We start from the raw sequence: 113,508 nt of genomic DNA, 5'->3' as shown, positions 1-113,508 counted from the left end.
TGGTCAGCGACTTCGACTACGAGCTGCAGATGGCGCAGCTCAACTACCGCCTGTCAGGGGTCGAGACGCTTTTCATGCCCACCAATCCCGAATACTCGTTCCTGTCCTCCAGCAGGGTGAAGGAGATCGCCAGATATGGTGGGGACGTGTCGGGCCTCGTACCCGATCTTGTGCACAAGCTGCTCATCGAGCGGCTCAGGGGCTGAGCGCGACCTGCTATCCTTTCATTTCGGCCTTGTACGACGGCGATCGTCTCGCCATGCCTAGCGAGAGCAGGATGACTCAGCACCTCGACCCCCGCTCCCCGTGGGTGATCTCTACTCATGACCTGGGAAAGCGGCCGGGCACGATGCGGCAGATGACTCTGACCCTCCCGGCACCGGCGGATCTCGGCGTCGACATGATCGGTGTCCCCAAGGACGCCGAAGTCGAGCTGGACCTCCGGCTCGAAGCAGTGATGGAAGGCGTGCTCGTGTCAGGCACGGCGCAGGCCCCGCTCGCCGGGGAGTGCGCGCGCTGCCTCGACCCGGTCTCCTCGGAGATCGAGGTGGACCTACAGGAGCTGTTCTTCTACTCCGACGAGGACGCCTCGGAGGAGGACTCACTGCTCGACGGTGAGCTGCTCGACCTCGAGCCGACGTTCCGTGACGCGGTGGTGCTGGCACTGCCGCTGAGCCCTGTGTGCCGTGAGGAGTGCGAGGGGCTCTGCACGGAGTGCGGGATCAAGCTGGCCGAGGCCGGCGAGGATCACCGGCACGAGAAGATCGATGCCCGTTGGGCGTCGTTGCAAGGTCTGGTTACCGACAAAGATAACGATCAGGAGAAGTGACGTGGCCGTCCCGAAGCGAAAGATGTCGCGGAGTAACACCCGCCACCGTCGCTCCCAGTGGAAGACGACTGCTGTCGCCCTGGTGAGCTGCCCGCAGTGCCGTTCGCCCAAGCAGCCGCACATCGCGTGCCCCACCTGCGGCACCTACAACCGCCGTCAGGTCATCGAGCCGTCCGCCTGATCAGCGCCTGACAAGAAACCTGTGGTGCTCGGTCGAAGCCGTGGCGGCAGTCCACATCGCAGGTTTCCCATCAGCTCTTGACGTGATGCCGACCGGGTGCCATTGTGCCTCGGTCGGCGTTACCGTCTCAGATGCGTACGGCGGCGGTTCGCCCGCGGCCGTGGTGGACGCCGGGGCTACGCGTTACCCCGACGCCCACCACGTTTTCGGGCATCTTCCGCAGCCGGCGCGCGCCATGCGAAAGATGTCCGAGGAGGAAAGACGTGGGCGCAGGTCCTAAGCCGGTGGCCGTGGAGGTCGCCAGAGACGAGCTTGAGCGGGTCCTGTCGGTCGGGCTCGACCCCGACATCCTGGAGCGGGCGCTGACCCACCGCTCCTACGCGTACGAGAACGGCGGCCTGCCCACCAACGAGCGCCTGGAGTTCCTGGGCGACTCGGTGCTGGGCCTGGTGGTCACCGACACCCTCTACCGCAACCACCCTGACCTGCCCGAGGGCCAGCTGGCGAAGCTGCGTGCCGCGGTGGTCAACATGCGGGCGCTGGCCGACGTGGCCAGAAACCTGGGCCTGGGCCGGTTCCTGCGGCTCGGCAGGGGCGAGGAGGGCACCGGCGGCCGCGACAAGTCGTCCATCCTGGCCGACACCCTCGAGGCGCTGATCGGCGCGATCTACGTCGACAAGGGGCTCGACGAGGCGTTCCGGGTGGTGCACGTGCTGTTCGACCCGCTGATCGTCCGCTCGGCCTCGCTCGGGGCCGGGCTCGACTGGAAGACCTCGCTGCAGGAGCTGACCGCCTCCGAGGCGCTCGGCGTGCCCGAATACCACGTCGAGGAGAGCGGCCCCGACCACGCCAAGTCGTTCACGGCCATGGTGCGGGTCGGCGGCGAGTCGTACGGGTCGGGCACCGGGCGCAGCAAGAAGGAGGCCGAGCAGCAGGCGGCCGAGGCGGCCTGGACCCGCATCAGGGCCAGGCGCGAGCAGCGCGAGAGCCAGCCCGCCGGCTGAACGGGCCCTCCGGATGTGTCCGGAGGGCGAGAATGAGGTTGCCGCCCGAAGCGCCCGGGGCACTGCCCGGGGCGCCCGAAGGTGCCCGAGTCACAGGGGTCTGAGGTGCCTGAGCTGCCAGAGGTCGAGGTCGTCAGGCGCGGCCTCGCGCAATGGGTCACCGGACGCGAGATCGCCTCGGCGGAGGTGCTGCACCCCCGCGCGATCAGGCGGCACGTGCCCGGGGCCGACGAGTTCACGGCCCGGCTGAAGGGCCGGGAGGTGCTGTCCGCCGAGCGCCGTGGCAAATACCTGTGGCTCCGGCTGTCGGGCGCCGAGGAAGCCCTCATGGCCCATCTGGGGATGAGCGGTCAGCTGCTGGTGGTCGACCAGGACTCTCCGCTGGAGAAGCATCTCCGGGTCCGCGTCCGCTTCGAGGACGGCGGCCCCGACCTGCGCTTCGTCGACCAGCGGACGTTCGGCCACGTCATGGTCACGCCCCTGGTCGGCGGCGTGCCGGAGCCGATCTCCCACATCGCTCCCGACCCGTTCGAGGCGGTGTTCGACGAGGCCGAGTTCGCCCGCAGGCTCCGGGCCAGGCACACCGAGATCAAGCGGGCGCTGCTCGACCAGTCGCTGATCAGCGGCGTCGGCAACATCTACGCGGACGAGGCCCTGTGGATGGCCCGGCTCCACTGGGCCAGGCCCACGCACACGCTCACGCGCCCCAAGATCGACGAGCTGCTGGGCGCCGTGCGCACGGTCATGGCGTCCGCGCTGCGGGCCGGCGGCACCTCGTTCGACAGCCTGTACGTGAACGTCAACGGCGAGAGCGGCTACTTCGAGCGCTCCCTGGAGGTGTACGGCCGGCGCGACCTGCCCTGCTCGCGCTGCGGCACCCCGATCAGGCGCGAGCCGTTCATGAACCGGTCGTCCTACTCCTGCCCCAGATGCCAGCGACGGCCGCGGTGAGCACCGCCAGCCCGGCGCCCAGCCACATCGTGGCCGAGATCGAGAACCCGTCCACGACCCTGCCGCCGGCGAACGCGCCGAGCGCGATGGAGACGTTGAAGGCGCTGACGAAGAGCGCCGTGCCGAGCTCGTCGCCGCCCGCACGCATGATCCACAGCTGCAGCGTCACCCCGACGCCCCCGTAGCCCGCGCCCCACACCACCAGCAGGGCCAGGGGAAGGCCGATCGCGGGCAGCGCCGCCGTGGCCAGCGCCATGAGCGTGGCCAGGATGATCAGCACCGGCTTGGGGTTCCTGGCCGCCCACGCGCCCGCGGCGAAGTTGCCGGCCACGCCCGCGGCGCCGTACACGAGGAGGACGGTGCTGACGAGCGCCGGATCGGCGTGCGAGACCTGCTCCAGGAACGGCCGGACGTAGGTGTAGGCCGCGAAGTGGCCGGACACGATCAGGACGGTCATGACGAGGACGGTCCTGAGCGGCCCCGAGAGCCATCCTTGCCGGGTGCCCGAGGTCCGGGCGGAGGTCTCGCCGGGCAGGGGCGGCAGCGTCGCGTACAGGACCGCGATCAGTGCCAGCGCCACCACCCCCATCGCGGCGAACGCGCTGCGCCAGCCCGCGAACGACGAGATGAACGTCGCCGCGGGCACCCCCAGCACCGACGCCACGGAAACCCCGGCCAGGATGATCGACGTGGCCCTGCCGACCGACCGCTCCGGCACCAGCCGCGTCGCCAGACCGGCCGCGAAGGCCCAGAACCCGCCGATGCTCACCCCGGTCAGCACCCGGCCGGCCAGGATGACGGGATAGCTCGGTGCGGACGCGCACACCAGGTTCGCCGCCGTCAGCAGCGCCATCAGCCCGATCAAGACGGCCCGCCGGTCCAGCCGGCGGGTGGTCACCGCCAGCACGGGGGCCGAGACGGCGGCGATCAGCCCAGGGGCGGACATCATCAGCCCGGCCGTCCCGTCGGACACCCCAAGGGTGGCGGCGATCGAGGTCAGCAGCCCGACGGGCAGCATCTCGCTGGTCACGATGGTGAAGGTGCCCACCGCGACCGCCGACACGGCCAGCCAGCGAGCCCTGGTAGCAGGGGAAACTCCGGTCATGGTCATGCCACCCAGCCTTTGCCCGGCCGCCTGCGGGAACAATGGCGAAGTCCGAAGGCTTGGTTTAGGTGGGCTAAGCGATCCGGAGGTTCTGGGGATGGAGTTCAGGGAGCTGGAGTGCTTCGTGGTGCTCAGCGAGGAGCTGCACTTCGCGCGTACGGCCGAACGCCTCTACCTGTCGCCGGGAAGGGTGAGCCAGCTCATAGGCGCGCTGGAGACCAGGATCGGCGGCAGGCTCTTCCAGCGGACCAGCCGCAGGGTGCGCCTCACACCGCTCGGCGAGCGCTTCCTGGCCGATCTGCGCCCCGCCTACGACGGCCTGGCGGACGCGGTGAGCCGGGCCAAGGCGGCGGCCCGCGAGGTGACCGGCGTGCTGCGGGTCGGGTTCCTGTCCACGCCGACGGAGGTTGTCACGGGCAGTGTGCGGGCCTTCGAGCGCCGTTATCCAGGATGCGAGGTGGAGCTGGTGGAGATCCCGCTCTCGGACCCTTTCGGCAGGTTGCGCGCCGGGCAGGTGGACATCGCGTTCACGCTGCTGCCGGTGGACGAACCCGACCTGGCCACCGGGGAGGGGCTGAACGAGGTCTCGTACCAGCTGGGCGTCTCCACGCGGCATCCGCTCGCCGCTCGCGCGGGCATCGCCGCCGAGGAGCTGTCGGACGTGCCCCTGATCAGCCTGGACGGCCCCGCGCCGCGTGCCTGGCTCGAGCGCATGACACCGTCCGCAACCCCATCCGGACGTCCGATTCCCCGGGCCAGTGCGGTGGCCACCAGTCAGGAGGGTCTGATCCAGGTGGCGCTGAACCGGGGTGGCATGCTGTTCTGCACACCGACGGCGGCCCACCACAGGCGTCCGGACGTGGCCTTCGTGCCCGTCACGGGGCTGCGCCCGTCCGTCATGGGCCTGGCCTGGGTGAAGGCCGCCGAGACCGCCGCGATCAGGGCGTTCGACGAGGCGGCGGTCGGGCACGCACTCGGGGTGGAGTCCCTTGTGGCCTGACAGGAGCCAGACAGGAGCGGACATGCAGGAAAACGGGGAGAACGCCCGGTTGACCGCCTGGGTTCGGGGCAGGGTCCAAGGTGTGGGGTTCCGCTGGTGGACCCGTGCCCGGGCACTGGAGCTGGGGCTGCAGGGCTGGGCGCGCAACACGGCCGACGGCCGGGTCGAAGTGGTCGCGGAGGGCCCCCGCGAGGCGTGCGTCAAGCTGCTCGAGCTGCTCAGAGGTTGCGACACGCCGGGGAGAGTGGATGGAGTAGTAGAACGTTGGAGCGAACCTCGAGGTAGTTTGGGTGGTTTTGTGGAACGGTAGGGCCTTCCGTTAAACCGCCCAAATAGGGTATAGTTGTATGTCGGGAGTGCCCATCAGTAGGGCTCAGCGGTTTGTTCGACTTGACCGCCCACACTGCCGGTGCGACTCTTGTTAGGTACCACGCGCACCCCTCCCGCGGAATAGAAGTGCGCGAACCAGTCTGGTCACTCAGCGTGGAGGACCCTTTACCATGGCGAAGGCTCTACTCGGCCACGTCGGCGGTCCTGACCCTCGAATGGTCTCGGAGATGCGCCGCCTGCAGCAGCGTATCCGGGATCTGGAGGCAGAACTCATCCGACTTCAGGCCACCAATGACGCTCTTGCGGCGCAAACCCGCGACGAGGCGATAAGCCGCATGCAAGAGCGCGAGCCGGCACTCACCTGAGAGTGATCGGAGCGCAAGACCCAGGGACGTCTCGGAGAGGCGTCCCTTGTTATTTGTGCGCTTAAGAAAAGCTTCCTTTGCCCAGGTCAATGCGGTCCAGAAGGTACGGGCCCACGTGGCACGGTGCGGACCAGTAGGCTTTCCCGAGTCCGCATCACGGTGAAGGGGGTCGCGCTTGTATTTGAAGACCCTCACCCTGCGCGGCTTCAAGTCCTTCGCCTCCGCGACCGCCCTCCGTTTCGAACCGGGCATCACCTGCGTCGTCGGGCCCAACGGCTCGGGCAAGTCCAACGTCGTCGACGCCCTGGCCTGGGTCATGGGCGAGCACAGCGCCAAGTCGCTGCGCGGCGGCAAGATGGAGGACGTCATCTTCGCCGGCACCTCCTCCAGGCCGCCGCTCGGGCGCGCCGAGGTGACGCTGACCATCGACAACTCCGACGGCGCGCTGCCGATCGACTACACCGAGGTCACGATCAGCCGGCTGATGTTCAGGTCGGGGCAGAGCGAATACGCGATCAACGGCGACACCTGCCGCCTGCTCGACATCCAGGAGCTGCTGTCCGACTCGGGCATCGGCCGGGAGATGCACGTGATCGTCGGTCAGGGCCAGCTCGACACCGTGCTGCACGCGGGGCCGGAGGACCGGCGGGCGTTCATCGAAGAGGCCGCAGGCGTGCTCAAGCACCGCAAGCGCAAGGAAAAGGCGCTGCGCAAGCTCGACGCCATGCAGGCCAACCTGACCCGGGTGCAGGACCTCGCCACCGAGCTGCGCCGCCAGCTCAAGCCGCTGGGCCGCCAGGCCGAGATCGCCCGCAAGGCCGCCGTCATCCAGGCCGACCTGCGTGACGCCCGGCTGCGGCTGCTGGCCGACGACGTGGGCATCCTGCGTACGACGCTGGAGCGCGAGGCGGCCGACGAGGCGGCCGTCATGGCCCGGCGCCACCAGGTGGAGACCGAGCTGGCCGAGGGCCAGCAGCGCGAGGCGGCGCTGGAGGCCGCCGAGGCCGAGACGCAGCCGCGGCTGGCCGCCGCGCAGGAGACGTACTTCCGGCTCTCGTCGCTGCGCGAGCGCATCACCGGCCTGGCGCAGCTCGCCGCCGAACGCCACCGCCACGCGCTCGACGCCGCCGCCATCGAGCGCCGCGGCCGCGACCCCGAGGACCTCGAACGCGAGGCGGCCGAGGTCCGCGAGAGCGAGCTGATCCTCAGGGCCGAGCTGGAGCAGGCGCAGGAGCTGCTGGACGAGGCCGTCCAGCGGCGCGCCGAGGCCGAGGCCGGGCTGAGCGTCGAGGAGCAGCGGCTCGCCCTGGCCGCCAGGGCCGCCGCCGACCGCCGCGAGGGGCTGGCCAAGCTGCGCGGGCAGGTCGATTCCGTACGGAGCCGGGCGCGGGCCGCCGAGGAGGAGATCGGCCGGCTCCGGCAGGCCGTGACCGACGCGGCCGACCGCGAGCGGCGGGCCAGGGAGGACCTGGAGGCGCAGCGGCTGGAGGAGCCCGCGGTCGATCCCGCGCTCGCCGAGGAGCTCGCCACCGCGCAGGCCCTGGTGGAGGAGGCCAGAGCGGTCGCCGACGAGGCGCGTGCGGCGGCGGAGGAGACCAAGTCGGGTCTCGACGCGCCGCGCGCCGCCCTGCAGGTCGCCAAGTCGGGGGTGGCCACAGCGCGCGCCGCCGACCAGGAGGCGCAGCGGTCCGTGGCCGCTCTGGTCGCCCGGCGCGACGCCCTGGAGCTGGGGCTCGCCAAGGGCGACGGCGGCGCGGCCCTGCTCGACGCGGACCTGGCCGGGGTGCTGGGGCCGCTGGCGGCCTCGATGCAGGTCGCGCCCGGTGCCGAGCTGGCGGTGGCGGCCGTGCTGGGCCCCGTGGCCGAGGCGATCGCGGTGAAGACCCTCGACACGGCCGTCGAGGCGCTCGGTCTGCTGCGCGCCCAGGGCTCGGGCCAGGCGACCCTCCTGGTGGCCCTCCCCGGAGGCGCCGACGGCGAGGCGGGCCACACCGGCGGCGGCGACCGGAGCACGCGCACGGCCGCTCCTGAGGGCGGTCAGTGGGCCGCCGACCTCGTCACGGTCCCCGACCACCTGCGGCCCGCCCTCGACCACATCCTCGCGGACGTCGTGGTCGTGGACGACCTCGAGGCCGCCCGCGCGGTGGTCCGGCGGCACTCCGGTCTCAGGGCCGTCACCAGGACAGGTGACCTGGTGGGCGCGCACCTGGCCAGCGGCGGCGCCGAGGGCGGCACTTCGGTGCTCCAGGTGCGGGCCGCGCTCGACGAGGCCGTCAGGGATCTGGAGGAGGCCGAGCGCAGGGCGGAGGAGACGGCCGAGGCCCAGGACGAGGCGATCGAGCGGGAGCAGGCGGCCCAGGGGGCGCTGGAGACCGCCCAGGCCAAGGTCAACGAGGCCCAGACCGCCGTCACCACCGCACAGGCGGGCGTCAGCGCCGCGCAGGGCGCCCTCGACCAGGTCAGGAGCCGCCAGCGGGAGGCCGACCAGCGCAACGCCGCCGCCGCCAAGCGCCTGGCCCAGCTGGAGGCCGCCGCCAACGCCGCCCACGACGAGGCGGAGCGCCTCGCCACGAGCGTGACCAGGGCGGAGGAGTCCCGTACCGAGGGCCTGGAGGAGCTGGCCGAGCTGGAGATCCGCCTGGCCGAGGCCGAGTACGCCCAGGAGCTGGAGTCCGAGCCCACCACCGAGGTCCGCGACGACCTGGCGAGCGCCTGCGAGGCCGCGAGGCAGCGCGAGATGGAGACCCGCCTGCAGGTCCGCACCGCCGAGGAGCGCGTCAAGGGCATCGAGGGCCGCGCCGACGGCCTCGTCAGGGCCGCCCAGCGTGAGCGCCAGGAGCGCGCCCAGGCGGCCGCTCAGCGCGCCAGGCGCCGCCGGCAGGCTGCCGTGGCCGAGTCCGTCGGCAAGGGCGCCAAGCAGGTGCTCCAAGCGCTCGAGTCGTCCATCCAGCTCGCCTCCAGGGAGCGCGACGAGGCCGATCTGGCCAGGGTCGCCGTCGACGCCGAGCTCAAGCAGGTCCGCCTCCGCGTACGCGAGCTCGGCCAGGAGCTCGACAAGCTGGTCAACCGCGCGCACGGCAGCGAGGTCGCCCGCACCGAGCAGCGGTTGCGGCTGGAGCAGATGGAGCAGCGGGCGCTGGAGGAGTTCGGGGTCGAGGTGGAGACGCTGATCTCCGAGTACGGCCCCGAGGCCCCGGTCCCCGGCGACCCGCCCGTGCCGTACGTGCGCGAGGAGCAGGAGAAGCGGGCCAGGGCCGCCGAGCGGCAGATGAACCAGCTCGGCAAGGTCAACCCGCTCGCGCTGGAGGAGTTCGCGGCGCTTGAGGAGCGGCACGCGTTCCTCAACTCCCAGCTCGAAGACCTCAAGAAGACCAGGCGCGACCTGCTGACCGTGGTCAAGGAGGTCGACGACCGGGTGGAGCAGATGTTCGCCTCGGCGTTCGAGGACGTGGCCAGGGAGTTCGAGCAGATCTTCGGCAGGGTGTTCCCCGGCGGCGACGGCCGGCTCGTGCTGACCGAGCCCAACGACATGCTGACCACCGGCATCGAGGTCGAGGCCAGGCCGCCGGGCAAGAAGGTCAAGCGGCTGTCGCTGCTGTCGGGCGGCGAGCGGTCGCTGACCGCCGTGGCGTTCCTGGTCTCGATCTTCAAGGCGCGGCCCTCGCCGTTCTACGTGATGGACGAGGTCGAGGCCGCGCTCGACGACACGAACACGCAGCGGCTGCTGATGCTGTTCGAGGAGCTGCGGCAGAGCTCGCAGCTGATCGTCATCACGCACAACAAGCGCACGATGGAGATCGCCGACGCGCTCTACGGCGTCTCGATGCGCGGTGACGGCGTGACGCAGGTGGTCAGCCAGCGGCTGCGGGAGCGCGAGTCGGCCTGACACTCCGCTCAGACGGGCCCTGGGCATGACCATGCCGGTCGATCTGGAAAACTGACATCTTGTGGATGGTTACCTCGGCGTCATAGTGATCGTGGCCGTCGTCGCGCTGCTCGTGGCCGGCGGCTTCCTGCTCTACTTCAGGCCGGGTCGCAAGGCGGCCCCGCCCGTCAAGCCGCCAGAGCCGCCCGTGCTTCCCGAGGAGAAGGAGAAGCGGCCCGCCGGAGCCGGCGAGGAGGGCGAAGGCGCGACCACCACGCTCCCGCCGCCGGTCAAGCCCGCCGAGCCGGCCGTCGTCGTGCCGGAGATCGAGGTCCCGCCGCCGTCCGCGGGCCGGATGGTGCGGCTGCGCTCCCGGCTGGCGCGCTCGCAGAGCGCGCTCGGGCGCGGGCTGCTCGATCTGCTCTCCCGCGACCGGCTCGACGACGAGGTGTGGGACGAGGTCGAGGAGAAGCTGATCGGCGCCGACATGGGCGTCGCGCCGACCCGTGCCGTCGTCGAGGACCTGCGCACCAAGGTCAAGGTGCTGGGCAGCCGCACCCCCGAGGAGCTGCGGGGGCTGCTGAAGGAGGAGCTGCTCGCCCAGGTCAACCCCGACCTCGACCGTACGCTCAACGTCCAGAAGCACGGCGAGCGGCCCGCGGTGGTGCTCGTCGTGGGCGTCAACGGCACCGGCAAGACCACCACCACCGGCAAGCTCGCCCGTTCGCTCGTCGGCGACGGGAAGAAGGTCGTCCTCGGCGCGGCCGACACGTTCCGGGCGGCGGCCGCCGACCAGCTCCAGACCTGGGGCGAGCGGGTGGGCGCCGACGTCGTACGCGGTCCCGAGGGCGGCGACCCGGCCTCCGTGGCGTTCGACGCCGTAGCCAGGGGCATCGACGAGAAGGTCGACACCGTCATCGTCGACACCGCGGGCCGCCTCCACACCAAGACCGGGCTCATGGACGAGCTCGGCAAGGTCAAGCGGGTCATCGAGAAGAAGGCCACGGTCGACGAGGTGCTGCTCGTCCTCGACGCCACCACCGGCCAGAACGGCATGCGCCAGGCTCAGGTGTTCGCCGAGGTGGTCAACATCACGGGGATCGCGCTGACCAAGCTCGACGGCACCGCCAAGGGCGGCATCGTGATCTCGGTGCAGCGGGAGCTGGGGGTGCCGGTCAAGCTCGCGGGGCTGGGCGAGGGGCCCGACGACCTGGCGCCGTTCGATCCCGAGGTGTTCGTGGACGCGATCCTGGGAGACTGAAGCGGGACATTTCCGGTCATTCGCTAATTAACGTAGAAATAGCCATTACCAGATAAACGTTGTTTTGCGCCATTTTTCTGTGCTGACATGTAGCGGTTACCGCTCGATCCGCGCAAAGGGGCGTTCATGAAGAAGATCGTTGTTCACCGGCCTGGCACTGTGAAGCCGACGGGGGCTGCCTCGCCGAGGCACGGCCAGTAAGCCGCCCGGCCGGCGTCTCGTGCGGGGACGCCGGCCACCACGGACGAAAGGCCCCTGTGGACACGATCATTCTTGACGCCGACCGCCGGATCGGCGGCCCTTACACGTTCGCGGCCGGATTACTCGGCCACCTCGTCCCCCAGGCGCTGGAGCTCCGGCCCGACCTGGTCGCCGCGTACGACATCGAGATCCGCGCCGCCGCGCCCGGATTGCGCGAGGCCGTGCCCGAGCGCAGGCGCACGCTGGCCGGCAGCCTGCCCAGGGGGCAGCGCATTCTCGTGCCGGGCGCCCGGCGCAGCCTCAGGATCGCGAACGGGCTGGCCGAGTTCGTCCGCGATCACCTGCGATCCGCGGGCCCGCTCGCCCTTACCGTGACGAACCTGGGTGAGGCCGACCACACCGACACCGAACTGGTGGCGGTGCTGCGGCGCAGGGTCGATCCGGAGCTGCTCCGGATCGACGAGGGCCCGTCGGCCCCGAGCGCGGGGCCGCTGTGCAGGGATTTCGACCGCTACCGCGACGAGGGCTTCCACCACGCCCTGGCGGAGTCGGGCCTGGAGGCGCTGGGCGGGACGGCGTGCGACGGCGACCCGGAGGGCCGGCGGCTCCTTCTGCGGCGCGTCGCCGCCTCCCTGGAGGCCATCGGGCGCGAGGACGAGGCCCGCGAGCTCTACGACAGGTCCCGGTGCGAGAGCACCGAGCCCAAGCACCGCGCCACCATCGCGTACGCCACCGCCATGATCCTGGTACGCCACCACGACCCGGCCCGCCGCGACCCCGAGGAGGCGCTGGCCTGGGTCAACGAGGCGATCACGATCACGTCGCTGCTGCCGGACCGCCGTGAGCGCGCCTTCCACCTCGGGTTCGACCTCAACGGCAAGGCCCTGGTGGAGGTCCGCAGGGGCCGCCCCGAGGCCGCGATGGAGCTCGTCCGGCAGGCCATCGAGCTGGCCGAGACCGACCTGCCCGACGAGCACCCGATCCACCGGCTGGTGCTGTACGCCAACAGGGCCCAGCTCCTGGCCATGGCAGGCCGGCCGGAGGAGGCGCTGGCCGACTACACGCGGGCCGTCGAGGCCGACCCCGGCTACCCCGACTACTACCTCGAGCGCGGCAACCTGCTGCACCGGCTCGGCCGGGCGGACGAGGCCGTGGCCGACTACGAGGCGGTCATGCGGCTCAGCCCGCCCTTCCCCGAGGCTTATTACAACCGGGCCGAGGTCAGGTTCGCCTCGGGCGATCTCGACGGGGCCCGCGCCGACCTGGACCACACGCTGGAGCTGGACCCCGGCTTCGCGCCCGCGTACGTGAACCGGAGCGGGATCCACGCGGGGCTGGGAGAGTACGCGAGGGCCAGGGAGGACGTGCTGCGCGGGCTGGAGCTGGCGCCGCGCGACCCGCACCTGCTGTGCGTGCTCGGCCAGGTGGAGCTGGCCGAGGGCCGGCGCCCGGAGGCGCTGGCCGCGTTCGACAGGGCGCTGGAGAGCGATCCCGGGCTGGTGGCGGCCTGGGCGAGCCGGGCCGAGCTGGCCTTCGAGCGCGGCGACCACGACACGGCGCTGGCCGACCTGACGCGCGCGCTGGAGCTGGGGGAGACGGCCGAGCTGCTGTTCAACAGGTCCGTGGTCTACCGGGCCGCGGGGCTGGCGGGCCAGGCCAGGCAGGACCTGCTCAGAGCCGCCGAGCTGGCTCCTGACGACCAGGACGTCGGGCGGGCGCTCGCCGAGGTGTGACTCGACTCATGGGCAGGCACTACTGGCTGCTGCTGGGCGCGTTCCTGGCCTCGTCGCTCGGCACCTGGATCTACCGGCTGGCGCTCCCGCTGCTGGTCTACGACCTGACCGGGTCCGCGCTCGGCACCGGGCTGGTCTACGTCATGGAGTACCTGCCGTACCTGGTGCTGGGGATGTTCGGCGGGGTGCTGGCGGACCGGCTGGACCGCAGGCGCGTGCTGGTGATCGGCGACCTCGTCTCCGGGGCGATCACGGCCGTGCTCGCGGTGATGGTCAGCGCGGGGGTGTCGCAGCTCTGGCCGCTCTACGTGGTGGCCTTCCTGCTGGCCTGCGTCGATCCGCTGTACCAGCCCGCGTTCAGGTCGATCGTCCCGTCGCTGGTCCCCGTCGACCGGTTGCCGCAGGCCAACGCGCGCATCCACATGGGCGAGCACGCGGTGAACATGATCGGCCCGGCGGTCGGCGGCGCGCTCGTCGTGAGCTTCGGCTACGAGGTCGCGGTCTACGCCGACGCCGGGACCTTCCTGGCGTCGGCGCTGCTGATCTGGCTCATCAGGAGGACCGCGGCCGTGGCCACGGCCCGGGGGCGCTCGGTGCTCGCGGACATGCGCGAGGGGCTGCGCTTCCTCCTGAGCGGCGACAAGGTCGTGCTCACCACCGCGCTCACCGCCCTGGCCTGCAACTTCGGCGTCTGGCTGCTGCTGGCGAGCCTGGTCTACTACCTGAGCTCCTACCACGGGTTCACGCCTGGCGAGATCGGCGTGGTCTACGCCTTCCAGGGGGCGGGCGCGGTGCTGGGCGCCGTGCTCGGCAGCCGGCTGATCCGCCGCTACCCACCGGGCCGGGTGATCTGCTGGGCGGTGGTCGCGGGCGGCGTGGCGATGCTGCTGATGATCCCGGCGCGCGGTCCCGTGCTGATCGGGCTCGCGTGGCTGGGGCAGTTCGCCGCGGCGGGGACGTCGATCGTGGCCACCGCGACCGTCCGCCAGCTCCTCGTGCCGGACGAGCTGCTCGGGCGCGTGCTCGGCACGGCCAGGATGATCGCCTTCCTGTCCATTCCGCTCGCCTCGCTCGCGACCGGGGTGTTCGAGTCCTTCGTCCGCGACGCGTACGTGCTGATGGCCTTCGCCGGGGCGAGCTGGCTCGCCATCGCGGCGGCCGTGGCGCGGTCGCCGCTGCGGCGGGTCAGGCTCGCGGCCCTCCAGGATGCGAACGCGGCCCGATCGGAACCACCAGGGGAGTCCCCGCCACCGGATCCTCGATGACCTTGGCGTCCAGGTCGAACACCTCGCGCAGCAGCCCCTCGGTCAGCACCTCGTGCGGGGTGCCCGCGGCGATCACCCTGCCGGCGCGCATGGCCACCAGCCGGTCGGCGTAGCGGGCGGCCAGGTTGAGGTCGTGCAGGACCATGACGACCGTGCGGCCCGCCTCCTGGTGCAGGTGCCGTACGAGCTCCAGCACCTCCACCTGGTGCGCCAGGTCCAGGAACGTGGTCGGCTCGTCGAGCAGCAGCAGGTCGGTGCCCTGGGCCAGGGCCATGGAGATCCACGCCCGCTGCCGCTGCCCGCCCGACAGCTCCTCCAGCGGCCGCTCGGCCAGGTCGGCCAGGCCCGTCATGTCCAGGGCGGAGGCGACGGCGCTCTCGTCGTCCGACGACCACTGCCGGTACCACGTCTGGTGCGGGTGCCTGCCCCTGGCCACCAGGTCGGCCACGGTCAGCCCCTCCGGGGCGGTGGGCGCCTGGGGGAGCACGCCGAGGACCTTGGCGACCTCGCGGGTGGGGACCTTGTCGATGCGCTTGCCGTCCAGCAGCACCTCGCCGCCCTGGGGCTTGAGCAGGCGGCCGAGCGCGCGCAGCAGCGTGGACTTGCCGCAGCCGTTCGGGCCGATGATCGTGGTCACGGTGCCCGCCTCGATGCCGAGGTCGAGGCCGTCGACCACCAGGCGGTCGCCGTACCCGAGCCTGACGCCGGCGGCCTGCAGTCTCATTTGCGTGACCTCCAGATCAGATGGATCAGGTACGGGGCGCCCAGCACGGCGGTGACGATGCCGACGGGCAGTTCCAGCGGGGAGAACGCGGTCCTGGCGATCAGGTCGGCGGCGGCCGTGAGCACGGCGCCGACGACCGCCGAGCACAGCAGCGGCGGCTGGGCGGAGCGGGTGAGCCTGAGCGCGATCTGCGGCGAGGCGAGGGCCACGAACGCGATCGGCCCCGCCGAGGCGGTGGCCACGGCGGCCAGCAGCACGGCGGCCAGGATCATCAGGGCGCGGGCCAGGTTCGTGCGGACGCCGAGCGCGGTGATCGTGTCGTCGCCGAACCTCAGGGCGTCCAGCGAGCGGGTGCCGAGCAGGGTCAGCGGCACGAGCACGACCAGGGCCAGCGCCGTCGGCGTCACGTGCTCCCAGCCGCGGCCGTTGAGCGAGCCGCTGATCCAGACCATGGCGCGACCGGTGTCGTTCACGTCGCCGACGGTCAGGAGCCAGAACTTGACGTTCGTGAACACCGCGGCCACGCCGATGCCGACCAGCACCAGGCGGTAGCCGTCCAGGCCGCGCCGCCAGGCCAGCCCGTAGACGACGGCCGCGCCGATCAGGCCGCCGGCCAGGGCCAGCGCGGGGATGCCGAGGGTGGCCAGCAGGCCGCTGGTGCCGCCGTACGCGCTGCCGCTGGCCACGACGCCGGCCACGACCGTCACGGAGGCGCCGGTGGTGACGCCGAGGATCTCGGGGCTGGCCAGCGGGTTGCGCGCGATGGACTGGATGATCGCGCCGGACAGCGCGAGCGCGGCCCCCACCAGGGCGCCGGTCAGGGCGCGCGGCAGGCGCAGCTCCATGATGACGAAGTGGGTGGCGCTGTCGACGTCGAACGTGCCGGCGACCACGTCCGACAGGCTCATCCGGAGCTCGCCGATGCGCATGTTCAGGGCCATGAGCAGGACGAGGAGGACGAGGCCCGTCAGTGTGACGGCGACGCCGCGCAGCCGTACCCGCCAGGACAGGCCGGCGACGCGCAGGGGGAGAGCGGTCATCACAGTCGCACTGGCTTCCTGCGCCGTACGAGCGCGACGAAGAACGGCGCGCCGAGCAGGGCGAGCACCACGCCTACCTCCAGCTCTCCCGGCGGGGCCACCACCCGGCCGATCACGTCGGCGAGCAGCAGCAGCGCCGCCCCGACCAGCCCCGAGTACGGCAGCAGCCACCGGTGGTCGGTGCCCGACAGCGGGCGGACCAGATGGGGCACGATCAGGCCCACGAACGCCAGCGAGCCGCAGGCGGCGACGGACGCGCCGGACAGCAGGGTCACCGCGGCGATGCCGACGGTGCGGGTCCTGGCGATGTTCTGGCCGAGGCTCCTGGCCACGTCCTCGCCCAGGGAGAGCGCGTTCAGGCCGGGCGCGTTGACCATCGCGAGCACCAGGCCCACGACGATGAACGGCAGCACCTGCCAGACCACGTCGGAGCCCCTGGACGCGATCGAGCCGGCCTGCCAGAAGCGGAACACGTCCATCGCCTGCTCGTCCAGCAGCACGATGGCCGAGGTCAGGGCGTACAGGAGGGCGCTCACCGCGGTGCCCGCCAGCGCCAGCGTGACCGGGGTCGGGCCGCCCCTGCCGCCCACCATGCCGAGCGCGAACACCGCGACGCTGGCGACCAGCGCGCCCGCCAGGCCGAACCAGATGTAGGCGAGCAGGCTGGAGGCGCCGAGCAGGATGATCGAGGACACCATCGCGAACGCCGCCCCCTGCGTGACGCCGAGCAGCCCCGGGTCGGCGAGCGGGTTGCGGGTGTGGCCCTGCATGAGCGCGCCCGCCACGCCCAGCGCGATCCCGGCGAGGATCCCCAGGGCGGTCCTGGGGATGCGGAGCGAGCGGATGACGATGTCGTTCTCCGTCCCGGTGGGGGCGGTGAGCGCGTGCCAGGCGTCGGGGAGCGGCACGGACTTGGAGCCGATGGTGATGCTCAGCACGATCGCGACGAACACGGCGGCGAGCAGCGCGAGGAGTACGGTCAGCCGCCTTTGCCGGAGGACCTGGAGGCGCGGTGCCACGGCGGTCGCACTCACCCGCGTCCTCCTCACCATTTGATCGATCCTGCAGAAGTATGCCAGCTTAGGCAGGGCTAACCTAATTTAGGGTTGCCTTACTTTTTGATTCGGGAAGGGATCTGATGAGATCGTTGCGTGTGCTGGTCGGCGCCGTCCTGGTGGCGGGGCTCGCGGCCTGTGGCTCCTCCACGGGCGAACCCGAGGCCGCTCCCTCCGCGTTCAAGACCGTCAAACACGCCATGGGCGAGACCGTGATCCCTGCCCAGCCGAAGCGGGTGGTGGCGCTCGACCAGAGCTTCGTCGACGCGGTGCTGACGCTGGAGACGCCGGTGGTGGGCTACACGACGTACCGGTCGCTGGACGACAAGCTGCCCGCCTACCTCGGGGCCGTGGCCGAGCAGTACGGCAAGGAGGCCACCCCGGTCGGCACGCTGGAGCAGCCCAGCCTGGAGAAGATCATGGCGCTCAAGCCGGACCTGATCGTCTCGGCGAAGGTCCGGCACGAGGCTCTGTACGACAAGCTCTCCAAGATCGCGCCCACCGTGTTCAGCGAGACCACCGGGGCCATCTGGAAGGAGAACCTCCGGCTCATGGGGCAGGCCCTGGGCAAGGAGCAGCTCGCCGACACCAGGATCAAGGAGTACGAGAGCCGGGCGGCCAAGATCGGCGCGGCCGTCAAGGCGAAGGACGGCGAGATGCCGACGATCTCGGTCGTGCGGTTCGCCGGCGAGCCGACGGTCCGGCTCTATGTGGAGAAGTCCTACTCCGGGCTGGTGATGAAGGACGTCGGGTTTCCGCGGCCCGAGGGGCAGCCGACCAAGCAGGACGCCATCGCGGTGGACGTCAGCCAGGAGCGGATCTCGGACCTGGACGCCGATCACATCTTCGTCGCGACATATCCGGACCCGTCGGCCGAGGGGCCCAAGGAGAAGTTCGTGAACAACCCGCTCTGGAGCAAGCTCAAGGGCGAGAAGCACGAGGTCCAGGACCTGACCTGGATGACCGCGGTGGGGATCCAGGGCGCGCACGCGATCCTGGACGACGTGGCCAAGCTCTTCTCGGTGGACCCCGCGAGGGCCTGAGCTCACGAGTTCAGGAACGCGCGGAGCTCCTCCAGATGGGGGTCGACGTCGAGGCCCTGGTCGGCGAGCCACTGCGGGTTGCCGTACGTGCCGCGGTAACGGTCGCCGCTGTCGCAGACCAGCGTGACGATGCTGCCCTGCTCGCCCGCCGCGCGCATCTCGCCGATCAGGTCCACGCAGGCCGCCATGTTCGTCCCCGTCGAGCCGCCCACGTCCAGCCCCGTGACCTCGCGCGTCCAGTGCATGGCGGCGATCGAGCGGGCGTCGGGCACGGCGATCATGCGGTCGATGACGGACGGCTGGAACGAGGGCTCTACGCGGGGGCGGCCGATGCCCTCGATGCGGGAGCCCGGCGCGGTGACCGAGGTGTCGCCGGAGACCCAGCTCGGGTAGAAGGCCGAGCCCTCGGGGTCGACGACGGCCAGGCGGGTGGCGTGGCGGCGGTAGCGGATGTAGCGGCCTATGGTGGAGGACGTGCCGCCGGTGCCGGCGCCCACCACGATCCAGGCGGGCTCCGGATGGGGCTCCAAGGACATCTGGGAATAGAGGGACTCGGCGATGTTGTTGTTGCCGCGCCAGTCGGTGGCCCGCTCCGCGTAGGTGAACTGGTCCATGAAATGGCCGCCGGTCTCGGCGGCCAGGCGGTGAGATTCGTCATAGATCGCGCGAGGGTCCGCCACGAGGTGAGATTTCCCACCGTAGAACTCGATGAGGTGACACTTCTCGGGCGACGTGGACGCCGGCATGACCGCGATGAACGGCAGGCCGAGCAGGCGGGCGAAGTACGCCTCGCTCACGGCCGTGGATCCGCTCGACGCCTCCACGATCGTCGTGGTGGGCCCGATCCAGCCGTTGGCCAGGCCGTACAGGAAGAGGGAACGAGCAAGTCGATGTTTGAGTGAACCAGTGGGGTGCACTGACTCGTCTTTCAAGTAGAGGTTTACACCCCAGTGCGAGGGCAGCGGGAAGACGTGAAGGTGTGTGTCGCAGCTACGGTTGGCGTCGGCCTCGACCTTACGTATGGCCTCCGCCACCCAGCGGCGCGTCCCCAGGTCGTGACGGTCCACGAAACTCATGCCCATACGCTATCCCATGTGACTCTCGCCACTATTTCCGAAAAATTGGGCGGGTAGTGTTATGATACTGAGACTTGTCCGGCCGTGGACGTGACAGCACACGCCGCGAGCAGATGGACGAAAACCCCCTCTGACCAAGGCGGATCTCTAACGCGTCCCTTAACCGGGACTTGCCATGATGGAATCCGCCCTCAGGCGGCTTGTGCCGGAACGGGGGATAGCGCAAGGGGGAATGAATTGATCACTATGACCGATGAGCAGCGTCAGGACTGGTTCGAGCGCGATGTCGTGCCCGTGACCTCGCAGCTTTTCGCCTCCGCCATGCGCCTGACCCGTAACGCCGCTGACGCGGAGGACCTGGTACAGGAGACGGTGGCGAAGGCGTACACGTCGTATCACCAGTTCCGGGAAGGCACCAACCTCAAGGCGTGGCTGCACCGGATCCTCACGAACAACTTCATCAACGACTACCGGAAGAAGCAGCGCTCGCCCAAGCTCTCGGCCGCCGAGGACATCGAGGACTGGCAGTTGCACGCCGCCGAGTCGCACAGCTCGACCGGTCTGCGCTCCGCCGAGACCGAGGCGCTGGACCGGCTGCCCGACAGCGTCGTGATGAACGCCCTGCGTTCGCTCCCTGAGGACTTCCGCGTGGCCGTCTACCTGGCCGACGTCGAGGGGTTCGCGTACAAGGAGATCGCCGAGCGCATGGGCACGCCCATCGGCACCGTCATGTCCCGCCTCCACCGGGGCCGCCGCCAGCTGCGCGGCATGCTGGAGGAGTACGCCCGCGAAGAGGGCGCCGTCCGGCTCCCCGCCCAGCGCGCCGCGGCTTAAGACCCCATAGTGAGATGAAGGCGGACGCGTAACACGCCGCCTTCATGGCGCAGCTCCACGAGATCGCAGAGCTGCCGGCTGATCCAGAGCCCGTATCCCCGAGGGGATCCGGGCTCGGGTGGTATGGGTCGTCCAGGAAGCCGCCGGGATCGGCGATCTCGCAGATCAGCTCGCCGTCGCTGACCCACATCGTGATCGTGCCGTACCCGGCGCCGTGCTCGACGCTGTTCGCGGCGATCTCGGACACGCTGATCACCAGCGACGTGACCAGGTCGCCTGCCCTCGGCGAGGGCTGAGCGCACGCGCGGCACGGTCAGGCGGAGAAACGCCTCATCCGAGTCGTACGGCACGGCGACATGCCGCAGCGACTCGCCATCGGAAGGTGCCCTGCCAGGGCGCACGGGCGAAACGTAGCAAGCGCTAGTGGGGCTGCGCAACGGCTATCAATGCCACCGCCCCGAGCGCGCAGGCCACACCGGCCACCTGGATCGCCCGCAGCCGCTCGCCCAGCACCTGCCTGGCCAGCAGCAGGGTGCTCGCGGGATAGAGCGAGACCAGCACGGCGACCAGGCTGAGCAGGCCGTTCTGCTGGGCCAGCAGGTAGAGCACGTTGGCCGCCATGTCGAGCACGCCCGCCGCCACGATGATGTGCACCGAGCCGGGGCCGGGCTTCAATGTCCGCCGCGTGGCCAGCGCCAGCAGCGCGACGGCCGTCACCGACGACAGCCTGGCGCCCACCAGCGGCCACAGGCCCGCCTCGTGCGGCGCCATGGCGAGGAGGATGAAGAAGCCGCCGAACCCGGCACCCGCCGCCAGCGCGGTCAGCACCGAGGCGAACGAGCCACGCCGGTCGGCGGACCTGTCCTGGCTGACCAGCAGCACCGCACCCAGCGCCAGGACCACGCCCACCAGCGCCCAGAACGCCGGCCGCTCGCCCGTCGCCAGCCCGAACACCACGGGCAGCGCGGCGGAGGTGACGGCGGTCGTCGGGGCCACCACCGACATGACGCCCGTGGCCAGCGCCCGGTAGAACAGCACCAGGCCGGCCGCGCCCGACAGGCCCGCCGCCAGGCCCCACGCCAGGGCCGGGGCGCTGGGTGCGCCGGGCAGCAGCGGGAGCAGGCCGAGGATCAGCGCCAGGCCCGCGAGCTGCGACAACACGACGACGGACAGCACTTGGGAGCGTCGCGTCGCCAGGCCGCCGAAGAAGTCGGCCGTGCCGTACACCACCGCGCACGCGGTCGCCAGGATCACCGTCACCGGTACCCCTCCAGTCCAACAGATTGAACTCTTAGTACAACACATAGAGTACATTCCACTGCAAATGGAATTCACTAGACTGCACTGCGTGGAAGATCCGGAGCTGATCAACCAGGCCATCGCCAACAACGTGCGCGCCCAGCGCGCGCACCGCGGGCTGACGCTGGACGCGCTGGCCGCCAGGTCGGGGGTGAGCCGCGGCATGCTGGTCCAGGTGGAGCAGGGCAGGACGAACCCCAGCGTCTCCACGCTCACCAGGATCGCCTCGGCCCTGGGCGTCACCGTGGCCCGGCTCGTCGAGGTCGCCGACGTGCCCACGGTGCGGATCGTGAGCAAGTCCGACGTGGTCACGTTCGACCAGGGAGACGTGCAGGCGCGGCTGCTGGTCGGCGCAGACGTGCCGATGATCCTGGAGCTGTGGGACTGGCGGCTGGCGCCCGGCGAGCACCACGACGGCGACGCCCATCCGCCGGGCACCCGCGAGATGCTGACCGTGCTGGACGGCGAGCTGACGCTCACCGTGTACGGCAGGAGCCACGTGATCGGGAAGGACGACGCGGTGCTCTTCACCGCCGATCGGCCCCATCGCTACGAGAACAGGGGCGAGGAGGAGCTCAGGCTGATCATGGTGGTCGCCGAGCCGCGCGAGGCGCACGACCATTAGCGAATTGGCAACACTGTGGAAAAACTCGGTCACGGTCTGTAACGTATGCGCTCGTGATCTCTCCGGCACCTGCCGATTCCCGCATGTCTTGGACGGCTGATGTCCGTTGCTGGGTACATCCCTGGTGTACGGCGGAACGTCGGCAGGGGGTGGCGTGTGAGTGAGGCCCGAGCGGCGACGGAGAAGCTCCAAGCGGAGCTCCATGGTCTGGGCGTCACCAGCGCGTACGAGGTAGGCGACGGCGAGACCATCTCCGTGTGGATAGGCCTGGTCGTACGGTATAGAGATGGTTTTTACCGTTGGCAGGAAGGGTCGGTGAAACGTCGGCATCTGGGTACGGATCCGGTTGGATGTGCCATAAGGGTGGCGCGCCGCTTCACGGAACTGCAGGCCGATATCCCACTCTGGTGGGACGACCTGACCAGGGAGCTGCGGGGGAGACCGGTCCAGGATTATCCATGAGCCCCCGCGCGCGGCGTTTCGGGGGGAACCATGCGCGTGTGGGCTTTGCCGTTGGCCCTGCTCGCTCTGGCGCTCTGCGTCACCTACTCGGTGGCGACCCGCCCGCAGCCCTGGACGCCGGCGGCGCCTCTCAGGCCGGCGGTCGTCACCCCCGAGGTGCTGGCCAAGCGGCTGGTCTCGATGCAGGCCGGCTGGCCGCGCAGCCGTAAGTTCGACTGCTCGAAGCTGAAGTGCGTGGCCCTGACCTTCGACGACGGGCCGGGCGAGTACACCGCGCGGCTGCTCGACCTGCTGCGCGCGCATGACGTCCGGGCCACGTTCTTCGTCGTCGGGCAGATGGTGGAGGCCGACAAGGGCGGCCGCCTCACGCGCCGCATCGTGGAGGAGGGGCACGAGATCGGCAACCACTCGTGGAGCCATCCGGCGCTCGCCGGGCTGCCCCGCGAGCAGATCGAACGGCAGCTCAAACGCACCGACGACCTCGTGGAGAAGCTGACCGGGGTGCGGATGCGGGTGATGCGGCCGCCGTACGGGTCGACGAACGAGCGCGTCGTGGCCGAGCTGCGCCGCGAGGGGCTGGCGGAGATCCTCTGGAGCGTGGACACGCTCGACTGGCTGAACCGCGTGCCTGCCGTCGTGGCCAAGCGGGCCGGCGCCGCCAAACCCGGCTCGATCGTCCTCCTGCACGACATCCACCGGAGCACCGTGGAGGCCGTGCCCGCCATACTCGCCACCCTCGCGAAGAAGGGCTACACGTTCGTCACGGTCTCCGAGCTGTACGGCAGGACGCCGGCGGCCGGGCGGAGCTACAGCGAGCGCTGAGGTCCGTCGTGCCTGCGAGGCGTGGCACCCTGGTGACATGGGTTTCAGCGGCTTCCCGGACGAGGCGTTCCTGTTCTACGAGGGGCTCGAGGCGGACAACTCGAAGACCTACTTCACACGGCACAAGCACCTCTATGAGGAGGCGGTGCGGGAGCCGATGCTGGCGCTCACGGAGGAGCTGGCCCCGGAGTTCGGGTCCGCGCAGCTCTTCCGGCCCTATCGGGATGTGCGCTTCTCCAAGGACAAGTCGCCGTACAAGACCCACCAGGGTGCCTTCGTGGACCTTCAGCCGGGGATCGGATACTACGTCGAGGTGAGCGCGGCGGGGCTGTTCACGGCGGGCGGCTTCTACACGCAGGCGGCCGACCAGGTGGCCCGCTACCGGGCGGCCGTGGACGAGGACCTGTCGGGCAAGCCGCTGGAGTCCCTCACGTCGGCGCTCGTGGCCCAGGGGTACGCGCTGTACGGGGAGCGGCTCAAGACCAAGCCGCGGGGCTTCTCGGAGGACCATCCGCGCATCGAGCTGCTGCGGCACAAGTCGCTCTATGCGGGGATGAGCTTCGAGCCGGAGCCGTGGGTGTCCACGGCGGAGGTGCTCACGCGCGTGAAGGACACGTGGCGCGCGTACGGCCCGCTGGTCGACTGGCTCTGCACCCACGTACGCGGCAGCGAACTCCCACGCCGCTGACGGCAAACCCCGAAGGCTCATCGCGGGGCGGTGGTGGTGACCTGGTCGCCCTTGAGGATACGGTCCACGGTCTGCCCGGCCACCGAGGTCGCCGCCGTCGTGCCCGCCGCCAGGACGATGGCCAGCGTGGGCGCCGCCAGGCTGCGGATGCTGCGCAGATTGCGTACCCGCGCCCAGGGCTCCCCGGCCAGGTGCATGATGCGCCACTCCCAGAACAGCCCCAACCCGATGCAGACCACCGTCACCTGCCCCACCACGATCCCCACGACCTGCACCTTGTCGAAGACCCCGATGTCCGGCTCCACCAGCGTCGAGAGATAGCCCGACAGCTCGGTCAGCAGCGCCGCCGCCGTGAGGTGCAGGGCCTTGGTCATCGGCTGGGTGCCACGGACGCGCGGGTAGAAGTAGCCGAACAGGAAACCGAACGCGGGCAGGGTGATCAGGTAGCGCCCGTCGAAGACGAAGCTGGTCAGGTCGGCCCCCTCCGGCCACCCGTACACGACGGCGAAGGGCAGGCTCAGCAGCAGGCTCACCGTGAAGGCGTGTACGCCGTTGAACCAGGGCGTGCACCCGGCGGCGGTGGCGAAGGCGGTCTCCGGGTGTCGGCCGTGCCGGCGCAGCGCCTCCTCCAGGGCGTCCCGCCGCTGGTCGAAGTCGGCCATCGACATCTCGCCCGAGCCGATCCTGCCCCGCCCGACGCGGTACAGCTCCTGCTCGGCGACGAGCAGCAGCCGCTTGTGCAGGGCCGTCCTGACGAGCTGCCGGTGCTCCTCCTGCGAGGAGGGCTCGGTGAGGGCCAGGCGCGGCCCCGCGAGCAGCCAGCGTGCGGTCGCCCAGGCCACGATCGAGGTGATCGCGAGCAGCGGCAGCGGCACGTCGATGTCGGCCAGCGTCGTGCTGCCGCCCGGCGTGATGTACAGCACCATCAGTACGGCGATCATGGTCGATTCGGTGACCGGGTTGTCGATCGCGGACAGCTGCCTGCCGAGCCGCCAGAGCCGCAGCACCAGCATCAGGAACCCCAGCAGCAGCAGCCCCAGCACCCCGCGCACCAGAGGGGTGAGGTGGAGGCTGCCGATCATGGGCTCGGACCGGGGCACCGCCAGGCTCCACGACCCGGAGTCCAGCCATTCGGTGGGCCAGCCCTGCACGAGCAGGCTCACGATCACGGCGCCGACCACCGCGCCGCGCGTCCACTGCCTGGTCGCCACGGCGATGGCGGCGATCGGGATCATGGCCCAGCCAAGTGCCAGGACCAGCCGTACGCTGTCGGGCGGGTACACCCCGGTCGGCAGCGCGCGCAGCCACAGCGCCAGCGCGAGGGCCCCGATCGCGGCCTCGGCAGCCCACACGGCCAGCCGTACGATCACCGACCTGACCCCCAGGTCCACGCTGAACGCCACCGCCGACCCCGCCGCCGCCAGCGCCGTCACCGCCCCTCCGGCCAGCAGGACCTGGCCGGACAGCTGACCGTGCAGCCACGACCAGACCAGCATGCCGAGCCCGACCACCACGCCCAGCCCGGTCGTGACCAGCAGGTCGCGCGTGTTCCACGGGGGGCTGGTGGGCAGCACCCGTCCGGCGTGCCGCAGCGCGAGCGCGGGCACCGCGACGAAGAGCACCACGTACGTGACCGCCGACCAGTCCTCGGCGACCAGGGGGATCAGCAGGGTGGGGGCCGCCAGTGCGAGGCCGACGACCAGCTCCCTGTTGGGCGGGCGCTCCCACCACCCGCGCCCGAGCGAGCGTGCCAGGAAGATGACCAGCGCGAGCGCGGTGAGCACGCCGAGCGCGGTGGCCCACGAGAAGTCGTCCTCCAGGGCCACGTCGGCGAACCCGAACGAGTCGGGCGCCAGCGTCATGCTCACCGGGTACGTCCCGACGCCGAACTCCACCCGCTCCTCGTGCTCACGGTCCGGCGTGATCCCGGCCAGCCGCAGCACCGTCCACTCGCCGGGCAGCACCGCGATCGAGCGCGAGGTGACGATCACGGGAGTCGCGTTGGGGGCGTTGAAGTCGAGCGTCAGCAGGTCGCTCCGCTTGACCTGCCGCAGCAGCGTCACGGTGAACCGGGCCGTGGTGCCCGAGGGGTCCGTGTCGAGGATCGGCGCCAGGCGCGTCGTGGGCGCCAGCCCGGGTCCTTCCACCTTGATCGCGCCGAATGCGGCGTCGGTGACCTGCTGGAGCGTGCCGGGGAACCCGGTGCCCTGGCGGAGCGCGCCGATGAGGGGATCCTTGGGCGCCATCGTGAGCCGGTGGACGACGGTCACCTTGACCTGCCGCTGGCGGGGGTCGATGCGTCCCTCGGGCACCGGATCCAGGTCGGCCTCGGTCGCCCTGGAGACCGTCACCTCGGTGGCGGCCTTACGCGCCCAGCCCACCCGGGGGTCGGCGCGGGCGGCGGCCGCCACCCACGGGTTGGGCGCCGCGGTGCTCTTGGGCACCTCGGGACCCGCCACCGGTCTGGCTGCGACGGTGCACCAAACGATCGCCCCCAACGACACCAGAGCCAGCCCGAACGCCATCGCCATCCGGAGCCTTCCCACAATTTGGATGATTCTCCGGAATACGAGAATGTTCTATGTTGTGGGGTCACGGTGTTATTACATCTGCGCCCCCGGGCCTTTTTACTTTACCCGGGAGCGCCTGCATCGTCCGTGGCGAAGCCGGATGCTGACCGGCTTTACTTACAGCCGAATGAACGGCCGGAAAAGCTCAGCCGCGCTTGGCGCGGGCCGCGGCGCGACCGCGCGTGGCGGCGTCGAGCACGACCTTGCGGATGCGCACGTGCTCCGGAGTGATCTCCACGCATTCGTCCTCGCGGATGAACTCCAGCGCCTGCTCCAGCGAAAGGACGCGCGGCGGGATCACCTTCTCGGTCTCCTCGCTGGTGGAGGAGCGCATGTTGGTGAGCTTCTTCTCCTTGGTGATGTTCACATCCATGTCGTCGGACCGGGAGTTCTCGCCGATGATCATGCCTTCGTAGACCTCGGTCGTCGGCGAGACGAACAGGGTGCCGCGCTCCTGCAGGTTGAGCATCGCGAACGCGGTCACCGGGCCGGACCTGTCGGCCACCAGGGAGCCGTTGTTGCGGGTGCGCAGCTCGCCGAACCACGGCTCGTAGGAGTCGAACACGTGGTGCACCAGGCCGGTGCCGCGGGTCTCGGTGAGGAACTCCGTACGGAAGCCGATCAGGCCGCGCGCCGGCACCACGAACTCCATCCGGATCCAGCCGGTGCCGTGGTTGGTCATGTGCTCCATGCGGCCCTTGCGCACGGCCAGGAGCTGGGTGACCGCGCCGAGGTACTCCTCCGGGCAGTCGACCGTGAGGCGCTCGACCGGCTCGTGCACCTTGCCGTCGATGGTCTTGGTGACGACCTGCGGCTTGCCGACGGTCAGCTCGTAGCCCTCGCGGCGCATCTGCTCGACCAGGATGGCCAGCGCCAGCTCGCCGCGGCCCTGCACCTCCCAGGAGTCGGGCCGGTCGGTGGGCAGCACGCGCAGCGACACGTTGCCGACCAGCTCCTTGTCGAGGCGGTCCTTCACCATGCGAGCGGTGACCTTCGAGCCCTTGACCTTGCCGACCAGGGGCGAGGTGTTGGTGCCGATGGTCATCGAGATGGCCGGCTCGTCCACCGTGATCAGCGGCAGCGGGCGCGGGTCGTCGGGGTCGGCGAGCGTCTCACCGATCATGATGTCGGGGATGCCGGCGATGGCGATGATGTCGCCGGGGCCCGCCTCCTCGGCCGGCTTGCGCTCCAGGGCCTCGGTCATGAGCAGCTCGGTCACCTTGACGCGCTGGATCGTGCCGTCGGTGCGGCACCAGGCCACCTGCTGGCCCTTGCGCATCACGCCCTGGTGGATCCGGCACAGGGCGATGCGGCCCAGGTAGGAGGAGGCGTCGAGGTTGGTGACGTGGGCCTGGAGCGGGGCGCTCGGGTCGTACGTCGGCGCGGGGATGGTCGACTTGATGATGTCGAACAGCGGCTCGAGGTCCGGGGAGTCGGGCATGCCGCCGTCCTCGGGGCGCTCCATGGAGGCCCGGCCCGCCTTGGCGGAGGCGTACACGATCGGGAAGTCGATCTGCTCCTCCGTGGCGTCGAGGTCCATGAACAGCTCGTAGACCTCGTCCACGACGTCCTTGATGCGGGCGTCCGGGCGGTCGACCTTGTTGATGCAGAGGATGACCGGCATCTTGGCGGCCAGGGCCTTGCGCAGCACGAAGCGGGTCTGCGGCAGCGGCCCCTCGGAGGCGTCGACCAGCAGCACGACGCCGTCGACCATCGACAGGCCGCGCTCGACCTCGCCGCCGAAGTCGGCGTGGCCGGGCGTGTCGATGATGTTGATGGTCATGCCGCCGTGCCTGACCGCGGTGTTCTTCGCGAGAATGGTGATGCCCTTCTCGCGCTCGAGGTCGTTGGAGTCCATGACGCGGTCGTCGACGTCCTGGTTCGCGCGGAAGGCCCCGGACTGCCAGAGCATGGCGTCGACCAGCGTGGTCTTGCCATGGTCGACGTGCGCGATGATCGCGATGTTCCGCAGGTCGTCGCGGCTGTTCAAAGGCATGATGACGTCTCGCTCTATGTGAGGTGGGGTCGGCCGCGCGAAGTCGCGACCACATAAGTCTAGTTGATCCCCCCTGATGCCAGCGCGACGCGGGGAAACTCCAGCAGGGAGGGACGGCGCGGCGTGCCGGCGGGGCTACATACTCGGGATCGACCGTACGCGTGGCAAACCTCACGTACATAGCGGGTTGCACAATTGTGCGCATGGCAAGCGCCGCCCGCGTCCTTAGATTGACGGCATGACGTGGACAGAGCTGGTTATGGCCGCGGCGCCGACGCGGGGGGATCAGCCGGCGGTGAGCGATGTCAGGACCGGTGAGGTGCTGTCCTACTCCGCGTTCGTCAGACGCGTCACCCGTGCCGCGGCGGGCCTGAGCCGCCAGGGCCTGCGTTTCGGCGACCACGTCCTCGTCAACGTCCCGCTCGGCGCGTCGCTGCCCGTCGCGGTCCACGCCGTGGCCTGGGCGGGCGGGGTCGCGGTGCTCGCGGCCTCGGGGGCGGCCCGCTTCATGATCACACAGAGTCATTACGACTCCACCGTGGCGAAGGTCGAACAGGTCTACTCGTTCCAGCCGGTGCCGGGGGCGAAGCCGTTCGGCGAGCTGATCGGCGACCGCACCCTCGAGTTCGGCCCGCTGGCGGGCCCCGCGATCATCGTCGACGGCGTGCGGACGTTCCGCCACGACGCGCTGGCGAGCGACCTGCGCAAGCTCGCCTCCCGGCTGGTGATCGACAAGGACGACGTGGTGCTCAGCGCGGTGAGCGAGCCGTTCAGGGGCCTCAGGCTGGTCGATCTGGCGATGACGGCGGGCGCCCACGTCATCGTCGCCCACGAGCCGAGCGTGGTCGGCTGCCGCGTGCTGGCCGCGGAGCGCCGGGCCACCATGGTCGTCGCGCCGTACGACGTCGCCAAACGGCTGCTCGGTGACCCCATGCTGCGTGTCGTCGACGAAAGGGCGATCGTCAGCTCGCTCGGGCTGTGAAAAGTGCGACACTGTGGGAGAGTGTGATCCTTCAGCGACGCAGGGTGACCACATGCCAGAGCCCCCCAGGCACAACCTCCCCGCTGAGCCCAACCGGTTCGTGGGTCGCGAGCGTGACCTCGACGACCTGCGCGGGCTGTTCGGCGAGACCCGCGTGGTCACGCTGTGCGGCGTCGGAGGCATCGGCAAGACCCGGCTGGCGCTCCGCGTCGCCGCGGGGCTCGTGCCCGCCTACCCCGACGGCGTGTGGCTGGTCGAGCTGGCCAGGGTGCGCCGCCCGGAGCTGGTCGACCAGGAGGTCGGCCGCGTGCTCGGCGTGTGCGAGGAGGCGGGCCGCCCGGTCTTCGCCACCGTGACCGACCGGCTGCGCGACCTGCACTGCCTGCTGCTCCTCGACAACTGCGAGCACCTCATCGACAGGTGCGCCGAGGTGAGCGCGGGGCTGATCGCGGCCTGCCCGCGGCTGAGCATCCTGGCCACCAGCCGGGAGCCGCTGCGCATCGCCAGCGAGCTGATCTGGCGGGTGCCGCCGCTCGACCTGCCCGACATGGGCGCTCCCGACGCCGAGTCCGTGCAGCTCTTCATGGACCGGGCCGCGGCCGCCGGCACCAGGCTGGGCCCCGACAGCCTGGCCGACGTGGTGCGCCTGTGCCAGGCGCTCGACGGGCTTCCGCTCGCGCTGGAGCTGGCCGCGGCCCGTACGAGCCTGCTCAGCCCCGGGCAGATCGCCGACCGCATCGACGACCGGTTCTCGCTGCTCACCACCGGCGGCCGCACCGCTCCCGCCCGGCAGCGCACGCTGCTGGCCGCCGTCGAATGGAGCTACGACCTGCTGGCCGAGAAGGAGCAGGTGCTGCTGCGCAGGCTGTCGGTGTTCCCCCGCGACTTCGACCTCGACCTCGCCGAGCAGATCTGCGCGGCGCCGCCGATCTCCGAGGGCGAGATCGTCGATCTGCTCGGCGGGCTGGTCGACAAGTCGCTGGTCCTCTGCGACGAGAGCCGCAGGCGCTACTGGCTCCTCGAGACCATCAGACGGTACGCGGTCGAGCGCCTCCAACGGGCCGGCGAGCGCGAGGTCCTGCGCGAACGCCACCTCCACGTGCTCTGCGAGCTGCAGGAGCGCCACTTCATGACGGAGATGGTCGAGCAGGGCGTGCCGTGGGCGCGCCGGCTCGAGGCGCTGACCATGAGCAAGAGCCTGGTCGACGACCAGCGGGTGGCGCTCGACTGGGCGGCCGAGTCCGGTGACGTGCAGTTCGGCCTGCGCGTGTGCGCCGCCAGCACGGGTCTGCTGCCCATCTGCGGCAACCTGACCGAGATCGTCACCTGGGTCGAGCGGTTCCTCTCGCTCGACCTGACCGACGTGCCGCCCGAGCAGATCGCGCAGGCCAAGGCGTACCTCGCCTATGGCCTGGAGGCCAGGGACGAGCTGAGCCGCGCCCTGGAGCTGGCGCAGGAGAGCCTGACCGGGCTCTCCTCGGCGAACGCCTACCCCCGCTCCGTCATGCACAGCCTCATCGTGGTCATCCTGCTGCGCATGGGCAGGCCCGAGGAGGCGGTGCGCCACGCGGAGGACGGCCTGGCCCTGGCCACCCGCTCGGGCGACGCGTGGAACCAGGCGGCGGGGCTGTCCGGGCTGTCGGCGGTGGCCCTGACCCGCGGCCGGCTGCGCGAGGCGCAGCGGCTCGGCGAGGAGGCGCTCGCGCGCGCCCGCGAGCACGGCCACCGCTGGATCATGGCCAGGACCGCGACCCAGCTGGGCGCGGTGGCCGAGTTCCGCGGCGACCTGGTGACCGCCAAGGCCCAGTACGAGATGGCCGTCCCATGGCTGCGCGAGCTGGGCAGCGACCTCGATCTGTCGCGCTGCCTGGCCAGGATGGGCAGGGTGGCGGCGCTGCTGCGCGAGTTCGCCACCGCGCGCGAGTGCCTGGGCGCCAGCCTCGCCCTGGGCCGGGAGACCGGGCAGCGGCAGAGCGTGGCCCGCAGCCTGGTGGGGCTGTCCGTGCTGGCGGAGTGCGAAGGCGATCTGGAGGCCGCCGTGCTGGCCGCCGCGGCGGCGGCCACGCTCCGCGAGTCGATCGGGCAGCAGTCGTCCACGATCAGGATCGAGGAGCTGCTCGGCCGGGCCCGCACCAAACTGGGCGACGGGCGCACGGGCTCGCTGTGGTCGCGCGGGCGGGCGATGAGCCCGGACGACGTCGCCCGCCGCGTGCTGGAGGGCGAGCGGGTGGCGCAGAAGCTGCCCGTGGTGGCCGAGCCGGTCAAACACTCGCTGCTGACCGCCCGTGAGCAGGAGATCGCCAACCTGCTCACCCGTGGGCTGTCCAACCGGGCCATCGCGGCCGAGCTGGTGATCAGCCCCGCCACCGTCGCCCGCCACATCGCCAACATCATGGAGAAGCTCGGCTACACCTCGCGGGCGCAGATCGCGGTGTGGGCCGCCAAGCGCCCCGCTCCTCCCGCCTGAGCCGTGCGCGGCGGGTGTGTAGGCGGCGTTCACGGAGGGTAGGTGAAGGGGCCCCCGGCGGTGGCGGAGCTTCTGCATAAGGATCTGCATATTCCGCCCCATGTATGCACGAGACCCCCTCCCTACGGTGGGCCACATGGAGGAGCGGATCGTCATGGTGGACTCGGGCACGGGCCTGAAGCTCACCGAGGAGCAGCTGGACGAGAGGTCCGCCGTCGCGACCGTCCAGCTGCGGCGCAGAGGCGTACGCGAGGGTGACACCGTGCTCATCTGCCTGCCCCTCGGGTGTGACCTGATGGTCGCGGCGGCCGCGGTGATCGCCGCGGGAGGCGTCGTCTGCCCGCTGCCCGCGGAGCTCGACGCGGTCTCCCTCAGGGACCGCATGCGGGCGAGCGGCGCCCGGGTGATGATCTCCGACGTCCCGCAGGCGCTCGACGCCGCGGACGAATCACCCGTAAGGATCATCATGAGCGTCGCGGACCTCGGCGCCCTACATTCGTATCCAGCCAGTCGCGAACTCTGCACGGAAAGTGATCCCATCGGGCACTGAAGCGGTGGAGACTATGCACCGGATGTGATCCTCCCGCTACCACTTGGGCCCCACATGACCGCGCAAGTCCTGCACAATCTCCCCGCCGAGCCCAACCGTTTCGTCGGGCGCGCCCGCGACCTGGCCGAGCTGGCGGCGCTGGTCCACGAAGAACGCGTCGTCACGCTGAGTGGCGTCGGCGGCATCGGCAAGACCCGCCTGGCCCTGCGCGTGGCGGCGCAGCAGGCGGACCGCTTCGCCGACGGCGTGTGGCTGGTGGAGCTGGCCCGCATCGGCAACCCCGCGCTGCTCGTCAACGAGCTGGCCGAGGTGCTCGGCGTACGCGATGAGGTGCCCGGACGGCTGCTCGACGGCCTGCGCACGCGCCTGCGCGGCGCCGACGCCCTGATCGTGCTGGACAACTGCGAGCACCTGGTAGACCGCTGCGCCGAGCTGGTGGCCGACCTGATCGCCGAGTGCCCGCGGCTGCGGTTCCTGCTCACCAGCCGCGAGCCGCTGCACATCCCCGGCGAGCTGATCTGGCGGGTGCCGCCGCTGGAGCTGCCGGACGAGCGGCACCCCGAGGCGGAGTCGGTGCTGCTGTTCGTGGAGCGGGCGCACGCGGCCGGCGCGCGCGGCGTGACCGGCTGCATGGGCGACGTCGTACGCCTGTGCCACGCGCTCGACGGCCTGCCGCTCGCGCTGGAGCTGGCGGCGGCCCGCACCAGCCTGCTCGGCCCCGGCCGCATCGCCGACCGCATCGCCGACCGCAAGGGCGACCGCTTCAGCCTGCTCACCACCGGCGACCGCACGGCCCCCGCCAGGCAGCGCACGCTCCTGGCCACCGTCGACTGGAGTCACGAGCTGCTCCTGCCCAAGGAGCGCGTGCTGCTGCGCCGGCTGTCGGTCTTCGCCGGGCTGTTCGACCTCGGCCTGGCGGAGCGGGTCTGCGCCGACGGCGGCATCGTGCGCAGGGCCGACGTGCTCGACCTGCTCGGCGGCCTGGTCGACAAGTCGCTGGTGCTCCACCACGCCGCCGGCAGCTACCGCCTGCTGGAGACCATCAAGCAGTACGCCGCCGAGCGCCTGGACGAGGCCGGGGAGTGCGAGCGCCTGCGCGACAGGCACCTGAAGGTGATCTGCGAGGAGTTGGAGCGCGGCTACGCGGCGGCCTCGCACGACCGCAGGAAGCCGTGGCAGGAGCGGTTCGCGCACTTCACCAGGGGCCGCGCCCTCCTCGACGACGCCAGGAACGCGGTGGACCGTGCGGTGGAGAGCCGTGACCCGGTGCTCGGGCTGCGCCTCGCCCGTGTGTCGCTGGCGATGCTGGTCGTCCGCGGCGACCTGGGCGAGAGCATCGCCTGGCACGAGCAACTGCTCGCGCTCGACCTGTCCGGGGTGCCCGCCGACCTGATCGCGGTGGCCAAGGGCGCGCTGGCGTACGGGCTGGAGCTCGCCGACGAGCTGGCCGGGGCGGAGGAGCTCATCGTGCAGAGCGTCGAGGAGCAGAAGCGCCACCCGTACACGCACTGGCTGGGCATGGCGTACGGCGTGGCGCTGAGCGTGTTCTTCCGCACCGGGCAGAGCGAGAAGGCGCGGCGTTACCTCGACGAGCTGGAGGCGGCGGCCACCGCCCACGATGACCTGTTCAACCTGAGCACAGCCAGGATCGCCCAGCTCAATCTGGCGCTCTTCCAAGGGCGGCTGCACCAGGCCCAGCGCTACGGCGACGAGGCGCTCGCGCTGGCCAGGGAGGCCGGGCACCACTGGACGGTGGCCAGGGCGCTGACCCATCTCGGCGCGGTGGCCGAGGCGGCGGGTGACCTGCGGACGGCCAGGTCCCACCACGCCGCCGCGCTGCCACTGATCGAGGAGATGGACAACCGCGTCGAGCTGGCCCGCTGCCATGCCCAGCTCGGCCGGGTGGCGGCCGGGCTGGGCGACTACGCCGCGGCCAGGAGACACATCTCCGCCGGCCTCGACCTGAGCAGGAAGATGGGCCAGCGCAGGGGCGTCATGCGCGCGCTCGTGGCGCTGTCCGCCCTGGCGCGGGCCCAGGACGACCTGGAGGGCGCGGTGCTGGCCGGGTCGGCCGCCACCGCGCTGCGCGAGTCCATCGGGCAGTTCGGGACGCCCGGCCGCATCCAGGAGCTGCTGGTGCTCGCCCGCTCGAGGCTCGGGGCCGGGCGGGTGGCGCTGCTCTGGGCCAAGGGCGCGGAGCGGACGCCCGAGGAGGTGGCCAGGTGGGTGCTCGAGGGCGAGGCCGGGCGCGCCCTCGCTCAGCCGGGCACGCCCGTTCAGGAGGCTGCGCCGTACGGCAGGCTGACCGCGCGGGAGCAGGAGATCGCCGTGCTGCTCGCCCGCGGCCTCAGCAACCGCGGCATCGCCCAGGAACTGGTGATCACCTCGGCCACCGTGGCCCGGCACATCGCCAACATCATGGAGAAACTGGACTTCGACTCACGGGCGCAGATCGCGGTGTGGGCGGCCGAGCACGGGGCGGACGCAGGGCGAACATAAGCTCATATCCATGTCCTTCGCGCCCAACTACCCCGTCATGCTGCGCACCGCCGACGGGGTCCGCATCGACGCCGCGCACACCCCGTCCACACGTACGGAGCTGGGGATAGTTGTTGCGCACGGGTTCACCGGGTCGTGGCGGGAGCGCAGCGCGCGGCGCATCGTGCACGTGCTGAGCGAGTTCGGCGGCGTGGTCGCCTTCGACTTCCGCGGCCACGGGCGCTCCGGCGGCGAGACCACGGTCGGCGATGTGGAGATCCTCGACGTGGAGGCCGCCGTCAGGCACGCCCGCGTGGTCGGTTACTCCAAGATCGCGGTCGTGGGTTTCTCCATGGGCGCGGCGGTGGCCGTACGGCACGCGGCGCTGCACGGGGGCGTGGACGCGGTGGTGGCGGTGAGCGGACCGGCCCGCTGGTACTACCGGGGCACCAAGCCGATGCGGCAGGTCCACTGGGCCATCGAGCGGCCGCTCGGCCGTTGGGCGGCCAGGATGGCCAAGCGCACGCGGATCGCCCGCAGTGAGTGGGACCCGATCCCGATGCCGCCGCACGAGGCCGCCGGGCTCATCTCGCCGACGCCGCTGCTGATCGTGCACGGCGACGCCGACGCGTTCTTCCCGCTGGACCACCCGCGCCAGCTCTACGCGGGCGCGCGCGAGCCGAAGGAGCTCTGGATCGAGCCCGGGTACGGGCACGCGGAGTCCGCCGCGACCCCCGGCCTCATCCGCAGGATCGGCAAATGGATTGCCTCGAACCTTTCGTGAGTTAAACGCGTCTATCTAGGACGTAAAGAAGGAAACCGCCGGGAGAAAGTCCCTGGGGAAAGGAAACCGCCGACGCGGTGGACGTGGGACATACTTCCGGTAGCGGGATCTGTACCTAGCGTTGCGGGGGCGCGCTGGGTGCACATCTCGCATCAAGGGCCTCGTGGCGTCGTGCCACGAGGCCCTTTCCATGAGCTCAGCCGAGCCGCGCGATCGTCTTGTACTCCAGGTAGCCGTTCAGGCCCTCGGGGCCGAGTTCGCGGCCGATGCCGCTGGCCTTGAAGCCGCCGAAGGGCGCGTTGGTCTCCAGCATGAAGCAGTTGACGCCGTACGTGCCGGTGCGGACCTGGCGGGCCACGTCCATGCCGTGCTCGGTGTCGCCCGTCCAGACCGTGCCGGCCAGGCCGTAGTCGCTGTCGTTGGCGATGCGTACGGCGTCCGCCTCGTCCTCGTACGGGATCACGACCAGGACCGGCCCGAAGATCTCCTCGCGGGCGATGCGCATGTCGTTGCTCACGCCGGCGAAGACGGTGGGGGAGACGTACCAGCCGCGGTCGTAGGGCCGGTCGAGGCCTCCGACGACGACCTTGGCGCCCTCGTCCATGCCGATCCTGATGTACCCCTCCACCCGGTCCTGCTGGCGCTTGGCCACCAGCGGGCCGATGCCGGTCGCCGGGTCGGCGGGGTCGCCGACGGGCTGGGACGTGGTCATGCCGGCGATGGCCTCGACGACCTCGTCGTAGCGGTTGCGCGAGGCCAGGATGCGGGTCTGGGCCACGCAGGCCTGGCCGTTGTTCATGAGCGAGGCCAGGGACAGGAAGCCCATGCTGGCGGCCAGGTCGGCGTCGTCCAGGATGATCGCGGCGGACTTGCCGCCCAGCTCCAGGCTGACCCGCTTGAGCTGCTCGCCGCAGATGGAGGCGATGCGCCGGCCGGCGGCCGTCGAGCCGGTGAAGGCCACCTTGTCCACGCCGGGGTGGGAGATCAGGTGCTCGCCGACCTCGCGGCCCGCGGGCACGATGTTGAGCACGCCCGCGGGGATGCCCGCCTCGAGCGCCCACTCGGCCAGCAGGTACGCGTCCAGCGGCGTCTCGGGGGCCGGCTTGAGCACGATGGCGCAGCCGGCCAGCAGCGCGGGCGCGACCTTGGTCATCGTGACGAACTGGGGCACGTTCCACGGCACCACGGCCGCCACGACGCCCACGGGCTCCCTGCGCACGGTGGTCGGGCCGAACAGCCCCGGCCGCTGCTCCTCCTGCTCGAACGTCCTGCCCAGCTCGGCGTAGTACTGCAGCATGCCCAGCGGCTGGGGCGCCTGGGCCAGGTTCGAGAACGTGATGGGCGAGCCCATCTCCTCGGTGATGAGCGCGGCCATCTCGCCCTGCCGCTCGTCGTAGATCGCGGCCAGCCGGCCGATCACCTCGGCCCGCTCGGCGAACGTCATCCGCGGCCACGGCCCGTGCTCGAACGCCTCCCTGGCGGCCGCGACCGCCCGGTCCATGTCCTCGGCCGTGCCGTCGGGCACCCGGCCGACGACCTCCTCCGTGTGCGGGGAGACCACGTCGATCGTTCCGGTGCCCGCTGGGGCCACCCATTCGCCCCCGATGAACAGCGTGTCGTGCTGGCGCATGTCGTGAGCCTCCTGCTTGACCGAATGCTTGCTTGCTTTCGGGATGCCTCAAGGCGACCGAACCATGTTCTGTGCGGACACGCAAGAGGGGTGCGGCCCAGCGCGCCGCACCCCTCCAGGGTCCTAGCCGAGCAGGTGCTTGAGCGACCGCTTCACCAGGTCGGTCCGCGTGGCCTGGTCGGTCACGCTCTCAGCGCCGAATCCCAGGTAGACGGTGTCCTTGGTGACGATGCCGCCGCCCTCCTCGAAGACCTGGTCGGTGCGGAACCAGTTGTTGATCGACGGCGAGGTGCCCTCGGGAGGCGCCCCGACGGTCCAGCCGCCCAGGTCCGACTCGAACGAGGTCTGCTCCGCCGTCGCGCCGTCCAGGGTGAGCGCGAAGTCGTCCAGGAAGACGCCCGCGCCCTGGGTGCCCCAGTCGCTGATGTAGGAGACGGACAGCTCGACCTTCTTGCCCGCGTACGGGGTCAGGTCGACCTTCCACTGCTGCCAGCCGCCCGAGTTGCCGGTGGCCGCGTTCCACGCGCCGGAGGTGCCGGTCGGCTCGCAGCTCGGGCCCTGGTAGCGCTGGGTGAACGGGTGGATCGCCCGCCAGCCCTCGCCGCCGCTGGGCGGATCGCAGCTGCTGCCGGTGTCCTGGGTGGTGTGCCCGTTGGCGTCCGGCAGCGTGGTCCAGTCGTCGCCGCCCGCCGTGTGCGCCTCGACCGTCAGGAAGTCCCAGCCGCTCTCGGTGTCGTACGAGGTCCAGAACGACAGGTCGCCCCCGGTCTTCCCGGTCAGGTCGATCGTCTTGGTCAGCCGCTTCCAGGAGACGTCGGCGATGCCGCTGTAGACGTCCCAGGAGCCGGTGTGCGGGTCGAACGGGCCGCCCGGGCGCACCCACTTGACCTGCGCCGAGCTCGCGAACAGCGGGAACTGCTTGGCGGGGAGGATGGCCGAGGTGGCCACGAACGAGTTGGTGTGGCTGGGCTCGATCGTGGCGTCGAAGCCCTCGAACGCGCCTCCCTGGCCCTTCAGCGCGAACGGCCGTCCGGTGCTCTGGTCGGTGCCCGCGTCGTCGAAGAACACGTACGCGCCGAGCCAGTACTGCTGGAAGTCGTTGAACACCTGGATGCACGGCGGGTCGTTCGGGACCGTGCACTCGGGCTGCGCCGGCTGGTCGGGCTGGTAGTAGTAACTGCCGTTGGCGTTGGCCGCGTACGACGGGTACTTGCCGGCGTGCAGCAGCTTGCCGCCCTCGTTCAGGTAGTCGCGGACCGCCAGTTCGGTGTCCACGCCGCCCTTGGAGGTCGTGCCCGCCACCTGGCCGGGCGACCTCGGGATGATGTCGTCGCCGGTCTCCCACACCACGGCCTTGTAGTGGCTGAGCACGCCGAGCGGGTGCGGGGCCTTGCGCCCCATCTTGTCCATGTCGTACACGTCCGAGGTGTAGCCGGCCGCCTGGAGCGCGGCGACGTACTCGTCGGCGTACTTGGCCTCGGTCCCGCCCTGCGCGGGGCTGAGGCCGGTGACGTCCTCCGTGGCCAGGACCAGCACCTTGCCACCGATGTCGGTGGCGACGGTGTACGTGAAGTCGGCGCTCTTCCTGCCGATCGAGCTGAACCAGACCTTCACCTTGTCACCGGGCTTCGTGCCGGTGATCCTGCCGCGCAGCCGGTGGTAGTAGCGGTTGTAGCCCTTGCCGTAGCGCTCGCCGCCGTTCCACTCGGAGGTCAGGTCCGTCCTGGTACGGCCGCCGTTGACCTGGTAGTTCAGGAGGACCGGGCCGAGCTTGCGCTTGGCGTCGACCTGGACGACCTGGTCCCTGCCGTAGCTGACCTCGAACGGGTCGATCTCGAAGTCGGGGGTGGTGTTGCCCAGGTGGTTCACCGGCTCGACCGGGTTGACGGCGGACTTGGCCACGTCGAGCGCGAACGGCAGGCCCTTCTCGAACTCGCCCTGCACCAGCGCCTCGTCGTCGGGGAAGACGAACCCGCAGCCGTCGCAGCCCTCGTCCAGCTCGGGCGTCCACGACAGCGTGCCGTACTGGCGGTGGGCATGGTCGTTGGTGTCGCCGTTGGTGGTGTACAGCTCGGCGCCGAGGTCGGGGTCGAACCCGGGGACCGCGGGCCTGGCGTCGTTGCCGGTGATGGCCTCGTAGATCGGGTTGTCGGCGGTCTCCGTGGCGATCTGGAAGCCGCTCGGGTAGAGCAGCAGCGGGCCGTAGGAGTGGTAGTTGAGCTGCATCTCGAACCCGATGCGCTTGAGCAGGCCGTCCATGGCCCTGGTCTCGGGCTCGCTGGCGGGCCCCGCGCCGCGGTAGGTCTCGCTGCTCGGGATGCTCGACGAGCCTTCCTCGTCGTAGTGGAAGTTCGTGGGGAAGTTCCGGTTCGGGTCGACGCCGTCGCCGATCGCGATCTTGCCGTCTCCGTCGTTGTCGCGCAGGTTCTTGCGCCACAGGCGGTTGCCCTCGGTGAACGTGAAGTCGTACCCGTCGGGGTTGGCCACCGGCACGAACCACAGCTCGGTCCTGTTGAGCAGGTCCTTGAGCGAGGCCTTGTTCGCGATCACGTACTTGAGCAGCCGCATGTCCACCTCAGTGGCGATCCACTCGCGGGCGTGCTGCGTGGCGGAGTAGAGCGTCGAGGGCTTGAGGCCGTCGGGCAGCAGCCGGGCGCCCGTGGTGACCTTGACGGCCAGGATGTCCTGGCCCTTCAGCGACTTGCCGATCGACTGGAGCTTGACGAGATCCTTGTTGGCGTTCGCGATGGCCTTGAGCTGGTCGGCGATGCCGCCAGGCTCGGAGTAGGACTTCCATACGGTGTAGCCGCCCGCCGCCTGCGCCTTGGCCGCCTCCAGCTGGGTCTGGCCCTGCGGGTTGCGTACGGGATCGGGCCTGTGGCCGAGCTTGCGCAGCGCGGCCAGGTCCGTCTGGGCCGCGGTCAGCTCGATGTGCTCCTTGCCGCCCTTGATCTCCTGCTGGACGACGTCGAAGCCCTTCTCCCTGAGCGCCTGGGCGGTGCCGGGCGGGCTGTCGAGCTGGTAGAGCTCGATGCGGTCGCGGGCCGGTAAGGGGTCCACGGACGCTTTCGCGGTCGTGGCCACGATGGACGTGCCTAAGCCGAGGATGACGGCGGTGGCGAGGGTCAATGATCGAGACACGGTCTGCCCCTTCGCAGAGACGAGTTCGATCGCCATCTCAGACCGTTGGAGCGGTCTATACAAGGCCCAATCTTTAGCTTCTTCTTAAGCCCGACAAATCATGCTAAAGCGCTATAAATTTCGCCAAAGGTGCGGGAGTTCGGTCGTTCGCGTGACAGGGATCAAGATCATCTTCTATAGTTTCGGTCCGTCTATGAGGGAGGGGACGGGTGTGAGAATCTGGCGGGTCGCCGGTCTTGTCGCCGTCCTCGCCGGGCTGCTCGGACTCCCCGGGCCGTCGCCCGCCGCGGCCGATCCCAGCCCGGCTGACCTGCGCAAGCTCACCAAACAGGCCGCGCAGCTGGAGAAGCGCTACCGCGGCCAGATCCAGAGCCTGGAGGAGATCAAGCTCCAGGTGAAGAAGGCCACCACGACCTCCGGCGCCCTGCAGGCGCAGCTCAAGGACGCGCAGGCGGAGGTGCGGCGCATCGCGGAGACCGCGTACATGGTGGGGCCGGTCGACACCTACCAGCTCATCGCTCCGAACGTCGACCCGTTCGCGCTGCTGGGACAGGCGGCCAACATGACGTACATGGCCGACGAGCGCGCCAAGCGCGTCGAGAACGTCCAGAAGCTGATCGACAAGTCCAAAGAGGCGAAGATCGCCGCCAACGACAAGGTCGAGAAGCTCCGCAAAGAGATCAAGGACCTCCAGGACAAGCAGCGCGACGTGGAGAAGCTGCTTGCCAAGTTCGGCTTCCAGCAGCCCGGCGGCTCGGAGGGGCTGACCCAGCGCATGATCTCGGTACGCGCCGACATCATGCAGAACTTCCCCATGAAGTACGGCGTCGGCTGCCTGCGCCCCGGTGACCCCGGCGAGCACGGGAAGGGGCGGGCCTGCGACTTCATGATGTCGAGAGGCGGCACCAGGGCCTCCGGGGCCGACGAGGCCCGCGGTGACGCCCTGGCGGATTACCTGATCAAGAACGGCGCCCGGATCGGTGTCATGTACATCATCTGGAAGCAGCGCTACTACGACATCCGGTCAGGCGGCGGCTGGGATCCGATGTCGGACCGGGGCGGGATCACGGCCAACCATTACGACCACGTTCACGTGTCGGTGTTCTGAGTCTTCAGGAAGTCCCGCAGCCACCGGTAGGACGCCCTCGGGGTGCGGCGCTGGGTCTCGAAGTCCACGCGTATGAGGCCGAAGCGCTGGTGGTAGCCCTCGGCCCACTCGAAGTTGTCCAGCAGGGACCAGACGAAGTAGCCCCGCACGTCCACACCCTCGGCCATGGCCCGGCGCATCGCCCCGATGTGGCCGTCCAGGAACTCGATGCGGGCGTCGTCCTCGAGTGTGTCGTCGGTGGAGCAGCCGTTCTCCGTGATGAGGATGGGCGGGAGCGCGGCGCCGTACCTCTTCTTGAGGCCGGTCAGGAGCTCGCGCAGGCTGTCGGGGACGACCGGCCAGCCGAAGGCGGTGGTGGGGTGACCGGTGATGCCCGCGTCCGAGAAGGGGAGTCCGTCGTCCGTCGGGGCCGCTATGCGGGTGGGGTTGTAGTAGTTGATGCCGAGGGCGTCCAGCGGGGTGGCGATGATGTCGAGGTCGCCGTCCTGGAGGAAGTCCAGGGTGGGGGTGTAGGCCGACAGGTCCGGATATTTGCCGAGAAGTACGGGGTCGTTGAACAGGCGGTTGTGGAGGATGTCGTACGTGTCCGCCGCCTTGAGGTCGGCCTCCTGCTGGGATGCGGGCCAGACCGGGGTGCAGTTGTTGGTGATGGCGACCTGGCGGGCGCCCGCGGCCCGCAGCGCCCGCGTGGCCAGCCCGTGGGCCAGGAGCTGGTGGTGGGCGGCCGGGAGCGCGTCCGTGAGGAGGGCCTGGCCGGGGGCGTGGATGCCCATGGCGTATCCGTAGGCCATGTGGACGAACGGCTCGTTCAGGGTGATCCAGAGGGGGACGCGGTCGGCCAGGCGGTCGGCGACCGCGGCGGCGTAGTCGGCAAATTTCTCCGAAATTTCGCGATTTAACCACCCACCGCGATCTTGCAGCGCCTGCGGCAGGTCCCAGTGGAACAGCGTCGGCACCGGCTGGATGCCGCGCTCGAGCAGCGCGTCCACCAGCCGCTCGTAGAAGTCGAGCCCCTTCGCGTTGACGGGCCCGTCTCCTTGGGGCTGGACGCGCGGCCAGGCGATCGAGAACCGGTAGGCGTTCACCCCCAGACCGGCCATGAGCTCGACGTCCTCGCGCCACCGGTGGTAGTGGTCGCACGCCACGTCGCCGGTGTGCCCGTCCCGGGTGCGACCCGGCTCGTGGGCGAAGGTGTCCCAGATGGAGAAGCCCCTGCCGTCCTCCTCGACGGCGCCCTCGACCTGGTACGCGGCCGTGGCCGTACCCCACAGGAACATCCCGGACTCCTCCCTGGCCTACGCTTTCGTGGCGAACTTTACCTTTCGGTATGGGTCAGGATGGGGTCATGACGAGTACCTTGCGCCGCCGTCCCGCCCAGCGCCGGAGCGCGGAGCGGGTGGAGCGGATGCTCGACGAGTGCGCACTGCTGCTCGACGAGGTCGGCTACGAGACGCTGACCACGAAAGAGGTGGCGCGCCGGGCCGAGGTCCCGATCGGGACGTTCTACCAGTTCTTCCCCGACAAACAGGGGCTGGTGCGGGCCCTGGCGCGGCGCAACCTCGAGGCGTTCCTCGCCCGGATCACCGAGCGCATCCCCCAGGCGGACCTCGGGCACTGGACGGACCTGGTGGACCTGGCCGTCGACGAGTTCGTCGACATGAAGCGCACCACGCCGGGGTTCGGGGTGATGGACTTCGGCGAGATCTTCCTCGCGCCCGGCGGGCCCTCGGTGGAGGGGAGCCGGCGGACGCTGGACGGGACGCTGGACAACAACATGGTGGTGGCCGAACGGCTGCGCTCCCTCAGCCGCGAGCTCCTGGGCGCCCCGGCGGGGCCGGGGCTGGACCGCGCGCTGCTGGTGGCGGTGGAGGCGTCGGACGCGGTGCTCAAGCTGGCGTTCCGCGCGGATCCCCGGGGCGACGCGCTGCTGATCGCCGAGTGCAAGCAACTCGTCCGCCGCTACCTGGCCGACCACCTCCCCTGACCCCGCATCGCGGGCCTTGGAAGCCGGAGCGCGCTCCATCAGGTCGAAGGCAGGGGACTGCTCCCTTTAGGGAGTGGAAGGAATGCCGAGCGGGAAGGCGCTCTATCGCCTGAGCGTGCCTTAAGTCGCAGGCTTGCGTGGGTTCCGGTGAACGTCGGTGTTATAACAAGGCGATCGTTATACTGATCGTGTGTCTCGTCAGGTGCGTACTTCCCCCGGTGCGGCCTATGACTTGGGCTACCACGTGGTGTGGTGCCCCAAGTACCGGCGGCCTGTCCTGGGCGGCCGCGTCAAGACCCGGCTGGAGGAGTTGCTGCGCGCCAAGGCCGCTGAGCACGATTGGGAGATCATCGCCTTGGAGGTGATGCCCGACCACGTGCACATGTTCGTCAAGCCGCACCCGAAGAACTCCCCGTCGTACGTGGCCAACCAGTTCAAGGGCTACACCTCCCACCACCTGCGGGCCGAGTTTCCACACCTGCGCTCCCGGCTGCCGACTCTGTGGTCGCGCTCGTACTTTGTGGCGAGTGTGGGCGCGGTCAACGCGGCCACGATCCAGCGGTACATCCAGACCCAGTACGAGCGTGTCCCCGCCGGCGGGCGGGCCACGAGCGGGGGCGAGGATGCGTAGGTCGTTCAAGTTCCTGCTGCGGCCGACCCGGCATCAGGAGATCGCTCTGACGGCGATGCTGGATGATCATCGGGCGTTGTACAACGCCGCGCTGGAGGAACGCCGGGAAGCGTGGCGGCGCTGCAAGGTCTCGATCCGGTACGGCGATCAGTCCGCCCAGTTGAAACAGATCCGTGACGCTGATCCCGAGGGCCAGGGCCGCTGGTCGTTCACCAGTCAACAGCAGACCCTGCGGCGGCTGAACAAGGCGTTCGAGGCGTTCTTCCGCCGGGTCAAGGCCGGTGAGACACCTGGCTATCCCCGGTTCAAGGGCAGGGGCTGGTTCGACACCGTCACCCTGGTCGAGGGCGACGGCGCGAGATGGGACTCCCAGCCGCACCACCCGGCCGCGACCCACGTCCGCGTGCAGGGCGTCGGGCACCTGCGGGTGCACCAGCACCGGCCGATCGCCGGGCGCGTCAAGCAGATCGAGATCAAACGGGAGGGCTCGCGCTGGTATGTGATCTGCTCGTGCGACGATGTGCCTGCCGTGCCATTGCCTGCGACCGGCCGCGAGGTCGGGGTCGACATGGGCGTCGCGCACTTCGCGACCGTGAGCGAGCCGATCGACGGCGTCACCGACGAGGGCGGGCATATCGCCAACCCCCGCTACCTCAAGACCGTGGAGGAGGAGCTGGCCACCGCGCAGCAGGCCTACGCCCGCACCAGACGCGGCAGCACCCGCAGGAAGAGGGCCGCCAAGAAGATCGGGCAGATCCACCGCAAGATGGCCCGGCAGCGCACCGACCACGCGCACAAGATCGCGCTCGGCCTGGTCCGCGCGGCCGACGTGATCGCGGTCGAGGACCTGCGCATCGCGAACATGACCAAGAGCCCAGCGGTGAAGTCTGATGCGCAGGGGGGCGGATTCCTGCCCAATGGGTCAGCGGCGAAGGCTGGGCTGAACAAGAGCATCCTGGACGCGGGTTGGGGGGTGTTCCTCGCGATCCTCACTAACAAGGCTGAAAGCGCCGGTCGGGACGTGATCGCGGTGAATCCCCGCAACACCTCCCGCACCTGCCCTGAATGCGGGCACGTGTCAGGGGCCAATCGCACCACCCAAGCCGGCTTCGTCTGCGTCACGTGCGGGTACGCCGCCAACGCTGACGTGGTCGGAGCGAGCAACATCAAGAGGGCCGGGCTGGTCCTCCGCGACGCCCGCGCGGCGTAGCGAGAAGCCACCCCTTTTGCGGGGTGGAGGAGTCACGTCAAGACGTTGACCTGGAGTGCACTCCAGGTGGGATGCTAGGCGCGTGAGCGAGCGTAGCGAGCGAACCAATGGACACAGCAGTGTCACACTCATGCGACCGACGAAGGAGGTCGCATGAGTGTCTACACACCTGCGGAAGTGGTCGAGGAGACCGGCTTCAGCCTCGACACCCTGCGTTACTACGAGAAGATCGGCCTGCTGGAGCGCGTCGGCCGCAACGCGGCCGGGCAACGCAGGTTCAGCCAGGAGGACGTCGGCTGGCTCGGCACACTCCGGTGCCTGCGTGACACGGGCATGCCCATCCGCCAGATGCAGCGCTTCGCCGAGCTCGTACGCGCGGGAGACCACACGATCCCCGACCGGATCAAGCTCCTGGAGGAGCACGACCGGCAGGTCCGGGCGCAGATCGACAACCTCACCGAGCGGCAGAACTACATCCACAACAAGATCTCCTACTACCGCAGCATCCTCTAGCCGCGCCTTTGCGTTCCGGCTGTTAAACCAAGATCCATGGCCGGATCGAGGGCGGAGCGGATCAACGAGCCGCTCCGTCGCGTCGCCAGGTGCTGCTCGGCGATGCTGTTCCTCGTGCTGGCGCACATAACGCTCATCCAGGCGTTCGGCTCGCGCGTGCTCAACTCCGACCGCAGGAACGAGCGGCCGCTGATCGCCAGGTTCGACCATCCGCGCGGCGACATCCTCACCTATGACGGCACGCCGATCGCCACGAGCCGCCCGACCGGCGCCGGCCCGTACCTCTACCGGAGGTCCTACCGGGACGGCGAGCTGTACGCCGCGGTCACCGGGCACATGTCGCTCTACCGCTCCACCGGGATCGAGCAGGCGCGCGACGGCGTGCTGTCCGGGGAGGACGCCAAGGTCAAGGTGCGGTCGCTGGTCAGGGACGGTGTCGTGGAGGGGGCGGACGTCCGGCTGACGATCAGGGACCGGGTGCAGCGGGCCGCGTACGAGGGGCTCAAGGCGACGGGGCTGCCGGGGGCGGTGGTGGCCATCGACCCGGCGACCGGGGCGATCCTGGCACTGGCCACCTATCCGACGTACGACCCGAACGCCCTCACCACCTTCGACCCGGCGCGGCTCTCCGAGACCGCGCGCCGGCTCGGGGAGGATCCGTCGCACCCCCTGCTCAACCGGGCGCTGAACCGGCTCTATCCGCCCGGGTCCACGTTCAAGCTGGTCACGGCCGCGGCGGCGCTGGCCTCCGGCGAGTACACCCCGTATGCGCTGGTGGACGCCCCCGTCCGGCTGCGGCTCCCCGGGACCTCGACGGTCCTGGAGAACGCCGGTGGCGGCGGGTGCGGGGAGGCCCGGCCGACGCTGACGTACGCGTTCCAGGTGTCCTGCAACACCGCGTTCGCCAACATCGGGCTCCAGCTCGGGCAGGACCTGCTCAGGGATCAGGCCGAGGCGTTCGGGTTCAACGCGCCGAGCCTGAGCGTCCCGCTGGCGGCGGACGCGAGCCGGTATCCGCTCGGCATGGACAGGTCGCAGACCGCCCTGTCGGCGATCGGGCACCACGACAGCCGGGTGACGCCGCTGATGGTCGCCATGCTGTCGGCGGCCGTGGCCAACGACGGGGTGCTGATGCGGCCGTACCTGGTGGAGGAGGTACGGCTGCCGGACGGCTCGGTCGTCGACCGTGCCGCCCCCGCGGTCTACCGGCGGGCCGTGTCGCCCGCGGTGGCGAAGGACCTGGTGGCCATGATGACGATGGCGCCGCACGCCGGGGCGTCCAGGGGGTCCGGAGTGGGAGCGCCAGGATTTCCCGCCTCGAAGGCCGTCCCGGGGACGGACGACCACGCGGTCATCACCGCCTTCGCACCCGCGAACGCGCCCGAGGTGGCGGTTGGGGTGGTGCTGGAGCATCCGGGGTCGCGGGCCGACGCGGTGACCACGATCGTCCAGGATGTCATCGAGGCCGCAATGGAGTGAATGTGCCCGCGGGCACTGACAGTTCTCCACGATTACGTCTGGGCGCATGGCGTAGTTGGTGACACACTCACAGTGATGCTGCGATCTGCTGACTTCAGCAACCTGCCGGCCGAGCCGAACGCGTTCGTGGGTCGGGAGTCCGACCTCGACGAGCTCGTCCACCTGATGCGCGTGTCGCGGGCCGTGACCCTGTGCGGCGCGGGAGGCATCGGGAAGACCCGGCTGGCCCTGCGGCTGGCCGACAGGATCGCCTCCGACCACCCGGGCGGCGTGTGGCTGATCGAGCTGGCGGACCTGGAGAAGGGCGAGCTGAGAGGTTACGTCGCCGCCGCGCTCGGCATCGTGGGCGACCTGGCCGAGACGATCGGCGGGCGGCGCGCGCTCCTGCTGCTCGACAACTGCGAGCCCGTGATCGGCGAGTGCGCGGAGCTCTGCCGTGACCTGCTCGGCGCCTGCCCAGGGCTCACCGTGCTGGCCACCAGCAGGGAGCCGCTGCGCGTGCCGGGCGAGACGGTGTGGCGGGTGCCGCCCCTGTCGGTGGAACTGTCGGTGGACGGGGAGGAGAGCGAGGCCGTGCGGCTGTTCGTGGCCAGGGCCACCGCCGCCAGGCCCGACTTCACGCTGACCGACGAGACGCGGCCGCTGGTCGTGGAGCTGTGCCAGGCGCTCGACGGCCTGCCGCTGGCGATCGAGCTGGCCGCCGCCATGGTCAGGGTGGTGTCGGTCGGCCAGCTCGTCGAGCGGCTCGACGACCGGTTCAGGCTGCTGGCGGGCGGCGCGCGTACGGCCCCGGCCCGGCACCGTACGCTCAGGGCCGCCGTGGACTGGAGCTACCGGCTGCTCACCCCGCAGGAGCGCCTGCTGCTGCGCCGCACGGCCGCCTTCCGCTCCTCGTGGACGCTCGACCTGGCCGAAGCCGTCTGCTCGGGCCCGGGGCTGGCCGAGGAGGACGTGCTGCTCAGGCTCTGCGACCTGGTGGACAAGTCGCTGGTCGCCCTGGACGGGGAGATCGCCGGTCAGGCCCGTTACCGGCTGCTGGAGACCGTACGCGACTATGCGCTGGAGCAGCTCGCCGAGTCCGGGGAGGAGGCCGAGCTGCGGCAGCGGCACCTGACGGCGCTGGCCGCGATGGCGGCCCGGTTCAAGGAGGCGATCGCGCCGGGCGCGCGCACGTCGTGGCCGGTGATCGAGCGGTACGTCAACCTCTTCGACGCGCTCAAGGCCGAGCTCGGCTCGGCCTGCGACTGGTCGATCGCCAACGGGCAGCCGGAGACCGGGCTCGGCCTGCTGACCGACATCCGCTACCTGCTGGTCGGCAGCGGCAGGAAGCTCGACGTGACAGAGCGGCTCGACCGCCTGCTGGCGCTCGGCGCCCCGCAGGTGCGGCGGGAGCTGCGCGGCCAGGCCACGATCCTGCGCGGCGAGCTGGCGCTGGCGGCGGGCGATCTGGAGCCGGCCACGAGGTGCACACGTGCGGGCCTCGACCTGTGCAGATCGGTCAAGGACGGGTACGGCGAGGCCATCGGCCTGATCGTGCTGGCCCAGCTCACCGGCCAGCCCGACACCCTGTCCCGCGCTCTGGAGCATGCCGGGCAGTCGGGCGACCTGGTCCTGGAGTCACTGGCCCAGGGCACCAAGGCACAGATCAGCCTGCACCACGGCCGACTGCACGAGGCCCAGCGCGCGTTCGAGGAGGTCCTGGCGATCACCGAGGACCTCGACAACCACGTCGGCCAGGCCTTCGCCCACATCGGGCTCGCCCAGGTGGCCAGGCATTCCGGCGACTCCGCGGTGGCCAAGCGGCACTACGAGTCGGGGCTGCGGCTGCTGCGGCACGTGGACGCCAGGCAGCAGATCGTGAGCTGCCTGGCCGGGCTCGGCAAGGTGGCGCTCGACGAGGGCGACCTGGTGGAGGCCAGGGCCAGGCTCACCGAGGCGCTGGTGCTCAGCCGCGACGCGGGGCTGCGTTCCGGCATCGCCAGGCGGCTGGAGGAATGGGCGGTCCTGGTCAGCGCCGAGGGCGACCTCCGGCGCGCGGTCCTGCTGGCCGCCGCCTCGGTGGCGCTGCGCGGCCGGCAGCCGGACGCGCGTACCGAGGACGTGCTGCGCCCTGCGCGGGCGGAGCTCGGCGAGGCCGTGGTCGGCATGCTGTGGGCCGAGGGCACGGGCATGACCGCCGAGCAGGCCGTGGCGTGCGCCCTCGACGGAGCGCTGCCCGAGCGGCCCCCCACGCCCGTCATATCGGTCCACCAGGACAGCCGGCTCACGGCAAGGGAACGCGAGATCGCCGAGCTGATCGCCAGAGGGCTCAGCAATCGGGCCATAGCCGACGAACTCATCATCAGCCCCGCGACAGCCGCCCGCCACGTGGCCAACATCCTGTCCAAGCTGGGCTTCTCCACACGTACACAGATCGCCGCATGGGTCATCGAGAGCCGCTGACCCGTGCACCTCTCTACACATCACGGTGCAGGGCCGGTTACATCCTCTAATGGCGATGTCGGCGCATGTGCTGCCGCCGTCTGCACACCTAACGTTGCTAAGTGTGATCGGCCACTCGGGGAGTGGCCGATCGATCGCGGACGTCACGCGTCCGCACGGGGCTGGGCCTCCTCGGAGGGGTGGGGGCCCGGCTCCGGGCGCGTGACCGCGGGCTCGAGTCGCGCAGGGCTCGGGCCCGCCCCGCTGGAATGCACATCGGCCTACATACATCGGTGGATGCTGGTCGGGCCGCTCAGCCGTACGTTGGCGGGCATGAAGCCCACCGCCTCGACCACCGGCACCGTGATCCACGAGGTGTTCCGCCAGGCCTACGAGCGCGGCGAGCGGCCGGCGCTCGTCGACCTGCGTGGCGGCCACGTCTACGGCTACCGGCGGCTGGTGACCGAGGTGACCAGGGCGGCTTCCGGGCTCGTACGCAGAGGCGCGCGGCGCGACCAGGTGGTGGGCGTGCTCGTCTCGACGGCCGGCGCCCAGACGCTGGCCGTGCACACCGTGCTGGCCGCGGGCGGGGTGGCGGCGCCGATCGACCCCTCGCTCGGCGCCGGCGAGATGGCCGCCCGGCTGCGCGAGTGCGACGCCCGCACCCTGATCACCACTCCCGACCTGGCGGAGACGGCGGTCCGGGCGGCCGACGAGTCCCGGGTGCGGCAGGTCATCTCGCTGGGCGCGGCGCTCGACACGATCGACTTCCGCGGGCTGCTCACGTTGGAGCCCACCGCGCTGCCCGTGCTCGACGCCAAGCGCCAGGACGCGCTGCTGACGGCGGACGGCCGCCGGCTGTCCCACGCCGACCTGCTGACCAGGATGACCGAGCTCGACCTCCCCGTACGCCTGGCCGAGCCCGACGTCGTGCTCACCACCTGGCTGCCCGACGGCGGCGGCGACCTCGTCGCCCTGGTCGGGCTCGGCATGTCCAAGGGCGCGCTGGTGGTCGCCGCGGGCGGCGGCGACGTGCCCGGCACCAGCTACGACTTCAGCGTCACGGTGGTGACGAGCCCCGAGGGCACGCTGGAGCGCATCCGCTGACCACGCGGAGCCAGGGATCAGACGGTGGCCACGTGGGCCAGCGGCTCGCCGCGCACATAGCGGGCCACGTCCGCGGCCACGATAGAGGCCGCGTTCATGGCCGTCTGCTTGCTGGCCCCGGCCAGGTGCGGAGTCATGATCAGGTTGGGGGTCGTGAGCAGGCGGGAGCCGGGCGGGATGGGCTCCTCGGGGAAGACGTCCATCGCGGCGCCGAACAGGTGACCCGAGTCCAGCGCGTCGCACACGGCGTCGTAGTCGAGCAGCGCGCCCCGGGCGCAGTTGACCAGGACCGAGCCGGGGGGCATGGCGGCGATCTGCGCCGCGCCGATCATGCCGATGGTCTCGGGGGTGGCACGGGCGTGCAGGGAGACGAAGTGGGAGCGGCGGAGCAGCTCGTCCAGCTCCACCTTGCCAGGCACGTCCACGTACGGGTCGTAGACCAGCACGTCGGCGCCGAAGCCCTCGAGCATGCGGGCCACGCGGCGGCCGATGGCGCCGTAGCCGACCAGGCCGACCGTGTTGCCGTCCAGCTCGGGGCCGACGTTGTCGTACATGTAGTAGTCGCCCCGCCACACGCCGCCCGCCAGGTCGTTGTGCGTCTGGGGGATCCTGCGGGTGGCGGCGAGCAGCATGGCCAGGGTGTGCTCGGCGGTGGCCACCGCGTTGCGGCCGGGCGCGAACGTCACCGCCACGCCCGCCGCCTTGGCCGCCTCCAGGTTGGCGTTCACGGGGCCGCCCCGGCTCACGCAGAACAGCCGCAGGTCGGGGGAGGCGTCCAGGACGCGCTTGGTCAGGGGGGCCATCTGGGTCACGCAGACCTCGACGCCGCGCAGCGCCTCGATCAGCTCGTCCTCCACGTCCGACGCCTCGTCCACCTCGCCCACCCGGCCGAACGGCTCGACCGGCCACGGCAGCGTCAGCTCACGGACGTCAACCTCGCCGGGGACCTCGCGCCTGAGCGCGTCGATGAGCAGGCTGTTACGGACGAAGTGGTCGCCTGCGGCAAGGACTCGGATGGTCAACGAACGGCTCCAATCGGGGAGTTGTACTGCAGCAGCGCGGCGCGCCGCCCAGCGCGAAGGCGCAGCTCGGTGAGGGCGCAGTTGTCCAGGCGGGGGAAGAGCCGCCGGTACTCGCCCAGCGGCACGCCGATCAGGCGGCACAGGGCGAGCCTGATGGCGGTGGTGTGCGCGACCACCAGGACGCGCCCGTCGGCATGGGCGGCGGCGATGTCGTTCAGCGCGGCGACGAACCGGTCGGCGGCCTGGTGCGGGTCCTCGCCGCCGGGCAGCGGGTGCTCGGCGGGGTCCGACTCGAACGCGGCCCGCGCCTCCGGGAACCGGGCCGCCATCTCGGCGGAGGTCAGGCCCTCGCCCTCGCCGAAGTCCAGCTCGCGCAGCCGGGCGTCGGTCTGGAGGGCGACGCCGGCCTTGGCCGCGCCGGCGGCGGCCGTGATCTGGGCCCGGCTGAGCGTGGAGGCCCACACGCCGGACAGGCCCGCCTGACCGGCCCACTCGGCGAGTTGGGCGGCCTGGGCGTGGCCGCGCGGGGTCAGCTCGATGTCGCTGATCCCGGCGTAGCGGTTCTCGGGGTGCCAGACGGTCTCGCCGTGGCGGACGAGGACGAGGTCGGTCATCGGTCGGTCCTCTCGCGCGCGTGTTCGGCGGCGGCCGCGTCGAGCCAGCCGCGCCGCTCCAGTTCCGTGACGAAGCGCAGGTACGCCTCGGTGAGGTCGGCTCCCGACGGGTCGACCACCCCCCGGGTCCTGATCATCCCGCTGGAGTCGCCGGACGCCAGCACGGCCATGCCCAGGGCGGGCTCGGCGTTCTCCCGCAGCGTCACGGGACGTCCCAGGACGTCCGCCCGCAGCTGCGTCCAGTACGCGCTGCGGGTGGCGCCGCCGGTCAGGATGATCTCGCCGTCCACGGGAGCGCCGAGCAGGTCGAGGTAGTCGAAGCAGAGGCGCTCGACGAACGCCGCACCGAGCAGGATCGCCGCGTAGCGCTCGACGTCGTCGGCCGGGCTCCCGAGGGTGAACCCCTCGGCCCCCGGGGCGTCGAACGGGAAGCGCTCACCACGCGACACCAGCGGATACGTGACGCTCGCCGGCGGACCCGGGCGGGCGCCCGCCTGGGCGCTCAGGGCGTCGAGGTCGCGGCCGGGCAGGTCGCGCGTCAGGACACCCGCGCCCGTGCTCGACGCGCCCCCGGGCAGCCACGAGCCGTCCGGCGCGCGGTGCGAGTAGACGACGCCGAGCGGGTCGTGGATCAGCTCTTTTGTCACGCCCTTGAGCACCAGCGTGGTGCCCAGCACCGAGTTCCAGCTGCCCACCCGGTCGGCGCCCGCGCCGAGCTGGGCCGCGCACCCGTCGGTGGTCCCGGCGATCACGGGCGTGCCCGCGGGGATGCCGGTCTCCTGTGCGGCCTCGGCGCAGACCACGCCGAGCCGGGTGCCGGGCCGTACGACCTCGGGGAGGATCTGCGAGGGCACCCCCAGCGCGTCCATCACCTCGAGGGGCCAGCGCTCCTCGATGAGATCGACGCCGGTCTTCAGCGCGTTGCTCAGGTCCGTGGCCACGTCGTGCCCGACCAGCCGCCGGTTGACGAAATCGCTCTGGTGAGCGAGCCGGGCCCCTTCGGCCGCGTCCCTGAGCAGCCAGAGGAGCTTCGGCAGCGCCCAGTTGGGCTGCATGCGCCGGTAGCCCAGCCGCTCCCAGACGGCCGCGCCCACCTCGTTGGCGCGCCCGGCGTCGGCGCGCCGGTCGTCGTACATCAGCGCGGGCGTCAGAGCCCTGCCTGAGGGGTCCGTGAGCAGGATCGTTCCAGAGGTCGCGTCCACGGCCACGCCGGCCACCTCCGACGCGGGCACGTACCGCAGCGCCTCGCGGGCGGCGACGGACAGCTCGCGCCACCACTGCTCGGGGTCCTGCTCGTGGCGGGGTCCGTCGCGGTGGCTGGTCAGCGCCCGGCTGGCCGTCCCGACCACCTGTCCGTCGCCGGTCACGGCCATGACCCGGACGCTCTGCGTCCCGAGGTCGACGCCGATCCAAACGCTCATCTCCGGCCCCTCATCTCGGCGAGCAGCGGCCAGGAGGCCGCGTTCGTGCCGCGCAGCGTCAGGAAGTCGTCGAACAGCCGCGTGTACAGCTCCTGGCGGACGGGGGAGGGCTCGACCGCGTCACGCATGCGTACGTGCTTCGAGGCCGCCGCGGCGATGGACGGAGCGGCGCCGGTCGCGGCCAGCCCCACCAGGTACGCGCCCCGCGCGCCCACCTCGGAGTCGGCCGGGCGGCGCACGGGCAGCCCGGTGATGTCGGAGATCAGCTGGAGCCAGACGGTGCTGTTCGAGCCGCCTCCGCACACGCGCAGCTCCGTCGGCTCGGCGCCGGTCGCGGCCAGGCAGTCGCGGATGACCATGGTCAGCCCTTCGAGCGTCGCCCGCGCCACGTCCTCGCGGCCGTGCTCGAACGACATGCCCAGCAGGGAGCCCCTCGCCAGCGGGTCGGAGAACGGCGCCCGCTCACCGGCGGGCGACAGGTACGGCAGGAGCGTCAGCCCGCGCGCGCCCGGCCGGCTCAGCAGCGCGAGGTCGCCCAGCTCGGCCGGCCCGTGCAGGCCCAGCATGCGGCACGTCCACTGCACCACTTCCGTGCCCGCGAACGTGGGGAAGGCCCGCAGGTAGCCGCCGGGGATCGCGATCGTGATCCCGATCGGCTCGCCCTCAAGATCGGCGGAGTCGACGATGACCTCGGTGCAGAGCGTGGTGCCGAGGATGCCGCACGCCTGACCGGCCCGCACGGAGCCCGCGCCCAGCGCCGTGGCGGCGATGTCGTACGGGGCCATCGCGACCGGCGTCCCGGCGGGGAGGCCGAGCGCCGAGGCGGCCTCCCGGGTCAGCTCGGCGACATGACTGGAGCGGATCGGGGGCAGCAGCCGCTCGGCCCACTCCAGGCCGAACATGGCGAGCAGCGAGGGGGAGTACGCACGCGCCCGCAGGTCCATGAACGGCGCGGACGCGTCGGACTCGTCGGCCACCAGCTCCCCGGTCAGCTTCGCGAAGATCCAGCCGCCGCAGGTCAGCATGGCGCTCGACCGCTCGAGCCGTCCGGGATCGTTCGCGCGCAGCCAGGTCAGGATCGCGTGCGGCAGCCCCGAGGCGGCCGACGAGCCGTTCAGGCGGAAGGCGTCGGCCGCGACCCCGGAGCGGGTCCAGGCGTCCACGGTCGAGGCGGCCCTGGCGTCGTTCCACAGGATGGCGGGTCCGGTCGGCTCGCCCTTGTCGTCGACCAGCCAGCAGCCGTCGCCCTGCGCCGTCACGGCCACGAAGTCGACCCTGTCGCCATTCCGGTCCACCTGTGCGGCCACCTCCCGCACGGTGGCGGCGACCGCCTCCCAGACGGCGCCCATGTCCTGCTCGGCATGGCCGGGCGCGGGCCTGGAGACCGTGGTCTCCCTCCGGGCGACGAACGCCTCCGCGCCCTCGGCGTCGTACCCGACCGCCTTGATGACCGTGGTCCCGGCGTCCACGCAGATGATCGCCATCAGGCCCTGCCGTGAGAGGTCCTCGACCGCCGCGACACGGAGTCGACGATCACCGCGAGCAGCAGCACCGCGCCGGTGACCACGAACCTGATCGAGGAGTCGAGGTTGAGCAGGGTCAGGCCGCTGGAGATCGACTGGATCACGATGATGCCGAGCAGCGCGCCGAACGCGGTGCCGCGCCCGCCGAACAGGCTCGTCCCGCCGATTACGGCCGCCGCGATGGCGTTGAGGTTGACGTCGCCCGTGCCGCTGGACTGGTTGGCCGCCGCGAGCCTGGCCGCGGCCAGGATGCCACCGACCGCCGCGAACGTGGAGCAGAGCACGAACACCGAGGTGTAGATGGCCTTGACGTTGATGCCGGCCCGGCGGGCGGCCTCCACGTTGCCGCCCACGGCGTAGACGGCCCTGCCCCACTTCGTCCGCGACAGCAGGTAGTGCATGATCAGCACGAGCGCCACGAAGAAGACGAACATCCAGCCCACGCCGCGGGTCTGGCCCAGGTACCAGACCACGAACGCCAGCACCACCAGCAGCGCCGCGCTCCTGACGGCCAGCACCGACACGCTCCTGGCCGACAGGCCGGCCTTGCGCCGCTGCTGCGCGTGCAGGTACCCGCTGCCGAACAGCCACACGGCCGCGATGACCGCGAACGTGTACGACAGCCAGGCCGGCACGAAGTCGAGCTGCGCGAAGTTCACCAGGCCCGAGTCGAACGGCAGGTTGATCGAGCCCTTGGTGCCCAACACGTACAGCTGGAGCCCGAGGAAGGCCAGCAGGCCGGCCAGCGTGATCACGAAGCTCGGCACGCCGAACCTGTTGAACAGCTGGCCGTACACCCAGCCGATGACCGCACCCATGATCACCGCGGCCGCGATGGACAGCCAGACCGGCAGCCCCTGGCCCACGAACAGGACCGCGAGCACCGCGCCCGACAGTCCGCTGACCGAGCCTACGGACAGGTCGATCTGGCCCACGAGCAGCACGCACACGATGCCGAGCGAGATGATGCCGACGGCGGCGGACTCCAGCGTGAGGTTCACCAGGTTCGCGCTGGACAGGAAGATCGGGTTCAGGACCTGCAGCACCGTCCAGATGACCACGAGCCCGACCACGACGGGGATGACGCCGAGGTCGCCGCCTCGGGCGCGGTCGAGCACGTCGGCGAGCGCGCCGCGCAGCCCGTCGCGGTCCTGGAGCCGCTCGTCCTGGCGGTCTGTCGTCAAAGTGCTCATGAGTTCCCCCTCTGCGCCCGCCGGGACACGACATTGTCCGTGGCGCCCGTGATGGCGGCGATGATGTCCTCGGTGGAGACCTCGTCCACGGCGAACACCCCGTTGTTGCGGCCCAGGCGCAGCACCGCGACGGTGTCGGCGACAGCCTTCACGTCCGCCATGTTGTGGCTGATCATGATGACGCCCAGGCCGTTCTCGCGCAGCCGTTCGACGAGGTTGAGCACCTCGGCCGTCTGGGCCACGCCGAGCGCGGCGGTGGGCTCGTCGAGGATGATGATCTTCGGGTCGCCGAGCAGCGACCTGGCGATGGCCACCGTCTGCCGCTGGCCGCCCGACAGCGCCGCGACCGGCACCCGTACGCTCGGGATCTTGGCGGAGAGCTGGCGGAGCAGCTCCCAGGAGCGGGTCTCCATGGCCACGTCGTTGAGGCGCAGCGGGCGGATCTCCTGGCCGAGGAACAGGTTCTGGATCACGTTGAGGTTCTCGCAGAGCGCCAGGTCCTGGAAGACCGTGGCGATGCCGAGCTTGTGCGCGGCGGACGGCGTGGGGATCTCGACCTCGTTCCCCTCGAACGTGATCGTGCCCGCGTCCGGCGGGTGCACGCCGGACAGGATCTTGACCAGCGTCGACTTGCCCGCGCCGTTGTCGCCCACGACGGCGACGACCTGGCCGGCCGCGACGTCGAGCTCGATGTCGGTGAGCGCGGCCACCGCGCCGAAGGTCTTGCTGATCCCGCGCAGGGACAGGACGGTCATCGGCGCTCTCCTACTTGATGCCGAGCTCTTCGCAGCCCTTGGCGTACTCGCCGGTGCAGACGTCGGCGGCCTTCATGATGCCGCTGTCGAACAGCACCTCCTTGATGTTCTCCTTGGTCACGACCGTGGGGACGAACAGCTCGGAGGGGGTGTTGTAGAGCGTGGTCTTTCCTGCGGGCTTCTTGCCCTGCATGAACTCCCAGGCCGTGTTCGCCGCGGCCTCGGCCACGATCTTGATCGGCTTGGAGATGGTGTTGTACTGGTCGCCCGCGACGATGCGCTGCGCGGCGGCGACCTCGGCGTCGTTGCCGGTGACCGGGGGCACCTTCACGCCGGCGGCCTTGAACGCGGCGATCGAGCCGCCGCCGGTGCCGTCGTTGGCCGCGACGACGCCCACGATCTGGTCCTTGAACTGCGTGATCTGGCCGCTGACCCAGGTCTGCGCCTTCTCCGGCTGCCAGTCGGGCGTGTCGTACTCGGCCAGGAGCTTGAAGCCGCTCGGGTCGACCGCGCTGTGGATGCCCTTCTTGATCAGGCCGGCCGCGGCGTCCGTGGGGGAGCCGTTGACCTCGAGGATGCCGCCCTTGGCGTTCTCCTTCTTGAGGTGGTCGACCAGGGACTGGGCGATCATCTGGCCGATCTTCTCGTTGTCGAACGAGATGTAGTAGTCGGCGGGCGTGGCCGGGACGGGCCGGTCGTAGGCGATGACCGGCACCTGCTGCGACTGGGCCGACTTGACGATGGTGGCCGCGGCGGCGGAGTCGACCGGGTCGATCACGATGGCCTTGACGCCCTGGGCGAGCGCCGAGTTGGCCTGCTGCTGCTGCTTGGCGGCGTCGGAGTCGGCGTTCTGGTAGATGACCTGGCAGGTCGGGCAGAGCTGCTTCATCTTGGCCTCGAACAGCGGCTTGTCCTGCAGCTCGTACCGGGTGGAGGCCAGGTCGGGCATGAGGAAGGCCACCTTGGCGTTCTCGACCGCGCCGCCACCACTGGTGTTCCCGCCGGTGGAGCCGGAGCCGGAGCCGCACGCGGCCAGCGCCGAGCCTGCGAGCACTGCCACTGCGGCGAACGTGGAGGTCCGCATCTTCGCTCTGTTCACGGGTCTGTTCCTCACTTGCTACCGGGATTCATGACGCACTGCCCCCGAAACAGGACATGGCCCTCACAAAGGGACACATCCTGTGGTGCGGCTCACGGTAGCGCGCCTTCTGAAACTTTGTCCAGCAAAAACGTTCAGAGTTGACGGGCAGCCGCCACCAGGCCCTCTGCTGTAGGGACATCGGTGACGAGCTGGTTGAAGTAGCCGCCCTTGGCTCCCGCGACGATGGACAGCACCTTCTCCGCGCCCACCGCGACCGCGATGGTGGTCGGAATGCGGCGCAGCTCCTCCAGCCGGGTGGCGACCAGGCGCTCGCTGCCGGGGTAGGTGATCGGCTCGCCGTCGCGGTCGTAGACGCGCATGCACACGTCGCCCACGGCCTCGCGCAGGCTGTCGGCGTCGCGCGGCATGAGGGCGGGCATCATCTGCCGCATCAGCGGAGCGGAGCCGACGCCGACGATGGCGCACTTGGCGTGCGCCCACAGGTCCATGACCCGGCGCACCGACGGTTCGTGCTGGAGCGAGTAGAACAGCTCGGGGCCGGGCAGCGCGGGCGCGTAGAGGTAGGCGGGCACGCCGCCGAGGCGTTCGGCCAGGATGCGGGTGGTCTCGTTGGTCTGGAACCAGGGCTGCGGCTCCTCCTGGCCGCCCACCGCGGGGGCGATCGTGACCCCGGGATAGTGGCCGAGCCCCTCGCGGGCGCACTCGTAGACGGTGGTGCCCGACGAGACGAGCACGACGTCGCCGGACTCCAGCCCGACCGCCGCCAGCGCGCGGGCCACGGCGGGGGCCAGCCATGGGCCCAGGGTGGGGCCGCTGACCTTGGGGACCAGGTAGACGCGCTGCAGCTGGAGCGCCTCGGCCACCTCGGCGGCCAGCGGGCCGTCCCCGAGCGTGGCCGGACGGTGCACCTTGATCTCCACGATGCCCTGCCTGCGGGCCTCGGTGAGCAGCCGGCTCACCGTCGCCCTGGAGACGCCGAGCCGCTTGGCGATGTCGCCCTGGGTGGCCTCTTCCATGTAGTACTGCTGGGCCGCGGCGTACATCAGCTCTAGGGGGAACCTGGCCTGCGTCTCGGGTGCGACGTCGGCGGCATTCATGCGCGCGCTCCTGTCGTTGCGTGAACATTTTTTCTGAACTGATGCGCAAACGACTATATGGCGGGCCGCGTTCAGCGGTCCACCACAGGTAGCGGAGCCGGCACCTATGGCGGGCTTCGTCTTGCGGTCTACCAGACGTCATCGACACTCTTCGCTTACGATCGGTTGCACCAAGTAGTTGCCACGATGGGGAGGGGCAGTGTCCAAAGGGATGTTCGTCGCGGCGGCCTTCGGTCTCGTGGTCGCGGGCATGGCGCCGCCTGCCCCCGCGGTGGCCAAGGTCCTCAAGTGCGACGCGGTCGTGCAGAGGCAGGGCAGCGACCTCGGCGTCGCCGCGTGCAGCAATCCCACGGGCGAGACGTGGATGTTCCGCGCCGTGGTGGTCTGCCGGCGGGCGCTCGACGTCCTGGGCGAGTGGGTGACGCTGCCGCCCGGCGGCTACGGGCAGTCTCAGGGAACCTGCGACAGTGCCGGTCCTGGCAGCGTGGGCGTGGAGGAGAAGCTCGCCTGAAGGTCACCCGGGGGCGAGCAGCTCGCCGGAGCCGCGGGCGATGAGCCGTACCGGAAGCTCGATGTGCTCCGGTGGGCCGGAGTCGCCGCGCAGGCGACGGAAGAGCAGCTCGGCCGCCACCCGTCCCATCCACGCGGGGTCCTGCGCCACCACGCTCACGCGCGGGTTCAGCAGGTCGGCCAGCTCGAAGTCGTCGAACCCCACGAGCGCCACCGGCCGCCCGTCGAGCGCGCGCAGGGCGGTCACGGTGTAGCGGCCGTTGCCGGTGAACAGCGCCGACGGCGGATCGTCCAGCGCGAACATGCGGGCCAGATCCGCGCGTACCGCCTCCAGGGAGGGCGGCCGCATCGACACCAGCCGCTCGTCGAACAGCCCCCCGAGCGCCTCGCGGTAGCCCTTGAGCCGTTCGGCGGCGGTGAAGATCTCCGGGTCGTCACCGAGGAAGGCGATCCTGCGGTGGCCGTGGCCCATGAGATGGCGGATCGCCTCCCCGGCGCCGCCCACGTTGTCGGCGAGCACCGTGTCCAGGTCGATCCCCGTCCCCGGCGGCCGGTCCGCGAACACCACCGGCGTACCGGCCTCCAGCTCGGGACGCAGGTACGTGTGGTCCTCGCCGGCGGGCACCACGATCAGCCCGTCCACCCGGCGCGCGCAGAACGTCTCGACCAGCTCCCGCTCCCTGCCCGGCTCCTCTCCGGACGAGCCGCTCAGCAGCAGGCAGCCGTGCCCGATGACGACGTCCTCGACGGCCCGGCTGAGACCGGCGTAGAACGGGTCCGCCAGGTCCTCGATGACCAGCCCGACCGTGGCGGTCCTGCCCCTGCGCAGCACTCTGGCGCTCTCGTTGCGGCGGTAACCCAGCCGGTCGATGGCCGCGCGCACCCGCTCGGCCGTGGCCGGGTGGACGCCGGGCTCGCCGTTCACGACGCGCGAGACGGTCTTGAGTGCCACACCGGCGGCCGAGGCGACGTCCTTCATCGTCGGTCTCACGCCAGGATCATGTCTCACCGCGACCCGGTAGACAACGTTGTCACGGCGTTATGCGAGAGTGGTGCCCTATGTCGGTGAGATCTGCCGTGCTGGTGGCGGGGTTCGTGCTGGCCGCGCTCAACCTGCGCCCGGCCATCGCGGGCGTCTCCCCGCTCCTCGACGAGATCATGAAAGATGTGGGCCTCTCGCCCGCCGGCGGCGGCGCGGTCACCACGGTCATGGTGGTCTGCCTGGGCGTGTTCGGGCTGGTCACGCCGATGCTCGCGCGCAGTTTAGGGCTGGACCGCACGCTGCTGGCCGGGCTGCTCGTCATCGCGGCGGGCGTGACCCTGCGCGGCCTCGACGGCGCGCCCGTGCTCTACCTCGGCTCCGCCCTCGCCGCCACCGCGATAGCCGTCATGAACGTCTCCATGCCCGCCGTCGTCAAGCAGCATTTCCCCACCCGGGTCAACCTCATGACCGGCGTCTACGTCGCCTCGGTGGTGGCCGGCGCCACCCTCGCCTCCGGGCTGGTCGTCCCCGTCGAGCACGCCACGGGGTACGGCTGGCGCGGCGTCTCCGCGCTGCTCGCCGTGCCGGCCCTGCTGGCCGCGCTGCTCTGGCTGCCCCAGGCGCTGCGCGGCCGGGGTCAGGCGCAGAACGGGCCCAGGCCGTTCGGCGAGGTGCTCAGGAGCCGTGTGACCTGGTACGTGACCGCGCTCATGGGCCTGCAGTCGCTGACCTTCTACGTCATGCTGGCCTGGCTGCCGACGATCTTCCTGGAGGCCGGACTGGCCGCCGACCAGGCGGGCTACCTGCTCAGCCTGACGAACCTGGTCCAGGTGGTCACCGCGCTCGCGGTCCCCGTGCTGGCCGGCAGGCGTGAGTCGCAGGTGCCGTACGTGGTGGGCTCCGGGGTGCTGACCGTCCTGGGCTACCTCGGCGTGCTGCTGGCCCCGACGACGGCGCCGTGGGTATGGATGATCGTGCTGGGGATCGGCCAGGGGGCCTCGTTCGCGCTGGCGCTGCTGATCATCGCGCTGCGGCCCGCCGATCCGGCCACCGTGACCGCGCTGTCGGCCGTGGCGCAGTCCGTGGGGTACGTGATCGCGGCGCTGGGGCCGCTGCTGTTCGGGTTCCTCAGGCAGGTCTCCGGCGGCTGGTCGGTGCCGCTGATGGCCGGGCTGGGAGTGATCGTGGTCCAGATCGTGGCTGGGTGGTTCGCGGGGCGGCCTGCTACCTTAGGTAAGGCTTACCTATAGGGAGGTTCCAGCGTGCTGACCGAGGCGCTCCAGCGTCTCGCCGACGGGCGGGGCGGGGTCATCGGGGTCGAACCGGGATTGGTCATCGAGCCCGACGAGAGCTGGACGCCGGTCACCGAGCTGCTGCGGGAGCCGCACGAGCTGCTCGTCGGGCTGATCGACGAGACGGCCGCGCGCTGGAACGCGCCGCGCCACGTCGGGGCGGCGCTGTTCTGGAAGACCTACAGCTACTGGCACACGCTGCCCATGGCGCTCGGCTGGGCGCTGGACGGGCGGGTGCCGGTCATGCGGCCCGCCGACACGTACTTCAAGGTGTCGGAGGCCGGGGTGACGGTCGCCGCGACGCGCGTGAGCTGGGGCTCCGGCGCCCGCGCGATCGCCGAGGCGCTCGCGGAGTCGCAGCGGCCGCTGGTGAAGGCCATCGAGGCGGTGGCGAAGGTGGGCGAGCGCACGCTGTGGGGTTCCACGGCGGAGGCGTTCGCCCACCCGCTGACGTCGGTCGTGCCCGGCGACTACATGCGACTGCTCAAGGAGCTCGGCCCGCCGGTCGACGGGCTGATCGAGCCCGTCGGCGACGGCTACTTCCGCAGGACCTGCTGCCTGTGGATCACACTGCCCGATGTCGAGCCCTGCGGAAGCTGCTGCGTGCTGAGACCGCCGCGGCGTCGCCCGGCGGCCTGAGGCCGGTACGTGCTCAGGCCACCACCGCGTCGTCCAGCGGCCTGAGCTCGTCGGCGTAGCTGACCGAGACGCGGCGCATGACGCCGGTGTCGTCGATCGAGTACTGGCCGAGCCGCCACAGCGGCGGCGAGTAGGCGTGGATGGAGACGCTGTTGTCGACCGCGCCGTTGAGCCGGTGTATGTGGTCGGGCCCGAACGAGAACGACTGGCCCTCCGAGACCACGGTCTCCAGGTGCTCGCCGCCGATGCGGGGGTTGCACTCCAGCAGCGCGCCCTGCACCACGTGGACGGCTCCCGAGGAGATGTCGTGGTCGTGCCAGCCCGTGTCGTCCTCCGGGCGCCAGCACAGGAGCCATACGTCCACGTACGCGTCACGGTAGAGCGAGGCGTAGTGCCTGCCGCCCTCTTGCGGGAAGGCCACCTGGTCGCGCCACTCCTCGGGGTGGGCGGCCAGCTCGTTCACCAGCTCGCGCAGCTCGCGGCGGTCGAGCGTGCGCTCCGGTAGCCGGGCACAAGTCCCCCCGTCCTTGATCTGGATCGTGTTCACGTACGAGTCTCCCTTCTGAAAAGCAGACGACGGGGGTTGACGACCCGGATGGCATGACCGGCGGCCGCGCCGAGACCGGGCTCGGGTGCTGTGGCGTAGGGGGCGTCGGAGCCGTTGACGACGACGTCGATGCCCAGCTCGCGGACGATCGCGTCGATCGCGCGCGGGCCGTACGAGGAGGTCTCCACGAAGAAGTCCGGATCGACCAGGCCGCGGGTGCCGCCGCCCCTGGCGATCAGGCGCTCGGAGTGCAGCGGGGCCAGGCCCGCGAGCGCCGCGAAGCAGACGCGCAGCCGGGGGTGCCTGGGCCGTACCACGGCGTGGAAGTAGTGCCAGGCGGCGTGCAACTGCTGCACGTACGGCACCACGGCGGGCCACCACGGCGGCGTGCCGGGGGCCGGGGCGGCGGGGCCCGGGTGGACGAACAGCGGCAGGTCCCTGTCCGTCAGCACCTCGAGCAGCCGGTCGTCGGGGAGCACTGTCGCGGGGATCTGCAGCCCGGTGAAGCCGCGCTCGAGGTCCTTCGCCAGGCGGTCGGGGTCGGGCTCGCTGAGGCACGTGGACGCCCAGGCCCCGAACGGCTCGCCCAGCGCGAGCGCGCCGTCGTGGTAGGCGTCGACCAACGGCCACGACTCCTCGGGCGGCAGGGACTCGACGCCGAGCGGGCTCGACATCGACACCAGCGCCAGCTCCAGGCCGGTGGTGTCCCTGCGGTCGTCGGGGTCGATCTCGTACGGGGGCTCGCCGTCGAGGATCAGCGTCCAGCCGTCCACGTAGGGCGGGGAGGTGCGGGCGCGCAGGGCATCGACGAACGAGTGGGTCCACACATGCTGATGGACGTCGACGCTCACGGCTGCCTCCTTCCCCTATTTCCTACTTACATTACATGTTAACCGGCTGCCCTGCGTCGTCGCTACCGTGAAGCGTTTCAGTGATACGGTTCAGTGAACCGCTTCACTTGCCGCTTGTCAACGGCGTCGGGGAGCGGGCGGATCGACAGACGGCGTGGCGGAAACGGCGGTTCTGTCGTTGTCACCGAATAGGCTGGCTGAATGCCTCGGAAGAGAGCCACGATCCGTGAGGTGGCCCAGGCCACGGGCCTGTCACCCGCGGCCGTCTCCTATGCCCTGCGCGGCCTGCAGGTGTCCGAGGAGACCATGGAGCGGGTGCGTGCCGCGGCGGCCGAGCTCGGCTACGAGGCCGACCCCATCGCCAGGGCCCTGGCCAGCGGGCGCACAGGCATGATCGGGCTGCTGTGCGGCTCGCTGGAGGACCTGTGGCAGCAGTCCTTGGCGGTCGGCATCAGCAGGGGCCTGCGGGAGAAAGACCGTTACGCTCTGATCCTCGACGCGGTCGGCGATCCCGCCCGCGAGCGCGCCTTCGCCCAGCGGCTCCGCGACCAGCGCGTCGACGGCCTGATCGTCCAGCCGATCGACCCGGCGGCGGCGTTCTGGGCCGAGCTGTGCGAGTCGCTGCCGGTGGTCGCGATCGGCGACTCGATCAAGGGCACGGCCGGAGAGGTCGTCTTCGACAACCGGCGCGGCGTGACCATGGCCCTGGAGCACCTGCGCGACCTCGGCCACCGCCGCATCGCCGTCCTCACCCCGACCAGGGCCAGCACGCCCGACCGTCCCGCCGACCTGCACGTCACGGCCGAGGCCGACCGGCTGGGCCTCGACATCGAGGTCGCCACCGCGCCTCACGGCCTCGCCGGCGCCACCTCGGCCGCCCGCGACCTCCTGACCGCCCGGGGGCCGAGCGCGGTGTTCTGCTTCGCCGACTCCATCGCCTACGGGGTTTACGCGGCGGCTCAGGAGCTGGGGCTGGCCGTTCCCGGTGACGTGTCGATCATGGGGTACGACGACCACCCGATGTCGGGGCTGCTCACGCCTGGGCTCACGACCGTCGACTGGGACATCGACGGGATCGTCCGGGCGGCGGTCCGGCTGATCTCGGCGGCGACCGACGGCGGGACCCGACGCCGCCGCGTGGTGCAGGCGCCCACGCTCAGGGAACGGGGGTCGGTGGCCCGGGTTCCCCTGACGGGAGCCTGACACTTTCGCGTCCCCCAGAGGGGTCAGAGGGGTTGGTGGAGAGCGTGACGGGAGGTGGTCAGGTCGGCGGTGAGGGGGCGGTCCGGGGTGGGGCCGTTGAGGGCGCGGGTGGCGGCCGTGTGCTCGCAGGCCAGGACGATCTCCAAGGGCTCCAGGCAGCGGAGTGCGTGGCGGGCGGCCTGGGTGGCGAAGCCCGCGTGGTCCTCCGTGCCGAGGGAGATCACCGCCGTGCCCGTCGTCACCGGGTGGGCGAGGTGGCGGAGTTCGGCGAGGGCGTCCTGGGCCACGTACTCCAGGATCAGCAGCCCCGACGAGCCGGGCCGGTCGGCGAGGAAGGGGTGGCGGCCGGTGTAGCCGGGGTCCATGAGGGTGGCCAGGCGGGCGGCGCTGAGCTGTGCCGCCTGCACGAGCGCGGCACGCAGCGCGTCGAGCGCCAGGGACACCGGGGCCGAGTGGAAGTTGCCGTTGTGCCAGGCCAGGGATCCTGAGAAGAGAGGGTTCTCGGTGGCGGCGTTGAGGTCGGTCTCGACGGCGGCGGCCGCTCGGTCGAGCGTGTCCATGGCGGCGCCGTGCACCTGGGCGAAGGCTCGGTAGCCGTACGGGTCCTGCACGCGGGTCCCCGGCGCCTGGGTGAGCAGGCCGCGCAGGCGTGCGGCGACGGCGGCCTGCCCGGGGTGGGGCCGGGCCTCCTGTACGGCGGCGGCCAGCGGCTCCGCCGAGGCGTGCACGGCGGCGAACGACATCGCGGCGACGTCGACGGCGGCCTCCAGGAGATGGCGGAGGCGATGGCAGGCGATGGCGGCGTCGGCGAGCGTGGCGGCCCCCGAGCTGATGAACGGCAGCGCGTCCCCGGAGGCGAGCGGAAAGCGGGGCTGGTCGGCGGGGGACGGCGGGAGCTCGTGGTGCCAGGGAAGCTCGCCCAGCAGGCACAGGGCGGTGGTGGCGAGGGCCGTGAGGTCGCCGGTGCCGATGGCGCCGTACGTCTGGATCGGCGGGGTGAAGCCGCCGTTGATCGCGTCGGCCAGCACCGGGAGCACGGCGGGGTCGATGCCGGAGCCGCCCGCGGCGAGCTGGTTGAGCCGGACCACGAGCATGGCCCGGGCGCGGGCCGGCGGGATCAGCGGGCCGGCGCCGCACACGTGGCTGCGGAGCAGGTCGAGGCCGGGCTCTTCGACGAGTACGCCCCTGTTGGCGCCCACGCCGGTGCTCCGCCCGTACACGGGGCCCTTGAGCTCCTGGGCGGTGGCCCACGCGGCCCGGGCGCGATCCAGGGAGGCGATCGTGACCCGGGCCCCGCCGTACGCGGCCTCGTGGACCTGCGCGCAGGTCAGGCCGGCGCCGTCGAGCTCCACGTGCAAGTTCAGTCGCCGTCGGGGAGGATGAGACCCAGCAGCCAGCTCACGACGCTGACGATGATCGCGCCCCAGAACGCGGCCGGGTAGAAGTTCGAGACGTGGAAGGGGATGTCGAGCTGGCCGGCGATCCAGCTCGTCAGCAGCAGCATGGCCGCGTTGATGACGAGCAGGAAGAGGCCGAGTGTCAGCACGACGATGGCGCACCCGAGTGCCTTGACGATGGGCTTGACGATGGCGTTCACGAGGCCGAAGATCAACGCCACGATCAGCAGGACGCCCCAGTATTGGGCGGAGTTCGCGGGGGCGCTGACCCCGATGCCGGGGACGAGCTGGATGGCCACCCATAGGGCCACCGCCGCCGCAATGGTTCTGATGATGAATCTCACGCTGCTTGATCCTCCCACTTGAGCTCGGTACTTCGATAGTGGCGCAGTCTGCGCGTTTCCGGCGGCTACTCTGCGTAGTCGCCGGTTATCGCCGGCCCAACTCGGGCAGGGGGCGTCGAGGGAGGGAGCAAGATGGACGCGAACGGGCTCGAGTCGCTGCCGGCCGACGAGTTGCACGATCGGGCGGTACGTTACGCCGTACGCCACGGAGACCTGGGGTTTCTCTGGGATCTGCTGAAGGTCATCCCGGCCGCCGAGGCCGCCAGCGGTCACGGCGCGGAGGCCGCCCATGACCTCAGCCGGGTTTCCGCGCTGCTCAGCGACGCCATCGCCTCCGGCGAGGGGCAGCTGGGCGAGGCGCTGCGCCCGATCTACATAGAGTATCTGCGCAAACATCCCGACGCCTGATCGCGAGAGACGGCTGAGGAGGCGGACCGGCAGAGCTCCGCACGCCACCCTCCGTAGCCACTCGAGCGCGGCGGGCCGCCGAGGGAGGGCGGCCCGCCGGAGGGCGGTCAGCCGGCCAGACGTGCTTCCGCTCCGCTGTAGTCGGCGAGGCCGGGCGTGCTGATCTCCTGCCCGTCCCGCGTGATGATCATCGTCTGGTACGGCCCCGCCTCCGCCAGGTCGGCCGCGAAGCGCCTGGCCACGATGGATCCCATGGCGAAGATGGCGGTGGCGTACGCGTCGGCGACCCCGAGGTCGGGACCGATCACGGTGACCGAGCCGAGACCCTCCTCGACCTGCCCCGTACGCGGGTTGACCACGGGAGCGCCGCCCGAGGTGGCGATGCCCAGGTCATGGGCGAAGACGACCTTGCGAACCACGTTCTTGCGCGGGTCCCGGATGCCGACGCGCCAGCGCTTGCCGGGGGCGGCCGAGCCGCGCACCCTGATGTCCTCGCCCGCGCTGATGCGGTGGTCGCCCGCGCCCGCGTTGACCAGGGCGCGGGACAGCCGCTCGAGCGCCCAGCCCTTGATGTAGCCGGACGGGTCGATGACGCCGTTGATGCGCGCCTCGAAGTAGCCGTCCGTGGCCTCGCTGAGCTCGTCGCAGCGGTGGAGGACCTCGATGAGCTCGGGGATCTGCTTGATCGTCTGGCCGCGGTTGAGCCGGCCGATCTGGCTGTCCTCCTTGACCGGACTGAAGGTGTCGTCCACCCACCTCAGCCAGGCGAACGCGTCATCCATCAGCGGGACCAGCTCGCGCGCCGGGAGAGCGGTGCGGATGTCCACACTGACCGGCATGCCCATGACCATCTCGACACGGGCGCTTCCGGGGAAAGTCGTCACCTTGCCTCCTTGTCCGCAGCCCACCGTTGCAGATGACGCGTAATGTGGACCTAAACCTTTTGCTGTGATTTGAAATGAATCTGTGATCTTGGCACCGCAAGGCGTGACAACGCCCCGCCTATGTACCTCCTGAACTGCCGCGGACCCGCCACCACCACATCGCGGTCGGAGATGTCGGGAATCTCACGGCTCAGGCCCGAGGCGCTCACGCGCTCCTTGGCCTGGGGGTCGTGCTCGGCGCCCTCGACGAGGATGAGGCCGTAGCGGGCCTCCAGGTCGCGCAGCTCGTCCGTGGCACGCTCGACCCGGTAGACGGCCACGGTGTCGCTCGCGCCGTCCAGCCGGGCCCGCAGGGCGGACGGGTCGAGGCCCGTTGCGATCAGCAGGGTCGGCCTGGCCGTGGCGGGCACCCGGTGGCTGCGTACCGCCATGACGGCCGCCATCGCGTACAGGGCGAGCGAGCCCGCGCGGCTGAGCTCGGTCACGTACGCCGTGGAGCTGAACTCGTGCGCCACCAGCAGCGCGCCGGCCAGGTAGCCGCCGAGCCGCAGCCGCTGCCTGGCCTCCTCGGTGCGCAGGTGGCCGGCGGCCTTGACGATGAGGAAGCCGAGGGCGACGAGCAGCGCCGCCGCGGCGTAGGCCGTCGGCCGCCACGGGTAACCGAAACCCGGCTGGATCGCGCCGAACTCGGCCACCGCGACGCCGCACCAGAAGAGGATCGGGCCGGGGTTCGCATTCGCCTGGCTAGCCATGCTCCTCACGATCCTGAATGAACATTAAAGCTTTCTGAGTAGGGTCTGAAACATGGCTAACGTGCGTGTCGAACGAACAGAGGACGGCGGATTCCGGGCCACGAACGCCCGCGGCGCCGAGGTGCGGATGGGCGGCGGTGACGAGGACGGGGTCTTCACCCCGGTGGAGTTGCTGCTGGCGGCGGTCGGCGGGTGCAACATCGTGACCGTCGAGCCGCTCACCGCCAAGCGCGGCCACCGCCTGGTGCGGCTGGCGATGACCGTGCAGGCGGAGAAGGTCGAGCCGAGCAAGCTCGGCCCCGTCACCGTCACGTACGAGGTGGAGCTGCCCTCGGAGGAGGCCGGCGAGGTCTTCAGGGCGGTCGCGGAGCGGGTGCACGAGAAGTACTGCACGGTGAGCAGATCGTTGCAGGAGGGCACAGAGGTCCGGCTGGAGGTTCCCTAGTCGGATAAAACAGATATTCGACCCCGTCATGACGCGACCGTTGCATTCGTCTCGGTAGCGTTGTAGCAGGTCAAGAGGCCAATAGACCTTCACCGAAGCGGACGCGGAGGGGGACCGCGGTTCGCCAGTGCGGGACCGCCGGTGTTTTTGGGGGAAGACACCGGCCTGGACCGCCGCCGATCGGGCCGGGCAGCTTTGGGGGAACTGCCCGGCCCGATCTATGCGTATCCTCCGGTTTCGTGAAGAAGGTTCTCATTGACTGCGACCCCGGTATCGACGACGCGCTCGCCCTGGCCCTTGCGGCCGGCTCCCCTTCCCTCGACGTGGTGGGCATCACCACCGTGGGCGGCAACGTCGATCTCCCCCTGACCACGGCCAACGCGCTGGCCCTGAGAGAGTTCCTGGAGCTGGGGAACGTCCCGGTGACGCCGGGCAGCGCCGGCGCCCTGCTGCGCGAGACGGTGCGCGCCTCCCGCGTGCACGGGACCACGGGCCTGGGTGACGTCGTGCTGCCCGCGCCGGCTCTGGGCCCGGCGGACGGGCACGCGGTCGACTTCATCGTGGACACCCTGAAGGCCGCCCCTGGCGAGATCACGCTGGTGGCCGTGGGACCGCTGACGAACGTCGCCCTCGCCGTACGCCGCGAGCCCCGCGTCGTGGAGTGGGCCCGCGACCTGGTCATCATGGGCGGCTCGTTCACGCGCGGCAACCACAACCCGGCCGCCGAGTTCAACATCCTGGCCGACCCCGAGGCGGCCGCGATCGTCTTCGGCGCCGGGTGGACGGTGAAGATGCTGGGCCTGGACGTGACGCTGACCGCCGTGGTGACCTCGGACGTGCTCGACCGGATGCGTTCGCTGGGCAGGCTGGGCGAACTGCTGCTGGCGCCCGCCGCGCAGTTCTACGGGGTGGTGACGGCCGACGGCGGTCCGGCCATCCACGACGCGTGCGCGGTGGCGTACGTGCTCGACCCCTCCCTGTTCACCTGCGTGCCGGCCGTGGTGAACGTGGAGACCGCCGGGCTCTACACGCGGGGGATGACCGTGACGGACTTCAAGGTGACCGCGCAGGACGCGAACGCGCTGGTGGCGACCTCGATGGACGTGAAGGGGTTCTGGGACCTGGTTCTGGGGGCGTACGAGGGACTGGCGGGGCGGCTCGGATGATGTGCGGGCAGTGCTCGGCGGCTGATACAGTTACATCTGTTGCGCCGCTAGCTCAGTTGGTTAGAGCAGCTGACTCTTAATCAGCGGGTCCGGGGTTCGAGTCCCTGGCGGCGCACCTCGAGAAAACCCCAGCTCTGCATTTCTGAGCTGGGGTTTTCTTCGTTGCGCGGATTCTTGGCAGCGGGTGGGCACGCTCTGGGCATGGACGTAGGGTCATCGTTGTGCCCGAGCCGATCATGCGCCCCACCGCCCGCATCCTCCTCGTCGACAGCGATGACCGGATCCTGCTCTTCCAAGGCCAGGGGCCGACCAAGAACCCTGATGTGGCCTGGTTCGCCCCAGGCGGCGGAGTCCACGCGGGCGAGAGCGTGGTCGTCGCCGCCGCTCGAGAACTATGGGAGGAGACCGGCCTGCAGGTCGGACCGGAGGCGTTGGAGCCTGTCGTCGCCGTCAGCGAGGGCTACTGGATCCACTCCGACGACACCCTCTACTACACGACCGACCACTACTTCCTGCTCCGCACCCAGACCGTGACCGTGGACCTGTCGGCGATGGAGGGACCCGAACGCTCCCGGCTGGCCGCCTACCGGTGGTGGACCCTTGACGAACTGCGCGCCACGACCGACACGATGATCCCGCGCAACCTGCCCGAGCTGCTGGAGCCGCTGCTCAAGGGCGTCCTTCCCGCGCAGCCGTACGTCATCCCCTGGCATCATCCCGCCCCGGTGGCCTTCACCGCCGCGCGCGTGATTGTCGTGGACGACGAGAATCGGGTGCTGCTCTACCGGGCGCCGCGACTGGCGAACGACCACCTGGCCTGGTTCACGCCCGGTGGTCGGCTGGAGCCGGGCGAGACACCGGAGACCGCCGCGGCCAGGGAACTGCGGGAAGAGATCGGTCATCACCTCGAGCCCGGCGATCTCGGCCCGGTGGTCGCGCTCAACGCCGGGGTCTGGGTCCGTAACGACGGACTCCTGATGAGATCGGAGCACCACTTCTTCTTCCACCGCGTGCCCACGTTGAAGGTCGACATCTCGGGCATGGAGGAGTTCGAACGGTCCCGGCTCGACTGCTTCCACTGGTGGACCCTGGACGAGCTGCGCTCCGCCACTGAACCGGTCCTCCCTGTCGATCTCCCACGCCTGCTGGAACGCCTGGTTGCCGGCGACGTTCCGAAGGATCCGGTCTTGCTGGCCTGGGACCGCTGAGCGATTCCTTCTGAGCGGCAGCCTGCATGGATCACATGCATAAAAAGCATTATGCTTGCACCATGGATGCCACCTTGCAGGTCAGAGGGCTGGACCCGGAAGTGGTCGCCGAGCTGAAAGCGCGGGCCGCGCGTAAGCGCATGTCGCTGTCCGCGTATGTGGCCGACATTCTTACCGAGGTCGCCGCCGCCCCTGCCCCGGACACGATCAGAGAGCGGCTGGAGGCTCTCCGGTCGCTCGGCGGCGGGGCGAGCCACGACGACGTCGTAACCGAAATACGGAAGATCCGCGAGTCGTGATCGTCATCGACAGCTCGGCGCTCGTCGAGGCCCTGGCCGGCGACGCTCCCGCGGACGATCTGCTCGCACGCATCGCCGAGAACCGGCTCCACATCCCTTACCTGCTCGACTACGAGTTCCGCAACGCCATCCGCGGGCTGCTTCTTGGCGGGAAGCTCAGCGAGGCCCGCGCCGAGGGAGCCCGGATTGTCAAGGAGGGCCTACCCTTCATCCGTCACGCCGACGACGTGACCGCCGATCGTGCCTGGGACCTGCGAGCCAACTTCAACGGGTACGACGCCACCTACGTCGCTCTGGCAGAAGCGCTGGACTGCACTCTGGTTACCACGGACGAGAAGATCTACAAGGTGGCCCGCAAGTACATCAACGTCGACCTCTGCTGATCTCTCGATCGATCACGGCTGATTCAAGTGCCGGGACAAGGTCAAGGGCAGTCCGGCCGGGATCAAGGCAGGCACCAAGGTTCGCAACATCCGTCTCGTCGCCGGCGTGGATGGGCACGACATCGACTGCAAGATCGACGGGTTCGGTTCCATGCAGCTCAAGTCGAGCGTGGTCAAGAAGGCCTGAGCCGACATCTCGGCCTTCGAGACGATCCTGCCTGGTGGCGGAGGGATTTGATGTGCCATGAGTAGCACGCCGTTCGTCTCACGCGTTCGTGTGAGGGGATTCCGCTCGATGGCCAACTGTGATGTGCAGTTGGGGCCGCTCACGATCCTGGCCGGATTCAACGCTGCCGGAAAGTCGAACTTCCTGGACGCACTGCGGTTCGTGGCTGACGCGTTGGACAGTTCACCGGGCAAGGCTCTGGCATCGCGGGGTGGTCTTGATCGTGTGTTGTGTCACGCTTCCGAAGCCGGCGTGCGTGCCGACTCGTTCTCGATTGACCTCGAGTTGCATCTTCGGATCGCTGAAGGACAGCTGCTTCCCGTGACCTACGGCCTGGAGATCGGCAGGCGCGGAGGGAAGTCAACTGCCCCGGCCGTGATCCGAGAGGAATGCGAGGTTGTGCTCCCCGGAGGCATAACCAAGTGGTTCCGCGCCACGCTTCATGGACTCAGCGGCAGCGAGCCGGTCCACGCGGAGGGACAAGCCGGATATCAGGCTCGTGACCGGCTGCTCCTGGCTACTGCCGCCTTCGATACCCCGCTCCCCGCAGTGGAATGGCGCTCCTTCGCATGCGCTTCTACGATTTCGCGACGGAATTGCTTCGCGGCATCGACGACGACACCGAGCGCCACTCGGTGCTTGGGCCGAGTGGGGAGCATCTAGGGCATGTCCTTGGGGCGCTGGCGGAGGATGCTCCTCAGGTGAAGGAGGATTTCGACGCCTACATACGCGCCACCATCCCCCAATGCCTTGGGATCGATGAGCGGAGGGAGGGCGAGTTCTCCGCGGTTCAGGGACGATTCTGGAGTGGAGATCCCGTTCTAGGCTTCTGGCAGGCGGCAGGTACGCCCGCTGGTGCGGAGGGCGAACCGCAGGTGAATGTGTTCCGCCGCCAGGAACTTTCCGACGGCGCGCTGCGGGCGGCTGGAGTGCTGGCTGCGCTGTTCCAGCCGGGCACCCTTGATGGCAGCATCACTCTGGTCTCCATCGAGAATCCCGAGATCGCGATCCATCCTGCGCATGTGAATGCGCTGTTGGGCGCCATGCACGCAGCCTCTGGCAACACGCAGGTCATCGCCACGACGCAGAGTTCGGATCTGCTGGATAGTGAGGACGTCAGGACCGAACATCTGCGGATCGTCGAGATGCGCCAAGGTGCAAGTGTGATCGGCGAACTGGAGGAGCACACCAAGAAGTACGTGACCTCCCAGAAGGCTCCCGGACCTCTGCCGGAGCTCCATCGGCAGGGGCAGCTTCGCCCGGCGGACGCCACTCAGGAGCGATCGCGCCTTCGCCTCACTGACTCCCGGCCGTACCACCTACTCTGACATGTAGAGCAAAGGCAGCCGGACCTCGGGAAGGGTGACACCCATGAGCCCCGTCGGCACAAACATCTTGATCATGGATCAAGGGGGCATAGGCCCTCGCATCGCCGAAGCCCGAAAGCTCGCCGGATTGACACAGGACGGGCTGGCCATGATCGTTCCCTGCTCCAAGAGTCTGGTGTCGCAAGTCGAGCGGGGCAGCAAGCCCGCGACGCCCTGGTTCATCGCGGCCGTGGCCAGGGCGTTGCACGTTGACGTCACCGAACTGACCGGGCAGCCCTACCGGGGGTCCACCGGTCGGGCCGACCGCGTGCACGCCAGCATTGCGGCCATTCGCGTCGCCCTCAACTACTGGGACGTACCGCCTGAACCGGAGGCTGAGCCGAGAGGCTTGGGCGCGCTACGACAAGACGTGCGCACGGTCGCCGCCCTCCTCGACAGGATCGACTACGTGGAACTCGGTAAGCGACTGCCGGGGCTGATCGAAGAACTGGCCTTCGTCCTGCACGGCAGTGAGGGCGCGGAACGCCGGACCGTAGCCGAGATGCTGTTGCACGCCTTCGTGGCGGCCAAGTCCGTCGCCTATCGGCTGGGCTACGTCGATCTGACGTCGGTTGCCGTGGACCGGGCGACACAGGCGGCACGCGAGACCGACGATCCGCAACTGCTCGCCTACGCCGCCGAAGAACGTGCTCAGGTGTTCTTCGCCTCGGCGGCCTACCGTGCCGGTCTCACCTTCCTCGATCGCGCTCATCGGGCATTCGACACGTTGATCTCAGACGGCGAACCGGGACTGGCCATAGCGGGCTCTATGCATCTGCGGTCCGCCATCCTGGCCGCCCGCATGTATCCACGCAGAGCGGATGCCTGGGAACACCTGGCCCTGGCCCAGGAATACGCCTCACGCATTGGACGTGACACCAACCACTACGGCCTTTCCTTCGGTCCGAGCAACGTGCGCATTCACGAGATAGCGGCCGCCATCGAACTGGAAGATCCCGATGAGGCGTTGCGGCGTAACGAAGGATTCGCGCCGCCTTCCACTCTTTCTCCAGAGCGTTCCTCTCACCACTACATCGATCTGGCTCGCGTGCAGCTCATGGCGGGAAAGCCGGACCGTGCCCTAGATTCTCTGAGGCGCGCCGACCGGCTTTCACCGCAACACACGGCATATCACCCGATGGCTCGCGAAACGGTTACCGGACTTATGCGGGCGCACACACGCATTCCAGAGCCATTGCGATCGCTGGCGCGGCGTATCCAAACGACGACGTAGGTTCAGGCAAGCAAGTCGCACAGAGTGTGCGTTTTTCGCGCCGGAGTCATCCCTAGCTTCGATGACATGCAAGAAAGCACCCTCGCCGATGTCGGTCTCGACTCCGAAGACGCCGACGGGCAAGATGACGTGCTGAATACGGCCGTACAACTCCAGGGTGAGCTGGGCCGTCTGGAGATCGCGTCAGACATCCACGACGGCTACGGCCTGGCGCTGCTGTCGGTCTGGGTCGGATTGGTCGTCTGGTGCGACGGCGGGCGGTTCTGGTGGCGTACAGGCTGGGACCCGAGACGGCAACGGGTCATCTATGCCTGGCACCCTTCCGCCGACCCTGCTCGGGCCGCCCGCCGGATCGCCCTCCGCTACGTCCAACTGCGGGCGTCTCACCCGCTCTCAACGATGATCGCGGGAGCGCAGCCGTGACCGTGACCTGGCGAGAGCTGAGCAACAGATATCCGGGGTGGCAGATCAACGACATGGCCGGAGGCTGGGTGGCCATGCGTAAAATCCTGGTTCCCCAAGAGAACGCGCTGTCCAACGTCCGTTGCGGGGAGACGTTGGATGAGCTGGCCTCCAACCTGGAGTCCGAGTCCAGGCTGGAGGCGAAGAAGCAGCCAAAGCGTCTTCGTGGTGCAGCGTAGACATTCAGCCTGTGCGCGATAAGCGACGGACGTTCTGGTCTCGTCACATCGTGTGACTTTGATCATCTCGGCCGGGGTTTTACGCTCAGTTCCTCGTGGTCGGGATACCGCTCCTTGCGATACCGGTCATCGAGGTCGTGCTCCTGGGCCAGTCGCTGCTCTGCTCGCGTACAGGTCGGCATGGCGTCGGGACCGGCTGGAGTCAACCTTCACCTGCGGCGAACCGGCAGGACGAGTACGGTGTCCTTGGCGTCCGCACCTCCAGTGCTATCACTGACTGTGGTCCGGTCGTCATCTTCCGCTCGATATCGTGGGACGGGTGTCGGAAGGCCCAGGAGGCGTTATGGATCTGATGGAGCGGGCCGGGGACCTCAAGGGCGAGTTGATGGAGTTCGCCATGTCGCCCCGGTTCGGCAGGGCGGTCTCCGAGGCGATCCTCGACGCGTTCCCCGGCGGCGTGGTCAACGACGAGGCGGTTTTCTCTGCGGCGGTGGAGTCGTTCATCTACACCGAGCCTCTGGAATCTGGGCAGACCGTCCTCCAACTCTTCGCCGAGACGTTCTCCGGCACCGATCGCGCGCTGCTGCTGGGCTGGTCGGACCACGTACAAGGGATCTTCGAAAGCAAACAGCCGTACGGGGATGACGGGATCGTCGCGTTCAATCACGTCGATGAACTCACCTACCGGATCCGTTCCAACATGGGTGCCGAAGGCATCACGCATCTGCTCGCCCCGGGCGCGGTGATGGTCGGCGGGATCGTTCCGGTCGGCGACGACTGGATGATCAGCGGGGCGTCCATGGGTTTCCCGCCCGAAGACGCGCCTGCCGTGCTGGCCGGGGTGCGGCAACTGCAGATGAAGAACCCCAAGATGGTCTTCCGCAACCCCGACAAGCTGGAGCAGGCCCGCAGGCTTCAGGCCGAGCAGCGGGACTCCTTCATCGACCTGTACGGAAGCGACCTGGTCGTCGTCCCCGGCAACGAGGTGAAGCAGACGATGATCGCGTTCTACCGGCACGACTACGAGCGAGCCGGAAACAAGGGCGGCCCCTGGACCGAACCCGACCTGCCCGACTTCCCCTTCGCGCCCGATGACAAGGTCGCCCTCATCTTCGACGAAGAAGACGGCCTCGGCTTCTATGTGAACTTTGACGTGGCGCAGGAGGCCTTTGCCAACCCCGCACTGATCATCCGTCAGCGCTATCGCGATGTGGTGACCGGCTATCTGCGCGGCCAGGACGTCACCCCCGTGCCGCTGCGCCGCCTGGCCGCGCAAGACCCCGGCAAGGCCGGCGAGGTCTTCCGCCGCCTGCTCAAGAAGAAGGACTTCTCCTGGGAGCGCGACGGTGAGGCGCTGCTGCGCACGCACAAGTCCAACTGGTTCGCCTCCCCTCGGCTGCCCCGCGTCATCCCGGTCTGATCTATCGATCCCATCGCCGCGGAGAAACGCGAGCGTCAGGGGCCGTACGGGTCCACCAGGGCCGACGGGGTCCGGGCGATCTCCAGCACCGCCTCCGGGAAGTCCGGCCCGGCGGTGTAGAAGCGGGCACGGGTCTTGCCGACCGGGGTGAGCAGTTGGGCGGTGACCAGGTCGCGCAGGTCTCGTTGAGCCTGTTGAACGCTGAGACCCTCGGCGGTCTCGTATCGGCTGCGGCGGACGCGTCCGGACATGGCCGCATCGTGCAGCGCGGTCACCACGCGCTCGTCCAGCCGCCGTTGCCGGGCGAACTCCTCCAGCTGCACCCATACCTGGTTCGAGCGTTCAAGGCGGGCCTTTACCGTTTGACCCTGCTGATGGTAGGCGGTGAGGTTGAACCGGATCCACTCCGAGACATCCTGATCAGGGCGATAAGTTGCGCCGCGTCGGCCGAGCACGGCGTAGTACTCCCAAGTGTTGCCCGGCCTGCCCAGCCATGCCTCGATGGAGGAGAACTCCGGCGCGAGCACCCCGTCCCTGGCGATGACCAGGGTCTGAAGCGAGCGCGACATCCGTCCGTTGCCGTCGGCCCAGGGGTGGATCGAGACCAGGTGCAGGTGGGCCATGGCTGCTCTGATGAGCGGGTTCTCGCCGCCGTCGGTGTTGAGCCAGTCGCAGAACTCGCGCATCAGGTCAGGTACGGCCGGCGCCTCGGGCGCGGTGTAGGCGGCGATGCTCGGATCACGGGCGTCGGTGACGTAGACGGGGCCCTTGCGCCATTGCCCGGCCGGCTTGCGCACGGTGTGGCGGTGGCCCTGCAGCATCCAGTGAAGCGCGTTGAGGAAACCGGTGCTGTAGTGGAAGTCCTCGACGTCGTGGAGAGTCTGGATGTAGGTCATCATCAGCTGGTAGGCGAGGGTCTCCTCGCGGTTCTCTTCTGAGACATCCACGTCTCGCTCGCCCTCCATCAGGTCTTCGACGTCGATGGTGGAGACCTTGAAGCCTTCGATGGAGTTGGAGGCGGCGACCGCGTCGGCGGTCAGAAACTTTCGAAGCCCTGCAGTCCACTTCGCGGGTGTGGCGCGAACCTGATGACGCAACGCGCGCCGGGCTGCCTCGATCTCTTCGAGAACCCGGCTGTCCTGCGCCGAGAGGGACGGCGTAGCATACAACATGACGTCATGATACATTGACGCAATCATTGCATCAATGCATATGGCTACGGCACGGCCGATTCAGGTTCCCGGCCGCAGCAGGCCGGTCTCATACGCGGCGGCGACGGCCGCGGCACGGTCGTTGACCTCGAGCTTGCCGAAGATGTGCAGCAGGTGCGTCTTCACGGTGGCCTCCGTGATGAACAGTTTCCTGGCGACCTCGCGGTTCGTGGCGCCCCGCGAGATGAGCGAGAGGACCTCGAGCTCGCGAGGGCTGAGGGCCTGCTGCTGCGGCGCGCGGATCCGCTGGGTCAGCACGCCCGCCACGGAGGGGGACAGCACGGTATCGCCGCGGGCCGCGGCCTGGACGGCACGGCGGAGCTCAGCGCGTGGGGTGTCCTTGAGCAGGTAGCCGGTCGCGCCCTCCTCGATGGCGGGGAGCACGTCGGCGTCGTTGTCGTACGTGGTCAGGACGAGCACGCGGACGCCCGGGGCCTCCTCCTGGAGACGGCGGATGAGCTCGGCGCCGCCCATCCTGGGCATGCGCAGGTCGGTGAGCACGACGTCAGGGTGGGTGCGGCCGACCACGGCGAGCGCCTCGAGGCCGTCGCCGGCCTCGCCGACCACCTCGAACGCGTCGTCGGTGAAGATCCCGCGCAGGCCGTCGCGTACGACCGGATGATCGTCGACGATGATCAGGCGAATCGGCATGGCTCACTCAGCCGGGATGGCGGGGATGGTGGCGGAAAGACCGGTGCCCTCGCCGGGTGCCGACTCGATCTGGAAGTCGCCGGCCAGCCTGGTCACGCGCTGGCGCATCGAGATGAGGCCGAAGCCGCTTGCCTCCCCGGACGGGGTGAAACCGGCCCCGTCGTCACGTACGTCCAGCACCACGACATCTTCCATGTACGACAGGGTGAGGGCAACCCGTCCGGCCGAGGCGTGCTTGGCGACGTTGGCCAGCGCCTCCTGCGCCACCCGCAGCAGAGTGGCCTCCACCTCCGGGTGCAGCGGGCGGGCGTCGCCGGTGACCGACAGCGAGGCCGGTACGCCGCCGGCCCGCGTCCATGTGTCGGCGACGTCCTGGACGGCGGCGGGGAGCTGCGATCCGGCCAGCGGCGCCGGGCGCAGAGCCCGCACCGAACGACGCGCCTCCTTCAGGTTGTCCCTGGCCAGGGTGCGTACCGTGTCGAGGCGGACCCGGGCGGCGGCCACGTCGTCGAGCTCCTCTTCGGCGGCCTCGATCTGGGTGACGATGGCGGTCAGCCCCTGCGCGATAGTGTCGTGGATCTCCCGGGCCATGCGCTGCCGCTCGTCCAGCACCCCGGCCTCGCGGGCCCGGGTCAGCAGCTGGGCCTGCAGGTCCGCGTTCTCCTCGGCGAGCGCGGCCAGCTTGGCGCTGGTCTCCTGGAGTTGCGCGATCATCACTTTGCGGCTCTCGTTCTGGTCGGAGATGGTCTGTACGACGAAGCCGATCGCGGAGGCCACCAGCGCGGCCACCAGGAACGAGTAGAGCAGCTGGCCAGGAGAGCGCCCGGGATCGGGCCGCATGGAGACCAGCACGCCCGCGGTCGCCATCACCCCCGCGTAGGCCCACCACCGGGGCAGGACCGCGAAGGCCTGGATGAACGCCGCCGGCCCGGCCACCGTGAACAGCGAGTCGATGCTGACCAGCGCCCCGATCGCGGCGAGCAGGACGCCGAAGTAGACGATCGCCACCGCCGGCCTCCTGACCCACCCGGTGGTGACCATGAGCCCGTGCCAGCCCACGGCGAACAGGGTCAGAGCGAGCGTGTCGAGCCGCCAGTGCTGGAGCAGCGAGGCGCCGGCAGGGAGCAGGATGAACAGGTACGGGAGCACGGGCCAGACCCGGTCCCAGCGACTGGGACCGGGTCCGCTGCTCACCAACGGAACGCCTTCACGGCGCCGCCGCCGGCGACGAGGCAGATCGCGATCATGATGATCAGCGACACGGGCGAGACCGGGTGGCCCTCCCAGCCGTCGCGGATCGCCTGGACAGCGGGGGCCATGGGGGTCAGGTCGCCGATGGCCCGCATCGCACCGCCCATGGTCTCGCGGGGGATCACGGCGCCGGAGATGAAGACCATCGGGAAGAACAGGCTCAGCCCGATCACGGTCGCCGTACGGCCGGAGGGGACGACGGCCCCGAGCAGCAGGCCGATGCCGCTGAGGCTCAGCGCGGCCAGGACCCAGGCCAGGACCACCGCGCCCACGTTCGCGGGAGCCGACAGGTCGTAGGCCACGAGGCCGATCACCACCAGCAGCGCCGTGCCGAGCAGGGCCAGCAGCATGTGAGCGACCCACTGGGCGCCGAACAGCATCCCGGGCGAGGCGGGAGTGGCGCGCATCCGCTTGAGCACCCGGCGCTCGCGGTACTGCGCCAGCGTGGCCGGCAGGACGACCAGCGCGGCCAAGCCGATGACGAAGACGCTCAGCATCGGCACTGTGGCGTCCACCGCCGGCAGTCCGCCGGGCAGGGGCTTGCCGCCGCGCAACTTGACCCAGAGCATGATCGCCGGGAAGGCCAGCGCGAAGAACGCCGACATCGGATCCCGCATGATGAGCTTGAGCTCGACCCCGATGACCTGAGTGATGCCTCTCATGCCGCCTGCCCTCCCGTGAGTGCGAAGTACGCGTCCTCCAGCGAATCGGTGCCACCCTGGGCGATCAGCTCGTCCGGGGTGCCCTGGGTGATGACTCGGCCCTGATCGATGATCGCCATACGATCGCACAGCGTCCGGGCCTCGTCCATGAAGTGGGTGACCAGCACGACGGTCACCCCGCGGTCGCGGATGTCGCGGATCAGGCCCCACGTGGTGCGGCGGGCGGAGGGGTCGAGGCCGGTGGTGAGCTCGTCGAGGAAGACGACCTCGGGGTCGCCGACCAGGGCAAGCGCGATGAACAGGCGCTGCTTCCAGCCGCCCGACAGGCTCGAGAAGCTGGAGCGCCGCCGGTCCGCCAGCCCCCACTCCTCCATGAGCGCCCGCCAGTCGGCGGGCTTGTCGTAGAAGGAGGCGTACAGCTTCAGCGCCTCGCCGACCTTGATCGCGTCCGGCAGGGCCGCCTCCTGCAGCTGGACGCCGACGCGCGGCAGCAGCTGGCGCCGGTCGGTCCGCGGGTCCAGCCCCAGCACCCGCAGGACGCCGCCGTCGCGGTCCCGCAGGCCCGACGCGCACTCCACGGTGGTGGTCTTGCCGGCGCCGTTGGGGCCGGCGATGCCGAAGATCTCGCCCCGCTCCACCGTGAGCGATACGCCGTCCAGGACCTTGTCGCCTCGGTAGCTCTTGGTCATGCCGTCGATCTCGATGACTGTCATGTATTGAGAGTCGTTCGCGGCCGAGGCTTTCAACATCCTCCGAACGGTTGATGGGGGATCAACCGTAGTAGCCCTCCACCGGCACGCGGGCCACCTCGTACAGGGCCGGGCCCTCGGCGGGCGGGTCCACGAAGGCGCTGCCCGGCGGCTTGAGGCCGTCGAGCTGTTCGCCGGAGAGCGCGTAGACGACGCGCCCCAGGCCGGAGCGGGCGATCGCCCCCGCGCACATGCCGCACGGCTGGCAGCTCGTGTACATCGTGGTCGTGGCCGCCGCAGCCGGGTCGAGCTCGCGGGCGGCCCAGCGGGCCAGCTTCAGCTCCGGGTGGGCGGTGATGTCGCGGTCGGTGAGCGAGGTGTTGCGCTCCTCGGCCAGGACGGTGCCGTCCGAGGTCGCCAGCAGGGAGCCGAACGGCGGGTTGCCGCCCGCGCGGGCCTCCGCGGCCAGCTCGATGGCGCGGCGCAGGAGTCTCTCTTCGTCGCGGGTCACACTCGCTCCTCAGGTCATGGGCGTCTTCGCGCCCATTCTCCACCGGCGCCGGCTCGCGGGCGGTCACGACTCCTGGAGGCGGCGGATCATGGCCTGCTTGGCCGCCGCGAACTCCTCGTCGGTCAGCACGCCCGACCGGTGCAGCTCACCGAGCTCCGCCAGGCGGCGCAGCACCGCGTCGTGCACGTCGTCGGAGACGGGCGGCGGCAAGGAAGGCGGCGGGGGAGGCGGCAGCTCGGACGCGCGGGGCAGGCGGGCCAGCACCGCCGCGGCGACCAGAGCGGTGGCGCCGCCGTACCGCTGGATGCTCCACGCCACGCAGCGGAGGTCCTTCTGCGGCGCCAGCGCCGGTCCGTCGCCTTTGAGACGGAAGCGGAGTGAGCCGTACCCCATGCCCGACTGCGGTGTCCACTCCACCCCGGCCACGTCCGACAGCGGGAACTCCTGCGGCCCCGCCTTCTCCTTCTCCGAGCTCGCGAACACGGTCCACTCCAGGCGGACCCGCTCCCCGTCGAAGAGCGCCGTGCCGTCTCCGGCGGTGGCCGAGATGGGCACGGAGGGGCCAGGCAGGAGGTAGTCCTCGCAGGCGGAGGTGGGGGCCTGGTGGATGAGCAGGGTGTCACGGACCTCGTCGGCGAAGTACTCGGCCGCGCCCGTACGGTCCTTCGGGACGGCCAGCCGGTACGGGTCGGCGGGCGGTCCGAGCAGCCCCGCCACCGCATCCGACAGCGGATCGGCACCCTTGCGCAGCCGCAGCCGCAGGTGGCCGCCCTTGCGCGCCGGCTCGAACGCCACGCTCGCGATCGCCTCGAGCGGGACCACCACCTCGCCCAGTGTCTTGCGCAGCTCGTGCACGCTCTTGTCGCTGCCCGGGATGATGCGCAGTAACTCGCCGTTGAACGTCCAGGAGCCGTCGGCGACGGCGATCTCGGTCATGGCCCCAGTCTCTCCGATCGGCCGCGGGCCGCGCGCCGGAGATCCTGCTCAGGAGGACCGCTCCAGGCCTCTGACCTTTACCTTTGGGCTCACACGAGAGATCCTCGAAGGTAGGGAGGTGGTCCTCCATGGATTACAAGCAGTGGAACATACAGATCTGGATCAGTGAAGACGACAACGACGCCGTGACCACGGCCACGGCGGTGCTGTTCACTGCTGACGGCAAACGGCACGAGAGCGTGGCCCACGCCCGGCGCAATCCCAGCGACCGGCCGGTCCCCGGGATCGGGGACGAACTGGCCGCCGGGCGGGCGCTGTCCAACCTGGCCTCGAAGTTGATCGAGGACGGTGCCGAGGACGTGGCCCAGCTGGCCGGCACGGCATAGCTCAGAGCAGCCCCGCGGCAGCCAGGAGCTTGCCGATCCGGCCGACCTCGTCGTCGTTCAACGGAATCTGCGGGAGCGCGGTGATCGGGCAGTCGATGACACCGCGTAGGTGGAGTGCGGCCTTGAAAGCGCCGAGGCCGGAAGAGCTGCCGCCCATGCGCGAGCCACCGACGCGGACTATCTCGAACAGCCTGATCAGGCGCTCCTGCTGCATCCTGGCGGCCTCCCAGTCGCCGCGTACGGCGCAGCGGTACAGCTCCACGTACCCCTGCGGGTCCACGTTGCCCAGCCCGGGCACCACGCCGTCGGCGCCCATCCACAGGGCCGAGTCCACGGTCACCTCTGACCCGGTGAGCACGCTGAACGGCGCCTCGCGGCCCATGATGACCTCGCGCAACCCGCCGTCGTCGCCGCTGGAGTCCTTCAGCCCGGCCAGCGCCCCTTCGGCGGCCAGCTCGAGCAGCAGGTCCGCGGTCAGCTTGGTGTGCACGGAGACCGGCAGGTCATAGGCGTAGACCGGCAGCCCGCCGCGGGCGGCGACGGTACGGAAATGGGTACGGATCTCGTCCGGATGCGTACGCGTGTAGAACGGCGCGGTCGCCACCACTCCCGACGCCCCGGCCTCGACCGCGACCCGCACGTGCTCCAGCACGCGCGGCGTCGTCATGTCGATCACCCCGGCCAGCACCGGCACCTGCCCGCCCACGTGGCCGACCACGGTGTCCAGCACCACCCGCCGCTGCGCGTCCGTCAGGTACGCCACCTCCGACGACGAGCCCAGCACGAACAGCCCGTCGACACCGCCGTCCAGCAGGTGGTCGACCAGCCGGACGAGCGAGGCGGCGTCCACCTCGTAGTCGGGGGTCATCGGGGTGCAAACCGGGGGGATGACACCGGTCAGACTCATGCGCGCTCCTGGATCAGCTCTACATCGGTCGCTCCCGCCGCCACCGGGTGGTGGCAGTGGAAGAGGTGGTCGTCTTCGGCCTGTGCCGCGGGCCACTCCGCGGCACACTGGTCGTCTGCCCGCCAGCACCGGGTGCGGAACGGGCACCCGCTCGGCGGCCTGGTGGCCGAGGGCACGACGCCCACGAGCGGGATCGGGTTGATCGGCGAGATGAGCCCCGGCGTCGCGGAGAACAGCGCCCGCGTGTACGGGTGGCGGGCGCCCAGCGGCATGACCTGCGCGGGCGCCTGCTCGACGATCCTGCCGAGATACATGGTGATCACGCGGTCGCTCATCCTGCGTACGGTCTGGATGTCGTGCGAGACGAACACCAGCGCGAGCCCGAGCCGTTCCTTGAGGTCGAGCAGCAGGTTGAGGATCTGGGCGCGGACCGACACGTCCAGCGCGCTGGTGGGCTCGTCGGCCACGACCAGCTCGGGTTCGAGCGCGAGCGCCCTGGCCACGGCCACGCGCTGGCGCTGGCCGCCGGACAGCTGGCTCGGCAGCGCGTCGGCGGCGCTCGAGGGCAGGCCCACCAGGTCGATCAGCTCGCGTACGCGGGCGTCGCGCTCGGCCGGGGTGCCGCGGCGGTGCACGTTGAGCGGGTCGCGCAGGATCTGCCTGACGGGCAGGCGGCGGTTGAGCGCCGTGGACGGGTCCTGGAAGATCATCCCGATGCTCGACCCGATCAGGGCGCGCCGCTCGGGCTCCTTCAGCGACCACAGGTCCTTGCCGCGGAACGTCACCGTGCCCTGGGTCGGCCGCTGCAGGCCGACCAGCACCTTGGCCAGCGTGGACTTGCCGCACCCCGACTCGCCGACCACGCCCACCGTCTCCCCGGGGCTCACCGTGAGGTCCGCCCCGGTCAGCGCGTACACGCGGTCGCGGGAGAGCAACCCGCCGGAGCGGGCCTTGTGCACGACGTGCACGTCCTTGAGCTCAAGCACGCTGCTCACTCCTCACGAGGGACACCGCGGGATGGTGGCAGGCCGCCGCGTGTGTCGCGGTCCCCTCCAGCACCGGGGTCTCGGTACGGCACACGTCCGTGGCCATCGGGCACCGGTCGGCGAAGCGGCAGCCGGGCGGGAAGTCCGCCGGGGCGGGGACCACGCCGCGGATCTGGGTGAGCCGCTCGGCGCCCGACTCCAGCGACAGCACCGAGCCCAGCAGGCCGCGGGCGTAGTGGTGGGCGGGCGCTCCGACGAGGGCCGCCGTGGCGCCGGTCTCGACGATCTGGCCGCCGTACATGACGATCACGCGGTCGGTGACGTCGGCGACCAGCGCGAGGTCGTGCGAGACGAGGATCAGCGCGAAGCCCAGCTCGTCGCGGAGCTTCAGCAGCAGCTCGATGACCTGCGCCTGGACGGTCACGTCGAGCGCGGTGGTGGGCTCGTCGGCGACGATCAGCTTGGGGTCGCGCGACAGCGCCATCGCGATCAGCACCCGTTGCCGCTGCCCGCCGGAGAGCTCGTGCGGGTAGGAGGAGAGCGTGCGGCGTGCGTCGAGGCCGACGAGTTCGAGCAGCTCGGCGGGGGTGCGCCGGCCGCCGCGGCGGGTGAGCTGCTTGAGCTGGGCCTTGATGGTCATGGCCGGGTTCAGGGAGGAGAGCGCGTCCTGGTAGATCATCGCCATCTCGTGGCCGAGCAGGCGGCGGCGGGTGCGGCGCGACTCCGAGAGCAGCTCCCGCTGGTCGAAGCGGACGTGGCCGCTGACGCGGGCGTCGCGGGGCTGCAGGCCCATGATGGTCAGCGCGGTCAGCGACTTGCCGCAGCCGGACTCGCCCACGAGGCCGAGCACTTCACCAGGCCGCACCTCGAAGCCGATGCCGTCCACGATGTCCACGCCGCCGCCCGGACCTTCTGGGAACCCGATCCGCAGTCGCTCCACCGAGAGGATCGGCGGCCCCTGGGGGAGCGGGCGGGCCCGCTCGGCCAGCCTGCGGGCGGCCTCGGCCAGTCCCGGCAGCTCGACGACCTCGCCGGAACCGGGGCTGGCCTGTTCGAAGGCGTCGTCCTTCTTGGTGACGGCCTTGCGGGAGGCGGGCGCGGCCCAGGCGTCGGAGATGCCCTCGGAGAGGATGTTGAGAGCGAGCACGGTGAGCAGGATCAGCAGGCCCGGGAAGACCGTGGCCCACCAGCCGCCGAGCAGCACCAGGTTCTTGCCGTCGGCGATGACGCTGCCCCAGGAGGGGTTCGGCGGGCGTACGCCGGCGCCGATGAACGACAGTGACGCCTCGAACACGATCGCGTCGGCCACCATCACCGTGCAGAACACCAGCACCGGGGCCGCGCAGTTGATCGCGACGTGCCTGACGACGATGTACGGCGTGCGCGCCCCGATGATCCGCTCGGCCGCCACGTAGTCCTCGCCGTACTGGGCGATCACGTTGGCCCGCACGACCCGGGCCACGGACGGCATGTAGAGGAAGGCCATGGCCATGACCAGCACCGGGATGCTGCCGCCGAACACCGCCACCAGCACGGCCGCCAGCGCGATGCCGGGGAAGGCCATGACGACGTCGAGCAGCCGCATGATGGTCTCGTCGACGGCCCGGCGCGAGGTGGCCGCGACCGCGCCGACGACCGCCCCGGCCACCAGGGCGAGCCCGGTCGCGCCCAGGCCGATGATCAGCGACCAGCGGGCCCCGTACAGGAGCCTGGACAGGATGTCGCGGTTGGCGCTGTCGAGTCCCATCCAGTGCGCCGCCGAGGGGCCGCCCCCTGTCGCGGACTCGGCGACAGTGGATGTCGCCTCCTGGAAGTACGGCGAGTGCGGCGCGATCCACGGTGCCAGCAGCGCGGCCAGCACGACCATGGCGACGATGCCGACCGCCACCCACGACAGGGGCTTCAGCCGGCGGAGAGCCACGCCTGGGCGGGAGAGCCGTTCCGTCAGTCCACGTCTCATGTGGCGCTCCTGAGGCGGGGGTTGACCAGCAGGTAGAGGATGTCCACGACCAGGTTGACGACCATGAACCCGACCGCGATGGTCAGCACCACGCCCTGGACGACGGCCGGGTCGCCGTCGCGCACGGCGTTGATCATGAGCTGGCCCATGCCGGGCAGGCCGTAGATGGTCTCGATGACCACGGTGCCGCCGATCAGGTAGCCGACGCGCAGGCCGAGCACGGTGAGCGGGGTGATCAGGGCGTTGCGCAGCACGTTCCTGCCGACGACCACGATGGGCGGCAGGCCGCTGCCGATCGCGGTGCGGACGTAGTCGCGGTCCAATTCCTCCACCATCGACGTGCGGATGATGCGGGTGAGCTGGGCGGCGATCGGCAGCGACAGCGACAGGGCGGGCAGCGTCATCGACTGCAGCCAGCCGGCCGTGGAGTCGGCCGGGTTGATGTAGCCGCCGGTCGGGAAGAGGCCCTCGCCGACCGCCAGGTACTGGATCATCAGCAGCGCCAGCCAGAACGACGGCGCGGCCACCCCGATCAGCGACACCACGCGGATCACCTGGTCCGGCCAGCGGTCGCGGTACAGGGCCGCGGTGACGCCGAACACCAGCGACAGCACCACGGCGACGGCCAGGCCCAGGAACGTGAGCTGCAGCGTCAGCGGCAGCGCGGTCGTGATCGACTCCAGCACCGGCTTCTTGGTGAGCACGCTGGTGCCCATGTCGCCCTGGGCCAGGTCCACCACGAAACGGACGTAACGCAGCGGCAGCGGGTCCAGCAGGCCGTTCTCGACCTGGAACTGGTGGATCTGCTCGGGGGTCGGGTTCGCGCCCTGGAAGTACGCGTACTCCGGCTTGCTGTTGGAGAAGCGCATCACGATGAAGACGAACGCGACCACGCCGAGCAGCAGCGGGATCAGCATGAGGAGCCGCCGCAGCAGCATCCTGGCGACGAGCGTCATGTCCTCTTGGCCTGCAGCAGGTTGATGCCGGGGTACGGCTGAGCGCGGATGCCGGACAGCTTCTTCGGGTCCCAGGCGGTCATCAGCTCGTTGTGGACGACGGGGTAGAGGATCACCTGCTCAGCCACAAAGTCCAGATATTTGTGGATAAGTTCGGTCCGCTGGGCCTTGTCGGCTTCCTTGCTGGCCTCGTCCATCATCGCGAACAGCTTCTTGGCGTCCGCACTGCCGTCCCAGTGGCTGTACTTCATCCACAGGCCGCCGGGCACGTAGTTGTAGTGCAGGATGAGGTCGGCGTCCATGCCGAACTGGTTGGGGTTCGAGGCGGCGGCGACCACCTGATAGTCCTGAAACTGGTCCATCTTGGCGAACAGCGCGGCCGTGTCCTGCGGCTCCAGCGTGGTCTTGACCCCAATGGCCTCCCAGGAGGAGGCGATGGTCGGCAGGCAGTCCGCGATCCAGCTCACGTTCACGGCCATGAGGTTGATCGTGAGGTCCTTCACGCCGGCCTCCGCCAGCAGCGCCTTGGCCTTCTCCGGGTCGTAGTCGTACACCCACGAGGCCCGCTTGTGGTCGGGGTGGCCCTCGTTGAGGAAGGAGGTGGAGGCCGTGCCGTGGCCCTTGAGCGCCACGTCGATCATCTTCTGCTTGTCGATCGCGTAGTGCAGCGCCCGGCGGACGCGTACGTCGTCGAAGGGCTTGGCGCCCGTGTTGAACATCAGGAACAGGTGGTTCATGCCCTTGCCGCCCTCGACCGTCAGGCCCTGCTGCTTGAGCTGGTCGACGTTGGCGTACGGGATGTTGTCGGCGATCTGCGCCTCGGCCGAGCCGCCGGAGATCTTGGCCACGCGGGCGGCGGCGTCCACGATCGTCAGCCAGTTCATCTTCTTGACCGTGGCCGGGCGCGGGCCGTTGTAGCCGTCGAACGCCTCGAAGGAGGTGTTGGACTTGGGGTTGTGCGCCGTCTGCTTGTACGGTCCCGAGCCCATCGTCATGCCGCTCTTGGCCTTGTCCCAGGCCCCCGCCTGGCTGAAGACGTGCTTCGGCATGATCTTCGCGATGGTCAGCCTGGGCGCGGCGTCGGGGAACGGGTACTTGAAGACCAGCTCGACGTTCCGGTCATCGACCTTCTTCACCTCCTGGAGCCAGGACTTGAAGAAGTTGCCGGTCAGGACGTTGTCGGGGCCCAGGATCCGCTCGAAGGTGAAGACCACGTCGTCGGCGGTGACGGGCTGGCCGTCGTGCCACTTGGCGCCGTCCCTGAGCGTGAACTTCCATGAGGTCGCGTTCAGGTCGGTGGGCACGGCGGTCGCGAGCGCCGGGTACGGCTCGCGCGTGATCGGGTCGGTGTCGAGGAGCCCCTCGTAGATGTGGTTGATCCCGGCCATCGCGAACGCCGACGCGGTCTGCGTCGGATCCCAGCTCTGGTCGTTGCCGTACCCGATGACGGCGGTGATCAGGTCCTTGTTGGATCCGGCGCCGACCGAGCCGGTCGAGGCCGGGCCTCCGGAACAGGCGGAGAGAGTGGCCGCGATGAACGCCGCCGCACCTGTCGCTCCGCTGTAACGCAGGAAGTCGCGGCGGCTGAACTCAGAGCTCACGGATTCCTCCTGGAACTAGAACATAGGACGTCCCATGTCCTATCTTTTGCGTAAGGTGGACGCTAAACGTAGCCACCGCTTGAGGTCAACAGAAGATTTCGGGATTGTTACCTGCGACGAAAGGATCTTTCATGGCCACTGTCCCGCGTCCGGTGCGGCAGAGCCGTGCCGTCGAGGCCCAGGAGGGCGTCAAGGACCTGATCGTCCAGCGCGGGCTGGTGGCCGGCGATCCGCTGCCGACCGAGTCGGAGCTCATGGAGGAGCTGCGGGTCAGCCGCAACTCGATCAGGGAGGCGCTCAAGGCCCTGCAGGCGGTCGGCATCGTGGAGATCCGCCACGGGTTCGGCATGTTCGTGGGCCGGATGTCGCTGGCGGGGCTGGTGGACGAGCTGGCCTTCCACAGCCGCATCACGCTGCAGAACGGCAAGAACCACCTGGCGCACCTCGTCGAGATCCGCGAGATCCTGGAGTCCGGCCTCGTGGAGCGCCTCATCGAGCTGGGGCCGGAGGCCGACCTGACGCCGGTCGCCGACGTCATCGCCAGGATGGAGTCCGAGGCGCAGGCCGGGCCCGTCTCTCCCGAGACCGACCGCCTCTTCCACGACCTGCTCTACCGGCCGCTCGGCAACCCTCTGGTGAGCCAACTGCTGGGCGCGTTCTGGGACGTGTACTACCAGCTCCGCGACGAGCTGGGCGCGCCGGACGAGCCGCCGGGCGACGTGGTCAGGCGCCATCGCGACATCTACACGGCCGTCCTGGGCGGCGACCGGGCCGCCGCCGTGGCCGCCGTGCACACCCATTTCGAGGGCGTACGCAACCGCGTCGCGCGGATCGGCTGATCAGTACGCGGCCAGCCGCTCCACGCGGCGATGCCAGCGCCGGCGCCACTCCCCGTACCAGGTGGCGAACCAGGGGTGGACGCCGGCCAGCGGCATGATGTACGCCACCGTCTCCAGGTAGTAGCGCCGCTGGAACCGCCACGGCATCCGCTGCAGCTCCTGCACGTTGCTCACCCGGTCGGCCAGCTTCACGAGCACGGCCTGGGACGGCGCCTTGACGAGAGAGCTCAGGTAGTCGGCCTTCGCGACGCCGCGGGGCTTGGTCACCCACCTCACGAGCTCCGCCACGCGCGGGCCGAACCGCCGTACGATCTCCGCCTCGGTGCACGGCGTGTCCTCAAGCACGTCGTGCAGCACGATCGCCACCAGCACGTCCCTGTCGCTCACCCCCGCGCCGGCCACGGCCACCTCCAGCGCCTCCAGCAGATGCTCGACGTACGGGCGCCCGGTGGGCCGCTGCTGCACGCCGTGCTGCTCCCGGGCGAACGTGACCGCCGCGCGCAGGACCTGCACGGTCTCCGGCGGCAGCGCCTCGCCCAGCGGCTCCTCGGCCTGCGCCCAGGACGGCCAGCTCGTGAAGGTGTCCATCCGGCTCCTCTCGACGTGCCCCCGCCCCGCCAGCGATCGTAGTGGCCGCAGGCCCGATCGCTGGGGGAAACCGCCGCGACTCCCGTCAGCTGTTTCCGCGCCTGATCACCTGCTCACACCGTCGGCGGGCCGCCGCAGAAGACCCAGATCGGCCCGCCGCGGCAGGCTCTCCCAGTCGCCCTGGGAGGTCACCGCGAACGCCCCCGCCGCGCACGCCGTACTGAGCCGCTCCGCGGGCTCCGCCCCGGCCAGCCAGTCGGCCAGCCAGCCGGCCGCGAACGCGTCCCCGGCTCCCACGGAGTCGACCTCGGTCACCCGGTACGGCTCCGCCCGGTGCACGACGCCGTCGGACAGCTCCATCGCGCCCGCCGCGCCGAACTTGACCAGCACGTGCCGCGGGCCCAGCGCCGCCAGCGCCTTGGCCAGCTCGGTCGGATCGTCCGCGTCGACGATCAGCCGGCCCTCGGCCTCGGTCGCGAACAGCACGTCCACGTTCCCGACCGTCTCCCGCAGCCACGCCCCCGCCTCTTCGGGGGTCCAGAGCGCCCTGCGGTAGTTGACGTCCAGCGAGACCAGCACGCCGGCGGCCCGCGCCTCGGCGACGGCGTGCCGTACGGCGTCGCGTGCCGACTCCGAGAGCGCGGGCGTGATCGCGGAGACGTGCAGCACCCTGGCGGACCTGATGAGCTCGGGGTCGAGGTCGGCGGCGCACAGGCGCGAGCCCGCGCTGTCCTTGCGGTAGTAGCGCACGTCGATGAGGTCCGCCGTGCGTCTGCCCTTGATCATGAGGCCGGTCGGCGCCGTGGGATCGGCGACGGCCCGCGCGTCCACGCCCTCGCCCGCCAGCGTGGCGCGGATGAGGTCACCGAACTCGTCGGCCCCCACCCTGCCGACCCACACCGCACGGTGGCCGAGTCTGGCCACGCCGATCGCGACGTTCGACTCGGCGCCGCCCAGGCCCAGGTCGAAGTCGCGGGCGAAGCGCAGCGGCCCCGTGCGGCGGGCGGCGAAAAGAGCCATAGTCTCACCGAAAGTCACCAGTTCGTGCATGGTTGAAGACTAGTGTCACGGTCTGGATGGGCGGTCGGAGACCGAGATCTCGTGCTTGTCGCCCGGCGCCAGAAACTCCAGCAGCCGCAGTCCCTCCTTCTCGACCTCCTCCAGGACGGATATCGGGACCCACTGGTGGACGGTGAGCGTGGAGGTGCCCTTGGCGCGGGTGACCGTCCAGTCCCCGGCGGTGAAGCCGTCCACCAGGATGGTGCGGGGCTGCACGTTCGTGCCCATGAAGCCGCGGAGGGCGGCCAGGCCCGCCTCGGTGATGACCCTGGAGCGGTCGGCGTGCGACAGGAAGAGGTTGTCGAAGTCGTACATCAGCCGCACCGGCGCCGGGGTGTCCTCGTCGGGGCGTACGGCGTCGGGCAGGTCGTACAGGGCGCGTCCCGACTCGTCCCTGAATCGGACGAGGTCCAGCGACTCCACCACCTCGCCCAGCCGCGTCAGCCCCGACCACGTCTGCACGTCCATCACCGACGCCGGCCCGAACGCCGCGAGATAGCGCCGCACCAGCTCGGCGGGCGTCATCGGCGGCGCGTCGAAGCCCAGCCACGACTCGGCGCTCGTGTGCGCGACGGGCCCGCTCCTGCCCCACAGCCCGCGGGGCGGCACCTGTACCAGCGGGACCAGCCACCGCACCGCCTGGCTGAGCGCGTGGCGGTCGTGCGACGGCCACCGCTCGGCGAGACCGCGCTCGAGCTCGGCGAACGTCATGGGCTGCTCCTCCACCAGCGCCCGGCCGCGCGCCGCCAGCTCGTCGAGGTCCACGCCCTCCAGCTTCTTGCCATACGTGCCGCGCGTCCCGCGCTCGGTGACGACCTGCAGGAGCGGCCGCATGGCCAGGCAGTCGCGGGCGCTCACGAGGTGGATCGTGGAACGCTGCAGGGCGATGCGTACGAGCTCGCGCGAGAGCATCAGGTCGGCGGCGTCGGCGGGTTTGAAGCCCTCGACGCGGTTCCACAGGCCGGTGTACCAGGTGTGCGGGGTCTGCGCCTGGAGTCCGCCGAGGTCCTCCACGACCTCGATCACGGTTCTGCCGGTGCGGCGGAGCAGGTGCTGCCGGTCGAGCGTGGCCCGGTTGAGCGCCCTGCGGCTGATGAGGGGATCCATGGTCACCAAGGTAGGGGCTATTGCGGCCGGTCCCGGGCCGCAATAGCCCCAGCGACACCGGCGGGTGGCCGGCTCGTGGCTTCCTTGCGCCCGATGGTACGCGCGCCGGCGAGCTTATGGACGTGCATCAGGTGGGAACGGCGCATCACGGAGCAGCAGGGCCGCCTGCACCCGGTTGGTGCAGTTCAGTTTGGCGAGGATGCGGCTGACATAGGTCTTGACGCTGGCCTCGGTCATGTGGACCCGCCGAGCCACCTGGGCGTTGGACAGGCCCTCCGCCACCAGGGCCAGGATGTCGGCCTCGCGTGCGGTGAGGGTGGCCAGCCGGCCGGCGGCGTCGCGTCCGCGCTCGTCGTCGCCAGGCATCGCCATGTCGAGCACCTGGCGGGTCACCGCCGGCGACAGGTACGCCTGCCCGGCGTGGGCGGCGCGGACCGCGCGGATCAGTTCGTCGGGGGTGCACGTCTTCAGGACGAACCCGGACACGCCTTGCCGTACGGCGCGCCGTACGTTCTCCTCATCGCCGAAAGCGGTGAGCAGCACCACGCGCGTCCCGGTCAGTTCCGCGGCGGCGGCCAGGCCGTCCAGCACTGGCATCGCGATGTCCAGGAGCGCGACGTCGACCTGGTGCAGGCGGGCGGCCCGCACCGCCTCGCGTCCGTCGCGCGCGGTGGCCACCACCTCGATGTCTCCGGCCGACTCCAGGACGGTGCGGATGCCCGCGGCGATGAGGGGCTCGTCATCGGCGATCAACGTCCTGATCACGAGGTGGCCCCCGCGAGGACCGGCACCAGGGGGAGCATCGCGACGAGCCGGAACACGCGCGGTCCCGGATGGACGCGCAGCAGTCCGCCTGCCGCGGCGACGCGCTCGGTCAGCCCGTGCAGGCCGCTGCCGCCGCCGACGGGGGAGAGGGGACGGCGGGGCATGGGGTTGGCCACCGAGATCAGCAGGGCGTCGGGCTGCCAGTCGAGCGACACGGTGATCGACGCGCCGGACGCGTGCTTGACGGCGTTGGTCAGCCCTTCCTGGACGACCCGGTAGGCGGCGTGGGACGCCCTCGGGTCGGTGAGCGGGACGGCTTCGCCGGATGTCCCGATCGTCACCGAGGCGCCCGCCGCCCGGGAGCGGGCGACGAGGTCGTCGATCTCCTCCAGGCCGGGGGCGTCATGGCCGCGCAGCGCGTTGACCACCTCGTGCAGTTCGGCCGCGGCGGCGCGGGCGGTGCCCGCCAGGCCGCCCACCGCGCGCCGCTGGTCGGGAGGCAACGGGCCCACCTCCAGCGCGGCGGCCTGCACGGACACCAGGCTGAGCAGGTGACCGAGAGAGTCGTGCATGTCGTGCGCGATGCGCAGCCGCTCGCGCAGCCGTTCCTGTTCGGCGATGAGAGCCTTCTCCCGGCGCAGGTGCTCGCGCTGCTGGGCCACGTAGCGGCCGGCGAGCAGCGGCAGCGCGGTCAGCACGACGACGCGGGCCAGGCTGATCCACGGCTCCTCGGCGCCGGGGGACCGTTGCACGGCGAGCAGGAGGACGCACACGTACGCGCTGAGTGCGCCTGCCGTCAGCACCACATCTCTACGTGCGGAGATGCGGTGCCCGGCCTGGAAGCCGGTGCAGACCAGCAGGGCGAGCAGCCCGCCGCTGAACACCGCCAGCGCCAGCGCCGCGAGGAAGGCCGCGAACGGCAGACGGTTCATCGCCGCCATGGCGAGCGCCACCGTCGCGGCGTACGCGGCGAGCGTCCATCCGTGCGTCCCGTCCAGCCACAGCAGCGCCGTGTCCGCGACCACGACCGCGGCGATGAGCGCATATCTGGGCATAGACCTCACCCTACTCATCGCGCCTGGTAGCCCTCATAGTCAACTTTGGTCAACAGTCATCGACGACTTTCGCGGGCAGACCGCTGATGTCCGCGACTCCTAGCGTGCTGCGCATGCTCAACACATTCCTGGCGGTGGCCGTCCTCACGGCACCGGTCCAGGCGCCGCAGCCGTCCCTCCAGTGGAGCGCCTGTCCCGTCGCGAACGCGCCCGAGCTCCAGTGCGCGGACCTGGCCGTCGCCCTGTCGCCCAAGAGCGAGCGGAAGATCACCCTGAAGGTCGCCCGCCTGCCCGCCACCGGCGCCAAGAAGGGATCCGTGCTGGTCAACTTCGGTGGTCCGCAGGGGTACCAGATCGCGTCGCTGGGCTCACGTACCCAGATCTTCGACAAGATCCGTACGTCGATGGACGTCGTGACCTGGGACCCGCGCGGCTATCCCGGGCTCAGCGGCGCGGTGCTGCAGTGCGAATGGGGCTTCGTGCGCACCCCGGCCTTCCCCGCTGACCAGGCCGAGTTCGACCGGCTCGCCGCGGCGAACAAGGCCAGGGGCGACAAGTGCCGCGACACCGATCCGGAGCTCTTCGACCACATGGACGCGGCCTCCGACGCCCGCGACGCCGACGCCATCCGCGAAGCGCTCGGCGAGGACAAGATGAACTTCCTCGGTCTGTCATACGGCGGCACCATCGCGCAGTCCTACGCCCGGCTGTTCCCGCAGCGCGTGCGTACGATGTACATCGATGGCACCGGAAACCACAGCCCGCGCGACTGGGACCGGGAGCTCGGCACCATGGCCCGTGACAACGAGCGCTTCATGGACCGGTTCTTCGCCTGGGCGCCCGCAGGGACGGAGAAGCGCTGGCGGGCACTGGTCGCCAAGGCGAATCGCGAGCCGATCCCCGCCGCCGGCGTGGCGGCCCGCTTCGACGGCACCCAGTTGCAGTCACTCGCGTTCCTGAAGCTCCGGCCCGGCCCCGCACGATGGGCCGACGTCATGGCGGCCATCACGGCGGCCGAGGCCGGGGACGCCTCGAGCTTCGCGCTGTCGAGCCGCCAGCCGTACCCGGGACTGCCCGGCGGCGGGGTCAAGGAGTGCCTGGACTTCCCGCGCCCGGCGAACCAGCGGGAGGTGGCGCGCACGGTCAAGCGGCTGCGCGCGATCGCCCCCGACACCGGCGCCGCTTTCCCCCTCGCCTGGCACCTGCCGCTCACCTGCGCCGGCTGGCCGACTCCGGTGACCAACCCGCCCGCGCCCATGCCCCGTACGCTGCCGCCGCTCCTGGGCGCGGGCACCTGGCAGGACTACGACTCCACCCGCCGGGTGACCGAACAGATCCGAGGCAGCCGCACAATCAAACACGACGGCCCCGGCCACAACCTCTTCGGCGCGATGGCCAACCCCTGCGTCATCGACCACGTCAGCACGTACGTCACCGAACGCCGACTGCCGCCCCGGGGGACGATGTGCCCGTGATCCGGCGCAGGCGCTGGTGGATCGCGGGCTCCGTCATCGCGGTCCTCCTCACCGCCGCCGCGACGGTGACAGTGATCGCCTTCCCGTCCGTCACGGCCATCACCTGCCCGCGCTGTTACGGCCTGGAGCGGCTCCAGCCCGGCGTGTACGCCGAACCCGGCCTCCCGCAGGCCCGGCGCCGGCAGGTGAGCGAGGTCGCCGAGCAGGCGAACAGGCGGGTGAGTGACTTCTTCGGCGGTCGGACGACCTCTCCGGACGTCCTCGTGTGCCTGTCCGACGACTGCTACCGCAGGATCGGTGGCGGCCGCGAACGCGGTATCGCCGTGCTCAACCGGTCGGTGATGCTGTCCCCGCGCGGCGTCGACCCGGTGATCGCCTCGCACGAGCTGACCCACGTGGAGTTGCACGCCCGTCTCGACGGCGCCGAAGTTCCGCAGTGGTTCGACGAGGGCCTCGCCGTCCTGGTCAGCGACGACCCCCGGTACCTCGCCCCGACCGGCGACCGCTGCCTGCGCGACTCCCGCCGGCCACTGCCGGTCACGCTCGACGACTGGCTGCGCGCGGCCTCGGCGGATCCCCAGGTGTATGCCGAAGCCGCCTGCCAGGTGAGTCGTTGGGTGGAGAAGAACGGCGGGAACGAGGCCGTACGAACCCTCATCGAACGGCTCTCAGCCGGACAGCCCTTCCCGGACATTCAGGGCTAGCGAGGCCGGCGCACTCCCTCGGAACGACGGCCACCACCACGGTCCGGGCTTGTTTTTGATTAAATGACCAATTACTCTCATCTAGTCAAAAACTTATGGAGTGGGGCTCATGGGCAGAGTCGGACGGCCGCCGCAGGATCCGGTGCAGCGGGCGCACGGGATCCTGGACGCCGCGGCCGAGCTGGTCCTGCGGTGGGGCTACGACAAGACCACGATCGATGACGTGGCCAAGCGCGCCGGTGTCGCCAAGGGCACGATCTACCTGCACTGGAAGACCCGCGACGACCTGTTCGCCGCGCTGCTGCGCCGCGAGCGGGTCCACCTGGTCGAGGAGATCCGGGCGAGCGCGCCGACCACAGTGGGCGAGTTGTTCGGGGAGTTCGTCGGCACGGCACTGCGCCGGCCGCTGATGCGGGCGGCGCTGGTCCGCGACTCCGAGGTGCTCGGCAAGCTCGCGCGCATGAAGCAACGCAGCACGATGAGGCTGGACCTGGGCGGCGCCTTCGACGCCTACCTCGACCGGCTGATCGAGCACGGCGCGGTGCGCGAAGCTCCCCGTGACCACATGACGGTGATCAGCGCCATCGTGTACGGGTTCCTGTTCCTGCCCGATCTGGCGCCGGAGGAGGCTCAGCTGCCCGACGAGCGGATCATCGAGCTGGTGGCCGACACCGTTGAGCGGGCCATGAGCACGGGCCGGGCGCTGCCGGAGGAGGACGCGCAGGCAGTGGCGCGGGCGACCCTGGATCTTCTGGACTCCATGGCGGAAGTCGCCCACCGCAGGCTCATGACGTCCCTGACCACTTAAGGAGCGTGCGCTGTGAAGTTGGTGCTGTCTCTCGACGATGCCGCGGCCGATCTTGCGACCGTGGGGGGCAAGGGTGCCTCGCTGGCCAGGCTGACCAGGGCGGGGCTGCCCGTTCCCGGGGGGTTCCACATCACGACGGAGGCCTACCGGGCGTTCGTGTCGGCGTTCGGTGACGAGATCGCGCACGCGCAGGACGCGCGGAGGCTGTTCGCCGAGCATGAGATGCCTGCCGAGATCGCCGCGGAGATCCGCCGGGCGTACGGGGCGCTCGGCGATGACGTGCCGGTGGCCGTGCGTTCGTCGGCCACCGCCGAGGACCTGCCGGACATGTCGTTCGCCGGTCAGCAGGACACCTATCTCAACATCAGGGGCGAGGGGCTGCTGGATGCTGTCAAGCGCTGCTGGGCCTCGCTGTGGAACCCGCGCGCCATCGCCTACCGCGAGCAGAACGGCGTCCCCCATGATGAGGTGGCGCTGGCGGTGGTGGTCCAGGAGTTGGTGGACGCGGAGGCGGCCGGTGTCCTGTTCACCGCGAACCCGGTCACCGGTGCCCGTGACGAGAGCGTGATCAACGCTTCCTGGGGGCTCGGTGAGGCGGTCGTCGGCGGTCAGGTCACCCCGGACACGGTCGTGGTGTCGGGCGGCGCGGTCATTCAGTCGCAGGTCGGCGACAAGACGGTGATGACCGTCCGCACTTCTGACGGCACCCGCGAGGAGCCTGTGCCGGAGGAGCTGCGCGGCAGGCCCGTGCTGGACAAGCAGCAGGCGGTGGAGCTGGCCGCGATCGGCGCGCGGATCCAGGAGCTGTACGGGACTCCGATGGACGTCGAGTGGGCCCGGAGCGGCGGCGCGTTCGCGATCGTGCAGGCGCGCCCGATCACCGGTCTCAAGCCGCAGGTCGAGGAGTGGAACGACAGCCTCAAGGGCGACTACTTATGGACCGCGGGCAATTTCGGGGAGGCCATTCCCGACGTCATGACCCCCATCACCTGGTCGTTCGTGCGCCTGTTCATCCACGAGGCGATGTCCGCCTCCGCCATGCCCGGCTTCGACATGGTGGGCAACATCGGCGGCCGCTTCTACATGAACCTCTCCCCGATGTACTCGGTGATCAAGGCACTCCGCCTGAAGAGCCTGTCCGGCCCGATGGAGGACGTCTTCGGCAAGATCCCGCCCGGTCTCGACGTACCGAGGGTGAAGCTGTTGCGCTGGGAGGTCGTCAAACAGGGCGTGCCCACGGCGATCCGGGTCCGGCTCCGGGTGCGGAAGAACCTGAGGAGCATGGGCGCCTTCCTGGCCACCGCCCGGCAACGCTGCGAGGACCTGCGGGCCGCGATCGCGGCCACCGCCTCGGCACCCGAGCTGGCCGACCTGTACGAGCGCGAGATCCAGCCGCACGCCGTCACCGCATGGCGCATGCTGGAGGCCGGCGGCCGCCAGGGCGGCACCAGCCTGCTGCTCACCCGCTCCAAGCTGCGGAAGATGATGGGCGACGTCGACGCCGAGGCCATGCTCACCGGCGTCAACGCGGCCGGCGACCTGGCCAGCATGGGCCTGGTCGTGGGCCTGTCCCAGCTGGCCCGCGGTGAGATCACCCGCGAGGAGTTCGCCCGTCTGTACGGGCATCGCGGCCCCCACGAGTTCGAGGTGTCCATCCCCCGCCCCGGCGAGGACCCCGCCTGGATCGACGCCCAGCTCGCCGGCCTGCGCGACCTGCGTACCGGCGCCGAGGAGCTGCTCGCCAGGCAGGAGCAGGCCGGCGAGGCAGCCTGGGCCCGTTTCGCCCGGCGCTATCCCGGCAAACAGGACAGGATGCGGGAGCGGGTGCGGCGCTGGGGCGTCGTCGTACGCGACCGTGAACGCACGCGCTCGGAGGCCGTCCGCGCGTTCTGGGTGCTGCGCGCCTTCGTCGTCCGCGCGGGCGAGCTGACCGGCCACGGCGACGACCTGTTCCACCTCTACCTGCGGGAGCTGCTCGATCTGCTGCGCGGGAACGCGTCGGCGCTGGAGCAGGTGCCGGTCCGGCGGGCCACGTACGAGCGTTACGCCGCGCTGCCGCCGTACCCGGCTCTGATCGTAGGGCGGTTCGACCCGGTGCGCTGGGCCGCCGACCCCGACCGGCGGGCCGACCTGTACGACGCCCGCGGCAACACACCCCCGGTGAGCGACACCGTAACCGGCTTCCCCGGCGCCCCCGGCGTGGTGGAGGCCACCGTACGCGTGATCGCCAGCCCGGAGGAGGGCGACCGGCTCCAGCCGGGCGAGATCCTCGTCACCACGCTGACCAACGTGGGCTGGACCCCGATGTTCCCGCGCGCCGCCGCCGTCGTGACCGACATGGGCGCCCCACTGTCCCACGCCTCGATCGTGGCCCGCGAGCTCGGCATCCCCGCCGTGGTCGGCACCGGCAACGCGACCATGCGCCTGCATGACGGCGACCGTGTCCGGGTGGACGGTGAGCGGGGCACGGTCGAGGTGCTGACCTGAAACGACCGCGAAAAGGCAAGCGGGCAGCTGCACGCTGGGGCGGAAATGCCGCCGTTGGTTGATTCGTCATGAGGTGGCGCGTTGGGGCGGCCCGTCACGGGGCAGCGCATTGGAGTGGGGTCGGCCATCGGCCGACCGGACACGTGCCCGCCGGGGGACACACCATTCGTCTGAGACGGGGAAGAGGAGCGGAAGAAGGGCGGAAGATTCGCCTCGTAACATCCTTCTGTCCTGGGCGGATACGCAGGAAGTAAAGTTGATGCGAATGTATGGATTAATTACCGGAGTCGCTCTTGCTCTTCCGGTCGCGGCAGCCACTGGCACTCCCGCGAGCACGGCAGTAGCGGACCCCGGCACGGCGGCCATCACCTGCCGGGACGCCTGAAATAGATATAGAGCAGCTCGCCGCTGCCGTGCGACTCTGCTTTCGACAGGGCTTTCGTGGAAGCTGCCACCTGCCGAAGAAGAGTGGTTGAACGCGTGCGCACCGTCGCCGCCCGCTTTCTCTCTTCTCGCAGGGGTCATGTTTATGATCGTGGATCTGCGCGGATCTTGACTCGGATTCGCGTGTTCAGTCATGCACTCAGGAGACTATACGTGCGCAAAATCGCCATCGGCGCCTTGGTCGGCTTGGCAGCGACCTTCGGTGTGGCACCGTCCGCCGACGCCAGTGTTCCGAGCCTGGCCGACCTGGTCCAGCTCAAGGACATCCGGGAACACCAGTTGGCATTTCAGATGATCGCCAACGGCAATGGCGGAAACCGGGCCTCGGGTGAGCCTGGATTCGAGAAGTCAGCAAATTACGTGGTGGCCAAGCTCACGGTGGCCGGGTACAGACCCACAATTCAGCGCTTCGCTTTCCCTTACTACAAAGAGCTCACGCCCTCGGTCTTCGCCCAGACCGCTCCGTCGCCCACCTCGTACACCCATGGCAACGACTATCGCACCCTCGACTACTCGGGCGCCGGCGACGTCACGGCAGCCGCGGCGGCCGTGGATCCCGCCGCGGCCGGATCGGGCAGCGGTTGTGAGGCCGATGACTTCGCCGGTTTCACCGCCGGCAGTATCGCGCTGATCCGCCGGGGCGGCTGCAGCTTCGAGATCAAGGCGGACAACGCCCAGAAGGCCGGCGCGAGTGCGGTCGCCTTCTACCAGCGTCCTGACGTTCCCGATGCACCGGTGGAGGGTACGGCGCTGCGCCCGTTCACCATCCCGCTGATCGGCTTCACCAACAAGCTGGGCGTCGAACTGGTTCAGGCGGCGAAGGCAGGTGACCTGAAACTCCGCATCAGGACCGACACCATCAGCGAGCAGCGCACGACGTCCAACATCGTGGCCGAGACCCCGTACGGCAACCCGGATCACGTGATTGCCGTCGGCGGCCACCTCGACAGTGTGGCCGCGGGTCCCGGCATCAACGACAACGGCAGCGGGGCGGGGACGGTCCTCGCCATCGCTCAGAAGATCGGCCAGATTCGCGACCGTGTCAACAACCGGGTCCGCTTCACCTTCTGGGGCGCCGAGGAGGGAGGTGATTATGGCTCCAAGTACTACGTGGCGAGCCTCAGCGCCGAGGAGAGGGCCAAGATCGCGCTCTACCTGAACTTCGACATGATCGGCTCCCCGAACGGGGTCCGCGGCGTGCTGGACGGTGATGACTCACTCGGCCAGGGCACCAAGCCGCCCGCAGGCTCGGACGCCATCGAGAAGGTCTTCACCGACTACTACGCCGGGCGCCGGCTCGCGCTCAAGCAGGACGCGTTCACCGGCTCCTCCGACTACCAGCCGTTCATGGACGCGGGTATCCCGGCGGGCGGGGTACGCTCCGGCACCGACACCGTGAAGACGGCCGAGGAGGCCACCGTCTTCGGCGGCACGGCCGGAGTGCCCTATGACCCCTGCTACCACCAGGCCTGCGACACCTACGACAACGTCAACGCGACCCTCCTCGACCAGCTCGCGGACGGCGCCGCCTACGCGACCGAGACGTTCGCCAAGAGCGCGCCGACGATGAAGACCGGCAGCGTGAGAACACCTGCCACCGAGAAGACCCCCAGGACCGGCGAGGGCCGCACCCCCATCAGCTGATGCTCGAGGCAGCCCGGGGCTCTCCCTCGGGCTGCCCCGGCCGGACGACGCGACCGCGATCACGGTGACCGGGACGCGATCCTGAAGGCCATCGTCCACGTCGACCGCACCGGCATCTCCTGGCGGCAAGGGACGCTCCGCCGAGCCATCGGCCGGCATCATCGACGCCCAAAACGGCAAGAACTCCGCCAACGTTCCCGCCCACAGCCAGGGCTACGGCGCCGGTAAGAAAGTCGCCGGCCGCGCAGACGCGCTGCTCACCCCGCACATCGCCGGATCACTCGGCGGCGAGTTGCCCCGCCTCGCCCACCTGGCCCTCGACGAGCTCGCCAGGTACGCCCAGGGCCTGCCCTTCCTGCACGGTGTCGAAGCGGAGGAGCTGACCAGAAGCGCCTGACATTGAGGTCGGCATCACCACCCTCGTGGCGACCACCACCAACGCGGCCGATGGGGAGGTGTCCGCTGCGCTGGTCGGGCCTCTGGGCGCCTGACGCCGACGGTGGCCGTTCGAGGGTGGTGGGGTGGCGTCGGCTCTTGGGGTGAGGCCGCTGTGGATGGCTCACACCGGGAGAGCGGGGCGGGCCTCGGAGCGTGATGGCGCGGGGGGACTGGGCGGCCCTACGCTGCTCGCATGGACAGACGGGTGATCGACGGCCGCTTCGAGTTGATGGAGCGGCTCGGCGGTGGGGGCATGGGCCTGGTGTGGCGGGCCTGGGATGTGGCCCTGCACCGCGAGGTCGCGCTCAAGGAGGTACGCCCTCCGGACCTGTCCATGGACGAGCAGGACCCGGCCGGCGCCCGCGAACTCCGCGCCAGGGTGCTGCGGGAGGCCAGAGCTCTGGCCCGGCTGAACCATCCGCACGTCGCCACCATCCACCACATCGTCGACCCGGGCGAACACGGCTATCCGTGGATCGTCATGGAGCTGGTCTCGGGTGGCTCGCTCCAGGACCGCATCCAGCGCGGCCCCATGCCGCCGCACGAGGTGGCGCGCCTCGGCCGTGAGGTCCTGTCCGCGCTGCAGGCCGCGCACGCCGTCGGCATCCAGCACCGTGACGTCAAACCCGCCAACGTCTTGTTACACGAGGACGGCCGGTCGGTGCTCACCGACTTCGGCATCGCGGCCGTGCGGGAGTCCACGAGCCTGACGGCCACCGGGGCGTTCATCGGCTCGCCCGAGTACATGGCGCCCGAGCGCATCAACGGCATCGAGGGAGACCCGGCCTCCGACTTCTGGTCGCTCGGCATGATGCTGTACGTGGCGGTGGAGGGACGACACCCGCTGCGCAGGAGCACCACGCTGGCCACGCTCGCCGCCGTGCTCAACCAGGACGTGCCGCCGCCGGAGCGCGCTGGGTCGCTCGCCCCTGTGCTGAGCGCCCTGCTCAGACGCGACCCGGCGGGCCGCCCCGACGTCGAGACCCTCGACCGCATGCTCGCCTCGGCCGCCGACCCAGGCTCGGCCCCCTCCTCGTTCGGCTCGGATCCTTCCCCGGTCTGGGCGCCGTCGTCGGGCTCGGGTCCTTCTCCGGTCTGGGCGCCGTCGTCGGGCTCGGGTCCGTTCCCGGCTGAGGCCGCGTCGCCGATCTCAGGGTCGCCCTCCGTCCCAGGGCCGCACTCGATGCCCGCCGCGATGGGACCCGCGCCGCTGGGCGCCGCCCACACCGCGCCGCCTGTGTCCGGGCACGCGGAGCCGCCCATGGGCAGGCATGCGGGGCCGCACGTCGCAGGGAACACGGTGCCACCGGTGTCCGGGGCCACCGTGCCGCCCGGGTACCGGCACGCCCCGCAGCCATCCCCCTGGAACGCGGCTCCGATCAAGGGACCGCGCACCGGGCAGCCGCGCCGCGCACCCGTGGCCCGTACCGCGGCGATCGTGGTGTCGGCGGCGGTGGCCGTCACGGTGACCGGCGTGCTGGTGTGGCAGCTGCTCCCCACACAGCCCAGGGAAGTCGCCGAGGACATCCCTTCGGCGAAAAACACCCCGGCGATGACCACGGACCGCGAGTCGCCGAAGGCCACCACACGCGCCACGCCGGGCAACCTGCACACCCCGGCGGGAATGCGCGCCATGATCGCCAAGATCAAGCCCACCATCGGCGGCACCAAGGTCGTCAAGCTGACGGCGTACCCGACCTACGCCTCCATCGAGGCGCCGCTCAAGCGGGACAAGGCGATCTACGACAGGTACGACTACCGCGACGGCGCGGTCGTCCGCTCCGGCATCGGCGGCAAGGTGGACACGCCGGTGGTGGACCTGGACCAGTACAACTGGGACGCCCTCCCCGCCCTGCTCAGGAAGGCCGACAAGGACCTCGGCGTCCCCAAGCCGACCCTGCGGTACGTGATCGCGGACCCCGACTACGCGTTCGCCAGCCCGCACCAGGTGCTGCTCGTCTACGTGTCAGACGGCTACCGCACGGGCTATCTGGTCGCCAACCTCCAGGGCAAGGTCGTCAGGACGTATCCGAGCGACTAGCGCAGAAGAGCCCCTCAGCCCATGTCAGGCTCATCCCAGAACGGCGGGACGAACGCGCCGTCGCAACGCGTCACAACCTTCCCGTCGCGGATGCCGAGCAGCTCCGGCTCCTCGTCCTCGTACCACCGCTGGTGGCCGAAGAAGGACCCGTTCCCGTGGAGCCGCGCGACCAGCCGGTCCATCAGCTCGGCCACCTCGGCATGCCCATCGGGGTGGACCTCCCAGCGGCAGGTCAGCGCCCAGCGTCCGCCATCGTGGTCATCCGCGCGCACCAGGATCGAGTAGCCGGCGCCGGGGATCTTCGAGGCAGCGTACGGTGAGCCGTCGTCCCACGCCGGCTGTGGAGACTCCTTGATCACCCAGTCGCCGTGCTCATCCCGCACCGGCTTCTGCTCCTCGGGCAGCAGATCGAGAACCTCGTTGACGACGATCGTCTCCTCGGTGATGTGCTCGGGCCGCGAGCCGAGGCCCAGGTGCCAGCGCAACTCGCCGAGTTCGGTCTCGGACAGGTCGCCGCGCAGGTCCATCGCCAGCATGAGTTCGTGAATGTCAGCCACGGCAGCACCGTATCGACGCGGGCCGACACCGGGCAGCGTCGTCAGCAGCTGTCCTGGTAGCCGCTCTCAGGGATCAGCCGGGTCCACTCCGCCCGGCTCAGCGCCCCGCCTGCCTTGGCGCACACCTCCACCGCCGCCAGCGCGGGATCGACCGGGCTCTCGCGTACGGTGCCGTCGAGCGCCACGCCGCGCAGCCGCCTGCCGTCCTGGGTGAAGGCCGGGATCGCGGCCCACGAGCCCGCCTGGCCGACCTCGCGCATCGTGCTCGTGTCCCAGAGCGAGGTACGGGCGGCGTCGATGGCCAGCAGGTCGCCGTCGGGGGAGAAGCGGAGCTCGTCCACCGGCGCCGTGCCTGTCTCGATCGTGCCCCGCGGCTCCTGTTCGCGTACGTCCCAGAGCAGCACCCGGCCGCCTTCCAGCCCGAACGCCAGCGTGCGCCCGTCGGGGGAGAAGGCGAGCGCGGTCGGGGCGGCCGGGGCGTCGTCGGCGTCGAGAGCCTGGACGGCCTCGCGGGACCGGGTGAGGTCGAGCGGGGCGACCTCGCCGGTCCGCAGGTCGAGGAGCTTGGCCCCGGCCGCCAGCGTCGAGCCGTCGGGGCTGAAGGCCAGCGCCAGGTCGCCCGCGCCCTCGTACGCCTTGATGCGCCGTCCCGCGCGCACGTCCCACGTCTCCAGCGTCTTGCCGCGCGCGGTGGCCAGCGTGTCGCCGGCAGGGGAGAGCGCGACGGCGGTCACGTCGCCGCCCACGTCGATGGCGGCCACCTGCCTGCCGCCGCTCACCTCCCACACGGTCACCGGGTCGCCCGCGACGGCGAGCAGCCGGCCGTCCGCGTCGAAGGCCAGGTCGCCGGCGGCGGCGATGCGGCCGAGCGTCCTGCGTTCGACGGCATCGGTGAGCTCGATGGCGTCGCCGACCTCCTTGGCGGCGACCCGCCCGTTGCCGGAGAAGGCGGCGGTGCGGCCGTCCTCCGAGGGGATCGGCAGCCCCGAGACGTCGAGGGAGACGACGGACCCGGTGCCGCTCAGATAGCGCAGCGAGCGTCCGTCGCCGGAGAAGGCCAGGCCGCGCTCGGGGTTCCGGAGCGGGTAGACGCCCGCGAGGCGGCGCTCGGCCACGTTCCAGACGCGTACCTCTCCTTCGCCTGGCAGGGCCAGCAGGCGGCCGTCGGGGCTGAAGGCGGGCGGGTCGGCGGAGGTGCGGCCCAGGTCGTCGTCGCCGACCACCTCGACGCCGGGCAGGACGCGGGCCTTCGTGCTGTCGTGGGCCGCGTAACCGGCGTCCTGCCTGTCCGCGCTCAACACCTGGGGACGGCCGGTGGGTGACGGCGTGACGGCAGGCTCACGTCCGGCGAAGGCCGATGGGCTCGGTGACGACGATGGGCTCGGTGACGATGACGGGTTCGGTGACGATGACGGGTTCGGTGACGACGACGGGTTCGGTGACGACGACGGGGTCGGGGACGCCGCGCCCGTCGGCACACGTCCGGGCGGCGCCGTGATCGCCGGTCCGGGACGGGCGGTGGCGAGCGTCTCCCCGCGGGCGGTCCCGTTCTGCCGCGCCGCCACGAGGGTCACCCCGTCGCGCCCGGCCACCGCGAGCGTGGCGCCGTCCGGGCTGAACGCCAGGGCGGGCGCCGCCGCGTCCGCGCCGGTGAGCGGCTGGACCTCGACCGCGCCCGTCCGGGTCCGCCCGCCGAGCGCCCACAGCTCGACCCGCCCGGTCAGGGTGGAGAAGGCCGCCGCGCTCCCGTCCGGGGAGAGCGCCACCTGGCGGTCGGTGACGTCGAACAGCAGCCGCCCGCCCCGGTAGACCCTGGTCCTGTTGCCCTGGGTGATCGCATATGCGGTCGTCGCGGCGGGCGGTCGCCCGGTGGCCACCTCGAACGGCCTGCCGTCGGTCCCGACCGCGTACTTCCCGTCGTCGCTCAGCATGCTGCCCGCGGGCAGCGGGTACGACGCGAGCCGCCGCCCGCCGGTCACGTCCCAGACGGTGACCTCTCCCGTGCCCCACTTGACCAGCTCGTCCCCGCGCAGCAGGTAACGCGCCCGCACGTCGGCGGTCGGGTCGGTGAACGTCCCCAGCTCCGGCTGCACGAGAGAGGCCTGCAGCGCGACCCGCGCCTCGAACACCGGCGACAGCTTCCAGGCGGCCACGCTCAGCCGCATCGCCGTGCGCGGGTCGGACGACCGCAGCGCCTCCGCCCTGGCGGCCACGGCCCGCGCGTTGGCCTCGATGAGCTGCGCGCGCAGCTGGTTCTGCCCGTTTACGGACACCACCGCCAGCGTCACCGCGATGGCGAGCACCGCACCGAGCGTCGCCAGCGCGGGCGCGAGCAGCTTCCTGCGCTGCTTGGACAGGGCCACGCTGTCGTTGACGAAGTCGCGTTCGAGCTGGTTGAGGCGGAGATGACGGCGCTTGGTCGCGGCCCAGGCGAGCGCGGTGTCGAGTGACTCGCCGCGGAGCAGACGGCTCCTGCCGCGCCGGTGCTCGGACCAGGCTCTGGCGGCCTCGCGGATCAACCGGTGGGCCTGCAGGCTCTCGCGCTCGTCCGCGACCCAGTCGCGCAGCCGGGGCCAGGCCCGGTAGAGCGCGGCGCTGGCGGGGGCCACCCGGCTGTCGCTGACGGCCACGAGCTTGCCCACGGAGGTCTCGGTCGGCGGCACGCGTACGCTGCGGCGTACCAGGAGGCCCGCCTCCATGAGCGGACCCAGCACGTCGCCCTCGTCGTGCGGGGTGTCGCCGTCGAACAGGCGCAGCAGCAGCCCCGGCACCTCCGCCTGCTGCCGCGGCGTGAGCCCCTGGTACGCCTCCTCGGCCACCTCACCCAGCGAGCGCGGCCCCGTATGCCCCTCCGGCGGCCGCACCTCCGCCGCACCCCCGACGACACGCAGCTCCCGCGCCGCCGGCCGGTCGGCGGGGTCCTTGGCCAGGGCCCGCCCGACGGGCTCGCGCAGCGGTTCGGGCAGCACGTCCAGATCCGGATCGGCGGTCAGCAGCCGGTGCATGACCCCGCCCAGGCTCTCCCCGCTGAACGGGTCGAGCCCGGTGGCCGCGAACACCACTACCGCGCCCCACGCGAACACGTCGGCCGCCGCCCCGGCCTCCTTCCCGGTCAGGACCTCGGGCGCCGTGTACGTGTACGTCCCGCCGGCGGGCACACCCAGCTCGATCACCTTGGGACCGCCGGCGGCTAGCAGCACGCTCTCCGGATTGAGCCCTCGATGCGTAAGCCCGGCCTCGTGCAGCGCCTCCAGCGCGGACGCCAGCGCCCCGGCCAGCGCGACCAGCTCGTCGCCTGCGTAGGGCCCGTGCAGCTCCACCGCCCGCCGCAGGTCGGGCCCGTCCACGTATTCGCTCACCACGTACGGCACGCCCTCGTCGGCCCCGGCGGCGACCACCTCGGCCAGATGGGGGCAGCTGATCCGCTCGAAGCGGCGCCCGGCCTGGCCTTCCCGCGACCCCCGCGGCACGGTGACCGCGAAGCGCCGCCCCTCGTCGTCGTACGCGTCGTAGACCACGCCGCGACCGCCCGCGCCGAGCCGGGCCGCCAGCCAGAAGCCGCCGAGCCTCTCGGGGTCACCGGGCACCAAGCGCATCGTCACTGATGCTTAGATGCACGACGCCGCATTTTGGTTGTCCCCGAAACATCGCAGTTCACCGGACGCCACAGGTCCCCCGCGCGCCTCGGGGGACCCATGCGTCATGATCATTATGCCAAACTCAGCGGGAGCCGGGGACCGGCAGACCCATGGCCCGCAGTGCGGCGTCCCGGACCTCCTCGGGGCGCATGCTGCCGACGTCGCACCTCAGGTCCGCCACCTCGCGGAAGTACGGCTCCCGGCGGGCCCGCATGGCGGCGGGTCCGAAGGCGGGGCGGTGGTCGCTCGACTTCATCCGCTGGGTCAGCACCTCGTCGTCGGCGTCCACCCAGAGCACGAAAGCCTCCTTCATCGCCTCGCGCACCCGCGGGTCCTCGACCGTGCTGGCGGCCGCCGCGATGACCTCGGGCTCCCCGGCCAGTTCGTGCAGCACGTGGTCGGCCTCGTACCGGTGCAGCGTCTCCGCGCTGTCGCGGGCGGCGATCTGCGCGGCGGTGCCGCCGTACCGCGCCTTGAGGAACGGATCGCTGTCACTGAACGGCAGGCCCAGGACCTCCGCGATCAAGCGGCCGACCGTCGACTTGCCCGAGCCCATCAGCCCGACCACTACGACTGGTTTGTTTTTCGACATGTGGATAGAGGTTCCTTCGTGTCAAGGAGGTAAATCTGATGACCATCGCCGGAAGCATCATCCTCATCATGCTCGGCGCGATCCTCACCTGGGCCGTCGAGTTCGACCTCGCCGGTCTCGACATCAACGTCGTGGGGGTCATCCTCATGCTCGGCGGTCTCGCGGGACTCCTGTTCGGCATCTACAGGATCAGCGTGACCCGTAGGGCGGTCGGGGCGATCGACGAGCCCGTTCACCGCCACGACGTGTACGAGGAGCCTGAGGCCCGCAGGACCACCGTGTACGAGGAACGCCGCCACTACGACGAGCCGCCGCTGTAGGAGGTGAATCGACATGCCAGCCGTCGAAGAGCTGCCGTCGACCATCAAACGTTCGCCGAAGAAGGCCCAGAACACGTGGATCAAGGCACACGACAACGCCGTGAAGGAGTACGGCGAGGGTCGTCGCGCCCACATGACCGCGTTCGCCGCGCTGAAGCACTCGTTCGAGAAGGTCGGCGACCACTGGGAGCCGAAGGAGAAGAAGGGCCCCTCCGACAAGGGCGCGACCGACCGGTCAGGCCGGACGGCCGAGGGCGTCAACGCCAACGCCAGCAAGGAACACCTGCAGAAGGTGGCTGCCCAGCTCGAGGTACCCGGCCGGTCGAAGATGACCAAGCAGGAGCTGGTGAACGCCATCAAGAAGGCCAACCGGAGGGCCACGGCGAAGGCCCGCTGACCGGGGGGCTTCCACACTCCGAGGGCCGATGGCGGACACGCCGTCGGCCCTCTTCCATGCCCCCAGCCCTCACAGCAGCCGCTTGACGGCCTCGGCGATCGCGTGGCGGTCGATGCGCGCGAGAGCGAGCTGCTCCTCGGGCGTCGCGGACGCGGGCAGGCCCGTCACGGCCAGCTTCACCACCCGCGGCCCCAGCTCGCTGACCGCGTCCATCACCGCGTCGGCGAGGCCGCCCTCCAGCCGGTGATCCTCCACCGTGATCAGGTTGCCCGTGGTGGTGGCCGCCTCGACCAGCGCCGACGTGTCGACGGGCTTGACCGAGTACAGGTCGATCACCCCCACGGGGATCCCGGCGTCGCGCAGCTCGTCGGCCGCCGCCAGCGCCTCGTGCACGGTCACGCCCGCGGCCAGGATCGTGGCCCGGTCGTTGTGCGAGTGGCGCAGGATCCGTGAACCGCCCACGGGGAACCGCTCGCCCGGCTGGTAGATCACCGGCGTGTTGCCGCGCGTCGTGCGCAGGTAGGACACGCCTTCGATGTCGGCCATCTCGACGGTCAGCGCCGCCGCCTGGTTGGCGTCGCACGGATAGAGCACGGTGCTGCCGTAGACGGCCCGCATCATCGCCATATCCTCGAGGCCCATCTGGGAGGGGCCGTCCTCGCCGATCGACACACCCGCGTGCGAGCCGACCAGCCGGATCGAGGCCCTGCTCACCCCGGCCATCCTGATGAAGTCGTACGCCCTGGTCAGGAACGCCGCGAACGTGGCCGCGTACGGCCGCCACCCGCGCACCTGCAGGCCCACGGCGGCGGCCACGAGCTCCTGCTCGGCGATGTACATCTCGAAGAACCGCTCGGGGAACTCCTTGGCGAACGCCTCCGCCTTGGTCGAGTCCGCCACCTCGCCGTCCAGCACGACGACGTCCTCCCGCGCCGCGCCGAGCGCCGCGAGCGCGTCCCCGAACGCCGTCCGCGTGGCCACCTTGTCGCCCACCTCGTACGTGGGCAGGCTCATCGGCCTGGTCTCGAACCGGTACGGCGCCGGGGCGTCGTCGGGCTTGTGCACCTCCACCCGCACGTCCCTGGGGCCGCCCAGCTCCTCGAGCGCCTTGTCCGGGTCCTTGAGCGGCTTGCCGTGGGCCCCTTCGCGGTTCTCGACCTCCAGGACCCCCTCGCCCTTCCGGGTCTTGGCCAGGATCACCGTCGGGCGCCTGCGCGTGTTGCAGGCGTCGCTCAGGGCGAAGTCGATCTGCCCGGGGTCGTGCCCGTCGATCTCGATCGTGTGCCAGCCGAACGCCCCGAACCTGCGCGCGTACGCCCCGGTGTCCCACCCGTGCCGGGTGGGGCCTCGCTGCCCGAGCCGGTTCACGTCCACGATCACGGTCAGGTTGGCCAGCCCCTCGCAGCCCGCGTGCTCGGCCGCCTCCCAGATCGACCCCTCGGCCAGCTCGCTGTCCCCGCAGAGCACCCACACCCGGTACGGCAACCGTTCCAGCCGCCCGGCCATGGCCACCCCGACACCCACCGCCAGGCCCTGCCCCAGCGACCCCGTCGCGACGTCCACCCAGGGCAGCCGGGGCGTGGGATGGCCTTCCAACCGGCTGGAGCGCTTCCTGAACGTCAGCAGTTCCTTGTCGTCGATGGCCCCGGCCGCCTTGTAGAGCGCATAAAGAAGGGGCGACGCGTGCCCCTTCGAGAAGATCAAGTGATCGTTGGCCGGGTTGTCCGGGTGATCGAAGTCGTAGCGTAGGTGGCAGGCGAACAGCACGGCCATCAGATCGGCCGCCGACATGGACGAGGTCGGATGGCCGGATCCGGCCTCGGCGGCCGCCCGTACGGAGTCGACGCGGAGCTGCGCGGCCAACTCGGACAGATACTGAAGATCGCGCTCGGGCATCATGGCCTCCTCGGAAACGGTTTCCCGCCGCCTACCCCGCCAAGCCCGCTTAACCCCGCCCCAGGCGTGATCGGTTGCGCCCTTCGCCGGCGACCGGGAGCACCCGGTGCCGGCGGATCGGGGACCGCCGAGGTCATGGGCTACGGCGGCGGAGGGCGGCGAGAGTGACGGCGGCGCCTCCGGCCAGGGCGAGGAGGACCGGGCCACGGTGTT

General features: G+C 70.5%; 106 protein-coding genes, 1 tRNA gene and 1 pseudogene (2 of these 108 cut by a window edge). 59 read left to right on the top strand and 49 right to left on the bottom strand.

Going from position 1 to position 113,508, the window contains the following annotated elements; all coding sequences use genetic code 11:
- The 5 genes from coaD to mutM all read left to right on the top strand — a co-directional run.
- On the top strand, nt 1-206 hold the final stretch of the coding sequence (gene coaD, locus ABD830_RS24335) for a pantetheine-phosphate adenylyltransferase (protein ID WP_344991457.1). 271 nt of this gene lie to the left of the window's left edge; only the last 206 of its 477 coding nucleotides appear in the window; its start codon lies beyond the left edge, outside the window; it ends in the stop codon at nt 204-206.
- A 53-nt stretch (nt 207-259) separates the two neighbouring features.
- Entirely contained in the window at nt 260-829 is a 570-nt protein-coding gene (locus ABD830_RS24330) for a YceD family protein (RefSeq protein ID WP_378520763.1), read from the top strand.
- A gap of 1 nt (nt 830) precedes the next feature.
- On the top strand, nt 831-1,010 hold the full coding sequence (rpmF, locus tag ABD830_RS24325; protein WP_139632166.1) for a 50S ribosomal protein L32: 180 nt from the start codon (nt 831-833) through the stop codon (nt 1,008-1,010).
- A 284-nt stretch (nt 1,011-1,294) separates the two neighbouring features.
- A complete protein-coding gene (rnc, locus tag ABD830_RS24320; protein WP_344992999.1) occupies nt 1,295-2,014 on the top strand; it encodes a ribonuclease III in 720 nt (239 codons plus the stop codon).
- A 105-nt stretch (nt 2,015-2,119) separates the two neighbouring features.
- A complete protein-coding gene (mutM, locus tag ABD830_RS24315) occupies nt 2,120-2,965 on the top strand; it encodes a bifunctional DNA-formamidopyrimidine glycosylase/DNA-(apurinic or apyrimidinic site) lyase (protein ID WP_344991452.1) in 846 nt (281 codons plus the stop codon).
- On the opposite strand, the gene ABD830_RS24310 is transcribed toward mutM, so the two are convergent.
- Nucleotides 2,913-4,076 carry an MFS transporter gene (locus tag ABD830_RS24310; RefSeq protein WP_344991449.1) on the bottom strand — a complete coding sequence of 388 codons (1,164 nt, stop codon included), beginning with the start codon at nt 4,074-4,076 and terminating at the stop codon, nt 2,913-2,915. The two genes, mutM and ABD830_RS24310, sit on opposite strands and share 53 nt — an antisense overlap.
- A gap of 91 nt (nt 4,077-4,167) precedes the next feature.
- Between ABD830_RS24310 and ABD830_RS24305 the strand changes: the two genes are divergently transcribed.
- The 7 genes from ABD830_RS24305 to ABD830_RS24275 all read left to right on the top strand — a co-directional run bounded on the left by ABD830_RS24305 (nt 4,168) and on the right by ABD830_RS24275 (nt 14,090).
- Nucleotides 4,168-5,070, top strand: coding sequence for a LysR family transcriptional regulator (locus ABD830_RS24305; protein WP_344991447.1), 903 nt, complete (start codon nt 4,168-4,170; stop codon nt 5,068-5,070).
- Between the two features lie 22 nt (nt 5,071-5,092).
- Nucleotides 5,093-5,380, top strand: coding sequence for an acylphosphatase (locus ABD830_RS24300; protein WP_344991446.1), 288 nt, complete (start codon nt 5,093-5,095; stop codon nt 5,378-5,380).
- A 190-nt stretch (nt 5,381-5,570) separates the two neighbouring features.
- On the top strand, nt 5,571-5,765 hold the full coding sequence (locus tag ABD830_RS24295) for a hypothetical protein (protein WP_106249247.1): 195 nt from the start codon (nt 5,571-5,573) through the stop codon (nt 5,763-5,765).
- A gap of 175 nt (nt 5,766-5,940) precedes the next feature.
- Nucleotides 5,941-9,651 carry a chromosome segregation protein SMC gene (gene smc, locus ABD830_RS24290; protein ID WP_344991443.1) on the top strand — a complete coding sequence of 1,237 codons (3,711 nt, stop codon included), beginning with the start codon at nt 5,941-5,943 and terminating at the stop codon, nt 9,649-9,651.
- A gap of 61 nt (nt 9,652-9,712) precedes the next feature.
- Nucleotides 9,713-10,891, top strand: a complete 1,179-nt coding sequence (gene ftsY / locus ABD830_RS24285; protein WP_344991440.1) for a signal recognition particle-docking protein FtsY — start codon at nt 9,713-9,715, stop codon at nt 10,889-10,891.
- A 257-nt stretch (nt 10,892-11,148) separates the two neighbouring features.
- Nucleotides 11,149-12,825 carry a tetratricopeptide repeat protein gene (locus tag ABD830_RS24280; RefSeq protein WP_344991437.1) on the top strand — a complete coding sequence of 559 codons (1,677 nt, stop codon included), beginning with the start codon at nt 11,149-11,151 and terminating at the stop codon, nt 12,823-12,825.
- An 8-nt stretch (nt 12,826-12,833) separates the two neighbouring features.
- The gene (locus ABD830_RS24275) at nt 12,834-14,090 is read left to right on the top strand and encodes an MFS transporter (protein ID WP_344991434.1); all 1,257 of its coding nucleotides are present in this window, start codon (nt 12,834-12,836) and stop codon (nt 14,088-14,090) included.
- Here ABD830_RS24275 and ABD830_RS24270 read toward each other — a convergent pair.
- The 3 genes from ABD830_RS24270 to ABD830_RS24260 are packed head-to-tail and all read right to left on the bottom strand — an operon-like array spanning nt 14,011 to nt 16,888.
- Nucleotides 14,011-14,814, bottom strand: a complete 804-nt coding sequence (locus ABD830_RS24270; RefSeq protein ID WP_344991431.1) for an ABC transporter ATP-binding protein — start codon at nt 14,812-14,814, stop codon at nt 14,011-14,013. The genes ABD830_RS24275 and ABD830_RS24270 overlap by 80 nt on opposite strands.
- Entirely contained in the window at nt 14,811-15,854 is a 1,044-nt protein-coding gene (locus ABD830_RS24265) for a FecCD family ABC transporter permease (RefSeq protein ID WP_344991428.1), read from the bottom strand. Before ABD830_RS24265 ends, ABD830_RS24270 begins: the two co-directional genes overlap by 4 nt.
- Nucleotides 15,854-16,888, bottom strand: coding sequence for a FecCD family ABC transporter permease (locus ABD830_RS24260; protein WP_344991425.1), 1,035 nt, complete (start codon nt 16,886-16,888; stop codon nt 15,854-15,856). Before ABD830_RS24260 ends, ABD830_RS24265 begins: the two co-directional genes overlap by 1 nt.
- Nucleotides 16,889-16,992: 104 nt before the next feature.
- Here ABD830_RS24260 and ABD830_RS24255 point away from each other — a divergent pair, with 104 nt between their 5' ends.
- Complete coding sequence (locus ABD830_RS24255) at nt 16,993-17,952, top strand: ABC transporter substrate-binding protein (protein ID WP_344991422.1); 960 nt, start codon at nt 16,993-16,995, stop codon at nt 17,950-17,952.
- A gap of 2 nt (nt 17,953-17,954) precedes the next feature.
- Here ABD830_RS24255 and ABD830_RS24250 read toward each other — a convergent pair whose 3' ends face one another.
- The gene (locus ABD830_RS24250; protein WP_344991420.1) at nt 17,955-19,028 is read right to left on the bottom strand and encodes a PLP-dependent cysteine synthase family protein; all 1,074 of its coding nucleotides are present in this window, start codon (nt 19,026-19,028) and stop codon (nt 17,955-17,957) included.
- Nucleotides 19,029-19,274: 246 nt separating this feature from the next.
- Here ABD830_RS24250 and ABD830_RS24245 point away from each other — a divergent pair, with 246 nt between their 5' ends.
- Nucleotides 19,275-19,862 carry a sigma-70 family RNA polymerase sigma factor gene (locus tag ABD830_RS24245; protein ID WP_344991417.1) on the top strand — a complete coding sequence of 196 codons (588 nt, stop codon included), beginning with the start codon at nt 19,275-19,277 and terminating at the stop codon, nt 19,860-19,862.
- A 44-nt stretch (nt 19,863-19,906) separates the two neighbouring features.
- A complete protein-coding gene (locus ABD830_RS24240) occupies nt 19,907-20,158 on the top strand; it encodes a hypothetical protein (protein WP_344991414.1) in 252 nt (83 codons plus the stop codon).
- Between the two features lie 124 nt (nt 20,159-20,282).
- On the opposite strand, the gene ABD830_RS24235 is transcribed toward ABD830_RS24240, so the two are convergent.
- On the bottom strand, nt 20,283-21,122 hold the full coding sequence (locus ABD830_RS24235) for an EamA family transporter (protein ID WP_344991412.1): 840 nt from the start codon (nt 21,120-21,122) through the stop codon (nt 20,283-20,285).
- 88 nt (nt 21,123-21,210) lie between these two features.
- Between ABD830_RS24235 and ABD830_RS24230 the strand changes: the two genes are divergently transcribed.
- From ABD830_RS24230 to ABD830_RS24220, 3 genes are all read left to right on the top strand, one after another.
- A complete protein-coding gene (locus ABD830_RS24230) occupies nt 21,211-21,786 on the top strand; it encodes a helix-turn-helix domain-containing protein (protein WP_344991409.1) in 576 nt (191 codons plus the stop codon).
- 513 nt (nt 21,787-22,299) lie between these two features.
- Nucleotides 22,300-23,070, top strand: a complete 771-nt coding sequence (locus tag ABD830_RS24225; RefSeq protein WP_344991406.1) for a polysaccharide deacetylase family protein — start codon at nt 22,300-22,302, stop codon at nt 23,068-23,070.
- A gap of 37 nt (nt 23,071-23,107) precedes the next feature.
- The gene (locus ABD830_RS24220; protein ID WP_344991404.1) at nt 23,108-23,758 is read left to right on the top strand and encodes a DUF2461 domain-containing protein; all 651 of its coding nucleotides are present in this window, start codon (nt 23,108-23,110) and stop codon (nt 23,756-23,758) included.
- A gap of 17 nt (nt 23,759-23,775) precedes the next feature.
- Here the strand turns inward: ABD830_RS24220 and ABD830_RS24215 are convergent, their stop codons facing one another.
- Complete coding sequence (locus ABD830_RS24215; protein WP_344991401.1) at nt 23,776-26,304, bottom strand: hypothetical protein; 2,529 nt, start codon at nt 26,302-26,304, stop codon at nt 23,776-23,778.
- 169 nt (nt 26,305-26,473) lie between these two features.
- Nucleotides 26,474-28,324, bottom strand: a complete 1,851-nt coding sequence (gene typA / locus ABD830_RS24210; RefSeq protein WP_344991398.1) for a translational GTPase TypA — start codon at nt 28,322-28,324, stop codon at nt 26,474-26,476.
- A 238-nt stretch (nt 28,325-28,562) separates the two neighbouring features.
- Between typA and ABD830_RS24205 the strand changes: the two genes are divergently transcribed.
- From ABD830_RS24205 to ABD830_RS24185, 5 genes are all read left to right on the top strand, one after another.
- The gene (locus ABD830_RS24205) at nt 28,563-29,306 is read left to right on the top strand and encodes an AMP-binding protein (RefSeq protein ID WP_344991395.1); all 744 of its coding nucleotides are present in this window, start codon (nt 28,563-28,565) and stop codon (nt 29,304-29,306) included.
- Between the two features lie 52 nt (nt 29,307-29,358).
- On the top strand, nt 29,359-31,773 hold the full coding sequence (locus ABD830_RS24200; protein WP_344991392.1) for a LuxR C-terminal-related transcriptional regulator: 2,415 nt from the start codon (nt 29,359-29,361) through the stop codon (nt 31,771-31,773).
- 136 nt (nt 31,774-31,909) lie between these two features.
- On the top strand, nt 31,910-32,323 hold the full coding sequence (locus ABD830_RS24195; protein WP_344991389.1) for an AMP-binding protein: 414 nt from the start codon (nt 31,910-31,912) through the stop codon (nt 32,321-32,323).
- Nucleotides 32,324-32,377: 54 nt separating this feature from the next.
- The gene (locus tag ABD830_RS24190; protein ID WP_344991386.1) at nt 32,378-34,822 is read left to right on the top strand and encodes a LuxR C-terminal-related transcriptional regulator; all 2,445 of its coding nucleotides are present in this window, start codon (nt 32,378-32,380) and stop codon (nt 34,820-34,822) included.
- 10 nt (nt 34,823-34,832) lie between these two features.
- Complete coding sequence (locus ABD830_RS24185; RefSeq protein ID WP_344991383.1) at nt 34,833-35,585, top strand: alpha/beta hydrolase; 753 nt, start codon at nt 34,833-34,835, stop codon at nt 35,583-35,585.
- A gap of 196 nt (nt 35,586-35,781) precedes the next feature.
- Here the strand turns inward: ABD830_RS24185 and ABD830_RS24180 are convergent, their stop codons facing one another.
- The gene (locus ABD830_RS24180; protein WP_344991380.1) at nt 35,782-37,215 is read right to left on the bottom strand and encodes an aldehyde dehydrogenase; all 1,434 of its coding nucleotides are present in this window, start codon (nt 37,213-37,215) and stop codon (nt 35,782-35,784) included.
- Between the two features lie 123 nt (nt 37,216-37,338).
- Nucleotides 37,339-40,356, bottom strand: coding sequence for a M14 family metallopeptidase (locus tag ABD830_RS24175; RefSeq protein WP_344991377.1), 3,018 nt, complete (start codon nt 40,354-40,356; stop codon nt 37,339-37,341).
- A 211-nt stretch (nt 40,357-40,567) separates the two neighbouring features.
- On the opposite strand from ABD830_RS24175, the gene ABD830_RS24170 reads away from it, so the two are divergent.
- The gene (locus ABD830_RS24170) at nt 40,568-41,464 is read left to right on the top strand and encodes a coiled-coil domain-containing protein (protein WP_344991375.1); all 897 of its coding nucleotides are present in this window, start codon (nt 40,568-40,570) and stop codon (nt 41,462-41,464) included.
- Here the strand turns inward: ABD830_RS24170 and ABD830_RS24165 are convergent.
- Nucleotides 41,446-42,741, bottom strand: coding sequence for a GH1 family beta-glucosidase (locus ABD830_RS24165; protein WP_344991372.1), 1,296 nt, complete (start codon nt 42,739-42,741; stop codon nt 41,446-41,448). The two genes, ABD830_RS24170 and ABD830_RS24165, sit on opposite strands and share 19 nt — an antisense overlap.
- Nucleotides 42,742-42,809: 68 nt before the next feature.
- On the opposite strand from ABD830_RS24165, the gene ABD830_RS24160 reads away from it, so the two are divergent.
- From ABD830_RS24160 to ABD830_RS24130, 7 genes are all read left to right on the top strand, one after another.
- Complete coding sequence (locus tag ABD830_RS24160) at nt 42,810-43,448, top strand: TetR/AcrR family transcriptional regulator (protein ID WP_344991369.1); 639 nt, start codon at nt 42,810-42,812, stop codon at nt 43,446-43,448.
- Between the two features lie 190 nt (nt 43,449-43,638).
- Nucleotides 43,639-44,079, top strand: a complete 441-nt coding sequence (tnpA, locus tag ABD830_RS24155) for an IS200/IS605 family transposase (protein ID WP_344991366.1) — start codon at nt 43,639-43,641, stop codon at nt 44,077-44,079.
- Nucleotides 44,072-45,289 carry an RNA-guided endonuclease InsQ/TnpB family protein gene (locus ABD830_RS24150; protein ID WP_344991363.1) on the top strand — a complete coding sequence of 406 codons (1,218 nt, stop codon included), beginning with the start codon at nt 44,072-44,074 and terminating at the stop codon, nt 45,287-45,289. Before tnpA ends, ABD830_RS24150 begins: the two co-directional genes overlap by 8 nt.
- 153 nt (nt 45,290-45,442) lie before the next feature.
- Entirely contained in the window at nt 45,443-45,802 is a 360-nt protein-coding gene (locus ABD830_RS24145) for a MerR family transcriptional regulator (RefSeq protein WP_344991360.1), read from the top strand.
- A 36-nt stretch (nt 45,803-45,838) separates the two neighbouring features.
- Nucleotides 45,839-47,281, top strand: a complete 1,443-nt coding sequence (locus ABD830_RS24140; protein ID WP_344991357.1) for a penicillin-binding transpeptidase domain-containing protein — start codon at nt 45,839-45,841, stop codon at nt 47,279-47,281.
- Between the two features lie 75 nt (nt 47,282-47,356).
- Nucleotides 47,357-49,723: an ATP-binding protein gene (locus ABD830_RS24135; RefSeq protein WP_344991354.1), complete on the top strand. Its 2,367-nt coding sequence runs from the start codon at nt 47,357-47,359 to the stop codon at nt 49,721-49,723.
- 312 nt (nt 49,724-50,035) lie between these two features.
- The gene (locus tag ABD830_RS24130; protein WP_344991351.1) at nt 50,036-50,809 is read left to right on the top strand and encodes an AMP-binding protein; all 774 of its coding nucleotides are present in this window, start codon (nt 50,036-50,038) and stop codon (nt 50,807-50,809) included.
- Between the two features lie 17 nt (nt 50,810-50,826).
- Here the strand turns inward: ABD830_RS24130 and ABD830_RS24125 are convergent, their stop codons facing one another.
- The 8 genes from ABD830_RS24125 to ABD830_RS24090 form a co-directional block, all read right to left on the bottom strand.
- Nucleotides 50,827-51,831: a 2-hydroxyacid dehydrogenase gene (locus ABD830_RS24125; protein WP_344991348.1), complete on the bottom strand. Its 1,005-nt coding sequence runs from the start codon at nt 51,829-51,831 to the stop codon at nt 50,827-50,829.
- The gene (locus ABD830_RS24120) at nt 51,828-52,445 is read right to left on the bottom strand and encodes a histidine phosphatase family protein (RefSeq protein ID WP_344991345.1); all 618 of its coding nucleotides are present in this window, start codon (nt 52,443-52,445) and stop codon (nt 51,828-51,830) included. Before ABD830_RS24120 ends, ABD830_RS24125 begins: the two co-directional genes overlap by 4 nt.
- Nucleotides 52,442-53,866: an FGGY-family carbohydrate kinase gene (locus tag ABD830_RS24115; protein WP_344991342.1), complete on the bottom strand. Its 1,425-nt coding sequence runs from the start codon at nt 53,864-53,866 to the stop codon at nt 52,442-52,444. The genes ABD830_RS24120 and ABD830_RS24115 overlap by 4 nt, the downstream gene beginning before the upstream one ends.
- Nucleotides 53,863-55,350: an FGGY family carbohydrate kinase gene (locus tag ABD830_RS24110; protein ID WP_344991339.1), complete on the bottom strand. Its 1,488-nt coding sequence runs from the start codon at nt 55,348-55,350 to the stop codon at nt 53,863-53,865. Before ABD830_RS24110 ends, ABD830_RS24115 begins: the two co-directional genes overlap by 4 nt.
- Entirely contained in the window at nt 55,350-56,582 is a 1,233-nt protein-coding gene (locus ABD830_RS24105; protein ID WP_344991336.1) for a sugar ABC transporter permease, read from the bottom strand. The genes ABD830_RS24110 and ABD830_RS24105 overlap by 1 nt, the downstream gene beginning before the upstream one ends.
- Nucleotides 56,579-57,337 carry an ATP-binding cassette domain-containing protein gene (locus tag ABD830_RS24100; protein WP_344991332.1) on the bottom strand — a complete coding sequence of 253 codons (759 nt, stop codon included), beginning with the start codon at nt 57,335-57,337 and terminating at the stop codon, nt 56,579-56,581. The genes ABD830_RS24105 and ABD830_RS24100 overlap by 4 nt, the downstream gene beginning before the upstream one ends.
- 10 nt (nt 57,338-57,347) lie before the next feature.
- Nucleotides 57,348-58,436 (bottom strand): ABC transporter substrate-binding protein, encoded by a 1,089-nt coding sequence (locus ABD830_RS24095; RefSeq protein ID WP_344991329.1) that lies wholly within the window; start codon nt 58,434-58,436, stop codon nt 57,348-57,350.
- 134 nt (nt 58,437-58,570) lie between these two features.
- On the bottom strand, nt 58,571-59,536 hold the full coding sequence (locus tag ABD830_RS24090) for a sugar-binding transcriptional regulator (protein WP_344991326.1): 966 nt from the start codon (nt 59,534-59,536) through the stop codon (nt 58,571-58,573).
- A 199-nt stretch (nt 59,537-59,735) separates the two neighbouring features.
- Between ABD830_RS24090 and ABD830_RS24085 the strand changes: the two genes are divergently transcribed.
- Nucleotides 59,736-60,047 (top strand): hypothetical protein, encoded by a 312-nt coding sequence (locus ABD830_RS24085; RefSeq protein ID WP_344991323.1) that lies wholly within the window; start codon nt 59,736-59,738, stop codon nt 60,045-60,047.
- A 3-nt stretch (nt 60,048-60,050) separates the two neighbouring features.
- On the opposite strand, the gene ABD830_RS24080 is transcribed toward ABD830_RS24085, so the two are convergent.
- Nucleotides 60,051-61,037 carry a LacI family DNA-binding transcriptional regulator gene (locus ABD830_RS24080; protein ID WP_378520761.1) on the bottom strand — a complete coding sequence of 329 codons (987 nt, stop codon included), beginning with the start codon at nt 61,035-61,037 and terminating at the stop codon, nt 60,051-60,053.
- 68 nt (nt 61,038-61,105) lie between these two features.
- On the opposite strand from ABD830_RS24080, the gene ABD830_RS24075 reads away from it, so the two are divergent.
- Nucleotides 61,106-62,278, top strand: a complete 1,173-nt coding sequence (locus ABD830_RS24075) for a CynX/NimT family MFS transporter (RefSeq protein ID WP_344991321.1) — start codon at nt 61,106-61,108, stop codon at nt 62,276-62,278.
- 12 nt (nt 62,279-62,290) lie between these two features.
- Nucleotides 62,291-62,959 (top strand): hypothetical protein, encoded by a 669-nt coding sequence (locus tag ABD830_RS24070; RefSeq protein ID WP_344991318.1) that lies wholly within the window; start codon nt 62,291-62,293, stop codon nt 62,957-62,959.
- A gap of 13 nt (nt 62,960-62,972) precedes the next feature.
- On the opposite strand, the gene ABD830_RS24065 is transcribed toward ABD830_RS24070, so the two are convergent.
- Nucleotides 62,973-63,506, bottom strand: coding sequence for a cysteine dioxygenase (locus ABD830_RS24065; RefSeq protein WP_344991315.1), 534 nt, complete (start codon nt 63,504-63,506; stop codon nt 62,973-62,975).
- A complete protein-coding gene (locus ABD830_RS24060; protein WP_344991312.1) occupies nt 63,503-64,357 on the bottom strand; it encodes an amidohydrolase family protein in 855 nt (284 codons plus the stop codon). Before ABD830_RS24060 ends, ABD830_RS24065 begins: the two co-directional genes overlap by 4 nt.
- Before the next feature lie 201 nt (nt 64,358-64,558).
- Here ABD830_RS24060 and ABD830_RS24055 point away from each other — a divergent pair, with 201 nt between their 5' ends.
- A complete protein-coding gene (locus ABD830_RS24055) occupies nt 64,559-65,560 on the top strand; it encodes a LacI family DNA-binding transcriptional regulator (RefSeq protein WP_344991309.1) in 1,002 nt (333 codons plus the stop codon).
- A 23-nt stretch (nt 65,561-65,583) separates the two neighbouring features.
- On the opposite strand, the gene ABD830_RS24050 is transcribed toward ABD830_RS24055, so the two are convergent.
- Nucleotides 65,584-66,912 (bottom strand): aromatic amino acid lyase, encoded by a 1,329-nt coding sequence (locus tag ABD830_RS24050; RefSeq protein ID WP_344992993.1) that lies wholly within the window; start codon nt 66,910-66,912, stop codon nt 65,584-65,586.
- Nucleotides 66,913-66,920: 8 nt separating this feature from the next.
- Nucleotides 66,921-67,301: a phage holin family protein gene (locus ABD830_RS24045; RefSeq protein ID WP_344991306.1), complete on the bottom strand. Its 381-nt coding sequence runs from the start codon at nt 67,299-67,301 to the stop codon at nt 66,921-66,923.
- A 132-nt stretch (nt 67,302-67,433) separates the two neighbouring features.
- Between ABD830_RS24045 and ABD830_RS24040 the strand changes: the two genes are divergently transcribed.
- On the top strand, nt 67,434-67,709 hold the full coding sequence (locus ABD830_RS24040) for a hypothetical protein (RefSeq protein ID WP_344991303.1): 276 nt from the start codon (nt 67,434-67,436) through the stop codon (nt 67,707-67,709).
- Nucleotides 67,710-67,816: 107 nt separating this feature from the next.
- Here ABD830_RS24040 and ABD830_RS24035 read toward each other — a convergent pair whose 3' ends face one another.
- On the bottom strand, nt 67,817-68,593 hold the full coding sequence (locus ABD830_RS24035; protein ID WP_344991300.1) for an FAD:protein FMN transferase: 777 nt from the start codon (nt 68,591-68,593) through the stop codon (nt 67,817-67,819).
- Nucleotides 68,594-68,643: 50 nt separating this feature from the next.
- On the bottom strand, nt 68,644-69,345 hold the full coding sequence (locus ABD830_RS24030) for a ferredoxin reductase domain-containing protein (protein WP_344991297.1): 702 nt from the start codon (nt 69,343-69,345) through the stop codon (nt 68,644-68,646).
- Nucleotides 69,346-69,397: 52 nt separating this feature from the next.
- On the opposite strand from ABD830_RS24030, the gene ABD830_RS24025 reads away from it, so the two are divergent.
- From ABD830_RS24025 to ABD830_RS23970, 13 genes and pseudogenes are all read left to right on the top strand, one after another.
- Entirely contained in the window at nt 69,398-69,790 is a 393-nt protein-coding gene (locus ABD830_RS24025) for an OsmC family protein (RefSeq protein WP_344991294.1), read from the top strand.
- 239 nt (nt 69,791-70,029) lie between these two features.
- A complete protein-coding gene (locus ABD830_RS24020) occupies nt 70,030-70,956 on the top strand; it encodes a nucleoside hydrolase (RefSeq protein ID WP_344991290.1) in 927 nt (308 codons plus the stop codon).
- A 41-nt stretch (nt 70,957-70,997) separates the two neighbouring features.
- Nucleotides 70,998-71,071: transfer RNA gene (locus tag ABD830_RS24015), tRNA-Lys, on the top strand.
- Between the two features lie 106 nt (nt 71,072-71,177).
- Nucleotides 71,178-72,164: an NUDIX hydrolase gene (locus tag ABD830_RS24010; RefSeq protein ID WP_344991287.1), complete on the top strand. Its 987-nt coding sequence runs from the start codon at nt 71,178-71,180 to the stop codon at nt 72,162-72,164.
- A 62-nt stretch (nt 72,165-72,226) separates the two neighbouring features.
- A complete protein-coding gene (locus ABD830_RS24005; RefSeq protein WP_344991285.1) occupies nt 72,227-72,463 on the top strand; it encodes a FitA-like ribbon-helix-helix domain-containing protein in 237 nt (78 codons plus the stop codon).
- A complete protein-coding gene (locus ABD830_RS24000) occupies nt 72,460-72,846 on the top strand; it encodes a type II toxin-antitoxin system VapC family toxin (RefSeq protein ID WP_344991282.1) in 387 nt (128 codons plus the stop codon). The genes ABD830_RS24005 and ABD830_RS24000 overlap by 4 nt, the downstream gene beginning before the upstream one ends.
- A 49-nt stretch (nt 72,847-72,895) precedes the next feature.
- Nucleotides 72,896-73,033: pseudogene (locus ABD830_RS23995) on the top strand (PhnA domain-containing protein); the annotation flags it as partial.
- A 57-nt stretch (nt 73,034-73,090) separates the two neighbouring features.
- On the top strand, nt 73,091-73,735 hold the full coding sequence (locus tag ABD830_RS54650; RefSeq protein WP_486348596.1) for an AAA family ATPase: 645 nt from the start codon (nt 73,091-73,093) through the stop codon (nt 73,733-73,735).
- Nucleotides 73,642-74,400: an AAA family ATPase gene (locus ABD830_RS23990; RefSeq protein WP_344991280.1), complete on the top strand. Its 759-nt coding sequence runs from the start codon at nt 73,642-73,644 to the stop codon at nt 74,398-74,400. Before ABD830_RS54650 ends, ABD830_RS23990 begins: the two co-directional genes overlap by 94 nt.
- 43 nt (nt 74,401-74,443) lie before the next feature.
- Nucleotides 74,444-75,673: a helix-turn-helix domain-containing protein gene (locus tag ABD830_RS23985; RefSeq protein ID WP_344991278.1), complete on the top strand. Its 1,230-nt coding sequence runs from the start codon at nt 74,444-74,446 to the stop codon at nt 75,671-75,673.
- A gap of 66 nt (nt 75,674-75,739) precedes the next feature.
- A complete protein-coding gene (locus ABD830_RS23980) occupies nt 75,740-76,096 on the top strand; it encodes a hypothetical protein (protein WP_344991275.1) in 357 nt (118 codons plus the stop codon).
- Nucleotides 76,093-76,314 (top strand): hypothetical protein, encoded by a 222-nt coding sequence (locus ABD830_RS23975; RefSeq protein WP_344991272.1) that lies wholly within the window; start codon nt 76,093-76,095, stop codon nt 76,312-76,314. Before ABD830_RS23980 ends, ABD830_RS23975 begins: the two co-directional genes overlap by 4 nt.
- A gap of 343 nt (nt 76,315-76,657) precedes the next feature.
- A complete protein-coding gene (locus ABD830_RS23970) occupies nt 76,658-77,734 on the top strand; it encodes a hypothetical protein (protein ID WP_344991270.1) in 1,077 nt (358 codons plus the stop codon).
- A gap of 35 nt (nt 77,735-77,769) precedes the next feature.
- Here ABD830_RS23970 and ABD830_RS23965 read toward each other — a convergent pair whose 3' ends face one another.
- From ABD830_RS23965 to ABD830_RS23935, 7 genes are all read right to left on the bottom strand, one after another.
- A complete protein-coding gene (locus ABD830_RS23965; RefSeq protein ID WP_344991267.1) occupies nt 77,770-78,906 on the bottom strand; it encodes a Fic family protein in 1,137 nt (378 codons plus the stop codon).
- A gap of 60 nt (nt 78,907-78,966) precedes the next feature.
- On the bottom strand, nt 78,967-79,596 hold the full coding sequence (locus ABD830_RS23960; RefSeq protein WP_344991264.1) for a response regulator: 630 nt from the start codon (nt 79,594-79,596) through the stop codon (nt 78,967-78,969).
- 3 nt (nt 79,597-79,599) lie between these two features.
- Nucleotides 79,600-80,790 (bottom strand): histidine kinase, encoded by a 1,191-nt coding sequence (locus ABD830_RS23955; protein WP_344991261.1) that lies wholly within the window; start codon nt 80,788-80,790, stop codon nt 79,600-79,602.
- Nucleotides 80,787-81,509, bottom strand: coding sequence for an ABC transporter permease (locus ABD830_RS23950; protein WP_344991258.1), 723 nt, complete (start codon nt 81,507-81,509; stop codon nt 80,787-80,789). The genes ABD830_RS23955 and ABD830_RS23950 overlap by 4 nt, the downstream gene beginning before the upstream one ends.
- A complete protein-coding gene (locus ABD830_RS23945; protein WP_344991255.1) occupies nt 81,506-82,222 on the bottom strand; it encodes an ABC transporter ATP-binding protein in 717 nt (238 codons plus the stop codon). Before ABD830_RS23945 ends, ABD830_RS23950 begins: the two co-directional genes overlap by 4 nt.
- 58 nt (nt 82,223-82,280) lie before the next feature.
- Complete coding sequence (locus ABD830_RS23940) at nt 82,281-82,709, bottom strand: nucleoside deaminase (protein ID WP_344991252.1); 429 nt, start codon at nt 82,707-82,709, stop codon at nt 82,281-82,283.
- A gap of 63 nt (nt 82,710-82,772) precedes the next feature.
- On the bottom strand, nt 82,773-83,645 hold the full coding sequence (locus tag ABD830_RS23935) for a DUF4429 domain-containing protein (protein WP_344991249.1): 873 nt from the start codon (nt 83,643-83,645) through the stop codon (nt 82,773-82,775).
- 128 nt (nt 83,646-83,773) lie between these two features.
- Here ABD830_RS23935 and ABD830_RS23930 point away from each other — a divergent pair, with 128 nt between their 5' ends.
- Nucleotides 83,774-84,031 carry a DUF1876 domain-containing protein gene (locus ABD830_RS23930; RefSeq protein ID WP_344991246.1) on the top strand — a complete coding sequence of 86 codons (258 nt, stop codon included), beginning with the start codon at nt 83,774-83,776 and terminating at the stop codon, nt 84,029-84,031.
- Nucleotide 84,032: 1 nt separating this feature from the next.
- On the opposite strand, the gene ABD830_RS23925 is transcribed toward ABD830_RS23930, so the two are convergent.
- From ABD830_RS23925 to ABD830_RS23905, 5 genes are read right to left on the bottom strand one after another with little or no spacing between them, the layout of a single operon-like run.
- Complete coding sequence (locus tag ABD830_RS23925; protein WP_344991244.1) at nt 84,033-84,938, bottom strand: dihydrodipicolinate synthase family protein; 906 nt, start codon at nt 84,936-84,938, stop codon at nt 84,033-84,035.
- Nucleotides 84,935-85,924 (bottom strand): oligopeptide/dipeptide ABC transporter ATP-binding protein, encoded by a 990-nt coding sequence (locus ABD830_RS23920; RefSeq protein ID WP_344991242.1) that lies wholly within the window; start codon nt 85,922-85,924, stop codon nt 84,935-84,937. Before ABD830_RS23920 ends, ABD830_RS23925 begins: the two co-directional genes overlap by 4 nt.
- On the bottom strand, nt 85,917-87,884 hold the full coding sequence (locus tag ABD830_RS23915; RefSeq protein ID WP_344991239.1) for a dipeptide/oligopeptide/nickel ABC transporter permease/ATP-binding protein: 1,968 nt from the start codon (nt 87,882-87,884) through the stop codon (nt 85,917-85,919). The genes ABD830_RS23920 and ABD830_RS23915 overlap by 8 nt, the downstream gene beginning before the upstream one ends.
- Complete coding sequence (locus ABD830_RS23910; RefSeq protein WP_344991235.1) at nt 87,881-88,840, bottom strand: ABC transporter permease; 960 nt, start codon at nt 88,838-88,840, stop codon at nt 87,881-87,883. The genes ABD830_RS23915 and ABD830_RS23910 overlap by 4 nt, the downstream gene beginning before the upstream one ends.
- Nucleotides 88,837-90,441 (bottom strand): ABC transporter substrate-binding protein, encoded by a 1,605-nt coding sequence (locus tag ABD830_RS23905; RefSeq protein ID WP_344991232.1) that lies wholly within the window; start codon nt 90,439-90,441, stop codon nt 88,837-88,839. The genes ABD830_RS23910 and ABD830_RS23905 overlap by 4 nt, the downstream gene beginning before the upstream one ends.
- A gap of 131 nt (nt 90,442-90,572) precedes the next feature.
- On the opposite strand from ABD830_RS23905, the gene ABD830_RS23900 reads away from it, so the two are divergent.
- Nucleotides 90,573-91,280, top strand: coding sequence for a FadR/GntR family transcriptional regulator (locus ABD830_RS23900; RefSeq protein WP_344991228.1), 708 nt, complete (start codon nt 90,573-90,575; stop codon nt 91,278-91,280).
- Here ABD830_RS23900 and ABD830_RS23895 read toward each other — a convergent pair whose 3' ends face one another.
- The 5 genes from ABD830_RS23895 to ABD830_RS23875 form a co-directional block, all read right to left on the bottom strand.
- Nucleotides 91,281-91,868 (bottom strand): HD domain-containing protein, encoded by a 588-nt coding sequence (locus ABD830_RS23895; RefSeq protein WP_344991226.1) that lies wholly within the window; start codon nt 91,866-91,868, stop codon nt 91,281-91,283.
- Between the two features lie 105 nt (nt 91,869-91,973).
- Nucleotides 91,974-92,918 carry a sugar kinase gene (locus ABD830_RS23890; RefSeq protein WP_344991223.1) on the bottom strand — a complete coding sequence of 315 codons (945 nt, stop codon included), beginning with the start codon at nt 92,916-92,918 and terminating at the stop codon, nt 91,974-91,976.
- A gap of 15 nt (nt 92,919-92,933) precedes the next feature.
- The gene (locus tag ABD830_RS23885; RefSeq protein ID WP_344991219.1) at nt 92,934-94,034 is read right to left on the bottom strand and encodes a winged helix DNA-binding domain-containing protein; all 1,101 of its coding nucleotides are present in this window, start codon (nt 94,032-94,034) and stop codon (nt 92,934-92,936) included.
- 114 nt (nt 94,035-94,148) lie between these two features.
- A complete protein-coding gene (locus ABD830_RS23880) occupies nt 94,149-94,799 on the bottom strand; it encodes a response regulator (protein WP_344991217.1) in 651 nt (216 codons plus the stop codon).
- Nucleotides 94,796-95,854 carry a sensor histidine kinase gene (locus ABD830_RS23875; protein WP_344991214.1) on the bottom strand — a complete coding sequence of 353 codons (1,059 nt, stop codon included), beginning with the start codon at nt 95,852-95,854 and terminating at the stop codon, nt 94,796-94,798. The genes ABD830_RS23880 and ABD830_RS23875 overlap by 4 nt, the downstream gene beginning before the upstream one ends.
- A 113-nt stretch (nt 95,855-95,967) precedes the next feature.
- On the opposite strand from ABD830_RS23875, the gene ABD830_RS23870 reads away from it, so the two are divergent.
- The 5 genes from ABD830_RS23870 to ABD830_RS23850 all read left to right on the top strand — a co-directional run bounded on the left by ABD830_RS23870 (nt 95,968) and on the right by ABD830_RS23850 (nt 103,416).
- Nucleotides 95,968-97,329 carry an alpha/beta fold hydrolase gene (locus ABD830_RS23870; RefSeq protein ID WP_344991211.1) on the top strand — a complete coding sequence of 454 codons (1,362 nt, stop codon included), beginning with the start codon at nt 95,968-95,970 and terminating at the stop codon, nt 97,327-97,329.
- Nucleotides 97,326-98,033: a hypothetical protein gene (locus ABD830_RS23865; protein ID WP_344991208.1), complete on the top strand. Its 708-nt coding sequence runs from the start codon at nt 97,326-97,328 to the stop codon at nt 98,031-98,033. The genes ABD830_RS23870 and ABD830_RS23865 overlap by 4 nt, the downstream gene beginning before the upstream one ends.
- 109 nt (nt 98,034-98,142) lie before the next feature.
- Entirely contained in the window at nt 98,143-98,841 is a 699-nt protein-coding gene (locus ABD830_RS23860; RefSeq protein ID WP_344991205.1) for a TetR/AcrR family transcriptional regulator, read from the top strand.
- Nucleotides 98,842-98,853: 12 nt separating this feature from the next.
- Nucleotides 98,854-101,328: a PEP/pyruvate-binding domain-containing protein gene (locus ABD830_RS23855; RefSeq protein ID WP_344991202.1), complete on the top strand. Its 2,475-nt coding sequence runs from the start codon at nt 98,854-98,856 to the stop codon at nt 101,326-101,328.
- Between the two features lie 441 nt (nt 101,329-101,769).
- Nucleotides 101,770-103,416 (top strand): M20/M25/M40 family metallo-hydrolase, encoded by a 1,647-nt coding sequence (locus tag ABD830_RS23850; RefSeq protein WP_344991199.1) that lies wholly within the window; start codon nt 101,770-101,772, stop codon nt 103,414-103,416.
- 277 nt (nt 103,417-103,693) lie between these two features.
- Here ABD830_RS23850 and ABD830_RS23845 read toward each other — a convergent pair whose 3' ends face one another.
- Nucleotides 103,694-103,816 carry a hypothetical protein gene (locus ABD830_RS23845; protein ID WP_344991196.1) on the bottom strand — a complete coding sequence of 41 codons (123 nt, stop codon included), beginning with the start codon at nt 103,814-103,816 and terminating at the stop codon, nt 103,694-103,696.
- 231 nt (nt 103,817-104,047) lie between these two features.
- Here ABD830_RS23845 and ABD830_RS23840 point away from each other — a divergent pair, with 231 nt between their 5' ends.
- Nucleotides 104,048-105,895 carry a serine/threonine-protein kinase gene (locus tag ABD830_RS23840; protein ID WP_344991193.1) on the top strand — a complete coding sequence of 616 codons (1,848 nt, stop codon included), beginning with the start codon at nt 104,048-104,050 and terminating at the stop codon, nt 105,893-105,895.
- 14 nt (nt 105,896-105,909) lie between these two features.
- On the opposite strand, the gene ABD830_RS23835 is transcribed toward ABD830_RS23840, so the two are convergent.
- The 3 genes from ABD830_RS23835 to ABD830_RS23825 all read right to left on the bottom strand — a co-directional run bounded on the left by ABD830_RS23835 (nt 105,910) and on the right by ABD830_RS23825 (nt 110,682).
- Nucleotides 105,910-106,452, bottom strand: coding sequence for a hypothetical protein (locus ABD830_RS23835; RefSeq protein WP_344991189.1), 543 nt, complete (start codon nt 106,450-106,452; stop codon nt 105,910-105,912).
- Between the two features lie 41 nt (nt 106,453-106,493).
- The gene (locus tag ABD830_RS23830; RefSeq protein ID WP_344991186.1) at nt 106,494-110,048 is read right to left on the bottom strand and encodes a protein kinase family protein; all 3,555 of its coding nucleotides are present in this window, start codon (nt 110,046-110,048) and stop codon (nt 106,494-106,496) included.
- A gap of 124 nt (nt 110,049-110,172) precedes the next feature.
- Nucleotides 110,173-110,682, bottom strand: coding sequence for a shikimate kinase (locus ABD830_RS23825; protein WP_344991184.1), 510 nt, complete (start codon nt 110,680-110,682; stop codon nt 110,173-110,175).
- Between the two features lie 38 nt (nt 110,683-110,720).
- Between ABD830_RS23825 and ABD830_RS23820 the strand changes: the two genes are divergently transcribed.
- Both ABD830_RS23820 and ABD830_RS23815 read left to right on the top strand, forming a co-directional pair.
- Entirely contained in the window at nt 110,721-111,002 is a 282-nt protein-coding gene (locus tag ABD830_RS23820) for a hypothetical protein (protein WP_344991180.1), read from the top strand.
- Nucleotides 111,003-111,015: 13 nt separating this feature from the next.
- Nucleotides 111,016-111,399, top strand: coding sequence for a ChaB family protein (locus tag ABD830_RS23815; protein WP_344991177.1), 384 nt, complete (start codon nt 111,016-111,018; stop codon nt 111,397-111,399).
- A gap of 69 nt (nt 111,400-111,468) precedes the next feature.
- Here ABD830_RS23815 and ABD830_RS23810 read toward each other — a convergent pair whose 3' ends face one another.
- Together ABD830_RS23810 and ABD830_RS23805 are read right to left on the bottom strand one after the other, a co-directional pair.
- Nucleotides 111,469-113,295 (bottom strand): transketolase, encoded by a 1,827-nt coding sequence (locus ABD830_RS23810; RefSeq protein WP_344991173.1) that lies wholly within the window; start codon nt 113,293-113,295, stop codon nt 111,469-111,471.
- A gap of 133 nt (nt 113,296-113,428) precedes the next feature.
- On the bottom strand, nt 113,429-113,508 hold the final stretch of the coding sequence (locus ABD830_RS23805) for an SDR family oxidoreductase (protein WP_344991169.1). 928 nt of this gene lie beyond the right edge of the window; only the last 80 of its 1,008 coding nucleotides appear in the window; its start codon lies beyond the right edge, outside the window — the gene reads right to left on this strand; its stop codon occupies nt 113,429-113,431.

The sequence above is a fragment of the Nonomuraea helvata genome (assembly GCF_039535785.1).
GTDB classification, from domain to species: Bacteria; Actinomycetota; Actinomycetes; order Streptosporangiales; family Streptosporangiaceae; genus Nonomuraea; species Nonomuraea helvata.
The sequence above is the reverse complement of the archived record's forward strand: the minus strand, read 5'-3'. Positions and strand labels throughout refer to the sequence as shown.

Bases quoted from the DNA above. Each gene is read 5' to 3' on its own strand.
- ABD830_RS24040 (WP_344991303.1), top strand. From the start codon at position 67,434: ATGGACGCGAACGGGCTCGAGTCGCTGCCGGCCGACGAGTTGCACGAT.
- ABD830_RS24075 (WP_344991321.1), top strand. From the start codon at position 61,106: ATGTCGGTGAGATCTGCCGTGCTGGTGGCGGGGTTCGTGCTGGCCGCG.
- ABD830_RS24005 (WP_344991285.1), top strand. From the start codon at position 72,227: ATGGATGCCACCTTGCAGGTCAGAGGGCTGGACCCGGAAGTGGTCGCC.
- ABD830_RS23935 (WP_344991249.1), bottom strand. From the start codon at position 83,645: ATGACCGAGATCGCCGTCGCCGACGGCTCCTGGACGTTCAACGGCGAG.
- ABD830_RS23910 (WP_344991235.1), bottom strand. From the start codon at position 88,840: ATGACGCTCGTCGCCAGGATGCTGCTGCGGCGGCTCCTCATGCTGATC.
- ABD830_RS24180 (WP_344991380.1), bottom strand. From the start codon at position 37,215: ATGCGCCAGCACGACACGCTGTTCATCGGGGGCGAATGGGTGGCCCCA.
- ABD830_RS23875 (WP_344991214.1), bottom strand. From the start codon at position 95,854: ATGCCCAGATATGCGCTCATCGCCGCGGTCGTGGTCGCGGACACGGCG.
- ABD830_RS23830 (WP_344991186.1), bottom strand. From the start codon at position 110,048: ATGCGCTTGGTGCCCGGTGACCCCGAGAGGCTCGGCGGCTTCTGGCTG.
- ABD830_RS23900 (WP_344991228.1), top strand. From the start codon at position 90,573: ATGGCCACTGTCCCGCGTCCGGTGCGGCAGAGCCGTGCCGTCGAGGCC.
- ABD830_RS23860 (WP_344991205.1), top strand. From the start codon at position 98,143: ATGGGCAGAGTCGGACGGCCGCCGCAGGATCCGGTGCAGCGGGCGCAC.
- ABD830_RS24305 (WP_344991447.1), top strand. From the start codon at position 4,168: ATGGAGTTCAGGGAGCTGGAGTGCTTCGTGGTGCTCAGCGAGGAGCTG.
- ABD830_RS24245 (WP_344991417.1), top strand. From the start codon at position 19,275: ATGACCGATGAGCAGCGTCAGGACTGGTTCGAGCGCGATGTCGTGCCC.
- ABD830_RS23990 (WP_344991280.1), top strand. From the start codon at position 73,642: ATGCGCTTCTACGATTTCGCGACGGAATTGCTTCGCGGCATCGACGAC.
- ABD830_RS23845 (WP_344991196.1), bottom strand. From the start codon at position 103,816: ATGTCAGGCGCTTCTGGTCAGCTCCTCCGCTTCGACACCGTGCAGGAA.
- ABD830_RS24310 (WP_344991449.1), bottom strand. From the start codon at position 4,076: ATGACCATGACCGGAGTTTCCCCTGCTACCAGGGCTCGCTGGCTGGCC.
- ABD830_RS23980 (WP_344991275.1), top strand. From the start codon at position 75,740: ATGCAAGAAAGCACCCTCGCCGATGTCGGTCTCGACTCCGAAGACGCC.
- ABD830_RS24120 (WP_344991345.1), bottom strand. From the start codon at position 52,445: ATGACCGACCTCGTCCTCGTCCGCCACGGCGAGACCGTCTGGCACCCC.
- ABD830_RS24025 (WP_344991294.1), top strand. From the start codon at position 69,398: ATGGCTAACGTGCGTGTCGAACGAACAGAGGACGGCGGATTCCGGGCC.
- ABD830_RS23930 (WP_344991246.1), top strand. From the start codon at position 83,774: ATGGATTACAAGCAGTGGAACATACAGATCTGGATCAGTGAAGACGAC.
- ABD830_RS23985 (WP_344991278.1), top strand. From the start codon at position 74,444: ATGAGCCCCGTCGGCACAAACATCTTGATCATGGATCAAGGGGGCATA.
- ABD830_RS24190 (WP_344991386.1), top strand. From the start codon at position 32,378: ATGACCGCGCAAGTCCTGCACAATCTCCCCGCCGAGCCCAACCGTTTC.
- typA (WP_344991398.1), bottom strand. From the start codon at position 28,324: ATGCCTTTGAACAGCCGCGACGACCTGCGGAACATCGCGATCATCGCG.
- ABD830_RS23945 (WP_344991255.1), bottom strand. From the start codon at position 82,222: ATGACAGTCATCGAGATCGACGGCATGACCAAGAGCTACCGAGGCGAC.
- ABD830_RS24250 (WP_344991420.1), bottom strand. From the start codon at position 19,028: ATGAGTTTCGTGGACCGTCACGACCTGGGGACGCGCCGCTGGGTGGCG.
- ABD830_RS23970 (WP_344991270.1), top strand. From the start codon at position 76,658: ATGGATCTGATGGAGCGGGCCGGGGACCTCAAGGGCGAGTTGATGGAG.
- ABD830_RS23915 (WP_344991239.1), bottom strand. From the start codon at position 87,884: ATGAGACGTGGACTGACGGAACGGCTCTCCCGCCCAGGCGTGGCTCTC.
- ABD830_RS23815 (WP_344991177.1), top strand. From the start codon at position 111,016: ATGCCAGCCGTCGAAGAGCTGCCGTCGACCATCAAACGTTCGCCGAAG.
- ABD830_RS23950 (WP_344991258.1), bottom strand. From the start codon at position 81,509: ATGAGAGGCATCACTCAGGTCATCGGGGTCGAGCTCAAGCTCATCATG.
- ABD830_RS24160 (WP_344991369.1), top strand. From the start codon at position 42,810: ATGACGAGTACCTTGCGCCGCCGTCCCGCCCAGCGCCGGAGCGCGGAG.
- ABD830_RS54650 (WP_486348596.1), top strand. From the start codon at position 73,091: ATGAGTAGCACGCCGTTCGTCTCACGCGTTCGTGTGAGGGGATTCCGC.
- ABD830_RS24265 (WP_344991428.1), bottom strand. From the start codon at position 15,854: ATGACCGCTCTCCCCCTGCGCGTCGCCGGCCTGTCCTGGCGGGTACGG.
- ABD830_RS24150 (WP_344991363.1), top strand. From the start codon at position 44,072: ATGCGTAGGTCGTTCAAGTTCCTGCTGCGGCCGACCCGGCATCAGGAG.
- ABD830_RS24130 (WP_344991351.1), top strand. From the start codon at position 50,036: ATGAAGCCCACCGCCTCGACCACCGGCACCGTGATCCACGAGGTGTTC.
- ABD830_RS23965 (WP_344991267.1), bottom strand. From the start codon at position 78,906: ATGTTGTATGCTACGCCGTCCCTCTCGGCGCAGGACAGCCGGGTTCTC.
- ABD830_RS24115 (WP_344991342.1), bottom strand. From the start codon at position 53,866: ATGAGCGTTTGGATCGGCGTCGACCTCGGGACGCAGAGCGTCCGGGTC.
- ABD830_RS23810 (WP_344991173.1), bottom strand. From the start codon at position 113,295: ATGCCCGAGCGCGATCTTCAGTATCTGTCCGAGTTGGCCGCGCAGCTC.
- ABD830_RS24295 (WP_106249247.1), top strand. From the start codon at position 5,571: ATGGCGAAGGCTCTACTCGGCCACGTCGGCGGTCCTGACCCTCGAATG.
- ABD830_RS24055 (WP_344991309.1), top strand. From the start codon at position 64,559: ATGCCTCGGAAGAGAGCCACGATCCGTGAGGTGGCCCAGGCCACGGGC.
- ABD830_RS24110 (WP_344991339.1), bottom strand. From the start codon at position 55,350: ATGGCGATCATCTGCGTGGACGCCGGGACCACGGTCATCAAGGCGGTC.
- ABD830_RS24140 (WP_344991357.1), top strand. From the start codon at position 45,839: ATGGCCGGATCGAGGGCGGAGCGGATCAACGAGCCGCTCCGTCGCGTC.
- ABD830_RS24220 (WP_344991404.1), top strand. From the start codon at position 23,108: ATGGGTTTCAGCGGCTTCCCGGACGAGGCGTTCCTGTTCTACGAGGGG.
- ABD830_RS24330 (WP_378520763.1), top strand. From the start codon at position 260: ATGCCTAGCGAGAGCAGGATGACTCAGCACCTCGACCCCCGCTCCCCG.
- ABD830_RS24100 (WP_344991332.1), bottom strand. From the start codon at position 57,337: ATGACCGTCCTGTCCCTGCGCGGGATCAGCAAGACCTTCGGCGCGGTG.
- ABD830_RS23820 (WP_344991180.1), top strand. From the start codon at position 110,721: ATGACCATCGCCGGAAGCATCATCCTCATCATGCTCGGCGCGATCCTC.
- ABD830_RS23840 (WP_344991193.1), top strand. From the start codon at position 104,048: ATGGACAGACGGGTGATCGACGGCCGCTTCGAGTTGATGGAGCGGCTC.
- ABD830_RS24105 (WP_344991336.1), bottom strand. From the start codon at position 56,582: ATGAGCACTTTGACGACAGACCGCCAGGACGAGCGGCTCCAGGACCGC.
- ABD830_RS24300 (WP_344991446.1), top strand. From the start codon at position 5,093: ATGCAGGAAAACGGGGAGAACGCCCGGTTGACCGCCTGGGTTCGGGGC.
- ABD830_RS24030 (WP_344991297.1), bottom strand. From the start codon at position 69,345: ATGGCTAGCCAGGCGAATGCGAACCCCGGCCCGATCCTCTTCTGGTGC.
- ABD830_RS24185 (WP_344991383.1), top strand. From the start codon at position 34,833: ATGTCCTTCGCGCCCAACTACCCCGTCATGCTGCGCACCGCCGACGGG.
- ABD830_RS23890 (WP_344991223.1), bottom strand. From the start codon at position 92,918: ATGCACGAACTGGTGACTTTCGGTGAGACTATGGCTCTTTTCGCCGCC.
- ABD830_RS24165 (WP_344991372.1), bottom strand. From the start codon at position 42,741: ATGTTCCTGTGGGGTACGGCCACGGCCGCGTACCAGGTCGAGGGCGCC.
- ABD830_RS24135 (WP_344991354.1), top strand. From the start codon at position 47,357: ATGCTGCGATCTGCTGACTTCAGCAACCTGCCGGCCGAGCCGAACGCG.
- ABD830_RS23885 (WP_344991219.1), bottom strand. From the start codon at position 94,034: ATGGATCCCCTCATCAGCCGCAGGGCGCTCAACCGGGCCACGCTCGAC.
- ABD830_RS23960 (WP_344991264.1), bottom strand. From the start codon at position 79,596: ATGCCGATTCGCCTGATCATCGTCGACGATCATCCGGTCGTACGCGAC.
- ABD830_RS23895 (WP_344991226.1), bottom strand. From the start codon at position 91,868: ATGGACACCTTCACGAGCTGGCCGTCCTGGGCGCAGGCCGAGGAGCCG.
- ABD830_RS24145 (WP_344991360.1), top strand. From the start codon at position 45,443: ATGAGTGTCTACACACCTGCGGAAGTGGTCGAGGAGACCGGCTTCAGC.
- ABD830_RS24205 (WP_344991395.1), top strand. From the start codon at position 28,563: ATGACGTGGACAGAGCTGGTTATGGCCGCGGCGCCGACGCGGGGGGAT.
- ABD830_RS24240 (WP_344991414.1), top strand. From the start codon at position 19,907: ATGGCGCAGCTCCACGAGATCGCAGAGCTGCCGGCTGATCCAGAGCCC.
- ABD830_RS23870 (WP_344991211.1), top strand. From the start codon at position 95,968: ATGCTCAACACATTCCTGGCGGTGGCCGTCCTCACGGCACCGGTCCAG.
- ABD830_RS24195 (WP_344991389.1), top strand. From the start codon at position 31,910: ATGGAGGAGCGGATCGTCATGGTGGACTCGGGCACGGGCCTGAAGCTC.
- ABD830_RS23825 (WP_344991184.1), bottom strand. From the start codon at position 110,682: ATGTCGAAAAACAAACCAGTCGTAGTGGTCGGGCTGATGGGCTCGGGC.
- ABD830_RS24270 (WP_344991431.1), bottom strand. From the start codon at position 14,814: ATGAGACTGCAGGCCGCCGGCGTCAGGCTCGGGTACGGCGACCGCCTG.
- ABD830_RS24255 (WP_344991422.1), top strand. From the start codon at position 16,993: ATGAGATCGTTGCGTGTGCTGGTCGGCGCCGTCCTGGTGGCGGGGCTC.
- ABD830_RS24275 (WP_344991434.1), top strand. From the start codon at position 12,834: ATGGGCAGGCACTACTGGCTGCTGCTGGGCGCGTTCCTGGCCTCGTCG.
- ABD830_RS24090 (WP_344991326.1), bottom strand. From the start codon at position 59,536: ATGAATGCCGCCGACGTCGCACCCGAGACGCAGGCCAGGTTCCCCCTA.
- ABD830_RS23925 (WP_344991244.1), bottom strand. From the start codon at position 84,938: ATGAGTCTGACCGGTGTCATCCCCCCGGTTTGCACCCCGATGACCCCC.
- ABD830_RS24200 (WP_344991392.1), top strand. From the start codon at position 29,359: ATGCCAGAGCCCCCCAGGCACAACCTCCCCGCTGAGCCCAACCGGTTC.